The sequence below is a fragment of the Pseudonocardia abyssalis genome (assembly GCF_019263705.2).
Lineage (GTDB): Bacteria > Actinomycetota > Actinomycetes > Mycobacteriales > Pseudonocardiaceae > Pseudonocardia > Pseudonocardia abyssalis.
The window spans coordinates 115,344-225,085 of record NZ_JADQDK010000001.1 but is presented as its reverse complement, the minus strand read 5'-3'; the positions used below and the strand labels follow the sequence as shown (position 1 = coordinate 225,085).

General features: G+C 73.6%; 123 protein-coding genes, 1 tRNA gene and 2 pseudogenes (2 of these 126 cut by a window edge). 51 read left to right on the top strand and 75 right to left on the bottom strand.

Annotated elements, in window-relative coordinates; translation table 11 throughout:
• From I4I81_RS01140 to I4I81_RS01115, 6 genes are all read right to left on the bottom strand, one after another.
• Window positions 1-685, bottom strand: partial view of an ABC transporter ATP-binding protein gene (locus I4I81_RS01140; RefSeq protein ID WP_218604035.1) — the 5' portion only. It extends 353 nt beyond the left edge of the window; only the first 685 of its 1,038 coding nucleotides appear in the window; it begins with the start codon at window positions 683-685; its stop codon lies beyond the left edge, outside the window.
• Window positions 682-1,479, bottom strand: coding sequence for a carbohydrate ABC transporter permease (locus I4I81_RS01135; protein ID WP_218604034.1), 798 nt, complete (start codon window positions 1,477-1,479; stop codon window positions 682-684). The genes I4I81_RS01140 and I4I81_RS01135 overlap by 4 nt, the downstream gene beginning before the upstream one ends.
• Window positions 1,476-2,330 (bottom strand): carbohydrate ABC transporter permease, encoded by an 855-nt coding sequence (locus I4I81_RS01130; RefSeq protein WP_218604033.1) that lies wholly within the window; start codon window positions 2,328-2,330, stop codon window positions 1,476-1,478. The genes I4I81_RS01135 and I4I81_RS01130 overlap by 4 nt, the downstream gene beginning before the upstream one ends.
• Window positions 2,327-3,577, bottom strand: coding sequence for an ABC transporter substrate-binding protein (locus I4I81_RS01125; protein WP_226363672.1), 1,251 nt, complete (start codon window positions 3,575-3,577; stop codon window positions 2,327-2,329). Before I4I81_RS01125 ends, I4I81_RS01130 begins: the two co-directional genes overlap by 4 nt.
• 10 nt (window positions 3,578-3,587) lie before the next feature.
• Window positions 3,588-4,337, bottom strand: a complete 750-nt coding sequence (locus tag I4I81_RS01120) for an MBL fold metallo-hydrolase (RefSeq protein WP_218604032.1) — start codon at window positions 4,335-4,337, stop codon at window positions 3,588-3,590.
• An 81-nt stretch (window positions 4,338-4,418) separates the two neighbouring features.
• Window positions 4,419-4,667 (bottom strand): hypothetical protein, encoded by a 249-nt coding sequence (locus I4I81_RS01115; protein WP_218604031.1) that lies wholly within the window; start codon window positions 4,665-4,667, stop codon window positions 4,419-4,421.
• A gap of 109 nt (window positions 4,668-4,776) precedes the next feature.
• Here I4I81_RS01115 and ilvA point away from each other — a divergent pair, with 109 nt between their 5' ends.
• Complete coding sequence (gene ilvA / locus I4I81_RS01110) at window positions 4,777-6,024, top strand: threonine ammonia-lyase IlvA (protein ID WP_218604030.1); 1,248 nt, start codon at window positions 4,777-4,779, stop codon at window positions 6,022-6,024.
• A 224-nt stretch (window positions 6,025-6,248) separates the two neighbouring features.
• Here ilvA and I4I81_RS01105 read toward each other — a convergent pair whose 3' ends face one another.
• On the bottom strand, window positions 6,249-7,016 hold the full coding sequence (locus tag I4I81_RS01105) for a MerR family transcriptional regulator (RefSeq protein WP_218604029.1): 768 nt from the start codon (window positions 7,014-7,016) through the stop codon (window positions 6,249-6,251).
• A 63-nt stretch (window positions 7,017-7,079) separates the two neighbouring features.
• Between I4I81_RS01105 and I4I81_RS01100 the strand changes: the two genes are divergently transcribed.
• The 4 genes from I4I81_RS01100 to I4I81_RS01085 all read left to right on the top strand — a co-directional run bounded on the left by I4I81_RS01100 (window position 7,080) and on the right by I4I81_RS01085 (window position 11,498).
• The gene (locus I4I81_RS01100; protein ID WP_218615728.1) at window positions 7,080-8,099 is read left to right on the top strand and encodes a ferredoxin reductase; all 1,020 of its coding nucleotides are present in this window, start codon (window positions 7,080-7,082) and stop codon (window positions 8,097-8,099) included.
• Window positions 8,100-8,182: 83 nt separating this feature from the next.
• Window positions 8,183-9,295, top strand: a complete 1,113-nt coding sequence (locus tag I4I81_RS01095) for a fatty acid desaturase family protein (protein WP_218616510.1) — start codon at window positions 8,183-8,185, stop codon at window positions 9,293-9,295.
• 341 nt (window positions 9,296-9,636) lie between these two features.
• The gene (locus tag I4I81_RS01090) at window positions 9,637-10,905 is read left to right on the top strand and encodes a geranylgeranyl reductase family protein (protein ID WP_218615727.1); all 1,269 of its coding nucleotides are present in this window, start codon (window positions 9,637-9,639) and stop codon (window positions 10,903-10,905) included.
• A 59-nt stretch (window positions 10,906-10,964) separates the two neighbouring features.
• Window positions 10,965-11,498 (top strand): DUF3558 family protein, encoded by a 534-nt coding sequence (locus tag I4I81_RS01085; protein WP_218615726.1) that lies wholly within the window; start codon window positions 10,965-10,967, stop codon window positions 11,496-11,498.
• Here I4I81_RS01085 and I4I81_RS01080 read toward each other — a convergent pair.
• The 4 genes and pseudogenes from I4I81_RS01080 to I4I81_RS01065 all read right to left on the bottom strand — a co-directional run bounded on the left by I4I81_RS01080 (window position 11,495) and on the right by I4I81_RS01065 (window position 14,830).
• Window positions 11,495-11,857 (bottom strand): Uma2 family endonuclease, encoded by a 363-nt coding sequence (locus I4I81_RS01080; RefSeq protein WP_225924812.1) that lies wholly within the window; start codon window positions 11,855-11,857, stop codon window positions 11,495-11,497. The genes I4I81_RS01085 and I4I81_RS01080 overlap by 4 nt on opposite strands.
• Window positions 11,858-12,231: 374 nt before the next feature.
• A pseudogene (locus I4I81_RS01075) lies at window positions 12,232-12,395 on the bottom strand (amino acid permease); the annotation flags it as partial.
• Between the two features lie 117 nt (window positions 12,396-12,512).
• A complete protein-coding gene (locus tag I4I81_RS01070; RefSeq protein ID WP_218604732.1) occupies window positions 12,513-14,042 on the bottom strand; it encodes an AMP-binding protein in 1,530 nt (509 codons plus the stop codon).
• On the bottom strand, window positions 14,039-14,830 hold the full coding sequence (locus I4I81_RS01065) for an SDR family NAD(P)-dependent oxidoreductase (protein ID WP_218604731.1): 792 nt from the start codon (window positions 14,828-14,830) through the stop codon (window positions 14,039-14,041). Before I4I81_RS01065 ends, I4I81_RS01070 begins: the two co-directional genes overlap by 4 nt.
• Window positions 14,831-14,940: 110 nt before the next feature.
• On the opposite strand from I4I81_RS01065, the gene I4I81_RS01060 reads away from it, so the two are divergent.
• From I4I81_RS01060 to I4I81_RS01045, 4 genes are all read left to right on the top strand, one after another.
• The gene (locus I4I81_RS01060; RefSeq protein WP_218604730.1) at window positions 14,941-15,558 is read left to right on the top strand and encodes a TetR/AcrR family transcriptional regulator; all 618 of its coding nucleotides are present in this window, start codon (window positions 14,941-14,943) and stop codon (window positions 15,556-15,558) included.
• On the top strand, window positions 15,555-15,893 hold the full coding sequence (locus tag I4I81_RS01055; RefSeq protein ID WP_218604729.1) for a TraR/DksA family transcriptional regulator: 339 nt from the start codon (window positions 15,555-15,557) through the stop codon (window positions 15,891-15,893). Before I4I81_RS01060 ends, I4I81_RS01055 begins: the two co-directional genes overlap by 4 nt.
• A 108-nt stretch (window positions 15,894-16,001) precedes the next feature.
• On the top strand, window positions 16,002-17,414 hold the full coding sequence (locus tag I4I81_RS01050; RefSeq protein WP_218604728.1) for an SGNH/GDSL hydrolase family protein: 1,413 nt from the start codon (window positions 16,002-16,004) through the stop codon (window positions 17,412-17,414).
• A gap of 73 nt (window positions 17,415-17,487) precedes the next feature.
• Entirely contained in the window at window positions 17,488-18,489 is a 1,002-nt protein-coding gene (locus I4I81_RS01045) for a zinc-dependent alcohol dehydrogenase family protein (protein ID WP_218604727.1), read from the top strand.
• On the opposite strand, the gene I4I81_RS31115 is transcribed toward I4I81_RS01045, so the two are convergent.
• From I4I81_RS31115 to I4I81_RS00965, 17 genes are all read right to left on the bottom strand, one after another.
• On the bottom strand, window positions 18,476-18,598 hold the full coding sequence (locus I4I81_RS31115) for a hypothetical protein (RefSeq protein WP_267460856.1): 123 nt from the start codon (window positions 18,596-18,598) through the stop codon (window positions 18,476-18,478). The genes I4I81_RS01045 and I4I81_RS31115 overlap by 14 nt on opposite strands.
• Before the next feature lie 128 nt (window positions 18,599-18,726).
• Window positions 18,727-19,248 carry a spermidine N1-acetyltransferase gene (gene speG, locus I4I81_RS01040; protein WP_225924450.1) on the bottom strand — a complete coding sequence of 174 codons (522 nt, stop codon included), beginning with the start codon at window positions 19,246-19,248 and terminating at the stop codon, window positions 18,727-18,729.
• Between the two features lie 5 nt (window positions 19,249-19,253).
• Window positions 19,254-20,327 (bottom strand): CapA family protein, encoded by a 1,074-nt coding sequence (locus I4I81_RS01035; RefSeq protein WP_218615725.1) that lies wholly within the window; start codon window positions 20,325-20,327, stop codon window positions 19,254-19,256.
• On the bottom strand, window positions 20,324-20,905 hold the full coding sequence (locus I4I81_RS01030) for a TetR/AcrR family transcriptional regulator (protein ID WP_218605683.1): 582 nt from the start codon (window positions 20,903-20,905) through the stop codon (window positions 20,324-20,326). Before I4I81_RS01030 ends, I4I81_RS01035 begins: the two co-directional genes overlap by 4 nt.
• 12 nt (window positions 20,906-20,917) lie before the next feature.
• Window positions 20,918-21,109, bottom strand: a complete 192-nt coding sequence (locus I4I81_RS01025) for a ferredoxin (protein ID WP_218605684.1) — start codon at window positions 21,107-21,109, stop codon at window positions 20,918-20,920.
• A 10-nt stretch (window positions 21,110-21,119) separates the two neighbouring features.
• Window positions 21,120-22,322 (bottom strand): cytochrome P450, encoded by a 1,203-nt coding sequence (locus I4I81_RS01020; RefSeq protein ID WP_218605685.1) that lies wholly within the window; start codon window positions 22,320-22,322, stop codon window positions 21,120-21,122.
• A gap of 87 nt (window positions 22,323-22,409) precedes the next feature.
• Entirely contained in the window at window positions 22,410-23,309 is a 900-nt protein-coding gene (locus tag I4I81_RS01015; protein ID WP_218605686.1) for an alpha/beta hydrolase, read from the bottom strand.
• 5 nt (window positions 23,310-23,314) lie between these two features.
• Entirely contained in the window at window positions 23,315-24,448 is a 1,134-nt protein-coding gene (locus I4I81_RS01010) for a thiolase family protein (protein WP_218605687.1), read from the bottom strand.
• Between the two features lie 236 nt (window positions 24,449-24,684).
• Window positions 24,685-25,302, bottom strand: coding sequence for a TetR/AcrR family transcriptional regulator (locus tag I4I81_RS01005; RefSeq protein WP_218603446.1), 618 nt, complete (start codon window positions 25,300-25,302; stop codon window positions 24,685-24,687).
• Window positions 25,303-25,347: 45 nt separating this feature from the next.
• Entirely contained in the window at window positions 25,348-26,250 is a 903-nt protein-coding gene (locus tag I4I81_RS01000; RefSeq protein WP_218603445.1) for a DUF5996 family protein, read from the bottom strand.
• 11 nt (window positions 26,251-26,261) lie between these two features.
• Window positions 26,262-27,311: an LLM class flavin-dependent oxidoreductase gene (locus I4I81_RS00995; RefSeq protein ID WP_218603444.1), complete on the bottom strand. Its 1,050-nt coding sequence runs from the start codon at window positions 27,309-27,311 to the stop codon at window positions 26,262-26,264.
• Between the two features lie 94 nt (window positions 27,312-27,405).
• Entirely contained in the window at window positions 27,406-28,026 is a 621-nt protein-coding gene (locus tag I4I81_RS00990; RefSeq protein ID WP_218603443.1) for a dihydrofolate reductase family protein, read from the bottom strand.
• Complete coding sequence (locus I4I81_RS00985) at window positions 28,026-28,502, bottom strand: SRPBCC family protein (protein WP_218603442.1); 477 nt, start codon at window positions 28,500-28,502, stop codon at window positions 28,026-28,028. The genes I4I81_RS00990 and I4I81_RS00985 overlap by 1 nt, the downstream gene beginning before the upstream one ends.
• Window positions 28,503-28,505: 3 nt before the next feature.
• Window positions 28,506-28,847, bottom strand: a complete 342-nt coding sequence (locus I4I81_RS00980) for an ArsR/SmtB family transcription factor (RefSeq protein WP_218603441.1) — start codon at window positions 28,845-28,847, stop codon at window positions 28,506-28,508.
• A 546-nt stretch (window positions 28,848-29,393) separates the two neighbouring features.
• The gene (locus tag I4I81_RS00975) at window positions 29,394-29,687 is read right to left on the bottom strand and encodes a hypothetical protein (RefSeq protein WP_218603440.1); all 294 of its coding nucleotides are present in this window, start codon (window positions 29,685-29,687) and stop codon (window positions 29,394-29,396) included.
• A 178-nt stretch (window positions 29,688-29,865) separates the two neighbouring features.
• Complete coding sequence (locus I4I81_RS00970) at window positions 29,866-30,648, bottom strand: inositol monophosphatase family protein (protein WP_218603448.1); 783 nt, start codon at window positions 30,646-30,648, stop codon at window positions 29,866-29,868.
• 11 nt (window positions 30,649-30,659) lie between these two features.
• Window positions 30,660-31,541, bottom strand: coding sequence for a DUF5919 domain-containing protein (locus I4I81_RS00965; protein WP_218603439.1), 882 nt, complete (start codon window positions 31,539-31,541; stop codon window positions 30,660-30,662).
• Window positions 31,542-31,730: 189 nt separating this feature from the next.
• On the opposite strand from I4I81_RS00965, the gene I4I81_RS00960 reads away from it, so the two are divergent.
• The 11 genes from I4I81_RS00960 to I4I81_RS00910 are packed head-to-tail and all read left to right on the top strand — an operon-like array spanning window position 31,731 to window position 37,716.
• A complete protein-coding gene (locus I4I81_RS00960; RefSeq protein WP_218603438.1) occupies window positions 31,731-32,051 on the top strand; it encodes a hypothetical protein in 321 nt (106 codons plus the stop codon).
• A gap of 13 nt (window positions 32,052-32,064) precedes the next feature.
• Window positions 32,065-32,433: a hypothetical protein gene (locus I4I81_RS00955; protein ID WP_218603437.1), complete on the top strand. Its 369-nt coding sequence runs from the start codon at window positions 32,065-32,067 to the stop codon at window positions 32,431-32,433.
• On the top strand, window positions 32,430-33,068 hold the full coding sequence (locus I4I81_RS00950; protein ID WP_218603436.1) for a hypothetical protein: 639 nt from the start codon (window positions 32,430-32,432) through the stop codon (window positions 33,066-33,068). The genes I4I81_RS00955 and I4I81_RS00950 overlap by 4 nt, the downstream gene beginning before the upstream one ends.
• Window positions 33,061-33,591 (top strand): FtsK/SpoIIIE domain-containing protein, encoded by a 531-nt coding sequence (locus I4I81_RS00945; RefSeq protein ID WP_226363671.1) that lies wholly within the window; start codon window positions 33,061-33,063, stop codon window positions 33,589-33,591. Before I4I81_RS00950 ends, I4I81_RS00945 begins: the two co-directional genes overlap by 8 nt.
• Entirely contained in the window at window positions 33,588-33,872 is a 285-nt protein-coding gene (locus I4I81_RS00940; RefSeq protein ID WP_225924448.1) for a hypothetical protein, read from the top strand. The genes I4I81_RS00945 and I4I81_RS00940 overlap by 4 nt, the downstream gene beginning before the upstream one ends.
• Window positions 33,869-34,141, top strand: coding sequence for a hypothetical protein (locus I4I81_RS00935; RefSeq protein ID WP_218603435.1), 273 nt, complete (start codon window positions 33,869-33,871; stop codon window positions 34,139-34,141). Before I4I81_RS00940 ends, I4I81_RS00935 begins: the two co-directional genes overlap by 4 nt.
• Window positions 34,141-34,422: a hypothetical protein gene (locus I4I81_RS00930; RefSeq protein WP_218603434.1), complete on the top strand. Its 282-nt coding sequence runs from the start codon at window positions 34,141-34,143 to the stop codon at window positions 34,420-34,422. The genes I4I81_RS00935 and I4I81_RS00930 overlap by 1 nt, the downstream gene beginning before the upstream one ends.
• 56 nt (window positions 34,423-34,478) lie before the next feature.
• Complete coding sequence (locus I4I81_RS00925) at window positions 34,479-34,736, top strand: hypothetical protein (RefSeq protein ID WP_218603433.1); 258 nt, start codon at window positions 34,479-34,481, stop codon at window positions 34,734-34,736.
• Complete coding sequence (locus I4I81_RS00920; RefSeq protein ID WP_225924447.1) at window positions 34,733-36,274, top strand: replication initiator; 1,542 nt, start codon at window positions 34,733-34,735, stop codon at window positions 36,272-36,274. Before I4I81_RS00925 ends, I4I81_RS00920 begins: the two co-directional genes overlap by 4 nt.
• A gap of 57 nt (window positions 36,275-36,331) precedes the next feature.
• Window positions 36,332-36,523 carry a helix-turn-helix transcriptional regulator gene (locus I4I81_RS00915; protein ID WP_218603432.1) on the top strand — a complete coding sequence of 64 codons (192 nt, stop codon included), beginning with the start codon at window positions 36,332-36,334 and terminating at the stop codon, window positions 36,521-36,523.
• 11 nt (window positions 36,524-36,534) lie between these two features.
• Complete coding sequence (locus I4I81_RS00910) at window positions 36,535-37,716, top strand: tyrosine-type recombinase/integrase (protein WP_218603431.1); 1,182 nt, start codon at window positions 36,535-36,537, stop codon at window positions 37,714-37,716.
• 56 nt (window positions 37,717-37,772) lie between these two features.
• On the opposite strand, the gene I4I81_RS00905 is transcribed toward I4I81_RS00910, so the two are convergent.
• Window positions 37,773-37,844 (bottom strand) — tRNA-Asn (locus I4I81_RS00905).
• A 93-nt stretch (window positions 37,845-37,937) separates the two neighbouring features.
• Between I4I81_RS00905 and I4I81_RS00900 the strand changes: the two genes are divergently transcribed.
• The 4 genes from I4I81_RS00900 to galK are packed head-to-tail and all read left to right on the top strand — an operon-like array spanning window position 37,938 to window position 41,626.
• Window positions 37,938-38,666, top strand: coding sequence for an AAA family ATPase (locus I4I81_RS00900; RefSeq protein ID WP_218615724.1), 729 nt, complete (start codon window positions 37,938-37,940; stop codon window positions 38,664-38,666).
• A 40-nt stretch (window positions 38,667-38,706) separates the two neighbouring features.
• On the top strand, window positions 38,707-39,462 hold the full coding sequence (locus I4I81_RS00895) for a DeoR/GlpR family DNA-binding transcription regulator (protein WP_218606003.1): 756 nt from the start codon (window positions 38,707-38,709) through the stop codon (window positions 39,460-39,462).
• Window positions 39,459-40,553: a galactose-1-phosphate uridylyltransferase gene (galT, locus tag I4I81_RS00890; protein ID WP_372453711.1), complete on the top strand. Its 1,095-nt coding sequence runs from the start codon at window positions 39,459-39,461 to the stop codon at window positions 40,551-40,553. The genes I4I81_RS00895 and galT overlap by 4 nt, the downstream gene beginning before the upstream one ends.
• Window positions 40,550-41,626 (top strand): galactokinase, encoded by a 1,077-nt coding sequence (galK, locus tag I4I81_RS00885; RefSeq protein ID WP_218606004.1) that lies wholly within the window; start codon window positions 40,550-40,552, stop codon window positions 41,624-41,626. Before galT ends, galK begins: the two co-directional genes overlap by 4 nt.
• A gap of 264 nt (window positions 41,627-41,890) precedes the next feature.
• On the opposite strand, the gene I4I81_RS00880 is transcribed toward galK, so the two are convergent.
• The 9 genes from I4I81_RS00880 to I4I81_RS00840 all read right to left on the bottom strand — a co-directional run bounded on the left by I4I81_RS00880 (window position 41,891) and on the right by I4I81_RS00840 (window position 52,454).
• Window positions 41,891-42,289, bottom strand: coding sequence for an OsmC family protein (locus I4I81_RS00880; protein ID WP_218615723.1), 399 nt, complete (start codon window positions 42,287-42,289; stop codon window positions 41,891-41,893).
• Window positions 42,286-43,704: an ATP-binding protein gene (locus tag I4I81_RS00875; RefSeq protein ID WP_218605564.1), complete on the bottom strand. Its 1,419-nt coding sequence runs from the start codon at window positions 43,702-43,704 to the stop codon at window positions 42,286-42,288. Before I4I81_RS00875 ends, I4I81_RS00880 begins: the two co-directional genes overlap by 4 nt.
• The gene (locus tag I4I81_RS00870; protein WP_218605565.1) at window positions 43,701-45,374 is read right to left on the bottom strand and encodes an NAD(P)/FAD-dependent oxidoreductase; all 1,674 of its coding nucleotides are present in this window, start codon (window positions 45,372-45,374) and stop codon (window positions 43,701-43,703) included. Before I4I81_RS00870 ends, I4I81_RS00875 begins: the two co-directional genes overlap by 4 nt.
• 67 nt (window positions 45,375-45,441) lie before the next feature.
• Window positions 45,442-46,209 carry a trans-aconitate 2-methyltransferase gene (locus tag I4I81_RS00865; protein WP_218605566.1) on the bottom strand — a complete coding sequence of 256 codons (768 nt, stop codon included), beginning with the start codon at window positions 46,207-46,209 and terminating at the stop codon, window positions 45,442-45,444.
• Entirely contained in the window at window positions 46,206-46,751 is a 546-nt protein-coding gene (locus tag I4I81_RS00860) for a hypothetical protein (RefSeq protein WP_218605567.1), read from the bottom strand. Before I4I81_RS00860 ends, I4I81_RS00865 begins: the two co-directional genes overlap by 4 nt.
• A complete protein-coding gene (dnaG, locus tag I4I81_RS00855) occupies window positions 46,748-48,601 on the bottom strand; it encodes a DNA primase (protein ID WP_218615722.1) in 1,854 nt (617 codons plus the stop codon). Before dnaG ends, I4I81_RS00860 begins: the two co-directional genes overlap by 4 nt.
• 10 nt (window positions 48,602-48,611) lie before the next feature.
• Window positions 48,612-49,448, bottom strand: a complete 837-nt coding sequence (locus I4I81_RS00850) for a GNAT family N-acetyltransferase (RefSeq protein ID WP_218605209.1) — start codon at window positions 49,446-49,448, stop codon at window positions 48,612-48,614.
• A 35-nt stretch (window positions 49,449-49,483) separates the two neighbouring features.
• The gene (gene glnA / locus I4I81_RS00845) at window positions 49,484-50,827 is read right to left on the bottom strand and encodes a type I glutamate--ammonia ligase (RefSeq protein ID WP_218605210.1); all 1,344 of its coding nucleotides are present in this window, start codon (window positions 50,825-50,827) and stop codon (window positions 49,484-49,486) included.
• 70 nt (window positions 50,828-50,897) lie between these two features.
• Window positions 50,898-52,454 carry an alpha/beta hydrolase gene (locus I4I81_RS00840; protein ID WP_218605211.1) on the bottom strand — a complete coding sequence of 519 codons (1,557 nt, stop codon included), beginning with the start codon at window positions 52,452-52,454 and terminating at the stop codon, window positions 50,898-50,900.
• 95 nt (window positions 52,455-52,549) lie between these two features.
• On the opposite strand from I4I81_RS00840, the gene panB reads away from it, so the two are divergent.
• Window positions 52,550-53,467 (top strand): 3-methyl-2-oxobutanoate hydroxymethyltransferase, encoded by a 918-nt coding sequence (gene panB / locus I4I81_RS00835; protein WP_372453670.1) that lies wholly within the window; start codon window positions 52,550-52,552, stop codon window positions 53,465-53,467.
• Between the two features lie 119 nt (window positions 53,468-53,586).
• On the opposite strand, the gene I4I81_RS00830 is transcribed toward panB, so the two are convergent.
• Window positions 53,587-54,048 (bottom strand): LapA family protein, encoded by a 462-nt coding sequence (locus I4I81_RS00830; protein WP_225924446.1) that lies wholly within the window; start codon window positions 54,046-54,048, stop codon window positions 53,587-53,589.
• A gap of 93 nt (window positions 54,049-54,141) precedes the next feature.
• Between I4I81_RS00830 and I4I81_RS00825 the strand changes: the two genes are divergently transcribed.
• Window positions 54,142-55,053 (top strand): SCO6745 family protein, encoded by a 912-nt coding sequence (locus I4I81_RS00825; protein WP_218615721.1) that lies wholly within the window; start codon window positions 54,142-54,144, stop codon window positions 55,051-55,053.
• 15 nt (window positions 55,054-55,068) lie between these two features.
• On the opposite strand, the gene I4I81_RS00820 is transcribed toward I4I81_RS00825, so the two are convergent.
• Entirely contained in the window at window positions 55,069-55,533 is a 465-nt protein-coding gene (locus I4I81_RS00820; protein ID WP_218615720.1) for a GNAT family N-acetyltransferase, read from the bottom strand.
• Entirely contained in the window at window positions 55,530-56,396 is an 867-nt protein-coding gene (locus I4I81_RS00815; protein WP_308187724.1) for an alpha/beta fold hydrolase, read from the bottom strand. The genes I4I81_RS00820 and I4I81_RS00815 overlap by 4 nt, the downstream gene beginning before the upstream one ends.
• Before the next feature lie 60 nt (window positions 56,397-56,456).
• Here I4I81_RS00815 and I4I81_RS00810 point away from each other — a divergent pair, with 60 nt between their 5' ends.
• The 3 genes from I4I81_RS00810 to I4I81_RS00800 all read left to right on the top strand — a co-directional run bounded on the left by I4I81_RS00810 (window position 56,457) and on the right by I4I81_RS00800 (window position 60,357).
• The gene (locus tag I4I81_RS00810) at window positions 56,457-57,800 is read left to right on the top strand and encodes an aminotransferase-like domain-containing protein (protein WP_218604301.1); all 1,344 of its coding nucleotides are present in this window, start codon (window positions 56,457-56,459) and stop codon (window positions 57,798-57,800) included.
• 178 nt (window positions 57,801-57,978) lie between these two features.
• Window positions 57,979-59,340, top strand: coding sequence for a mycothione reductase (locus I4I81_RS00805; protein ID WP_218604302.1), 1,362 nt, complete (start codon window positions 57,979-57,981; stop codon window positions 59,338-59,340).
• 78 nt (window positions 59,341-59,418) lie between these two features.
• On the top strand, window positions 59,419-60,357 hold the full coding sequence (locus tag I4I81_RS00800; RefSeq protein WP_218604303.1) for an acyl-CoA desaturase: 939 nt from the start codon (window positions 59,419-59,421) through the stop codon (window positions 60,355-60,357).
• On the opposite strand, the gene I4I81_RS00795 is transcribed toward I4I81_RS00800, so the two are convergent.
• The 3 genes from I4I81_RS00795 to I4I81_RS00785 form a co-directional block, all read right to left on the bottom strand.
• Window positions 60,354-60,881, bottom strand: coding sequence for a DUF7010 family protein (locus I4I81_RS00795; protein ID WP_218604304.1), 528 nt, complete (start codon window positions 60,879-60,881; stop codon window positions 60,354-60,356). The genes I4I81_RS00800 and I4I81_RS00795 overlap by 4 nt on opposite strands.
• Window positions 60,882-60,993: 112 nt before the next feature.
• Window positions 60,994-61,875, bottom strand: coding sequence for a type IV toxin-antitoxin system AbiEi family antitoxin domain-containing protein (locus I4I81_RS00790; RefSeq protein ID WP_218604305.1), 882 nt, complete (start codon window positions 61,873-61,875; stop codon window positions 60,994-60,996).
• A gap of 153 nt (window positions 61,876-62,028) precedes the next feature.
• Window positions 62,029-62,853 carry a lysophospholipid acyltransferase family protein gene (locus I4I81_RS00785; RefSeq protein ID WP_218604306.1) on the bottom strand — a complete coding sequence of 275 codons (825 nt, stop codon included), beginning with the start codon at window positions 62,851-62,853 and terminating at the stop codon, window positions 62,029-62,031.
• Window positions 62,854-62,983: 130 nt separating this feature from the next.
• Here I4I81_RS00785 and I4I81_RS00780 point away from each other — a divergent pair, with 130 nt between their 5' ends.
• The 8 genes from I4I81_RS00780 (at window position 62,984) to I4I81_RS00745 (ending at window position 70,224) form a co-directional block, all read left to right on the top strand.
• A complete protein-coding gene (locus I4I81_RS00780) occupies window positions 62,984-63,682 on the top strand; it encodes an alpha/beta hydrolase (protein ID WP_218604307.1) in 699 nt (232 codons plus the stop codon).
• The gene (locus tag I4I81_RS00775) at window positions 63,679-64,953 is read left to right on the top strand and encodes an NAD(P)/FAD-dependent oxidoreductase (protein WP_218604308.1); all 1,275 of its coding nucleotides are present in this window, start codon (window positions 63,679-63,681) and stop codon (window positions 64,951-64,953) included. Before I4I81_RS00780 ends, I4I81_RS00775 begins: the two co-directional genes overlap by 4 nt.
• The gene (locus tag I4I81_RS00770; protein WP_226363670.1) at window positions 64,950-65,714 is read left to right on the top strand and encodes a DUF1365 domain-containing protein; all 765 of its coding nucleotides are present in this window, start codon (window positions 64,950-64,952) and stop codon (window positions 65,712-65,714) included. Before I4I81_RS00775 ends, I4I81_RS00770 begins: the two co-directional genes overlap by 4 nt.
• Window positions 65,711-66,994, top strand: a complete 1,284-nt coding sequence (locus I4I81_RS00765) for an SAM-dependent methyltransferase (protein WP_218605235.1) — start codon at window positions 65,711-65,713, stop codon at window positions 66,992-66,994. Before I4I81_RS00770 ends, I4I81_RS00765 begins: the two co-directional genes overlap by 4 nt.
• 17 nt (window positions 66,995-67,011) lie before the next feature.
• Entirely contained in the window at window positions 67,012-68,391 is a 1,380-nt protein-coding gene (locus tag I4I81_RS00760) for a class I SAM-dependent methyltransferase (protein ID WP_218605234.1), read from the top strand.
• Window positions 68,392-68,395: 4 nt separating this feature from the next.
• Entirely contained in the window at window positions 68,396-69,214 is an 819-nt protein-coding gene (locus I4I81_RS00755; protein ID WP_218605233.1) for a DUF1295 domain-containing protein, read from the top strand.
• An 87-nt stretch (window positions 69,215-69,301) separates the two neighbouring features.
• A complete protein-coding gene (locus I4I81_RS00750) occupies window positions 69,302-69,769 on the top strand; it encodes a peroxiredoxin (protein ID WP_218605232.1) in 468 nt (155 codons plus the stop codon).
• Window positions 69,766-70,224, top strand: coding sequence for an SRPBCC family protein (locus I4I81_RS00745; protein ID WP_218605231.1), 459 nt, complete (start codon window positions 69,766-69,768; stop codon window positions 70,222-70,224). Before I4I81_RS00750 ends, I4I81_RS00745 begins: the two co-directional genes overlap by 4 nt.
• Here I4I81_RS00745 and I4I81_RS00740 read toward each other — a convergent pair.
• Window positions 70,221-70,805, bottom strand: a complete 585-nt coding sequence (locus I4I81_RS00740) for a pyridoxamine 5'-phosphate oxidase family protein (protein WP_218605230.1) — start codon at window positions 70,803-70,805, stop codon at window positions 70,221-70,223. The two genes, I4I81_RS00745 and I4I81_RS00740, sit on opposite strands and share 4 nt — an antisense overlap.
• Window positions 70,806-70,852: 47 nt before the next feature.
• On the opposite strand from I4I81_RS00740, the gene I4I81_RS00735 reads away from it, so the two are divergent.
• Window positions 70,853-71,635 carry an alpha/beta hydrolase gene (locus I4I81_RS00735; RefSeq protein ID WP_218605229.1) on the top strand — a complete coding sequence of 261 codons (783 nt, stop codon included), beginning with the start codon at window positions 70,853-70,855 and terminating at the stop codon, window positions 71,633-71,635.
• Here the strand turns inward: I4I81_RS00735 and map are convergent.
• The 3 genes from map to I4I81_RS00720 form a co-directional block, all read right to left on the bottom strand.
• Window positions 71,622-72,479, bottom strand: a complete 858-nt coding sequence (gene map / locus I4I81_RS00730) for a type I methionyl aminopeptidase (RefSeq protein ID WP_218615719.1) — start codon at window positions 72,477-72,479, stop codon at window positions 71,622-71,624. The genes I4I81_RS00735 and map overlap by 14 nt on opposite strands.
• Before the next feature lie 33 nt (window positions 72,480-72,512).
• Window positions 72,513-72,890, bottom strand: coding sequence for a DUF3054 domain-containing protein (locus tag I4I81_RS00725; RefSeq protein ID WP_218615718.1), 378 nt, complete (start codon window positions 72,888-72,890; stop codon window positions 72,513-72,515).
• Window positions 72,891-73,064: 174 nt separating this feature from the next.
• On the bottom strand, window positions 73,065-74,882 hold the full coding sequence (locus I4I81_RS00720) for a penicillin-binding transpeptidase domain-containing protein (RefSeq protein WP_218615717.1): 1,818 nt from the start codon (window positions 74,880-74,882) through the stop codon (window positions 73,065-73,067).
• 118 nt (window positions 74,883-75,000) lie between these two features.
• On the opposite strand from I4I81_RS00720, the gene rfbC reads away from it, so the two are divergent.
• Both rfbC and I4I81_RS00710 read left to right on the top strand, forming a co-directional pair.
• Window positions 75,001-75,549, top strand: a complete 549-nt coding sequence (gene rfbC / locus I4I81_RS00715; RefSeq protein ID WP_218603132.1) for a dTDP-4-dehydrorhamnose 3,5-epimerase — start codon at window positions 75,001-75,003, stop codon at window positions 75,547-75,549.
• Window positions 75,546-76,835, top strand: a complete 1,290-nt coding sequence (locus I4I81_RS00710) for an NAD(P)H-dependent oxidoreductase (RefSeq protein ID WP_218603131.1) — start codon at window positions 75,546-75,548, stop codon at window positions 76,833-76,835. Before rfbC ends, I4I81_RS00710 begins: the two co-directional genes overlap by 4 nt.
• On the opposite strand, the gene I4I81_RS00705 is transcribed toward I4I81_RS00710, so the two are convergent.
• Window positions 76,765-77,850 (bottom strand): heparan-alpha-glucosaminide N-acetyltransferase domain-containing protein, encoded by a 1,086-nt coding sequence (locus I4I81_RS00705; protein WP_218603130.1) that lies wholly within the window; start codon window positions 77,848-77,850, stop codon window positions 76,765-76,767. The two genes, I4I81_RS00710 and I4I81_RS00705, sit on opposite strands and share 71 nt — an antisense overlap.
• Window positions 77,847-78,269, bottom strand: coding sequence for a MarR family winged helix-turn-helix transcriptional regulator (locus tag I4I81_RS00700; RefSeq protein WP_218603129.1), 423 nt, complete (start codon window positions 78,267-78,269; stop codon window positions 77,847-77,849). The genes I4I81_RS00705 and I4I81_RS00700 overlap by 4 nt, the downstream gene beginning before the upstream one ends.
• 56 nt (window positions 78,270-78,325) lie before the next feature.
• Between I4I81_RS00700 and I4I81_RS00695 the strand changes: the two genes are divergently transcribed.
• Both I4I81_RS00695 and I4I81_RS00690 read left to right on the top strand, forming a co-directional pair.
• Complete coding sequence (locus I4I81_RS00695; RefSeq protein WP_218603128.1) at window positions 78,326-79,564, top strand: FAD-dependent oxidoreductase; 1,239 nt, start codon at window positions 78,326-78,328, stop codon at window positions 79,562-79,564.
• A 50-nt stretch (window positions 79,565-79,614) separates the two neighbouring features.
• Window positions 79,615-81,063 carry a DHA2 family efflux MFS transporter permease subunit gene (locus I4I81_RS00690; protein WP_218603127.1) on the top strand — a complete coding sequence of 483 codons (1,449 nt, stop codon included), beginning with the start codon at window positions 79,615-79,617 and terminating at the stop codon, window positions 81,061-81,063.
• A gap of 115 nt (window positions 81,064-81,178) precedes the next feature.
• Here the strand turns inward: I4I81_RS00690 and I4I81_RS00685 are convergent, their stop codons facing one another.
• From I4I81_RS00685 to dxr, 5 genes are all read right to left on the bottom strand, one after another.
• A complete protein-coding gene (locus tag I4I81_RS00685) occupies window positions 81,179-82,012 on the bottom strand; it encodes a GNAT family N-acetyltransferase (protein ID WP_218603126.1) in 834 nt (277 codons plus the stop codon).
• Between the two features lie 75 nt (window positions 82,013-82,087).
• Window positions 82,088-83,212 (bottom strand): flavodoxin-dependent (E)-4-hydroxy-3-methylbut-2-enyl-diphosphate synthase, encoded by a 1,125-nt coding sequence (gene ispG, locus I4I81_RS00680; RefSeq protein WP_218603134.1) that lies wholly within the window; start codon window positions 83,210-83,212, stop codon window positions 82,088-82,090.
• 65 nt (window positions 83,213-83,277) lie between these two features.
• A complete protein-coding gene (locus I4I81_RS00675; protein ID WP_218603125.1) occupies window positions 83,278-83,778 on the bottom strand; it encodes a phosphatase domain-containing protein in 501 nt (166 codons plus the stop codon).
• The gene (locus I4I81_RS00670) at window positions 83,775-85,064 is read right to left on the bottom strand and encodes a M50 family metallopeptidase (protein ID WP_218603124.1); all 1,290 of its coding nucleotides are present in this window, start codon (window positions 85,062-85,064) and stop codon (window positions 83,775-83,777) included. The genes I4I81_RS00675 and I4I81_RS00670 overlap by 4 nt, the downstream gene beginning before the upstream one ends.
• Window positions 85,061-86,236 carry a 1-deoxy-D-xylulose-5-phosphate reductoisomerase gene (dxr, locus tag I4I81_RS00665; RefSeq protein ID WP_218603123.1) on the bottom strand — a complete coding sequence of 392 codons (1,176 nt, stop codon included), beginning with the start codon at window positions 86,234-86,236 and terminating at the stop codon, window positions 85,061-85,063. Before dxr ends, I4I81_RS00670 begins: the two co-directional genes overlap by 4 nt.
• A 45-nt stretch (window positions 86,237-86,281) precedes the next feature.
• Here dxr and I4I81_RS00660 point away from each other — a divergent pair, with 45 nt between their 5' ends.
• Window positions 86,282-86,542: a DUF2631 domain-containing protein gene (locus tag I4I81_RS00660; RefSeq protein ID WP_218603122.1), complete on the top strand. Its 261-nt coding sequence runs from the start codon at window positions 86,282-86,284 to the stop codon at window positions 86,540-86,542.
• Window positions 86,543-86,549: 7 nt separating this feature from the next.
• A pseudogene (gene ligD, locus I4I81_RS00655) lies at window positions 86,550-87,485 on the top strand (non-homologous end-joining DNA ligase); the annotation flags it as partial.
• A gap of 27 nt (window positions 87,486-87,512) precedes the next feature.
• Here the strand turns inward: ligD and I4I81_RS31510 are convergent.
• The 3 genes from I4I81_RS31510 to I4I81_RS00640 are packed head-to-tail and all read right to left on the bottom strand — an operon-like array spanning window position 87,513 to window position 89,335.
• Window positions 87,513-88,034, bottom strand: coding sequence for a TetR/AcrR family transcriptional regulator (locus I4I81_RS31510; protein ID WP_225924789.1), 522 nt, complete (start codon window positions 88,032-88,034; stop codon window positions 87,513-87,515).
• Window positions 88,024-88,353 (bottom strand): DMT family transporter, encoded by a 330-nt coding sequence (locus tag I4I81_RS00645; protein WP_218615716.1) that lies wholly within the window; start codon window positions 88,351-88,353, stop codon window positions 88,024-88,026. Before I4I81_RS00645 ends, I4I81_RS31510 begins: the two co-directional genes overlap by 11 nt.
• 55 nt (window positions 88,354-88,408) lie before the next feature.
• Window positions 88,409-89,335: an SDR family NAD(P)-dependent oxidoreductase gene (locus I4I81_RS00640; RefSeq protein ID WP_218605274.1), complete on the bottom strand. Its 927-nt coding sequence runs from the start codon at window positions 89,333-89,335 to the stop codon at window positions 88,409-88,411.
• A 95-nt stretch (window positions 89,336-89,430) separates the two neighbouring features.
• On the opposite strand from I4I81_RS00640, the gene I4I81_RS00635 reads away from it, so the two are divergent.
• Entirely contained in the window at window positions 89,431-89,997 is a 567-nt protein-coding gene (locus I4I81_RS00635; RefSeq protein ID WP_443690154.1) for a TetR/AcrR family transcriptional regulator, read from the top strand.
• On the opposite strand, the gene mug is transcribed toward I4I81_RS00635, so the two are convergent.
• The gene (gene mug, locus I4I81_RS00630) at window positions 89,994-90,554 is read right to left on the bottom strand and encodes a G/U mismatch-specific DNA glycosylase (RefSeq protein WP_226363669.1); all 561 of its coding nucleotides are present in this window, start codon (window positions 90,552-90,554) and stop codon (window positions 89,994-89,996) included. The two genes, I4I81_RS00635 and mug, sit on opposite strands and share 4 nt — an antisense overlap.
• A 37-nt stretch (window positions 90,555-90,591) precedes the next feature.
• Here mug and I4I81_RS00625 point away from each other — a divergent pair, with 37 nt between their 5' ends.
• Window positions 90,592-91,659 carry an ATP-dependent DNA ligase gene (locus I4I81_RS00625; RefSeq protein ID WP_218605272.1) on the top strand — a complete coding sequence of 356 codons (1,068 nt, stop codon included), beginning with the start codon at window positions 90,592-90,594 and terminating at the stop codon, window positions 91,657-91,659.
• A gap of 601 nt (window positions 91,660-92,260) precedes the next feature.
• Here the strand turns inward: I4I81_RS00625 and pip are convergent.
• Both pip and rlmN read right to left on the bottom strand, forming a co-directional pair.
• Window positions 92,261-93,190, bottom strand: a complete 930-nt coding sequence (pip, locus tag I4I81_RS00620; protein WP_226363668.1) for a prolyl aminopeptidase — start codon at window positions 93,188-93,190, stop codon at window positions 92,261-92,263.
• Window positions 93,187-94,293, bottom strand: coding sequence for a dual-specificity RNA methyltransferase RlmN (gene rlmN / locus I4I81_RS00615; RefSeq protein ID WP_218605271.1), 1,107 nt, complete (start codon window positions 94,291-94,293; stop codon window positions 93,187-93,189). The genes pip and rlmN overlap by 4 nt, the downstream gene beginning before the upstream one ends.
• A 63-nt stretch (window positions 94,294-94,356) precedes the next feature.
• Between rlmN and I4I81_RS00610 the strand changes: the two genes are divergently transcribed.
• From I4I81_RS00610 to I4I81_RS00600, 3 genes are all read left to right on the top strand, one after another.
• A complete protein-coding gene (locus tag I4I81_RS00610; protein ID WP_218615715.1) occupies window positions 94,357-94,878 on the top strand; it encodes a hypothetical protein in 522 nt (173 codons plus the stop codon).
• Between the two features lie 74 nt (window positions 94,879-94,952).
• On the top strand, window positions 94,953-95,777 hold the full coding sequence (locus I4I81_RS00605) for a cupredoxin domain-containing protein (RefSeq protein ID WP_218615714.1): 825 nt from the start codon (window positions 94,953-94,955) through the stop codon (window positions 95,775-95,777).
• Window positions 95,774-97,117, top strand: coding sequence for a multicopper oxidase family protein (locus I4I81_RS00600; protein ID WP_218606232.1), 1,344 nt, complete (start codon window positions 95,774-95,776; stop codon window positions 97,115-97,117). The genes I4I81_RS00605 and I4I81_RS00600 overlap by 4 nt, the downstream gene beginning before the upstream one ends.
• Here the strand turns inward: I4I81_RS00600 and I4I81_RS00595 are convergent.
• Window positions 97,108-97,644, bottom strand: coding sequence for a hypothetical protein (locus I4I81_RS00595; protein ID WP_218615713.1), 537 nt, complete (start codon window positions 97,642-97,644; stop codon window positions 97,108-97,110). The two genes, I4I81_RS00600 and I4I81_RS00595, sit on opposite strands and share 10 nt — an antisense overlap.
• Before the next feature lie 84 nt (window positions 97,645-97,728).
• On the opposite strand from I4I81_RS00595, the gene I4I81_RS00590 reads away from it, so the two are divergent.
• Entirely contained in the window at window positions 97,729-98,130 is a 402-nt protein-coding gene (locus tag I4I81_RS00590; protein WP_218615712.1) for a Rieske (2Fe-2S) protein, read from the top strand.
• Here I4I81_RS00590 and I4I81_RS00585 read toward each other — a convergent pair.
• From I4I81_RS00585 to rpsB, 6 genes are all read right to left on the bottom strand, one after another.
• Window positions 98,117-98,791: a class I SAM-dependent methyltransferase gene (locus tag I4I81_RS00585; RefSeq protein ID WP_218605528.1), complete on the bottom strand. Its 675-nt coding sequence runs from the start codon at window positions 98,789-98,791 to the stop codon at window positions 98,117-98,119. The two genes, I4I81_RS00590 and I4I81_RS00585, sit on opposite strands and share 14 nt — an antisense overlap.
• Before the next feature lie 7 nt (window positions 98,792-98,798).
• Window positions 98,799-99,620: a phosphatidate cytidylyltransferase gene (locus tag I4I81_RS00580; RefSeq protein WP_218605530.1), complete on the bottom strand. Its 822-nt coding sequence runs from the start codon at window positions 99,618-99,620 to the stop codon at window positions 98,799-98,801.
• Window positions 99,621-99,705: 85 nt separating this feature from the next.
• The gene (gene frr, locus I4I81_RS00575) at window positions 99,706-100,263 is read right to left on the bottom strand and encodes a ribosome recycling factor (RefSeq protein ID WP_218605527.1); all 558 of its coding nucleotides are present in this window, start codon (window positions 100,261-100,263) and stop codon (window positions 99,706-99,708) included.
• A 7-nt stretch (window positions 100,264-100,270) separates the two neighbouring features.
• Complete coding sequence (gene pyrH / locus I4I81_RS00570) at window positions 100,271-101,023, bottom strand: UMP kinase (RefSeq protein ID WP_218605526.1); 753 nt, start codon at window positions 101,021-101,023, stop codon at window positions 100,271-100,273.
• Window positions 101,023-101,838 (bottom strand): translation elongation factor Ts, encoded by an 816-nt coding sequence (gene tsf, locus I4I81_RS00565; protein WP_218605525.1) that lies wholly within the window; start codon window positions 101,836-101,838, stop codon window positions 101,023-101,025. Before tsf ends, pyrH begins: the two co-directional genes overlap by 1 nt.
• A gap of 85 nt (window positions 101,839-101,923) precedes the next feature.
• Window positions 101,924-102,811, bottom strand: a complete 888-nt coding sequence (gene rpsB, locus I4I81_RS00560; protein WP_185719164.1) for a 30S ribosomal protein S2 — start codon at window positions 102,809-102,811, stop codon at window positions 101,924-101,926.
• A 339-nt stretch (window positions 102,812-103,150) separates the two neighbouring features.
• Here rpsB and I4I81_RS31370 point away from each other — a divergent pair, with 339 nt between their 5' ends.
• The gene (locus I4I81_RS31370) at window positions 103,151-104,059 is read left to right on the top strand and encodes a M23 family metallopeptidase (protein WP_308187722.1); all 909 of its coding nucleotides are present in this window, start codon (window positions 103,151-103,153) and stop codon (window positions 104,057-104,059) included.
• A gap of 80 nt (window positions 104,060-104,139) precedes the next feature.
• On the opposite strand, the gene I4I81_RS00550 is transcribed toward I4I81_RS31370, so the two are convergent.
• From I4I81_RS00550 to I4I81_RS00520, 7 genes are all read right to left on the bottom strand, one after another.
• Window positions 104,140-105,042 (bottom strand): FliA/WhiG family RNA polymerase sigma factor, encoded by a 903-nt coding sequence (locus I4I81_RS00550; RefSeq protein ID WP_218606323.1) that lies wholly within the window; start codon window positions 105,040-105,042, stop codon window positions 104,140-104,142.
• Complete coding sequence (locus tag I4I81_RS00545; protein ID WP_226363667.1) at window positions 105,017-105,916, bottom strand: tyrosine-type recombinase/integrase; 900 nt, start codon at window positions 105,914-105,916, stop codon at window positions 105,017-105,019. Before I4I81_RS00545 ends, I4I81_RS00550 begins: the two co-directional genes overlap by 26 nt.
• Before the next feature lie 330 nt (window positions 105,917-106,246).
• Window positions 106,247-107,389 (bottom strand): DNA-processing protein DprA, encoded by a 1,143-nt coding sequence (dprA, locus tag I4I81_RS00540; protein ID WP_218615710.1) that lies wholly within the window; start codon window positions 107,387-107,389, stop codon window positions 106,247-106,249.
• Complete coding sequence (locus I4I81_RS00535; protein WP_218605591.1) at window positions 107,386-108,891, bottom strand: YifB family Mg chelatase-like AAA ATPase; 1,506 nt, start codon at window positions 108,889-108,891, stop codon at window positions 107,386-107,388. The genes dprA and I4I81_RS00535 overlap by 4 nt, the downstream gene beginning before the upstream one ends.
• Complete coding sequence (locus I4I81_RS00530; RefSeq protein WP_218605592.1) at window positions 108,891-109,253, bottom strand: YraN family protein; 363 nt, start codon at window positions 109,251-109,253, stop codon at window positions 108,891-108,893. Before I4I81_RS00530 ends, I4I81_RS00535 begins: the two co-directional genes overlap by 1 nt.
• An 85-nt stretch (window positions 109,254-109,338) precedes the next feature.
• On the bottom strand, window positions 109,339-109,662 hold the full coding sequence (locus I4I81_RS00525; RefSeq protein WP_185719170.1) for a DUF2469 domain-containing protein: 324 nt from the start codon (window positions 109,660-109,662) through the stop codon (window positions 109,339-109,341).
• Window positions 109,659-109,742, bottom strand: partial view of a ribonuclease HII gene (locus I4I81_RS00520; RefSeq protein WP_226363666.1) — the 3' end only. Its footprint extends 657 nt past the window's final position; the window shows 84 of its 741 coding nt (coding positions 658-741); its start codon lies beyond the right edge, outside the window — the gene reads right to left on this strand; it ends in the stop codon at window positions 109,659-109,661. The genes I4I81_RS00525 and I4I81_RS00520 overlap by 4 nt, the downstream gene beginning before the upstream one ends.

Genomic DNA, 109,742 nt, shown 5'->3' with positions numbered 1-109,742 from the left:
GACGCCCGTAGACCTCGCGCGGCGGACCCGCCTGCACCACCCGCCCCCCGCGCATGACGACGAGGTGCGTGGCCACCGACAGCGCCTCGGCCTGGTCGTGGGTGACGAGGACGACCGTCGCGCCCAGCTCGCGGTGCAGCCGCACCAGCTCGGCGCGGGCCCGCGTGCGGAGCTGGGCGTCGAGGCTGGAGAGCGGCTCGTCGAGCAGCAGGACCGCCCGACGCCGCACGATCGCCCTGGCCAGGGCCACGCGCTGGCGCTCACCGCCGGACAGCTCGCCCGGTCGGCGGCTCTCCAACCCCGCGAGGCCGAGCCGCTCACACGCCTGCCCGACACGTCGCGCGATCTCCGCCCGGTCGGGCCCGTGCCCGTGCCGTCGGGCCAGCCGCAGCCCGAACGACACGTTCTGCTCGACGGTCATGTGCGGGAACAGCGCGAAGTCCTGGAACACCATCGCGACGTCGCGCTCCCCCGGCGGGCGGTCGGTGACGTCGGCGCCGCCGAGGTGGATCCGGCCGGTGTCGGGCGCGGCCAGCCCCGCCACCAGCGACAGCAGCGTCGACTTCCCGCACCCCGACGGCCCCACGACGACCGTCAGCGAACCGGCGGGGATCTCCAGGTCGTCGACGTCGAGCGCCACGACCGGCCCGTGCGTCCGCCGGACCCCGGTCAACCGCACGCTCATCGGACCCCCGCCCCCAGGAACGCGTCGGTGATCCGGCGCGACGCCACCAGGTACGCCGCGAGCACCGGCAGGCAGGCGAGCACCGCGGCGGCCAGCAGCGGGCCGAAGTTGGGGCCCTCCTGGTTGCCGAACAGCGCGAGCCCCGCCTGGATGGTCGTGTGCTCCGGGCTCGGCGCGACCAGAGCGGGCCACAGGAACTCGTTCCAGGTCGTGATGAACACCAGGATCCCGACGGCGCCGAGCGCGGGCGCCAGCATCGGAAGCACGACGAACCGCAGCGTCTCGCCCGCCCGCGAGCCCTCCAGGTCGGCGGCGTGCAGCAGGCTCGCCGGCACGGCCCGGACGTGCTCGCGCAGCAGCAGCACCGCGAGCCCGCACTGCGCGAGCTGCGGCACGACCAGCCCGGCGAGGGTGTCCCGCCAGCCCAGCTCCGCGGCGAGCAGGAACTGCGGCACGAGCAGCGCCTGCGGCGGCACCAGCAGCGACACCGTCACCGCGAGCACGATCCAGCGGGCCGAGCGCACCCGGAACCGCACCAGCCCGTACGCCGCGAGGACCGCCACCGCGAGCTGCCCGGCCGTCACCGCGGCCGCGGTGAGGAACGTGTTCCAGAGCAGCCCGCCGATCGGGAACGCGGTGAGCGCCTCGGTGTAGTTGTCCAGCGTGACGGCGGTCGGGCCCACCTCGAAGATCCGGTTGGCCGGGCGCAACGACGTCAGGAACGCCCAGGCCACGGGGAACAGGGTCAGGGCCGCGGCCCCGCCGAGCACGAGATGCCACGTCGCCCGCCTCACGAAGCCCTCCGGCGCAGGAGCGCGCCCGCGCCGAACAGCAGCGCGAGCGCGGCGAGGACGACCACGGCCGCGGCGGACGCCCGGCCGGCGTCGAAGAACGTGAACCCGGTCGTGTAGAGCCAGTGGTAGACGTTGTCGGTGCTGCCGTCCGGGCCGCCGTCGGTGAGCAGGGCGACGTTCGTGAAGACCCACTGCCCGGCGACGACGACGCAGAGCAGCGCGAGCCCCGCCGTCGTCCGCGTGAGCTGCGGCAGCACGACGTGCCGGGTGATCTCGGCCTCGGTGGCCCCCTCCACCCGTGCCGCGTCGACCAGGCGCCGGTCGAGCCCGGCCAGCGCGGCCCCGAACAGCAGCAGGTTGAGCGCGACGATCTTGCCCGCCGTGATCGCGACGATCACCGGCAGCGCCGTCGCCGGGTCCCCGAGCCAGTTCGGCGTGGGCAGGCCCAGCGCGCCGAGGACGGTGTTGGCCACCCCCTGCAGCGGGTGCAGGACGAACCGCCAGGAGATCGCCGTCGCCACCGGCGCGAGGACCACCGGCGCGAACAGCAGCGCCCGGTAGACGTGGCTCGCCCGTCCCGGGCGTCGCCACAGCAGGATCGCCAGGCCCAGCGGCACGACGGTCGCGAACGGCAGCATCCCCAGGACGTAGAGGCCGGTGCGGGCGACCGCGTCGGCGAACCGCGGGTCGGCGGCCAGTGCCGCGAAGTTGCCCCAGCCGACGAACTCGGGGTCGGGCGAGGTGAGGTCCCAGTCCAGGAGGCTCAACGCACCGGTCCAGACCAGCGGCCCGTAGACCCACACCGCCAGCGCGAGGACCAGCGGCGCGAGGTAGGGACGCGCGCCCGTCACGACGCCGTCAGCGCGCGGATGCGCTCGGCGACCGCGCGCAGCGTCGTCGACGGGTCGGCGCCGCGCAGCACGATCGGCTCGACGGCCTCGTCCTGCAGCGCCACGACCGCCTGGTTGGCGTTCTCGCCGGGGAACGCGGTGTAGGGCGTCACCTCCTCGAGCTGCGCCAACGACGCAGCGAGCCGCGGGTCGGCGGCCCCGGCGACGGCGGGGCGCAGCGGGAGGTACCCGATCGTCTCCGCCAGCGTGGTGAACCCGCGGTCGCTGGTGAGGAACCGGATGAACTCCCACGCCGCGGCCTGCTCCCGCGGGTCGTCGGTGAGGACGGCCAGCCCGGCGCCGGAGTAGGTCGGGCGCGCGGGGCCGTCGCCGAAGCGGGGGAAGCCGGTGGCACGCAGCTCGAACACACCCTCCGCGGACCGCTCCAGCCCGCCCAGCACCGCGGTGCTGACGACGAGCATCCCGAGCCGCCCGCCACCGAACTGCGCGACGGCGTCGGCGGCCGCGATCGCCGGCTGCGCACCGGTCGCGGTGAGCGCGGCGACGGCGGTGAGCCCCGCGACCGCCTCGGGCGAGTCGACGGTCACCGCGTCACCGTCGACGAGCGCCCCTCCGGCGGAGTTGACGACCGACTGCGTCAGGTAGTCGGACTTGCCGGCGTCGGCGATCGCGACGTAGACGCCCTCGTTGCCGGTCGCCCGGATCGCGAGCGCCGCGGCCTGCACCTCGGCGATCGTGGTGGGCGGGCGGTCCGGGTCGAGACCGGCCGCGCGGAACAGGTCGGCGTTGTAGAACAGCGCGGGTACCGACATCCCGAACGGCATCGCCCGCACCACCCCGTCGTCGGCGACGGCGGCGAGCACGTTCTGCGCCATCCCCGCGGTGTGCTCGGCCCACTGGTCCGGCGGGGCGATCTCCTGCACTGCGGTGACCGGCAGCGACGCGTAGGCCTCGGCCATCTTGCTCCAGCCGATCTGCGCGACGGCGGGCGGCGAGCCCGCGGCGGTCTCCGCGCGCAGCGTCGTCAGCACCTCGGCGGTGGGCACGCCGCGCGGCACGATCCGGATGCCGGGGTGCTCGGCCTCGAAGGTGTCGACGAGCTGCGCCATCCCGGCGCCGCCCAGGTCCGGTGTGCCGTAGTTGTAGGACAGGAACCCGATCTCGACGGGCCCGTCGGCGGACGGCCCGCCGCACGCGGTCAGGACGAGTGCGGCCGCGGCGACCGCGGCCGGCAGGGATCTCTTCACGGGGTGCTCCTCAGCACGGGAGGGTCTGGCCGGGCCGGACGATGTGGACCGGGCCGGTGAAGTGCGCCGCCGCGGCGGCGCGGCGGGCGGTGACGGTGGAGTGGGAGCCGTCGGGCAGGTGGGTCAGGGCGAGGGCACGCACCCCGGCCGCGGATGCCGCGCGGGCGGCGTCGGCGGCGCAGAGGTGGCCGTGCGAGCCGGTGTCGGGCGCGTCGAGGGTGGCCTCGGCGAGCAGCAGGTCGGCGTCGCGGGCGAGCAGGAGCAGGCCGTCGCAGACGCCGGTGTCACCGGTGTAGGCCAGCGTCGCATCCGGCCCCTCGACCCGGACGCCGACGGCGGCGACGGCGTGCGCCACCGGGTGCGTCGACAGCGCGAGGCCCCCGACCCGCACCGGCTCGTGCCCGCGGATGTCGAACGCCCGCCGGAACGGGCGGTCGAGCAGCGGGAACGTCGGTACCGGGAACAGCGACTGCCAGGTCTCGAACAGCTCGCGCGCGCCGTCGGGCACGAGCAGCAGCGGCACCGGCGCCCGCTCGGTGACCAGCTGCTTCGCCAGGACGATCAGGTCGTGGACGTGATCGAGGTGCAGGTGGCTGACGACGACCGCGTCGAGTCGCACGCCGAGCCCGGACAGCGCGGTGGCGACGCCGGGGCCGCAGTCGAGCAGCACCGTCGTGCCGGCGTCGGAGACGAGGTAGCCGGAGCTGGGCCGGCCGTGCCGGGGGACGCCCGCCTGGGCGCCGAGGACGGTGAGGTGCACGGGACGAGCGTCGGTCCGGCCCGTGCGGCCCGGCAACGGCCGATCACCGATCGCTCGATCCTGCCGCGCTATCGACGCAGGTCAGACGGCGGCACGGGCGTCGAGCGGGAGGGACATGACGTGCCCGAGGAACCACTCCTGGCGGGCCGCCATGGCCCCGGTCACCGTCGCCGGGCGCGCCCGGCCGCTCCAGCCGCACGCGCAGCGGGCCACGTACCGCACGAAGGTGCCGGGTGCGCAGCGCGCGATGTCGGTCCAGCCGTCGCTGAGCGAGCCGTCCCGGTAGCGGCCGGCGACGTACCCGCCGTGCTCGTCACCGTTGGTCATCATGATGTCCATTCTGCCTACGGATGGTGACAGCGGCGTTAATCGGCGGTGAGATGACCTGGTCGGGTGACCCTGTGCCCGGCGCCCCGGCCGCGGCGGGGAGGATCGTCCCGTGACCCCCGACGCCTTCGCCGGATCCGTCGCCGAGGCCGCGCAACGGCTCGCCGGCGTCGCCCGCACCACCCCGCTGCAGCGCAGCGCCCGGCTCTCCGACGCCACCGGCGCCCACGTGTGGCTCAAGCGCGAGGATCTGCAGGTCGGGCGCTCCTACAAGGTGCGCGGCGCCTACAACCTGCTCGCCGGGCTCGGTGCCGGCGAGCGCGGGGCAGGCGCCGTCTGCGCCAGCGCGGGCAACCACGGCCAGGGTGTGGCGTACGCGTGCGCGCGCCTGGGCATCCGCGGCCGCGTCCACGTCCCGCGTACGACACCGCGCCAGAAGCGCGAGCGGATCGCGGCACTCGGCGGCGGGGCGGTCGAGCTGATCGTCGACGGCGACACCTACGACGAGGCCGCGGCCGCCGCGGCCGAGCACGCGGCCCGCACGGGCGCCACCGTCGTCCCCGCCTTCGACGACCTGCGCACGATCGCCGGGCAGGGCACGGTCGCGATGGAGATCCTCGACCAGCTCGCGCAGGCCCCCGACGTCGTCGTGGTACCGGTGGGCGGGGGCGGGCTGCTCGCCGGCGTCGGCACCTGGCTCGCGTCGCAGCACCCCGGCGTGCGGGTGATCGGGGTGGAGCCCTCGGGCGCCGCGAGCATGACCGTGGCGCTGACCTCCGGCGCACCGGAGGCGCTCGTCGAGCTGGACACCTTCGTCGACGGCGCGGCGGTGCGGCGCGTCGGCGACGTCAGCTTCCCGCTGGTGCGCGACAGTGGCGCCGAGCTCGTCACCGTCGACGAGGGGCGCGTGTGCACCGAGATGCTCGACCTCTACCAGGTCGACGGCATCATCGCCGAGCCCGCGGGGGCGCTGGCCTGCGCCGCGCTCGACGGGCTCGACCTGCCGGCGGGCGCGACGGTCGTCAGCCTGCTCTCCGGTGGCAACAACGACGTGAGCCGCTACGCCGAGGTCGTGGAGCGCTCGCTGGTGCACCGCGGGCTCAAGCACTACTTCCTCGTCGAGTTCCCGCAGGAGCCCGGCGCGCTGCGCCGCTTCCTCGACGAGGTCCTGGGCCCCGACGACGACATCGTGCTGTTCGAGTACGTCAAGCGCGACAACCGCGAGACCGGTGCGGCGCTGTGCGGCATCGAGCTGGCGTCGCGTGAGGGGTACGAGCCGCTGTGGAAGCGGATGGAGGCGAGCCCGCTGAAGATCCAGCTGGTGGCGCCGGGCACCGCGGCGTACCGGTTCCTGGTCTGAACCGTTCGCGACCCCACGTGCGAAGGCAGGGTGGACCGGCGGCCGCCGGGGCGGAGGGGACATCCACGCGGCGGCCGCCGGTGCGCATCCCCCGAGGGGCACCCCGAGCGGGTGCGCGAACCCGAGGGTAGGTCCGACGCGTGCGCGGCGCCCGGCGAAAAGCGCCGTGAGCAGCGGGAATGGTCCGTCCGGCGGCGGGCGCTGCGGCCGCCTGCCGTGCGGCGTCACTCCGCCGCGGGCGGCCTGCTGCTCGTCCGGACGTTGCGCACGATGTCGCGCCCGAACGTCACGTCGAGGCGCTCGGCCACGGCCAGCTCCAGCACCGCGAGCATCGCGTCGCCGGAGACCTTGCGCAGGTTGCCGATGACCTCGTAGAGGCGGGGCCACTGGTCGTCGGGGCGACCGTCGTTGTCGAAGGGCTGCCAGACCTCGCCGAGGAACAGGTCGACGTAGATCTTCGCGATGCCGTCGGCGTGCTGGCGGAGCTGCTCGACGACGTCGAGCGATCGGGTCATCGGGATGCCCATCTCGGTCATCGCCTGCGCCGCGGACATCAGCCGGGGACTGGTCTCCTCGTACTGGGCCTCGCTGATCTCCGTGAGCAGACCCATCTTCTGCGCCCGCTTGACCAGGTTCGGGTCCGTCTCGTTGAACCGCTCCACCAGTTCGACGAGCGAGACGATCTGCCGGTCCTCCACCGCGAAGAGGCTGCGGACCGTGCGGATGAAGCGCACGACCTGCTCCGTCGACCCGCCGGTGGTGTCGAGGAGCTTCTTGATGACGTCGAGCTTGACGCCCTCGCCCTGCAGCTCCTTGATCAGGTCGAGCCGGGCCTCGTGCCCCGGCCCGTAGTAGCCGGTGCGGGCGCGCACCTCGGGCGGGGGCAGCAGGCCGCGTGCCTGGTAGGCGCGGATGTTGCGGACGGTGACACCGCTGACGCGGGCCAGCTCGTCGATCGTCCGCAATTCGACATCGCCGTCTTCCTCAAGCATGTGACACACCTTATCAGTCGACTGCTGTTGCTATGTGACATCGCTCTGTGCTGAACTGATGTCATGTTCAAGGCGCTGGTCGCACTCACCACTCCTCTGCTCCCCGAGGACTACCTGTCGCTGGTCGACCCCCTGTGGTCCACCACCGAGCTGCGCGGCCGGGTCGTCGGCATCCGGCGGGAGACCGACCGCGCCACCACCCTCGTCATCCGTCCCGGCCGGGCCTGGACCGGTCACCGCGCCGGTCAGTACGTACGGATCGGCGTCGACATCGCGGGGGTGCGGCACTGGCGCACGTACTCGCTGTCCGGGCCCGAGGGCGACGGGGACATCACGATCACCGTCCAGGCGCTGCCCGACGGGCTCGTCTCCCGGCACCTCGTCGACGCCACCCCGGTCGGCTCGATCGTGCGGCTGGAGCAGGCGAGCGGCGACTTCGTCCTCCCCTCCCCCGTGCCGTCGAAGTTGCTGATGCTCACGGCCGGCAGCGGCATCACTCCCGTCATGAGCATGCTGCGCACTCTCGGTGCGCACCCTGACGTCGTCGTCCTGCACAGTGCGCCGACCGCCGACGACGTCATCTTCGCCGACGAACTGCGCGCGCGGCCCGGCACGACCGTCCGGCACACCAGCGCCGACGGCCGTCTCGACCTCGCCGACCTCGACACCCTGTGCCCCGACTGGCGCGACCGCGAGGCCTACGCCTGCGGGCCGGCCGGCCTGCTCGACGCCGCCGAGCAGCACTGGGGAGATGCCCGACCGCGCCTGCACCTGGAGCGGTTCACCCCGCCCACCCGCTCGACGGGCGGCGAGGGCGGCACCGTGACCTTCGGCGACCGCGAGGTCGAGGTCGACGGCGGCGCCAGCCTGCTGGAGGCCGGCGAGGACGCGGGGGTGCTCCTGCCCAGCGGCTGCCGGATGGGCATCTGCTTCAGCTGCATCCTCCCGCTGCGCGACGGCCAGGTACGCGACCTGCGCACCGGCGAGATCCGCGGCGAGCCCGGCGACATGGTCCAGACCTGCATCACCGGGGCGACCGGCACCGCGCGCCTCGACCTCCGACCCGCTGAGGAGACCCGATGACCAGCACGCTCGACATCCCCACCGGCACCCCCGCCCCGCCCGTCCGCACGGTCGCATCGCGGCCGTCCCCGGTCGCCGCCGGGATGACCGAGGCCCAGGTGGAGGAGCTCGGCAGGCGCCTGGACGCGATCCGCGACCGCGTCGTCGCCGACCGCGGCCAGCGCGACGCCGACTACATCCACTCGATCATCCGCAAGCAGCGCTACCTGGAGGTCGGTGGCCGGGCGCTGCTGTTCGCCGGGATCCTGCCGCCCGCCTGGGTCGCCGGCACCGCGATGCTCTCCGCGTCGAAGATCCTGGAGAACATGGAGCTGGGCCACAACATCATGCACGGCCAGTGGGACTGGATGCGGGATCCGAAGATCCACTCCAGCACCTGGGACTGGGACAACACCAGCCCCGCCGAGGCGTGGAAGTACACCCACAACTACGAGCACCACACGTACACCAACATCGTCGGCAAGGACCGCGACGTGGGCTACGGGATCCTCCGCATGTCCGACGAGCAGGAGTGGAGCCCCTACTACCTGTTCAACCCGTTGTGGAACGCGCTGCTCGCCACGTTCTTCCAGTGGGGCGTCGCGCTGCACGACCTGGAGGCGGAGAGGATCGCCTCGGGCGAGAAGACATGGGCGTCCGTGTGGCCGCAGCTCAAGGCGATCGGCCGCAAGGTGCGCCGGCAGTTCACGAAGGACTACATCGTCTTCCCCGCCCTCGCCGGACCGTTCTTCCTGCCGGTGCTGGCCGGGAACGTCACGGCGAACCTGGTGCGCAACCTCTGGTCGCACGCCGTCATCTTCTGCGGACACTTCCCCGACGGTGCGGTGCAGTTCTCCGAGGAGCAGCTCGACGACGAGACCCGCGGCCAGTGGTACCTGCGCCAGATGCTGGGCTCGGCCAACCTCGAGGGCGGCCCGCTGTTCCACCTGATGACGGGCAACCTCAGCTTCCAGATCGAGCACCACCTGTTCCCGGACCTGCCCAGCAACCGCTACGCCGAGATCGCCCCGGAGATCCGCGCGATCTGCGCGGAGTACGGACTGGAGTACACCTCCGGACCGCTGCGGAAGCAGTACGCCCAGGTCCTGCGCACGATCAACCGCCTGGCCCTGCCGCCGGAGAAGGACACCACCCCGGACCCGACGACGGCACTCACCCCGACCGGATCCGAGACCCCGGACACCCTGGCCGCCTGACCCGCACACGCCCACCCGCGAGTCGCTACATCTCCGCCCGCGAGTCGCTACATCTCCGCCCGCGAGTCGCTGATCCCGAGCCCGGACCGCACGCGCCCCCCGGGCCGGGTCTCCCCCGGGCCGGTTGCAGTGGGGTGGCTCCACTCCGATCTGGTTGGAGTGGAGCCACCCCACTGCGATACGTGGAGGCGGCCGCTGGGGCCCGGTTGCGGATCGCGGTGCAGTCGCGGGCGCGAATCCGGCGACTCGCGGGCGTGAATCCGGCGACTCGCGGGGCGGGGTGACGGGGGTCGCGGACCGCTGGCGGGCCGGGGGGCGGATCGGCCGGGATACTGGGAGCCATGTCCGTGTCTGACGCCACCGCCCCCACCTCCACCGACGTGCTGGTGGTGGGCGCCGGGCCGGCCGGGTCGGCGGCCGCGGCATGGGCCGCCCGGCACGGGCGCGACGTCGTCCTCGCCGACGCCGCCACCTTCCCCCGCGACAAGGCCTGCGGCGACGGTCTCACCCCCCGCGCCATCGCCGAGCTGGAGAAGCTCGGGCTCGGCGACTGGGTCCGCGCCCACGGCACCAACCGCGGCCTGCGCGCCACCGGCTTCGGTCAGGTGCTCGAGCTGCCGTGGCCCGGCGGGTCGCTGCCCGACCACGGCGGCGCCGTCCCCCGCCTCGAGCTCGACGCCCGCATCCGCGACGTCGCGCTCAAGGACGGGGCCGTGCCCGTCGAGGGCGCGAAGGCCGTCGACGTCGTGCGCGACGGCGACCGCGTCACCGGCGTCGTCTTCGAAGACGGCACGACGATCGGCTGCGAGCGGCTGGTCGTCGCCGACGGCGCCCGCTCCACGCTCGGTCGCGTGCTGGGCCGCGAGTGGCACAAGGACACCGCCTACGGCGTCGCCGCCCGCGGCTACGTGAAGTCCGGCCGCAGTGACGACCCGTGGATCTCCTCGCACCTGGAGCTGCGCGGTGAGCAGGACGAGGTGCTCGCCGGGTACGGCTGGGTCTTCCCGCTCTCGGACGGTGAGGTCAACATCGGCGTCGGCACGCTCGCCACCGCGAAGCGCCCGGCCCAGATCCGCCTGCGCAGCCTCATCGAGCACTACACCGACGCCCGCCGCGAGGACTGGCTGCTCGACGGCCCGGTGCGCGCCCCGATGTCGGCGCTGCTCCCGATGGGCGGCGCGGTGTCGAACGTGGCCGGGCGCAACTGGGCCCTGATCGGCGACGCCGCGGGCTGCGTCAACCCGCTCAACGGCGAGGGCATCGACTACGGCCTGGAGACCGGCCGCCTCGTCGCCGAGCTGATCGCCCAGGACCGTGACCTCTCCGTCGCCTGGCCCGCCACCCTGCGCACCCACTACGGCCAGGCGTTCTCCATCGCCCGGCGCCTCGCCGGGCTGCTGACGCTGCCGAAGCTGCTCCCCCTCGCCGGCCCGGTCGGGATGCGGTCGCGCGCGCTGATGACGGTGGCGCTGCGCGTGATGGGCAACCTCGTCACCGACGCCGACCGCGACGTCACCGCCCGCGCCTGGCGCGCCGCCGGGAAGCTGAGCCTCAAGCTCGACGAGCGCCCGCCGTTCCCCGCGGCCGATCTGCGCACCGCCCGGGTGTAACTTCCACCGCCCGAAACGACTCCTCCAGGTGAGCCCTCCCCGATCACCTGGAGACCACGATGACCACTTCCCCCCGCTCCGCCCGGATCGCCGCCGCGGTCGGCACCGCCGCCCTCCTCGCGCTGCTCGGCACCGCCTGTCAGCGCCCCATCGACGCCCCGTCCGGCTCGGCCGGCCCCGCCGCCTCCACCCAGCAGGCGCGCGGCGACACCACCCCGCTCGACGCCTGCGCCCTCCTTCCGGCCGACCAGGTCGAGGAGCTGATCGGTGCGAACGACGGCGGCGTCGCGTCGAGCGCGCCCAACAGCAACGGCGGCGGCTGCGTCTGGACGAACGAGGAGAACTACTACTCGGTCTCCATCGACTGCGGCATGACCGGGACCGCCGTCGACGGTGAGCTGCCCCCGTGGGAGCCGGCGCTCGGCCCGGAGGTGCCGCTGCCGGACGGCATGCGCGAGTTCGGTGCGAACAGCGGCAGCGTCCAGTTCGTGGCCGACACCCGCGACTGCCTCACCCAGGTGGTGCGCAGCGGCAGCGGCGGCGACCTCGACTCCGCCGTCGTGCTGGCCCGGCAGATCCGCGACGAGCTCTAGCCGAGCACGTCGTCGACGGCGGGCGCCGCGACCGGGAGCTCCGCACCCCGGCCCGCGGTGCGGACGGAGCGGCAGTCCCCGTCGGCCGGGTCGGTGTGCTCGTGCACGACTTCCGCCGCGAGGTCGGCGGTCCACACCTCGACGATGTCCTGACGCGCGTAGATCGGGCGCTCGATCGCGCGGTCGGTGTGCAGCGAGGACCCGGCCATCTCGGTCACGAGGAGCGTGCCCTCGGCGGAGGGATGGGCCGCCGCGTAGCGGTCACGCGCCCGCCGAGCCACCAGGACGTCCGGCTGCGGCTCGGAACGTGGCAGCAACCGGACCCGGTTCTGGACCCGGACCGCCGGCCGCCGAGCCAGCTGCAGCGTCAGCTCCTCGGGCGATGGCGTCCACGACGCTGGCGTGCCTCGGCCCGATCGGTGACGCGGCGGTGATCTCCCCGGCGGTGAAGCGCCGCAGGAGGTCGACCATCGGATCGGCGGCCATGCGGGGGGTACCGCCGCGCCTACCCCCGCCGGGCCCGTTCGGCCCGACTGCCCGCCCCCGCGGCACCACGACGACCGGGACGGGCGGGTGCCGCACGATCTGCGACGACCGCGGACCCGAGGAACACCCGCTCCGGCAGCCTCGCCCCGGACGCCGCCGTCACCTCGACGACCCGCCCATGGGCGGGCACCGGGAACCCGCGCGGGGCGAGCTCGCCGAGCGTGGCGTACGCATACGTCTACGACGACCCGGCCACCACGAACGACCGGACGACGGCGGGCCCGGCCACCGGCACCGCCTCCGTCAGTACGAAGAAGATGCCGGTGCCGATCGTCGCCAGCCGGAACCCAGGCCGATCGAGCGGGCGAGCCGCCCGCCGCCGTGGCCGTTCGAACCGGTCTCGGCGACCATGTCGGCGACCGGCTTGCGCCGGAAGGCCTGCTGGATCGTCGATGCCACGCGCACCACCTCGGGTCCGGGTCGGACCAGGGTGCACGGAGATCGTCACGGCGGCGACCCGCCGGTCGGTCACGGACCGGCGGTCGCCTTCCCCAGGTGTGCCTTGATGTCCGTCTTGAGCACTTTGCCGACGGTCGAGCGGGGCAGGTCGGGCCAGACCTCCACCTGCTTGGGCGCCTTGACGCTCCCGATCCGCGCCTTGACGAACGCGATGAGCTCGGCCTCCTCCGCCTGCGCGCCGGGCTGCAGCTGGACGACCGCGACGACCCGCTCACCCCACTTCTCGTCCGGCAGTCCGACGACCCCGCAGTCGCGCACGGCCTCGTGCGCCATCAGCGCCTGCTCGACCTCCGCCGAGTACACGTTGAAGCCACCGGTGATGATCATGTCCTTGGCGCGGTCGACGACGAACAGGAAGCCGTCGTCATCGAGGTAGCCGATGTCGCCGGTGTGGTGCCAGCCGTGCTCCGACGCCTCGGCCGTCGCCTCCGCGTTGCGGTAGTACCCGGCCATCACCAGCGAGCTGCGGACCACGATCTCGCCGCGCTCGCCCTGGTCGAGGAGGTTGCCGGCCCCGTCCATGATCGCGACGGTGACGAGCGGGCCCGGCCGCCCCGCCGACGCGAGCCGGTGCGTGGCCACGGATCCGTCGGCCAGGAAGTGGTCGCGCGGCGCCATCATCGACACGAACATCGGCGCCTCGGACTGCCCGAACAGCTGCGCCATCACCGGCCCGATGTCGGTGAGCGCCTGCTCGAGGCGAGCCGGGGACATCGGCGCCGCCCCGTACCAGAAGCACTGCAGCGAGCCCAGGTCCGTCGTGGCCAGGTCCTCGTGCGCGAGCAGCATGTAGATCACCGTCGGCGGCAGGAACGTGTGCGTGACACCGTGCTGCTCGACGAGCGCGAGGAACCCGCCGACGTCGGGCGCGGGCATGACGACGATCCGCCCGCCGAGCGAGAGGACCGGGAAGCAGAGCACCCCGGCCGCGTGCGTCAGCGGGGCCATCGCGAGGTAGACCGGCCGCCCCTCGAAGGGGTAGCCCATGAGCGCGAGCGCCGTCATCGTCTCGATGTTGCGGTCGGTGAGCTGCACGCCCTTGGGCCGTCCGGTCGTGCCGCCGGTGCCGACGATCATCACGGTGTCGTCGGCGGAGTCGGCGGAGTCGGCGGAGTCGGCGGAGAAGTCCGTGCCGTCGGCGAGCCAGTCGTCGAGCTCGTCGAGGCAGACCACCGTGGTGACCTGCGGCAGGTCCATCTCCGCCACCATCGGCGCGTAGGCGCGGGAGTGGAACAGTGCGACGCAGTCGAACAGGTCGAGCAGCTCGGCGTTCTCCCCCGCCCCGTTGCGCGGGTTGATCGGGCACCACACCGCGCCGCGGCGGGCGATCCCGAACACCGTGGCGAACGCGACCGGGTCGTTGCCGGACAGGATCCCGACCTTGTCCCCCGCCGCCACGCCCGATCGCGCGAGCGCCCGGGCGACGGCGTGACTGTGGTCGACCACGTCGCCGTAGGTCAGCGACGTGGGCCCCATGACCAGACAGGGGGCGTCCCGGCCCAGCGACGCCCCCTTGTCGAGGTAGCCGGTGAGGCTCACATCCCCATACCGCCGTCGACGGGCAGGCCGGCCCCGTTGACGAACCGCGAGGCGTCGGAGGCCAGGAAGACCACGGCGTCGGCCATGTCGGAGACCTCGCCGAGGCGACCCGACGGCGTCAGCTCGACGACCGCGCCGACGGCCGCGTCGGGGCTCTCGAACAACCCGAGCCCGCTGGTCTCCACCGCGAGCTTGACGCCCATGTCGGTGGCGACGAGGCCGGGGTAGATGCAGTTGACGCGCACGCCGTAGCCGAGCTTTCCCGACTCCATCGCCGCGACGCGGGTGAGCCGGTCGACCGCGGACTTGGTGGCCGAGTAGCCGGCGATCGCGGGGAACGCGATGGTGGCCGCGACCGAGGAGATGTTGATGATCGAGCCGCCGTTGCCCGCCGCGCCGCCCGGGCGCATCGCGCGCAGGCCGTGCTTGAGGCCGAGCATCGTGCCGAGGACGTTGACCTCGAGCATCTTCCGGATGTCGTCCGGCTCGGTGTCGACGATCAGCTGCGTGACCTCGATGCCCGCGTTGTTGACGACGATGTCGAGCCCGCCGAGCTCCGCGACGGTGTGCGCGACCGCGGCCTCCCAGTCGGTGTCGCTGGTGACGTCGAGCTGGACGAAGCCGCCGCCCTCGAGCCCCGCCGCGGTCTGCTCCCCGACATCCTTGAGCACGTCCGCGATCATCACGCGGGCCCCGGCCGCCGTGAGAGCCTGCGCCATGCCGGCACCCAGCCCGCGGGCGCCGCCGGTGACCAGCGCGCGCCTCCCCGTCAGATCGAACGTGGTCATCCGTGGTCCTCTCGTCATCGCCGGTGATGCGGACCACAGCGTAGGACCGGCTTTGGACGAGTGTCAAGACTTCTCTGGACGACCGTCCAGGGAGGTAGAGTCATGCCGTCATGCGCACCGCAGAGCGCGTCCCGGGACGCCAGGTCGACAAGTTCGAGGAGCGCCGCCGCGAGCTCGCGGACGCGGCGCTCGTCACGCTGTCCGAGCTCGGCTACGCCCGCACGAGTCTGCGCGAGATCGCCCAGAACTCCGCGTTCAGCCACGGCGTCCTGCACTACTACTTCCGCGACAAGGTCGACCTGATCACCTACTGCGTGCGGCAGTACAAGGCGGCCTGCGTGCTGCGCTACGACCAGATCGTCGCGACCGCCGACACCCCCGCCGCGCTCGCCGCGGGCTTCGCCGACGGCCTCGTCGCCACACTCCTCGAGGACGCCCGGATGCACCGGCTCTGGTACGACCTGCGCTCCCAGGCGCTGTTCGAGGAGTCCTTCCGTCCCGACGTCCTCGACATCGACGCCACCCTGGAGCGCATGATCTGGCGGATCGTGAGCCGCTACGGCGAGCTGCGCGGCGCGCCGGTCCCCACCCCGTCGGCGATGACGTACGCGCTGTTCGACGGCCTGTTCCAGCAGGCCCTGCTACAGCACTTCGCCGGGTCCCCGACGGCCGCCACCGACCTGCACGACCGGGTGCTCGACCTCCTCGGGCGCCTGCTGCCCACATGAGGGACCGGCTCGTCGCCGAGCGCGCGACGACCGTCGAGCGGGCCGCGGCCCTGGCCCGGCAGGTCGAGGGGCTGGCCGAGCAGCAGGCCCACACCACCCACGACGACGAGCACGACCCCGAGGGCGTGACGATCGGGTTCGAGCGCGCCCAGCTGCAGGGGCTGCTCGCGGGCGCCCACAACGAGATCGAGGCCCTCGACCGCGCCGCCGCCCGCCTGGACGCGGGCACCTACGGCCGGTGCCTGCGCTGTGGCGGCACGATCGCCCCCGAACGCCTCGACGCCCTGCCCGCCGCGGAGTCCTGCATCGCCTGCGCCACGACCCGGCGCCGCTGAGGTTCACCCGAAAGGCGCACATCGTTACATCGAACGGCCGCGTTGATCCATCGAGTCGTGACCGTCGGACGCCCCCGACGGCCGCACGACCGTCGAGGAGGACGGCCAGTGTCGAACGGGAAGCACCGTCTCGCGGGGATGGGGCGCCGCGCACGCCTCGCGATCGTCGGAGGGGCCGCGGTCGCGCTGACGATCGCCTCGGTCACCGTCCCGGCCGTCGGTCGCGAGGCGTCCGCCGAGCCGAAGGGCGACGGGAACTGGGTGTCGGCCTGGTCGGCCGCTCCGCAGGGACCCACGACCCTCGGGTCCTTCGGGGTCGAGGTGCTCAGCGGGACCCAGCAGGCCGGTGCGCTGCAGGACATCGTCCCGCCGCCCACCACCTTCTCCGACGAGACGGTCCGCCAGGTCCTCTACCTCCACCACGGCGGCAGCGCGGTGCGCGTGCAGCTCTCCAACGAGTTCGGGGACCGCGACGCCACGTTCCCCGCGGTCACGGTCGGCGTCCGCGACGGGGACTCCGGTGCGGCCGTCGAGCCCGGCACGCAGCGTGAGGTGACCTTCGACGGCGAACCGGCCGTCACGATCCCGCAGGGCGCCACGGTGCTCAGCGACCCGGTCGACCTCGCCACCGAGGCGTTCGACCACCTCGTGCTCAGCATGTTCGTGCCCGCCGGGAACGGCGCGGCCACCGTGCACGGCAGCCACATGCAGACGTTCTTCACCGCCTCCGGCGACGCGACGGCCGACGAGGGCGACGGCGACTTCGCCGAGCGCGGCATCGTGTTGAACAACTACACCTCGACGTTCACGACGGCCTCGTACTACGCGACGGGCGTGCAGGTCGAGGGCGAGCCCGGTGACCGGACCCTCGTGGCCTTCGGCGACTCGATCACCGACGGGTTCCTGTCCACCGGCAACACCGACAGCCGCTACCCCGACGTACTGGCCCGCCGGCTCAAGGCCGACCCCGACACCGCGCACCTGTCGGTGACCAGCCAGGCGATCAGCGGCGGCCGCGTCACCGGCGACGGGATCGGCCCGTCGGCCCTCGCGCGCATCGACGAGCAGATCCTCGCGCAGCCGAACCTGGGCGGCGTGATCTTCCTGCAGGGCATCAACGACCTGGGCACGGCGCTGCTGCAGGGCCCCCCGGCCACCGCGGACGACCTCATCACGGCCTACCGCGAGATCGCCGAGCGGGTGCACGCCGCGGGCGTCCCGATCTACATCGGCACCCTCACCCCGGCCGGCAACCTGCTGCGGCCGACCCCGTACGGCGTCTACTCCACCCCGTCGCAGGTGGCCGAGCGCAACGCGGCCAACGAGTGGCTGCGGACCGAGGGCCGGGAGATCTTCGACGGCGTCGTGGACTTCGACGCCGCGATCCGCGACCCGCTGGTCCCGGACTGGATCGCCCTGCAGTACGACTCGCTGGACAACCTGCACCCGAACGACGCCGGGTACCGGTTGATGGCCGAGAGCATCCCGCAGGAGTTCCTGGACGAGATCGCCGCGGGCTGATCCCCGCACGCACCGCACGCAGGGCCCCGGGTCGACGATCCGGGGCCCTGCGTCGTCCGCGTAGGTTCCCCGCATGGCGCGGACGATCAGGTTCCACGAGACCGGCGGCCCCGAGGTACTGCGGATCGAGGACCTCCCGGTCCGTGCACCCGGACCGGGCGAGGTACGGATCCGCGTCGACGCGATCGGGCTGAACCGCGCGGAGGTCAACTTCCGCCGCGGGACGTACCTGGAGCAGCCGGTCCTCCCCGCCGGGCTCGGCTCGGAGGCCGCGGGCGAGGTTCTCGAGATCGGCCCGGACGTCGTGCGGTGGCAGCCGGGCGACCTCGTCTGCGTCGTCCCCGCGTTCTCCCAGAACGACTACCCGGTCTACGCGGAGGAGGCCGTCGTGCCCGCCGCGGCGCTGCTGGCGCGCCCGCCCGGCATGGACGCCGTCACGGGCGCGGCGGTCTGGATGCCGAACGTCGCCGTCTACGGCATGACCCAGGAGATCGTGCGCGTGCGGCCCGGTGACCACGTCGTCGTCACCGCGGCGGCCAACAGCATCGGGCTCGCGGCGGTGCAGGTGCTGCGCCACCTCGGCGCGCTCCCGATCGCCACCGTCACCACCGACGGGGGCCGGGACACGCTGCTCGCCGCGGGTGCGGCGGCCGTCCTCGTCGACGACGGGTCCGACCTCGCCCCGGCGCTGCGCGGGGCCACCGGCGGGGCGGGCGCCGACCTCGTCCTCGACGCCGTCGGCGGGCCGCGCGTGGCCGAGCTCGTGCGGGCCTGCGCGCGCGGCGGCACCGTGATCGTCCACGGCGGGCTCTCCGGTGAGCCCACTCCCCTGCCCGGCGGCCGCTACGCCCCGGTGTGGATGCGGCGCTACACCGTCTTCGAGATCACCGGCGACCCCGCCGCCCTGCGCCGCGCCGAGCACTTCGTGCGCGCCGGGCTGGCGTCCGGTGCGCTGACGCCGTCGGTCGACCGGATCTTCGACCTCGACGACGTCGCCGCCGCGCACACCTACGTCGACTCGCCGGACCGGGCGCCCGGCAAGCCGGTGCTGCGGGTGAGCCCTACTTCCCGCTGAGGGTGATGCCGGAGCCGCCGTCCTTCTTGTCCTTCTTCTCCGCGCGCTTCTCCTTGATGGACTTGCCGGACTTCTTGCTCGCGGACTGGCGGGGCGACTTGTCGGCCATGGGAACTCCCTGGTGCGCGCGAGGCGCGGTGGGTGGGGCCGCCGGGAACCGGACCGGGCGCACATCCTCGCTGCTGCCGGACTCGGTGTACGGGACGGGAGGAGCCCCGGGCGGCCGAAGGACCGACGCTACGCGCGACCGGCAGCAGGGTCCAGGTACTCCGGCTGCAGGATCCCCATCCGCAGGGCGTTGCGGTAGCGGCCGTCGGCGAAGAACTCCTCGCGCAGCTCGCCCTCGGTCACGAAGCCCACCTTCCGGTAGACGTGGATCGCGGCCGCGTTCTCGATGTCGACGACGAGGTACACCTTGTGCAGGTTGAGCACCGCGAACGCGTAGTCCAGCGCCGCCCGGGTCGCCTCGCGCGCGTACCCGCGGCCCTGGTGGGCCGGGTGCACGATGATCTGGAACTCGGCGCCGCGGTGGATGTAGTCGATCTCCACCAGCTCGACGATCCCCGCAGGCTGCCCGTCGGCCTCGATGACGAAGCGGCGCTCCCGGTTGTCGTGGACGTGCCGGTCGTAGATGTCGCGGAGCTCCACGAGCGCCTCGTAGGGCTCGGTGAACCAGTAGGACATGATCCGGGAGTCGTTGGTGAGGCCGTGCACGAACTCGAGGTCGTCGCGCTCGAGGGCCCGGAGCCGGATGGTCATGGGTCTCATCCTCCCCCGATCCCCAGGCCGTCCTGCATCGCCCCGCGACGCCCGAGCACCTCCGACACCCGGTCGCGGGTGGCCGGGTCGGCCGGCACGACCCGGAAGGGGTCCAGGTCGATGTGCACCGGGACCGCCTCGGCCCGGGTCACGGCGAACCCGCCGCCGGGCTGCCGGGTGAAGGTGAACCGCGCGATCACCGAGTCCTCCGTGGCGAACCCGCGGGTGGAGTGCTGGGCGACGTGGTTGCCCAGCCCGTACGCCGCCCACTCCCCGTCGATGCGCTCGAACGGCTGCACGACGTGCGCGTGGTGGCCGAGCACGAGGTCGACGTCGGGCGAGGCCAGCAGCGCACGCACCGTCTCCACCTGCAGCTCCGACGGGTCCGGGTCGTACTCCTCGCAGCAGTGCACGCTCGCGACCACCACCTCCGCCCCGGCCGCCCGCGCCCGCGCCGCGGCCCGCAGCGTCGCGGTGACGTCCGGGGCGTCGAAGGTGTCGACGGCCCACTCGCGGCCGGCGGGCGGTGCGACGCCGTTGAGCGAGAACGTCACCGCCACGTGCCCCACCCGCACCCCGCCCGCCTCGACGACCGTCGGGGGCTCGTCGGCGGTGCGGTGGGTGCCGGTGTGCGCCACCCCGGCGGCGTCGAGCGCGTCGAGGGTGCGGACCAGGCCGTCGAACCCGTCGTCGAGGGAGTGGTTCGACGCCGTCGAGCACAGGTCGTAGCCGGCACCGGCGAGCGCGTCGACGATCTGGGGCTGCACCGCGAAGCTCGGGTAGCCGCGGAACGGGCCCCCGGGCCCGGCGACCGGCGTCTCCAGGTGGCAGATCGCCAGGTCGGCGCCTTGGAGCAGCGGGGCGACGGGGGCCAGCACGCCGGAGAAGTCGTACCCGTCCCCGCGCTGCGCACCGGCGGTGAGCGACCCGCCCTGGTGGATCAGCACGTCACCGGTGGCGACCAGTGTGAAGGAGTCCGGAGCCGCGGCCGCGACCGGCGGTGCGGGCGGAGGAGAGGGTGCGGCGCAGGCCGCGAGCAGCGCGCACCCGAGCAGCCCGACGCGCAGGCGCACGCTCACCGGTCCGACGGCGGCGGCAGCACGCCGGGGGCCGGGCGCAGGCCGTCCACCAGCAGCGCGAGGTAGCGGCGCAGGTCGGCGGGGTCGGCGTCGTGGTCGTCCACGGTGGCGAGCGCCATCACCACGACGGCGGCGAGGTCGCGGGCGAGCAGCTCGGGCCGCACCAGCCCGGCGGCGGCGGCGCGGCGCAGCGGCCGCTCCATGGAGCGCAGGTACCCGTCGACGAGGTCGACGTCGATCGCGCCCACCTCGCGGGCCAGGCGCAGCACCGTGCGGTGCGCCGCGAACGACTCCACCGACGCCTCCAGCATGCCGACGAGGTCGCGCCACGGGTCGTCGGTGACGACCTCGGTCGCCGGGGAGATCTCCGTGGTCAGGACGTGCTCGACGACGGCGCGCACGAGCTGGTCGCGGTTGCGGAAGCGCCGGTAGAGGGTGGCGGCGCCGACCCCGGCGCGGCGCGCGACCTCGTCGAGCGCCACACCCGGGCCGACCTCCTCGAACGCGACGCCCGCGGCCGCGACGATGCGCTCGTGGTTGCGCGCGGCGTCCACACGCATCGCCCGGCCCGCCGTCATGCGCGGACTATCTCACCCGATGACCCGCAGCGCCCCGGACGGGCAGAGCGAGACGGCCTCCCGGGCGGCGGCCTCGTCGGCCGCATCGGGCTCCTCGACGAGCACGAGGACGATCCCGTCGTCGTCCTGGTCGAACACGGCCTCGGCGTTCATGACGCACATGCCCGCGCCGATGCACACGTCCCGGTCGGCGGCGATCTTCACGGTGTACTCCTCACCAGGTGACGGGCAGCGAGTGCAGCCCGTAGACGAAGTGGAACGCGCGGAACGGGACGTCCTCGATCGGCACCGCGAGCGCGAGGTCCGGGAACCGGCGCAGCAGCGCGGGGAACGCGATCCGCATCTCCATCCGCGCCAGCGGCGCGCCCAGGCAGTGGTGCACGCCGTGGCCGAACGCGAGGTGGCCCATCGCGCCGCGGGACACGTCGAGCACGTCGGGGTGCTCGACGTGGGCCGGGTCGCGGTTGGCGGCCGGCAGCGCGCACAGGATCGTCTCCCCCGCCGGGATCGTCCGGCCCGCGAGCTCGACCTCGGTGGTCGTCGTCCGCGCGACGCCGGTGTGCACGATCGAGAGCCAGCGCATCAGCTCCTCGACGGCCGGGTCGACGGTCGAGGGGTCGTCGCGGACCGTCGCGAGCTGGTCGGGGTGGCGCAGCAGGGCGAGCGTGCCCAGCCCCAGCATGTTCGACGTCGTCTCGTGCCCGGCGATGAGCAGCAGCGACGCGATGCCGGCGAGCTCGTCGTCGCTCATCTCCGCGCCGTGCTCGCGCACCAGCATCCCGAGCATGTCCTCGCCCGGGTCGGCCTTCGCGCCCGCGACGAGCCGGTCCATGTACGCACGGCTCTCCCGCTGCAGCGCGATCCGCTCGTCCATCGGGATGGACAGGTCGAGCTGGCGACCGGTGCGGTGCTGGAACTCGGCGCGGTCGGCGTAGGGCACGCCGAGCAGCTCGCAGATCACCAGCGACGGGATCGGCAGGGCGAACGACGGCACGAGGTCGGCCGGGCTGCCGGCCGCCTCCATCGCGTCGAGGTGCTCGTCGACGATCTCGACGATCCGCGGCTCCAGCCGCTTCATCCGGCGCACCGTGAACTCCGGGGTGAGGAACCGGCGCAGCCGCGTGTGGTCGGGCGGGTCGGCGGCGAGCATCTGCCCGGCCATCGCCCGGCGCTTCTCCTCCTCGGTGCGGGTGTCGCCCGGCATGCGCAGGGCGAGGCCGCCGGCGTTGCTGAAGCGGGTGGCGTCGCCGAGCACCTCGCGCACGTCGTCGTGGCGCGCGATCAGCCACGCGGGAACGCCGAACATCGTCTCGACGCGCCGGATCCCCTCCCCCTCGCGGACCTCCGCCAGCTCGGCGGCGGGATCGAACCGGTCGCGCCGCATGTGCAGCGGCGGAACGGGTGGTGCCTGGGTCATCCGATCGTCCTCTCCCCGACGTGCTCGACCCACCCGACGCTACCACCGAAGTGAGAGTGCACTCTCAGTTAGGACGAACCGGGCGATCTACGTGAAGAGCGCCGCCCGGAGCACGCGCACCTGTTCCGCCCGGAACTCCCGCGCCACCGGCCGGCCCCCGAACAGCGCGTCGAACCCGTGGAACGCGCCGGGGACGACGTGCCGCTCGCACGGCACCCCCGCCGCCTCCAGCCGGTCCGCGTACGCGAGGTCCTCGTCGTGGAACAGGTCGAGGGTCCCCACGCCGATCCAGGCGGGCGGCAGCCCGGCCAGGTCCGCCCGGCGGGCCGGGGCCGCGTACGGCGGGACCTCCGGCGAGCCGGGCTCCCGCCCGAGGTAGGACGTCCAGCCGTAGCGGTTGCTGCGTGGGGTCCACACGCGCACGCCGCGCGTGTCGAGGTCGGTGCGCAGCACGGTGCGGTCGTCGAGCATCGGGTAGACGAGCAGCTGGAACGCCGGCCGGACCGCACCGCGGTCGTGGGCGCACTGCGCGAGCGCCGCCGTGAGCCCGCCGCCCGCGCTGGCCCCGCCGATCGCGATCCGCCCCGGGTCGACGCCCGGGTGCCCCGCCAGCCACCGCAGCGCGGCGTGGGCGTCCTCCACCGCCGCGGGCGCCGGGTGCTCCGGGGCGAGGCGGTAGCGGATCGCGGCGACGGTGATCCCGAGCTCGCGGGCGAACGCGACACTTCCGGCCCCGTCCTGCTCGGGCGACCCGACGAGGTACCCGCCGCCGTGGCTCCACAGCAGCGCGGGCGCGGCCCCCTGCAGCGAGCGGGGCCGGTGGAGCCGCAGCGACACCCCGGGCGCGGTGACGTCGGTGACCTCCACGTCGTCCGGGGCGGGCGGCGTGCGCACGGGCAGCCGCCGGGCGAGCGCGACGGTGCGGGGACCGAAGGACAGGGGCGGGATGAACCGCCCGAGCCTCAGGTCGTCGTGGAAGGCGGGCACCGCCGTCAGAGCAGCTCGAGGATGGTGGCGTTGGCCTGGCCGCCGCCCTCGCACATGGTCTGCAGGCCGTAGCGGATGCCGTTGTCGCGCATGTGGTGCACGAGCGTGGTCATCAGCCGCGCACCGGACCCGCCGAGCGGGTGGCCCAGCGCGATCGCGCCGCCGTTCGGGTTGAGGACCTTGGCGTCGGCGCCGATGTCGGCGAGCCAGGCCAGTGGCACGGGGGCGAACGCCTCGTTCACCTCGAACGCGCCGATCTCGTCGATCGACAGGCCGGACTTCGCGAGCGCCTTCTGCGTGGCCGGGATCGGCGCGGTCAGCATGATCACCGGGTCGGCGCCGGCGAGGACGGCGGTGTGCACGCGCGCGATCGGCGTGAGGCCCAGCTCGCGGGCCTTCTCGCTGGTGGTCATGAGCAGGGCCGCGGAGCCGTCGGAGATCTGCGAGCTGTTGCCCGCGGTGATCGTGCCGCCCTCCGGCCTGAACACGGTCTTCAGCCCGGCCAGGCCCTCGACGGTGCCGCCGCGGCGGATCCCCTCGTCCTTCGCGACGCCGGCGACCGGCGCGATCTGGCCGTCGAAGCGGCCCTCGTCCTGCGCCGCCGCGGCCTTCTCGTGGCTGCCGATCGCGTACTCGTCGAGCTGGGTGCGGGACAGGCCCCAGCGCTCGGCGATCATCTCGGCCCCGACGCCCTGGTTGGGCCGCGCGCCGTCGTAGCGGGCGGCGAAGTCGGCGCCGTACGGGTCGGCCCCGTTGAGCGAGGACCCCATCGGCACCCGGCTCATCGACTCGACGCCGCCGGCGACGACCACGTCGTACTGGCCCGCGACCAGCCCGGCCGCGGCGAAGTGCACCGACTGCTGGCTCGACCCGCACTGCCGGTCGACGGTGACGCCGGTGACCGTCTCGGGCCAGCCCGCGGCGAGCACGGCGGTGCGCGCGATGTCGAAGGTCTGCTCGCCGATCTGGCTGACGCAGCCCCAGATCACGTCGTCGACCAGCGACGGGTCGACGCCGCTGCGCTCGGCCAGGCTGCGGAGCACGTGCGCCGACAGGTCGGCCGGGTGCACCCCGGACAGACCGCCGTTGCGCTTGCCCACCGGCGTGCGCACGGCCTCCACGATCACTGCGTCCCGCATGACCCACTCCGTCTCCCGCGGGGCCTCGTCACCCCGGCGTAACAGTCAGTCCTGACCCTACATCCGGGGAGGTCGCCGTCAACCCCGGTCCGGGCGCGCGACGCGCGTCACAGCAGGGGGTGCGGGAGGGGGCACGGGGGCGGGAGCCGCCGGGTGGCCGCCACACCGTTGGGGCGGCCGGTCGTGCCCGTGGAGTAGACCAGACCGACGCCCCCGATCTCTACGGCTGGGGTGACTCAGGTCTCCAGGAGTACCCGAGCGGTGTCGACCCACTGGGCGATGTGCGGGTCGCGGCGCGGGTCGCGCCGGTCGAAGGCGTAGACCAGAGCCACACCCCGCATGCTCGTGAGCAGCAGTTCCCGCAGCTGGGCGTACCGCGGGTGCCCGGCCAGCTCGGGGCCCCACATGGCGTCGACGCTCGCCCGGATCGCGCCGCCCAGGCGTCGCTCGTTCGGCAGGAGCGACTCGGCGATGCCGTCGTTGGTGCGCGCCGCCGTCCACAGCTCGACGGCGGCCCAGAAGTAGGGCTCGTGGTAGGTCAGCCACATGAACTCGACGACCTGGGTGATGCGGTCGACGCCCACCACCCCGACGTCCAGGCCGATCCGGTCGGCGGCCTCGCGCACGCGCCGGCCCGCCAGGTGCTCGACCGCGGCGACGAGCAGCGCCTCCCGCGACGGGAAGTGGTGCAGCAGGCGCCCCCGCGACACCCCGGCCCTGGCCTGGATCGCCAGCGTGCTGGCCGCGCTGAACCCGTCCTCCGCCAGGCACTCCACGGCCGCCTCGAGGATGCGCGACCGGCTGTCGACGGTGCGCTGCTCGCGGCGGGTCCGTTCGGTCGAGGAGGTGGGCACGGGCTCAGCCTACGGAGCACCGCACGAAACGGTCAACGCTGATCGTCACGCCGGGCGGTGCGCAAGGGCGTCGACGTCCCAGCCGGCCCGCGTCGCCCCGGCGCGGTACGCGGCCTCGTAGAACTCCAGCACCGTGACGCGGCGGTCCGGGGCCGCACGGGCGACCTCGTAGGGCAGGACGGCGAGGTGGCTCGCGCCGCGCTCGACCCAGCGGGCCCCGTGCGGCAGCGGGTCCCCGGCCAGCCCGGCGGGCTCCGGGGCGGTGTAGGAGTAGAACGCGGGCTCCGGGTACGTCGGGTCGCCGAACCAGAACCCGGAGCTGACGACCTCGCGGGAGTAGGCCTCGCGCGTCACGCGGTCGGTGCCGGGCGGGTGCTGCACGACCGTGTCGGAGAAGCGCGTGAGCGCGATGTCGAAGGTGTGCCAGAAGTGGTGCACCGGGCTGGTCTTGCCGGTGAACGCGCCCGCGAACTCCTCCAGCAGGAGGTTGACCTGGCTGAGCACCTGCCAGTACCGGGTGACCGCCGCCGGGTCGTACGTGGCGTGCTCGGTGTCGTCGGCGAAGGGCCGGTCGGCGTCGGGCAGGTCGAACGGGCGGGCGCCGTCGAGCACGGAGCCGTCGACCCCGACGGCCGTCAGCGTGTCGACGAGGCCGGCGTGGAAGCCGGCCACCGACCGTCCGACCAGGGGGAACGACGCCGCCCGCCCGTCGAGGGCGTTCACGACGAGCCGGTGGTCGAGGAAGTCGAAGTCGATCGCGAACGTCGGGTCCAGGCCCATCGGCCGGGTGGTCGTGCCCCGGCCGGTCAGGTGCAGGGGCACGTTCCACCAGTGGTTGCGCAGCGGGCTCGCGGCGAGCCGCACCTTGCCCACGACCTGGGCGAACCGGTGCAGGGTCGGGATCGTGCCGGACCAGCTCTCGTACGGGACGGCGGGGAGGAGTTCCACGGCCGCCGACGCTACCGGTCGGCCGCCTCCCCGCCCGCGGCCCGCACGATCGGGGCGACCTTCGTGCCGAGCAGCTCGATGCCGTGCAGCAGGTTGTCGTGGGCGAGCCGGACGTTCGTCATCTGCAGGGAGATGCGGTCGACGCCGCCCAGCGCGTCGGAGACGGCGAGCATCTTCGCGGCCACCGTCTCGGCGTCGCCGATGAAGTAGGCGCCGGTCGGGCCGGTGGTGGCCTCGTAGCCGCCGCGGGTGGGCGCGGACCCGCCGCGCTCCTTCGCGATCTTGGTGAAGATCTCCGACCAGCCCGGGTAGAAGTCGTCCTTCGCCTGCTGGGAGGTGTCGCCGACGAAGCCGAACACGTGCAGCCCCACCTTGAGCTGCGCCGCGTCGTGGCCGGACCGGCGACCGGCCTCGCGGTAGGCGTCGATCAGCGGGCGGAAGCGGTGCGGCTCGCCGCCGATGATCGCCACCATCAGCGGCAGCCCGAGCATCCCGGCCCGGATGAACGACTCCGGCGTGCCCCCGACGCCCAGCCAGATCGGCAGCTGCTCCTGCAGCGGCCGCGGGTAGACGCCCTGCCCGGACAGCGGCGCGCGGTGCTTGCCCGACCACGTGACCGTCGGGGACTCCCGGATGCGGAGCAGGAGGTCGAGCTTCTCGGCGAACAGCGAGTCGTAGTCGCGCAGGGACAGCCCGAACAGCGGGAACGCCTCGGTGAACGACCCCCGCCCGACGACCATGTCCATCCGGCCGCGCGAGATCAGGTCGAGGGTGGCGAAGTCCTGGAACACCCGCACCGGGTCGTCGGCGCTGAGCACGGTGACGGCGCTGTTGAGCCGGATCCGGCTGGTCCGCGCCGCGGCGGCGGCCAGCAGCACCGACGGGGCCGAGTCGTAGTACTCGCTGCGGTGGTGCTCGCCGATGCCGAAGGAGTCGAGCCCGACCTCGTCGGCGCGCTGGACCTCCTCCAGCAGGTGCGCCACCCGGTCCGCCGGGCTGACGACCTCACCGGTGCCCGGGTCGGTCACGGCGGAGACGAAGCTGTCGATCCCGATGTGCATGCCTCCATCCTGGCCGCACGGACCCCGGGTTCGCCGGTGAGGTGCGGCACTGGCGGCGCTCGGGTGCGCGCCGGCACGGATCAGCGCGGGCCGGTCACCGCTCGCGGACCGCGTAGGTCAGGTGGGTCACCCGCTGCCCCGGCTCCGCCCTGACCTGCTCCAACGCGACACGGCCCGCGTCGATGCCCTCGAACAGGCGGATCCCGGAGCCGAGCAGCACCGGTGAGAGCGCGATCGAGAACTCGTCGACCAGGCCGGCGTTCACGTGCTCCAGGATCGTCGCGCCGCCGCCCGCGATGCGGACGTCGCGGTCGCCTGCGGCGTCGCGGGCCCGGGCGAGCGCGGCCGCGACGCCGTCGTTCACGAAGTGGAAGACGGTCCCGCCCGGCCGCTCCCAGGGATCGCGCCGCTCGTGCGTCACGACGAAGACCGGCGTGTGGAACGGCGCCTCCTCCGGCCACATCCGCTCCCCGGCGTCGAACATGCGCTTGCCCATCACGCTCGCGCCGGTGCGGTCGAACGTCTCCCGCAGGATGTCGTCGTCGCGCCCGTCCTCACCACCCTCGCCGAGCCCCAGGTTCTCCCGGAAGAACCGCGTCGGGAACACCCACTGCTGCAGCTCCATCCACTGCTGCCCCATCAGCTCGGAGAGGGACCCGGGGGCGATGAAGCCGTCCAGCGACATCGACACGCTGAAGAACACCGTCCGTGCCATCAGCCCTCCGCTCCCGTCCGGACCGTCCCGGTGACGTAGGCGGCCAGGTTGCCCAGGGTCTGCCGGCCGCCCTCGATCGCGTGGTACCTCTCGACCGCCTCCTCGCGCAGCTCCCGGGTGGGGAACACCGTGCGCATCTCGATCCGGGTCCCCCCGCCGTCGGATGCGAACGTCAGTACCGACTCGAAGGCGTTCGGGTCGTCGGCGGACTCGCCGTGGCGCAGCGCGATCCGCTCCGGCGGGTCGATCCGGGTCCAGGAGATCCACTCCTGGTAGTCGGTGCCGTCCGGCCCGTGCATCACGAAGTCCCACACCCCGCCGACGCGGAACTCGAACGCCCGCGTGGTGGTGCTGAACCCCTCCGGCCCCCACCACCGCGACAGGTGCCGCACCTCGGTGAACGCCTCGAACACCCGCTCCCGTGGGGCGTCGATGACCCGGGAGACGACGATCTCCCGCTCGGCCGTCGCACTCATCAGCTACTCCTCCTGCCGTTCCTTCTCGAGGTCCTGCACGTACGCGTCCAACCGGTCGAAGCTCTCGTTCCAGAACCGCTCGAACCCGCCGGCCCACTCGTGGACCGGTCGCAGCCCGCGGGCGTCGAGGCCGTAGAGGCGCTGCTTGCCCGCCCGGCGGTCGCGGACCAGTCCGACCTCCCGGAGCACCCGCAGGTGCTTGGACGCCCCCGGCTGGGTCATCCCCAGCTCCTCGGCCAACTCGGTGACCGGCCGCTCCCCCGCCCGCAGCAGCACCAGGATCTGCCGGCGCTGGGGCTCGGCGATCGCGTTGAAGACGTCCGACGTCGTCGCTGCTCGTGCCACGGGCGAATCGTATTCCGATATCGGCATGTGTCAAGCAGGGAGGATCGCAGACAGGACGCAGTGCGCGAAGAGCAGACCTACGGGCGGTGTGCGAGCAGGGATTCGGCCAGACGACGACGCGCTGACCTGGGGTTGTTGCTCCTCCGACTGGATTCGAACCAGTAACCGCCCGATTCAAGATCAACACTTTTGGACGTTTGCGGTCGATGGCTGACACTGCGGATGACGTGCAGGATCACCCGCCCTACTCCCCCGAGCACCTACCGGCGTCGGTGGTCAGTGGTGGCGGTTAGAGGGAGGTAAGCGGTGCCGATGATCTCCGCCGGGCCTACGTCGCTACGCCCCCTTCCTCGTCGTCCTGGCCGCCTCATGGACCGCGCCGGGCGTGTCAACCCTGGAACCTCGACGCCGGCCCCGGCCCCCTTCGCCTCGTGGTGACGTCTACTGCGGGTACTCGGGCCGGGGTCGGTGTCGAGGCGCGAAGCGGGGTTGATGCGGTCGGTGCGGTCTATGACGCTCGGCGAGGACGAGGAAGCCAACGCCTCCTCACCCACGAGCCCGCAGCTCGACCGCGGCCCGTGACGTCGCCTCGATACCAGCGGCCTGGCGCTCGGGATCCAGTCCGAAGTGATCCGCCAACTCCAACCGCAGGAAGGCCGCAAGCTCAGGGGGCTCGGCGCCGTCCTCCAACTGATCCAGAATCGGCGCGATCAGGCAGTCGTACTCATCGTGTGGCGCGCCGTGTTCGATGATGCCGATCGGGTCCCAGCTGTTGAGAAGCTCGCGGAGTGCCGTCACTGGGCGATCGGCGGTGTCAGGTCCGGGGTCGCGATGCTCCATGCGGAGAGCTTATGGCAGGTGATCTTCGGTCGTCTCGTGCTGGTCCGTGGGCTCTGCGCAGCCCGGGCGCGTCGGCCCGTGAGCGGAGCGGCAAGGGCCAGAGCGCAGGAGGGCTGCGCCCGGCCCGCCAGGGCCGGCTTGAAGGCGTACAGAAAGTCCTCCCGGCCCGGAGGGATGGCTACACCGCGAGGATGCGCATCAGGTCCGCGCGCAGCGCCGGTGCAACCGCGACCGTCGAATCGGACCGCAGGGTGTGGGGCTCTCCGTGGCGATCAAGAACCTCAGCGCCCGCCTCCCGCGCGAGGAGCACACCTGCGACGGTGTCCCACGGCTTGTTGGCGAGCATGACGCTCGCGCCGATTCGACCTTCGGCTACCCACGCCAGGTCGACAGCGGCTGATCCGAACATGCGAACCCGCTGGGCGACAGCGGCGAGTCGTCCCGTGATGTCCAAACGCTCAGCGTTCTTCAACGTCGCACCGTTGCCCACGGCGTAGTCCCCGATGGCGACGATGGATTCCGCCAGCCGCTCGCCCCGGGCCCTGATCGGGGTGTCGCCCCGGAATGCGCCGCCACCGCGGAGGGCGGAGTAGCGGATGCCGAGGAACGGTAGGTCGATCACGCCGAGGACCGGACGCTCCTGGTGGACCAGCCCCAGGGACACACCGTACAGGGGCACGCCCTGCATGAAGTTGACCGTTCCGTCGATGGGGTCGAGCGCCCACATGAACCCGGATTCGCTGTCGCCGAACCGGCCGTCCTCCTCGCCGAGGAACCCCACGTCGGGAGCCACGTCGAGCAGGAAGGCGCGAAGCTCACGCTCGATCGCATAGTCGACTTCCGTCGCCGGGTCGCGGTCGCCCTTGATCGTGACCTTGCCGGGCTGGCGTTCGCGAACCATCAGAGTGGCGCGGTCCACGGCCTCAACTGCGATAGGCAGAAGCTCGGAAACGGTCGGCACCCGGCCAGTCTTCACGCACAGTCCCGGCCGCCCTCCCACAGGGCGGTGAACACTCGCTCGAAGCTGCCGAACATGCCGGACCCGTCCGGGCGCCTGCGAATGACGAACGTCGGTGAGTCCACTCCACGAGCGGCCGGCATGTAGGGCTGGGCGATGCACTGGCGATCGTCCAGGATCGTGATGTTGAAGCGGACCGGCTCGTCGTAGGTCCGCATCGTGACGCGCTCGCGCTCGTCGGCGGGCAGCTCGGCCCGTAGCCGGCGGAGCATCTGCATGTTCAGGCGGGTGAGGCTGGCGAGGTCACCGACGCCGTGACCTTCCTCGACCTCGCGCGCCCGGGTGGCGTCGCCATCAGGGTCGAGGAACAGCGCATGCACGATCGCGCCGCGGGCAAGGGTCGCGCGCAACCGCTGGTCGCTGTAGTGCTGGCACAACATGTTGAGCGACAGCCCGGCCGCCTTGATGCTCGATGCCTGGTCCAACAGCGTGTGCGGCGGCATCTGCTCGGCGAACTCGGCCCGGGTGGCGAACGCGGCCGTCAGGTCGGCGTAGGTCGCCCGCCGCGGCGCATCGGTCCCGTTGCCGGCAAGTCGGGCGGCCTGCTCGGCGTGCGCGGTGTCGGGCAGGGGTCGGCGGTCGTCCCAGGGCGCGAGCAGCTCGCCGGCCTTGACCCCGGGGAACATCGCCTCAAGGACCCGGCAGTGATCCGGGTGCGGGAGCTTCGACCCGCCGCCGGCCAGCCAGCGGTAGAACGTCGCCTTGCTCGGGTGCCGGCCCACGAGGGCGTTGTCGATCTGCTTCGCGGTCTTGTCGTACGCCCGGCAGAACGTGCGGTGCTCCTGCATGTGCCGCTGCCGCAGCATCGCCTTCAACAGTGTCTGAGTCTCACTCATCGCGTGTCCCCCTGCGAGTCGCCGACCAGCACATCCTACCGCAGATGAGACATAAATGAGACTACTTCGGACTGCTCGGGTCCGGGTGAGTCTCGGACGGCGCTGAACGAGACGGATCGGCCCGCACGGTGAGGACGTGTCACAGACCACACCGACCGCGAACCCCCACATCGCCCAGGAGGGCCCGTCATGGAACTGCTGATCGACACCTCGCGAAAGAGCTTCACCACCGGCCGCCCGTTCGAGCGCAAGGTCGACGAGAACGGCGTCCAGCGCCTCGACCGCAAGACCCGCCTGCCCCTGTGGGCCGCACAGCTCGTCGTGATGGACGAGCGCGGCGCCGACACGATCGTCGTCACCCTCGCCACTCCCGAGCCGCCGCAGCTCCAGCAAGGCCAGCCCGTCACCCCGGTGCACCTGGTCGCGCAGCCCTGGTCCCGCAACGGCCGCGAGGGCGTCGCCTTCCGCGCCGACGAGGTCCGCGCGCTGTCCGCGGCCAAGAGCGCGTGAGAGAGGAACGATCATGGAGGATCTGACGATCGTCGTCGGCACCGCCGACGCCGCCGCGCTGCACGACTCCTACGCGGACCTGAGCCGCCGCCTCGACGAGGCCGACGCCCAGATCGACGCAATCGCCGATGAACTCGCCCGCTTCGACGACGACCAGGACGACGAGCGCCAACACCTGCTCGCCGAGCTGGACCGCCTCGACATCGGGCGCAACGTCCTGCTCGGCTGGGTGTCGGCGTTCTACGCCGCGTACGTGTTCGCCCTGCGCGGCACCGACACCCCCTGGCTCGACCGAACGGCCAGGACCGCGACGCAGTTCGTCGACGCCTCCGGGTGCGTCGTGCGCCCGCTCGCCCCGGCTCGGATGCGGGGCCGGCGATGAGGGGCACCGTGCGCACCCCGCGGGAGCGGCTGTCCCGCTCGGAGCCGTTCGAGATCTTCACCCGGCCCCAGCGCTCTCGTCCGGCCCGGCTGCTTGGGCTCGTGATCCGCTGGCGGGCCGAGCTGGTCGTCGCCGCCATCGCCGTCTCGGCGTGGCTGTGGCTCACCGACCGGATGCCCGCGTGGGTCGCCGGCATCATCGTCACCGCGCTCGCGCTCGGCACCGCCGCGTGGCCGCGCTCGCGCCGCTACGTCCTGCACCGCTGCTATGCGGTCATGACCCGCCACCGGCTCCGCGCCGCATGCAGGGAGCGGCGGATCATGAACTACTCGGGCAACCTGCCCTTGCAGCTCTGGTCCCGACCCACCCCGGTTGGAGAACGCGTGTGGCTGCTGCTGCGCGCAGGGATCGACGCCGGCGATCTCGAACGCAACCTGTCGCACCTCGCTTCCGCGTGCTGGGCCGCCGACGCCCGGATCGCCGCCCACCGCAAGGTGACCGCGCTCGTCACTCTGGACATCGTCCGCCGCGACCCCCTCGTCGGCGCCCCGGTCGCGTCCCCGCATAGCACCCCGGTACCCGTGCCGGTGCGGTTGCACGCGGTGCCCGAGTTCGGGGGTGGTCGCAGTGCGTAGCCTGCCCCGCCTGCGCAAGCCGCGGCCCCGCCCGGCCCGACCGTTTCCGCCGTCGATCTTCGACCCGATCTATCTCGGGATCGACGAGAACGCCGCCGCCGTCCTCATCACGCTGATCTACAAAAACCTCCTGGCCGCCGGCGAACCCGGCTCAGGCAAGTCCGGCGCGCTGAACAACATCTGCGCTCACGCCGCCCTCGCCACCGACTGCCGACTCTGGCTGATGGACGGCAAGGAAGTCGAGCTCGGGCTCTGGCGCTCCTGCGCGGACCGGTTCATCGGCCCCGACCTCGGCGAGGCCATCGACACCCTCGGCGAGCTACAGGCCGAGATGCAGCACCGCTACGCCTACCTCCGATCGGCCGACCGCCGCAAGATCGAGCGCGACGACTGGACCGACGCGATCGTCCTGGTGATCGATGAACTCGCCTACTACTCCGCCACGGCCGGGGACAGAAGCAGCGTGACCAGTTCTCGCTGCTGCTGCGTGACCTACTCGCCCGCGGCCGCGCCGCCGGGGTGATCGTCGTCGCCGCGACCCAGCGGCCCAGCCACGACATCATCCCGACCTCGTTGCGGGACCTGTTCGGCTACCGGCTCGCGTTCCGCTGCACCACCGAGACCAGCTCGGACATCATCCTCGGCCACGGCTGGCACGCCCGCGGCGTCGACGCCTCCACCATCGACCCGGGCGAACCCGGCGTCGGCTGGCTGCTCGCCGAAGGTGGCGTCCCGATCCGGATGCGCTGCGCCTGGCTCACCGACGACGACATCGCCGCCATCGCCCGGAGGGCCGCCGCATGAGCCGCCCCGACCTGCGCCCGCTCGACGTCGAGCCGGTCAACATCCGGCCCCCGTTCGACGTGCGCCGGACCCTGATCTACGACCTGGAAGCCGCCCGGCTCGACTTCCTCTCCGCCGTGCACGAGCCGCTGACCGGGATCGTCCTCGGCACCTACGACGAGCGGATGCTCGCCTGGCTGGCCGGCTGGGACACCCCCACCGTCGGAACCTTCGTATCGCTGCTGCACCGCGCCCGCGCCGCCCGCCCGCTGCCTCGGGGTGATCGGTGATGGGCGGCCACCGGGGCACCGAGTACCGGCTGATCATGCTGGTGATCTGCGGGGTGTGCGCGCTCGGCCCGCTGTCCGCGGCGTTCCCGATCGTCGAGCACTACGCGAACATCGGGCTCGGCCTACTGCTCGCCATCGGCGGCCTGGCCTGGGTCTTCCGAGCTGTCCGCCGCGAGGTGCGGATCCGCGCCAGGCTGCGCGCCCTCGACGGTCGCGACCCGGCCAGACAGAACCAGACCGCGGTTGCTGCTGTGCACCCTGCGAACGGGGGCCGCTGGTGAGCGCCCCGGCCCGCTCGGGTGTCAAGCGGGCGTTGACGGGCAACGGGATGCCCCGGGTGGTCGAGAACGATGCCTTCGCCGCGTTCGGGCGCCGGATCATCGCCGCGGCCGGCCGCCGTGTCGGCTCCGGGGATGTCGATGCGCTGCCCGACCTCGCCGCGCTCTCCGCCACGGTCGACGACGCGCTCGCCGCCGCGGTGACCGGGCTGCGCAGGGCCGGCTACAGCTGGTCCGAGATCGCGGCCCGGCTCGGCATTACCCGCCAGGCCGCGCACCAGCGGTGGGGCCACCTCGAGCCCGGAACCTCGGCATGAGCACCGCGCCGGCCCCGACACGGCCCACCCCTGCGCGCTGGGCCGGCGCGAACGTGACCGACCTCGTCCGCCGCGCCGGCTCCCCGGACTACCCGGCCTGGCAGGGACACGTCCGGGCCGCGGCCGGCTGCGCGCACCCGATCCGGCTCCGCGGTGATCTGCACACCGTCGAACCCGCCACCGGCCGCATCACCTCCACGACCGGCACAGCCGCGATGCCCGACGGGGTGCTCTACGTGCCCTGCGGCAACCGCCGCGCCGTGGTCTGCCCCTCCTGCGCCGAGACCTACCGGGCCGACACCTTCCAGCTCGTCAAGGCAGGCCTGTCCGGCGGCAAGGGCGTCCCGACCACCGTCGCCGAGCACCCGTGCGTGTTCCTCACCGGCACCGCCGGCTCCTTCGGCCCCGTCCACACCCACCACCGCGACGGCCGGCCCTGCCGCCCCCGCCGCGACGCCGACACCTGCCCGCACGGCGTGGTCATGGAGTGCCGCGCCCGCCACACCGACACCGACCGCATCGTCGGCCGGCCGCTGTGCCTGGACTGCTACGACCACGACCACCAGGTCGTCTGGAACGGCTACGCCGGCGAGCTGTGGCGCCGCAGCATGAACACCGCCAACCGGCTCCTGCGCCGCCTCGGCGACCGGCACGGAGTCAAGCTGCGGCTGTCCTACGCCAAGGTCGCCGAGTTCCAGCGCCGCGGCGTCGCCCACACCCACGCCATGGTCCGGCTCGACGGAATCGACCCCGCCGACCCCGACGCCGTGACCGCCCCACCCGTCTCGATCACCGCCGGACACCTCGCCGTCCTGCTGCACGACGCGCTCACCGCGACCGCGTTCACCACCGAGCCGCACCCCCGCCGGCCCGACGGGTGGCCGATCGCCTGGGGCTCGCAGATCGACCCGCGACAGGTCCGGCTCACCGTCCGCGACATCGACGACCGCGGTGAGATCACTACCGGCGCCGTCGCCGGCTACCTCGCCAAGTACGCCACCAAGGCCACCGAGATCACCGGGCACGCCTCCGCCCGGATCACCGACGACACCATCGCCATCCACGCCGACCCCACGACTCACGTCGGCCGGCTCATCGGCGCCTGCTGGCGACTCGGGCGCCCACCCGTGCAGGTCCTCGCCGATCACCGCGACTGGGCCCGCCACCACGACCCGGACGACGTCGGGCCGCTCGACGAGTGGATGGCCGGCTACGGCCGCCTCCGACGCTGGACCCACATGCTCGGCTTTGGCGGGCACTTCTCCACCAAGTCCCGCCGTTACTCGACGACGCTCGGCGCGCTGCGCAACGCCCGCCGGGCCTGGCGCCGCGAACACCTCCATGACACCGGCCCCGACCTCGTCGAGCACGGCCAGGCCCTCGACGACGAACCGACGGTCGTCATCGCCTCGCTCGCGTTCGCCGGCATCGGCTGGCACACCACCGCCGACGCGCTGCTCGCGAACACCGCGGCCGCCAACGCACGCGAGCACCGACTCACCGCCCGCGAGGAGCTGGCCACCGCCGACCTGCCCTGAGAGGCCCCGATGCACCGCGACCGAGACGACCACGACACGACGAACGGAAGGATGATCATGCCCACCACCACGCCACCGCTGTGGACCGTCGAGGACGTCTCGACGTACCTCGGAGTCCCGGTGATGACGATCTACCACTGGCGCCGCAGCGGCTACGGCCCGAAGGGCGCACGGGTCGGCCGGTACCTGCGCTACCGCCCGGAGGACGTCCGCGGGTGGTTCGATGCGCAGAGCCAGAAGGCCGGCTGAGGAGGCCCACGATGGCGCGACCACCGTTGCCGATCGGCACCTACGGCAGCATCAGCACCGAGAAGATCGGCGGCGGCTTCCGCGCCTGCACACGCTTCCGTGACCACGACGGCGTCACGCGGAAGGTCGAGCGCAACGGGGCCACGCCCGCGGCGGCGAAGAACCGGCTCCGGGAGCACCTGCGCGACCGGGCACAGCAAGGACCGCGCGACGGCCTCAACGGCGACTCACGGTTCAGCGTGGCGGCGACGGAGTGGATCGAGGGCGTCGACCGGCTCGTCGTGCAGGGCCAGCGCTCGCCGAACACGGCGCAGCTCTACCGGCTCAACCTCGACACCCATGTCCTGCCTGCGCTCGCGGAGCTCCGCCTCCGGGAGGTCACGGTGCCGCGGCTGGATCGCTTCGTGCAGACGGTCCAGCTCCACAAGGGTTCCGCCACGGCCAAGATCGCGCGGACGGTCGTCTCCGGGGTGCTCGGGCTCGCGGTGCGGCACGGCGCAATCCTGTCCAACCCGGTCCGCGACGTCGGGCGGATCGTCAGCACGCCGGCCCGGCAACCGCGCGCGCTCACGCAGGACGAAAGGCACGAGTGGGTCACCCGCCTGCACGGTGACCGGGACGCCGTCCGCAAGGACCTGCCCGACCTGTGCGAGTGGATGCTCGGTACCGGCGTCCGCATCGGCGAGGCGCTGTCGGTGAGCTGGGAGGAGGTCGACCTCGCTGACGGCACCGTCGAGATCGACCACACGTTGATCCGCATCAAGGGCGTGGGGCTGATCCGCAAGACCACCAAGAGCAGCGCCGGTGAGCGCACGCTCCGACTGCCGGCCTTCGCCCTGTCGATGCTGCGCCGGCGCAAGCTCGCGGCCGGTGGACGCGGACCGGTGTTCCCCGACTCGGCCGGTGGCTGGCGGGATCCGTCGAACACCAGCCGAGATCTCCGCAACGCCCGCGGCTCGGCCGAGTTCGCGTGGGTGACCTCGCACGTGTTCCGCAAGACCGCGGCGACGGAGATGGATCGGGCCGGCCTCTCCGCTCGGCAGATCGCCGACCAGCTCGGGCACGCGAAAGTGTCGATGACGCAGGATCGCTACCTGGGCCGGCGGGCCGTCGATCGGCAGGCCGCGGATGCTCTGGATCGTGCTCACCGCGACGCCAAGCGTGAGGGCGACGAGGGGGTTTCCGCCGGGTAACCGCCGGGTGATCTTGCAGAGAGATCAGGCGGCAAGCCGCTGACCTGGAGTTGTTGCTCCTCCGACTGGATTCGAACCAGTAACCGCCCGATTAACAGTCGGGTGCTCTGCCGTTGAGCTACGGAGGACCGTATCGACGGGGTGCTACCCCGTCCGGCCCCGAAACCATAGCGCACCGCCACCGGGCGGACGGGTGGGGGTGGGTCGGGCAGGATGGGGCGGTGCCGGGGAGGTTCGTGCGCTACGTCGCCCTCGACGAGGACGCCGCGGGCACCGGCTACCCGTTCGACCTCCCCGTCGTCGACGGCCTGCGCCGCGCCTGGTTGACGCTCGGGCCGGGGGTCACGTTCCTGGTCGGCGAGAACGGCTCCGGGAAGTCGACGCTCGTCGAGGGCATCGCGGTGGCGGCCGGGTTCAACGCGGAGGGCGGGTCGCGGTCGTTCCGGTTCGCGACCCGGAGCAGCGAGTCGTCGCTGGGGCGGGCGCTGCGGGTGGGGCGGGCGCCGGGGCGGGAGAGGACGTCGTTCTTCCTGCGCGCCGAGTCCTACTACAACGTCGCGACGGAGATCGAGCGGCTCGACCGGGAGGGCGGCGGCCCGCCGCTGATGCCCGCGTACGGCGGCGTCTCCCCGCACGCGCGTTCCCACGGCGAGTCGTTCCTCGACCTGCTCACCCACCGCTTCCACCCCCGCGGCCTCTACCTCCTCGACGAGCCGGAGGCCGCGCTGTCCACCCGCGGTTGCATCCGCGCGCTGCGCCGGATCGACGAGCTGGCCCGCGGCGGCTCGCAGTTCCTGATCGCGACCCACTCCCCCGTCCTGCTGGCCGTCCCGGGCGCCCGGATCCTGGAGATCGGCGACGACGGGTCGCTCACCCCCGTCCGCTACGACGACGCGCTGCCCGTCCGCGCCACCCGTGCGTTCCTGGCCGACCCCGGCCGCCATGTCTGATTATGTTGGAAAACGTTTGACTCCGTCGTAGGGTGGGCGCATGCTCGCCCGCCAGCGCCAGGACCTGATCCTCGACGAGGTCCGCAGCACCGGCGGCGTGCGCGTGTCCGACCTGGTGGAGCGCCTCGGCGTCTCCGACATGACCGTGCGCCGCGACATCGAGACCCTGGCCGCCCGTGGGCTCGTCACGCGGGTGCACGGCGGGGCCACCGCGGCGGGGTCGAGTGTGGAGGAACCGGGGTTCGCGGCGAAGTCGGAGCTGCGCACGGCGGCGAAACGGGCGATCGCGGCGGCCGCGGCGGCGCTGGTCGAGCCGGGGGCGTCGGTGGCGCTGTCGGCGGGCACCACCACGCACGCGGTGGCGTCGGCGCTGCTCGGGGTGCCGGGGCTGACCGTCGTCACCAACTCGGTGCGCGTCGCCGAGGTGCTGTGGACCGGCGACACGACGGTCGTGCTGACGGGCGGCGAGCGCACCCCGTCCGACGCGCTCGTCGGCCCCGTCGCGACGGCGGCGCTGGCGGGACTGCACGTCGACTGGCTGCTCATGGGCGTGCACGGCATGGACGCCGGGGCCGGGTTCACCACACCGAACCTGGCCGAGGCGCAGACGAACCGCGCGCTCGTCGCGAGCGCGCGCCGGGTGGCCGTGGTGGCCGACAACTCGAAGTGGGGAGTGGTGGGGTTGAGCACGATCGCGGCGCTGCACGAGGTCGACGTGGTGGTCAGCGACGACGGGCTGGAACCCGCCGCGCGCACCGTCCTCGACGAGCGGTGCGGACGGCTGGTGCTGGCGTGATCCGCACCGACGCCCCCATGGCCGACGGCCGCACCCTGCGCTACTACGACGAGTCCCCCGGCCGCGTGCCGCCGCCCGACACCCGCGACCTGCCCGTCGTCGAGCACGGCTCGGTGATGCGCTACGACGTGCTCACCGGCGAGTGGGTCACGATCGCCGCACACCGGATGAACCGGACGCATCTGCCGCCCGCCGACCTGTGCCCGCTGTGCCCGACGCAGCCGGGCGGCGAGGCGTCGGAGGTGCCGTCGGACCACTACGACGTCGTCGTGTTCGACAACCGCTTCCCCTCGTTCGGCACGGGCAGCGGCCCGGTGCCCACCGAGGTCGACGGCGACCCGCTGTGGCCCCAGCGCCCGGCCACCGGCACCTGCGAGGTCATGTGCTTCACCTCCGACCACACCGCGGCGTTCTCCGAGCTGCCGCCTCGGCGGGTGCGCACCGTGATCGAGGCGTGGGCCGACCGGACGACGGAGCTGTCCGGGCGCGAGGGCGTCGAGCAGGTGTTCCTGTTCGAGAACCGCGGCGTCGAGATCGGGGTGTCGCTGCAGCACCCGCACGGGCAGGTCTTCGGCTACCCCTACGTCACCCCGCGCACCGCGCAGCTGCTGACGCGCTCCGCGGCGCACCGCCAGCGGACCGGCCGCGACCTGTTCGACGACGTGCTCTCCAGCGAGCGCAGGGCAGGCACCCGCGTCGTGATCGACGCCGAGCACTGGACGGCGTACGTGCCCGCCGCGGCCCGCTGGCCCGTCGAGGCCCATCTCGTGCCGCACCGGGCCGTGCCCGACATGGCCGCGCTCACCGACGACGAGCGCGCCGAGCTGGCGGTCGTGTACCGCGACCTGCTCGGCCGCGTCGAGCGCTACTTCGGTCCCGAGTCCACCGACCCGCCCTACATCGCGGCCTGGCACCAGGCCCCCGTGCACACCGGACGCGACCTCACCCGGCTACACCTGCAGCTGTTCTCGCTGCGCCGCGCGCCGGGCAAGCTCAAGTACCTCGCGGGGTCGGAGTCGGGCATGGCGGCCTGGCTCAACGACGCCTCGCCGGAGAAGATCGCCGCCCGGCTGCGGGAGGTGGGGACGTGACGTGGTCGGCGCCCGGGCGCGTCAACCTCATCGGCGAGCACGTCGACTACGCCGAGGGGCTGTGCCTGCCGTTCGCGCTGGCCGAGCGGACGGTCGTGGAGGCGTCGGTGCGCGCCGACGGGCGGTTCGTCGCCCGCAGCGACGCCGAGCGCGGCACCACCGACCTGCCCCTCGCCGACGTCGGCCCCGGCTCCCCCGCCGGCTGGGCCGGGTACGCCGCCGGGGTGCTGTGGGCGCTGCGCGCGGCCGGGCACCCGGTCGGCGGGATGGACCTGACGGTCACCGCGACCGTGCCGCTCGGGGCCGGGCTGTCGTCGTCGGCAGCGCTGGAGTGCGCGGTCGCCGTGGCCGCCGACGACCTGTTCGGGCTCGGCCTGGACCGGGCGTCGCTCGCACGGGCGTGCGTGCGCGCGGAGAACGAGGTGGTCGGCGCCGCGACCGGCGGGATGGACCAGTCCGCGTCGCTGCTCTGTACCGCGGGCCACGCCCTGCTGCTCGACACCCGCGACGGCTCGACGCGGCAGGTCCCGTTCGCCCCCGCCGACGACGGGCTCGCCGTCCTCGTCATCGACACGCGCGTCCGGCACCACCTCGCCGACGGGCGGTACGGGGCGCGCCGGGCGTCGGTGGAGAAGGCCGCCGACGTGCTCGGGCTGCCGAGCCTGCGCGACGCCGCCCTCGACGACCTCGGATCGCTCGACGCGGAGCTCGTGCCCCGCGCACGGCACATCGTCACCGAGATCGCACGGGTCGGCGAGGTCGTGGCCCTGCTCGACGACGGGCGGCTGCGCGACATCGGCCCGCTCCTCGACGCCTCGCACGCCTCCCTCGTCCACGACTACGAGGTGTCCTGCGCGGAGCTGGACCTCGCCGTCGACGTGGCCCGGGCGGCCGGTGCGCTGGGGGCGCGGATGACCGGCGGCGGGTTCGGCGGGTCGGCGATCGCGCTGGTGCCGATCGACCGCGTCGACGCCGTGACCGACGCGGTGCGGGCGGCGTTCGCCCGCGGCGGCCTCACCGTCCCGGACGTCCGGGTGGCGGAGCCGAGCGCGGGGGCGCACCGCGACGCGTGAGCGGAACACCACGGCTGTTCGATCACCCCAGGAGAACCGTGGTGTTCCGCCCACGCGTGCGATCCCTACGCTGACGCGGGGACGCGCGGACCCGTCACCGCCGACGACCTCGCCGCCGCCGTCGCCGGGTCCGTCGACGCGCTGCGGAGCAGCAGCGACTCGCGGGCGCAAGGGCGGCGACTCGCGGGCGCGAAGGCGGCGACTCGCGGGCGGAGATACCGCGACTCGCGGGGTGGGGGCAGCGACTCGCGGGCGGGGGTGGCGTCAGTTGAGCACGTCGCCCGCGTGCTCCACCGCCGTCCGGATCTGGAACGACGGCCGCAGCAGCATCGTCAGCTCGGTGCGCTCCAGCGCGTCGGCGAGGCGGTGCACGTCGGTCGTCGAGAGCCGCCAGGGCAGCAGCACCCGCCGGTAGAACAGCGTGGGCGGGCCGGCGTCGAGGGTGACGAGCACGTCGAGGTCGCCGATGTCGCCGTCGCGGGCCAGGTGGGTGCGGGCCGTCATCGCGCTGCACGCCGCGAGCGCGCCCGTCATCAGCTCCAGCGGGGTGGGGCCGCCGTCGCCGTGGTCGACCACGACGGTGTGCGCCCCGAGCCCCAGCACCACGGGCCCGCTGGGGGCGATCCGTGCCTGCGCCGCCGCCAGCGGCATCTGCATCGTCACGCGAGCACCTCCGTGATCGGAAGCCGCACCTGGAAGCGCGTGTTCCCCGGGACGGAGTGCACCGCGATGTCGCCGTGGTGGCGCGAGACGACCACCCGGTAGCTGACGTCGAGGCCGAGCCCGGTGCCCTTGCCGACGCCCTTCGTCGTGAAGAACGGCTCGAAGATGCGCTGCCGGACCTCCGGCGGGATGCCGGGGCCGGTGTCGGCGATCTCGACGAGCACCCGCTCGTCGTCGCGCGCGGTGCGGACCGTCAGGGTGCCCGCCCCGTCCATCGCGTCGATCGCGTTGTCGATGATGTTGGTCCACACCTGGTTGAGCTCGGCGGAGTAGACCGGGATCGCCGGGAGCGTCCGGTCGTAGTCCTTGACGATCTCCACGCCCCCCTCGTCGCCCAGCTTGCGGCCGAACATCACCAGCGTGGCGTCGAGTCCCTCGTGGACGTCGACGAAGCGGTGCGGCGCGCGGTCCATCTGCGAGTACTGCTTGGCCGCCAAGACGAGATCGGAGATCCGCGAGGTGGCGTCGGTGATCTCGCGAAGCAGGCTCTCGGTCTCCACCGTGTACGCCAGCCAGCGGATCGCCCCCTCCAGCACCGCGGGGTCGGACGCGGTGCGCACGGCGTCGAGGTCGGAGACCTCCAACCCGCCCGCGACGAACACCGGCGCGAGGTCCCAGCCGCCGGGGATCCCGGCGCCGTCGAGCCAGTCGCCGAGCTCGTCCTCGCGGTCGGAGGTCTCGATCGGCGAGAGCGACGGGGCGTGGCGCACCTTCTTGACGAACTCGTCCTGCGCCAGCACCAGCTTGTGCAGCTGCGGCCCGGCGATGTGGCCGTCGGCGATCATCGCGAGCTTGTTGCGCATCCCGGTGACCTTGTCGCGCAGCGCGTCGGCCGCCCGGCCCGCTGCGGCGGCGGGGTTGTTCAGCTCGTGCGTCAGGCCCGCCGAGAGCTTGCCCAGTGCCAGGAGCCGCTCGCGCTCGGCGGTGATCTGCCCGCCCTTGCGCAGCCCGAGGATCATGCCCTCCAGCAGGTGGACGGCCATCGGGAACCACTGCTGGAACACCGCCGCGAACTCCGTCGCGGGCAGCGCGAGCACGCAGCAGTCGGTGATCGCCCGGACCGAGGCCGGGTAGGTCCGGGCGCTCTCGTCGTCGAGGTAGAACTGGACCGCGCCGAAGTACACGCCGCGGTGGTCGGTGCGGGTGGTCTCGACCGGGTCGCCGCCGATGATCCTGCTCATCGCCAGCGTGCCGGACAGGAGGACGTAGAAGCAGCCGGAGGGATCCCCCTCGGTCACGATGTCGTCCCCGGCGGCCACGTCCACCTCGTCGGCGTGCGCCGCCACCCACGCGAGCTGCTCGTCCTCGAGCGCCTCGAACAGGAACAGCGAGCGCAGGTCCGCCCGGGTGCTCACTGCTCCGCCAGGTACCGGTGCACCAGCGTCACCGCCATCGCACCCTCGCCGACCGCCGACGCCACCCGCTTGACCGACTCCGACCGCACGTCGCCCGCCACGAACACCCCGGGGATGCTCGCCTCCAGGTGGTACGGGTCGCGGTCGAGCGGCCAGCCGGGCGGCGGGGACCCCTCGTGCAGCAGGTCGGGCCCGGTCGGGACGAAGCCGCGCGCGTCGCGGACGACCACGCCGTCGAGCCAGTCGGTGCGCGGCGCCGCCCCGATGAACACGAACATCGCCCCGGCCCCGACGGTCTCCTTCTCCCCCGAGTTCCGGTCGGAGAGCACGAGCCGCTCCAGGTGCCCGTCGCCGCACGCCTCCGCGACCTCGGTGCCGGTGCGGACGTGCACGTTCTCGATCGCGTCCAGCTGCTTGATCAGGTAGTGCGACATGGACGCCTCCAGGTTCGGGCCGCGCACCAGCACCGTGACCGTCGCCGCGTGCTTGGAGAAGAACACCGCCGCCTGCCCCGCCGAGTTCGCCCCGCCGACGATGTAGACGTCCTCGCCCTTGCAGGCGGGTGCCTCGGTGGCCGCGGACCCGTAGAACACGCCACGGCCCGCCAGCTCGCCGACGCCGGGCGCGTCGAGGTTGCGGTAGGCCACACCGGTGGCGAGCACGACGGCGTGCGCCGCGATCTCCGTGCCGTCGCCGAACTTCACGACCCGCGCCGAGCCCCGCGCCTCCAGCGCGACGACGTCGCGGGCGGTGAGCACCTCGGCCCCGAACTTGGCGGCCTGGCGCCGGGCGCGGTCGGTGAGCTGCGCGCCGGACACGCCGTCGGGGAAGCCGAGGTAGTTCTCGATCCGGGAGCTCTGCCCGGCCTGCCCGCCGGTGGCCTGGCGCTCGACGAGCACCGTGCGCAGCCCCTCCGACGCCCCGTAGACCGCGGACCCCAGCCCCGCCGGGCCGCCGCCGATGACGATGAGGTCGTAGAAGTCGGCGACCGGGTCGACGGTGAGACCGCACGCGTTCGCGATCTCCGCGTCGCTCGGGGAGCGCAGCGCCGTGCCGTCGGTGGTGATGACGACCGGCAGGTCCTCGGTGGAGGCACCCGCGGCGTCGAGCAGCCGGGCGCCCTCGGCGTCCTCGACGGAGTACCAGCGGTAGGGCACGGAGTTGCGGGCCAGGAAGTCACGCGCGGCGAACGACTCCGCCGACCAGCGGTGCCCCACCACCCGGATCTCGTCGACGGGCTTCTGCCCCACCGCGCGCCAGGTCTCCACCAGCGCGTCGACGACGGGGTAGAGCTTCTCCTCGGGCGGGTCCCACGGCTTGAGCAGGTAGTGGTCGACGTCGACGACGTTGATCGCCTGGATCGCGGCGTCGGTGTCGGCGTAGGCGGTGAGCAGGGCGCGGCGGGCGTGCGGGACGACGTCCATCGCCTGCTCGAGGAACTCGATGCCGTTCATCCCGGGCATCCGGTAGTCGGCGAGGATCGCGGCCACGGGCTCGCCGCGCAGCGTCAGCTCCCGCAGTGCCTCCAGCGCGTCGGCCCCGGACTCGGCCCGGACGATGCGGTGGTCCTGGCCGTAGCGGCGCCGCAGGTCGCGGGCCACGGATCGGCTGACGCCGGGGTCGTCGTCGACCGTGAGGATCACGGGCTTGCTGGCGGGGGGTTGGGTCAACTGATCTCCCTGGTAGGGCGGCGGCCCCACCGAAGCTAACCCTCCCTGCGCCGGTGCGCGAGCACCTTCACGCTGTGCGGGCCACCGCGAAGATCCGGCGGAACGGGAACCACGTGCTGCCGTCGGGCCGGACGGGGTAGGCGGCGCGCAGGCGCGGGGCGAGCTCGGCGCGGAACTCGGCGTAGTCGGCGGGGCTCAGCGCGTCGCGGACCGGGCGCAGGGCGGTGCCGCTGATCCACTGCAGCACCGGGTCCTCGCCGGTGAGGCGCTGCAGGTAGGTGGTCTCCCAGGCGTCGACCTGCGCACCGGCGTCGGAGAGCAGGTCCGCGTAGCCGGCGGGGTCGAGCACGGCGGTGCCGTCGCGCAGGTCGGTCGTGCCGTGCCAGCGCGGCTCGGCGAGCAGCTCACGGACCAGCGCGTGCGACGGGGCGTCGAGGTTGCCGGGGACCTGCAGCGCGAACCACGCGCCGGACGGCAGCGCCGCGATCCAGCGCGGCAGCAGGTCCATGTGCTCGGGCACCCACTGCAGCACCGCGTTGGTGACGACGACGTCGGTGTCCGGGGCGGGGGTCCAGTCGCGGACGTCGGCCTGCCCGGCGTCGATGTCGCGCGCCCTGGCCGCGTCGACCATCTCCGCCGACGAGTCGAACGCACTGATCGCGGCGCCGGGCCAGCGGGCCGCGAGCACCGCGGTGAGGTGGCCGGGTCCGCAGCCCATGTCGACGACCCGCCGCGGTGCGACCGCTCCCACCCGGGCGAGCAGGTCGTGGAACGGGCGGGAGCGGTGGTCGTCGAAGCCGAGGTAGAGCGCGGGGTCCCAGGAGGTGGTGCTCACGTCCGCATGCCCAACGCCGCAGCCGCGTCGGCGGCGACCTGGCGCACCGCGGTGACCTCGGTGCCCGGATCGGGCCGCACCTGCAGCACGATCCCGTCGCGGCCGGGGACCTTGCGCTGGACGAACCACGCCCCGCCGCCGGGCAGGTCGCGGTGGTGGCGGCTGCGGATCGACGCGGTGACGCGCTCCTGCACGATCTCCGGCGCGCGCCCGGGCTCGGCGAGGCGCAGCCGGACCACCGGGCGGTCGACGAGCAGCACCGCTCCCCCGGCCTGCTCCTCCTGCGCCTCCACCAGCTCGATCGCCCCGTTGCCCCAGGCCGCCCGGCTCACGAGGTGCCAGCCGACCCGGCGCACGCCGCCGTCGGAGGCGGGGATCCACAGCCCCCACGAGGTGACGACGAGGTGCCCACCCCCGGTGAGCACCGCGACGGAGAGCACCCGCTCGTCGGGCTCCAGCGTCGCGCCGAACCCGTCGGGCAGCTCGTCGCGGCCCAGCACCCGGCGGATGGCCTTCAGCGGGCTCAACCTCGGCGGCCTCATCGGGACGCCTGCTCGCGCAGCGCGATCCGGTACTGCTCCAGCGGCACCAGGTCGCCGAAGAGCTGGTGGTAGGCGTCGGCGTCCTCCAGCGGGTTGGTGCGCTGCAGCCGCCCCTTCAGCTCCGCCACCTGGGCCTCGACCAGCGCCAGCTTCACCCCGGCCACCACGCTGCCCACGTACCGCGCCTCCTCCATCCCGCGCCGCGGCATCTGCAGCGGCTCGACGGCCAGCTCGTGCACCAGCGGCCGCACCTCCGGGACGCACTCGACGCTGACGGCCTCCAGCCACGTCGGCCCCTGCAGCCCGGCGCAGACGCCGCCCGCGGCCTGCACCGCGCGGTGCACCCCCGCGAGCGACGGGTGGCTGAAGACCTGCTCGGGCAGCTCGTCGTAGGCCGGCCCGGCGATCGCGGGCAGCTGCAGCGCGGCCTTGAGCGCCTCGCGCTGCAGGTGCAGGCGGGGGTCGTCGCGCGGGGGCGGGGCGGGCACCTCGCGGCGGCCGCGCACCTTCTCCGGTGCCACACCCGCCTCCTCGCGCACCCGGCGGACGACCGCGAACTCGTCGGGCCAGCCCGTCCAGCCGGCGAGGCGACGGGCGTACTCGTCGCGCAGGTCCTCGCGCTTGATCCGCGCGACGAGCGGGACCGCGCGGCGCAGCGCCGCCGTCTGCCCCTCCGGCGTCTCGAGGTTGTGCTCGCGCAGCATGGAGCGGATGACGAACTCGTAGAGGGGCTCGCGCCGGGCGACCAGGTCGCGCACCGCGGTGTCGCCGTGCGTCTGGCGCAGCTCGCAGGGGTCCTGGCCGTCGGGGGCGATGGTGACGTAGGTCTGCCCGGTGTAGCTCTGCTCCCCCTCGAACGCCTTGAGCGCGGCGGCCTGACCGGCCGCGTCGCCGTCGAAGGTGTAGATGACCTCGCCGAGGTCGAACGAGTCGTCCCCGATCAGGCGCCGGATCACCGCGATGTGCTCGGTGCCGAACGCCGTGCCGCAGGACGCGACCGCGGTGGTGACGCCCGCTAGGTGCATCGCCATGACGTCGGTGTAGCCCTCGACGACCACGACCTGGCGGCGCTTCGCGATCTCGCGCTTGGCGAGGTCGAGCCCGAACAGCACGTTGGTCTTGCGGTAGACCGGCGAGTCGGAGGTGTTGAGGTACTTGGCGTCGATGCCGTCGTCGTCGAAGATGCGCCGCGCCCCGAAGCCGACGACCTCGCCGCCGAGGTCGCGGATCGGCCACAGCAGGCGCCGGTGGAAGCGGTCGATCGGCCCGCGGCGGCCCTCCTTGGACAGCCCGGCCTTGACCAGCTCGTCGAAGGAGAACCCGGCGGCGAGCAGGTGCTTGGTGAGGGTGTCCCAACCGGCGGGGGCCCACCCGCAGCCGAACGTGGCCGCCGCCGCGGCGTCGAACCCGCGGGAGGTGAGGAACTCGACGCCCTTCGCGGCCTCGGGCGTCTGCAGCTGCGCGGCGTAGAACTCCGCGGCCCGCTTGTTGGCCTCCAGCAGGCGCGAGCGGGTGCCCTTGTCGCGCTGCACCGACGCCCCGCCGCCGGTGTAGGTGAGCCGGAACCCGATCCGGTCGGCGAGGCGCTCCACCGCCTCCGCGAACCCGACGACCTCGATCTTCATCACGAAGTCGAAGACGCTGCCGCCCTCGCCGCAGCCGAAGCAGTGGAACGTGCCGTGCGTCGGGCGGACGTTGAAGCTCGGCGACTTCTCGTCGTGGAAGGGGCACAGGCCCTTGAGCGATCCGGCGCCCGCACGACGCAGGGCCACGTAGTCGCCGATGACCTCGTCGATGCGGGTGCGGTCGCGGACCTCGGTGATGTCCGAATCCCTGATGCGTCCCGCCACGCGACCGAGTCTAGGCGCGTTCGGTGAAGGTCAGCTCCAGGGCGTCCAGCACGGGCCGGTAGCCGATCCGGGGGTAGATCGCGTTGCTCACCGGGTTGGCGAGGTCGGTGAACAGCACGACCTCCCGCGCCCCGGCGTCCTGCGCCCACGCCGTGGCCGCAGCCGTGACCGCGGACCCGTAACCGTGCCCGCGCAGCTCCGGCGGGGTGTAGACGGGCCCGATCCGCGACATCGCGCCGACCGGGCGGCGCGCGGTGGCGTAGGCCACGGGCCGCCCGTCGATCTCCCACAGCAGGTGCCCGGCCCCGCGCTCCATCGACTCGACGATCCCGGGCCGCGGGTCGGCCGGCGGGTCCAGCGCACGGATCGCCTCGCCGCCGAACGCCGCCTGCCAGCGCGCGACGAGGTCGACGTCGTCGGGCCCCGCGACGCGCGCGCACCCCGGCACCCGGGCCGGTGGCGTGAGCGCGGCCAGCCGGAACAGCCGCATCCGCATCGCGACCTCGCTGCCCCGGCCCGTCCGGGCCGTGTACGCGGCCGCGAACGCCTCCACCTGCGGCACCGGCCCGTTGACGGCGGGCAGGTCGGTGCCTGCCCGCTCCGCCGCCGCGGCGGCGAGCCCCGGCGGCAGCGCGGAGGCCACCGCGGGCCGCCGGACCTCCTGCAGCAGCGCGCCGACCGTCTCCCCGGCCCGGGCGACCGTCACCAGCAGGGCGGCGCGGTCGGGCCGGTCGCGGAGCCGGTCCAGGACGGTGTGGGCGAGCGTGTGCCGGACCGGGTCGGCGGCGTAGAGCGGCCCGGCCGCGGCGTCGAACGCCGCGACCGACCCGTGGACGGTGACCCGCATGCCCCCATCCTCGCACCGGGGGCGAGCGGGTTCCGTCAGAGAACCGGCAGGTAGGTGGCCAGTTCGTAGGGGGTGACGTTGCGGCGGTACGCGTCCCACTCGGCCCGCTTGTTGCGCAGGAAGAAGTCGAACACGTGCTCGCCGAGGACCTCGGCCACCAGCTCGGAGCCCTCCATCGCGTGCAGCGCCTCGGTGAGGTTCTGCGGCAGCGGCTCGTAGCCCAGCGCGCGGCGCTCGGTGTCGGTGAGCGACCACACGTCGTCCTCGGTGGCCGGGCCCAGCTCGTAGCCCTTGGCGACGCCCTGCAGGCCCGCCCCGAGGATCACCGCGAAGGCCAGGTACGGGTTGCACGCGGTGTCGAGGGTGCGGATCTCCACCCGGCGCGTCGAGGACTTGCCGGGCGAGTACATCGGGACACGCGCGAGCGCGGAGCGGTTGGCGTGCCCCCAGGACACGGCGGTGGGCGCCTCCCCGCCGGTGATCAGGCGCTTGTAGGAGTTGACCCACTGGTTGGTGACCGCGCTGATCTCCCGCGCGTGCCGCAGGACGCCCGCGACGAACGCCTTGCCCGTCTCGGACAGCTCGTAGGGGTCGTTCGGGTCGTGGAAGGCGTTGCGGTCGCCCTCGAAGAGGGAGAAGTGGGTGTGCATCGCCGAGCCGGGGTGCTGGGAGAACGGCTTGGGCATGAACGACGCGCGCACGCCCTGGGTGATCGCCACCTCCTTCACCACGTACCGGAAGGTCATGATGTTGTCGGCCATGGTCAGGGCGTCGGCGTAGCGCAGGTCGATCTCCTGCTGGCCGGGGCCGCCCTCGTGGTGGCTGAACTCCACCGAGATCCCCATCGACTCCAGGGTCTCCACCGCGTTGCGCCGGAAGTGCGGGGCGACGTCGTGGCTGGCCTGGTCGAAGTAGCCGCCGGAGTCGGCGGGGACCGGGGGCGTGCCGTCGGCGGTGAGCTCGCGGAGCAGGTAGAACTCGATCTCGGGGTGGACGTAGCAGGTGAAACCGGCCTCGGCGGCCTTGCTCAGCGCACGGCGCAGGACGTGCCGCGGGTCGGCCCAGGACGGCGAGCCGTCGGGCATGGCGATGTCGCAGAACATGCGGGCGGAGTAGTGCTCACCGGACGCGGTCTCCCAGGGCAGCACCTGGAACGTCGACGGGTCGGGCCGGGCGACCATGTCGGACTCGTAGACGCGCGCGAAGCCCTCGATCGCGGATCCGTCGAACCCGATGCCCTCGGCGAAGGCCCCTTCGAGCTCGGCGGGCGCGACGGCCACCGACTTGAGATATCCGAGCACGTCGGTGAACCAGAGCCGCACGAAGCGGATGTCGCGTTCCTCGAGTGTGCGGAGCACGAACTCCTGCTGGCGATCCATGGTCCGGAGACTAGGAACGCCGCGTTACGAACGTGTTTCGTGCCTGGTCACTGTGGTGTCGGTGACGTCATCAGATCGTGCAGGAGGCTCCGTCGGCCGGGATCTCGAGATCCACGAGGTACCGCGTGACGGCGTCGTCGACGCACGGCACGCCGGTCAGCGCGACGGTGTGCTGGTTTCCCTCGACCGACAGCAGCGCGGCGCCGAGCTGGTCGGCCAGGCGCACCCCGGCCTCGTACGGCGTGGCCGGGTCGCCGGTCACCGAGATCACCAGCACCGGCGGGAGCCCGTCGACGACGGGCAGCGCGGGCTCGGTGGTCGGCGGCACCGGCCAGAACGCGCACGGCGGGCGGGCCGCGCTCGGGCCGCGGCCGTCGTCGCGGAACGGGGCGACCTCGCGGTACCGGGTGTCGATCTCCAGGTAGACCGCGGGATCGGTGAGGCGCCGGTCGTCGACGCAGGCGATCACCGGGAACGCCTCGAGGTCGTTGTCGTAGGTGCCGTCCTCGGCGCGGCCCTCGTAGCTGTCGGCGAGCAGCGCGAGGACGCGGCCGCTGCCGGCCGTCAGCTCGGTGAGCCCGAGCCGCAGGACCTCCCAGAGCTGGTCGCTGTAGAGCGCCTGGACGACCCCGGTCATCGCGTCGGCGTAGCCGAGCCGCCGCCCGTCGCCGACGGCCGCCGGGCTGTCGTAGAGCGGCAGGACCAGCGCCCGGAACGCGTCGACGGCGGCCGCGGGGTCCGTCCCGAGCGCGCAGTCCGGCCGGGTGGTGCAGTCGGCCGCGAACGCGTCGAAGGCCAGCTGGAACCCGGCCGCCTGGTCCACCGAGCTCTCCACCGGGTCCTGCGCGGGATCGACGGCCCCGTCGAGGACGAGCGCCCGCACGTTCGCCGGGAACGCCTCGGCGTACTTCGCCCCGATGAACGTGCCGTAGGAGTAGCCGAGGAAGGTCAGCTGCCGGTCGCCGAGCGCGTCGCGCAGGATGTCCAGGTCGCGCACGACCTCGCGGGTGCCGACGTTGGCCAGCACGTCGACCCCGACGCGCTCGACGCAGCGGTCGACGAACTCCTGCGAGTCGGCCTCCACCAGCGCGACGCCCGCGGGTGAGCCGTCGGCGTCGATGTCGGCGCGCTCCTCGTCGCGCTCGGTGTCGGTCTCGCAGTCGATCGCGGGCTCGCTGGCCCCGACCCCGCGCGGGTCGAAGCCGATGAGGTCGAACCGCTCGGCGAGCGGGGTGCCCGCGATCCCGGCGGCGATCGACGGCCCGAAGCTCATCCCGGACGCGCCGGGCCCGCCCGGGTTGAGCAGCAGCGACCCGATCCGGTCCCCGGTGGCGCGCTTGCGCAGCATCGCGATCTCGGCGGTGTCGCCGTCGGGCCGCGCGTAGTCCAGCGGCACCGTGACGGTGGCGCAGTCCAGGGCGGGGTCGGCGTAGGAGCTGCGGTCGTCGGCGGTGACCGCGAACGGCGCGCACGGCCCCCAGGCCGGTTCCTGGCCGTAGAACGACGCCAGGCCGGCCGGTGCGGGTGACCCCGCGGCGGAACCGGTGCCCGCGACCGTGGTGGTGCACCCGGCCACCAGCGCCAGCGCGAGCGCGGCGGCGGGGGCGGCGACACGTCGGACGTCCATCGGCCCGAGCATGCCAGCCGACCGGCGCCCCCCGTCCGGCGGATCACCCGGCCGGTGTGAACTCCGTCGCTCGCCGGTGCCGCCGGCCCCGCGGGCTGTCACGCTCTCCCTCGTCACCACCTGACAACCCGGGGACCCCGACGGGCCTCGAGGGAGGACGGACAACGATGTCTGACAACACCGAGGTGCAGGCGCCCTACCGCGCCCCCGCCACCCCGAAGCGCACCCGCGTGCACCACCTGCGCGAGATGAAGGACCGCGGCGAGCGCTGGCCGATGCTCACCGCGTACGACGTCTACTCCGCGGAGATCTTCGACGAGGCCGGCATCCCGGTCCTGCTCGTCGGCGACTCGGCCGGCAACAACGTCTACGGCTACGACAACACCATCCCCGTGACCGTCGACGAGCTGATGCCGCTGGTCAAGGCCGTCGTCCGCGGAGCGAAGAGCGCGCTCGTCGTGGCCGACCTGCCCTTCGGCAGCTACCAGGTCAGTCCCGAGCAGGCCCTGACCACCGCCTTCCGGTTCATGAAGGAGGGCGGCGCGCACGCCGTCAAGCTCGAGGGCGGGGCGCGCTACGCCCCTCAGGTCGAGGCGCTGACCGGCGCCGGGATCCCGGTGATGGCCCACCTCGGCTTCACGCCGCAGAGCGAGCACGCACTGGGCGGGTTCCGCATCCAGGGCCGCGGCGACCACGGCGAGAAGCTCATCGAGGACGCGCTGGCGATGCAGGCCGCGGGCGCGTTCGGCGTGGTGCTGGAGATGGTCCCCGCCGACGTCGCCAAGCGCGTCACCGGCGAGCTCGCCATCCCGACGATCGGCATCGGCGCGGGCCCCGACTGCGACGCGCAGGTGCTCGTCTGGTCGGACATGGCCGGGATGAACCGCGGCCGCAAGCCGCGCTTCGTACGGCAGTACGCCGACGTGGGCTCGATCCTGGTCGACGCCGCGCGGCGGTTCGGCGACGAGGTGCGCGGCGGGGAGTACCCCGACGCGGATCACTCGTACTCCTGATCCTCCCGCGGGGGCGCGCGTCGACGCGCGCCCCCGCGGAGAGCCCTGTCCCGGTACCGGGACGGCGCCGGAGGCTCCGCCTGCGGCGAGCGCGGTGGACCCGGGCTCCGAGCCCGCTCCTAGCGTCCGGCGCGCTTGGCCGCGCGGCGCAGCTGCAGGATCCTCAGCCCACCGGGGATCGCGACGAGCAGCAGCCCGGCGATCGCGGCCAGCAGCAGCGCCACGCCGGTCGGCAGCGAGCCGGTGAAGCCCAGGAAGTTGATCTCGACCGGCACGTTGTTCTGCAGGATGAACACCAGCAGGAAGATGCCGACGATCGCCGAGAGGATCAGCCCGGTCCACAGCCCGCCGCTGCGGCTGTGGGTGATGACGGGGTCGCGCCTGCCGGGCGCGGGCGTCGTCGGGACGGGCGCCGTGTCCGGGTCCGACCGCACCGCGACGGTCTGCCCGTCCGGGTCCGTGACCGGGCCGACCGGGCGCATGCCCGGGTTCGTCGCCGGGTCGGCGTGCGGGTCGTGCGGACCGACACTGCCGTAGCTGGGCCCCCCAGATCGCGTCGCCCGGGTCGGGTCCTCGCTCATGCCGCCACCATCCCTGTTCGTCTCACCGCGTGCGCCGCGAAGTATCCCGCAACGCGTCGTGTGAGGCGGAGCACGGTCGGTTAACGTCGGATCATGGACTACGCCGCCGCGCTCGAGACCTTCTTCGACGAGCCCGCCGGCTCCCCCGCCGCCGTCGCGGGGCCGTCCCCGACCCCCGCTCGGACCCTGCGCGACGCCCTCGAACCGGTCGCGATGCACGCCGTCTGGTCCGAGGCGGTCAACCGCGCGCTCGCCGAGCGCGGGCACGACTTCCTCACCGGCTACGTCACCGGCCGGGCCGCGCCGCTGGGCGAGGTGCCGTCGTCCGTCGTGGCGGCGACGTTCGCGGTGTTCGAGCCGGGCCTGGTCGACGCGCTGTGGACCGCGGGCCGCGCGATCGTGCCGCTGCCCGAGCTGATCGCGCTGCGCGACGCGGCGACCGCCGCGAGCCTGCGCGCCGTCCTCGGCGACGCCGCCGAACCCGAGGCGGTGCGGGTCGCCGGGATCCTGGAGGACGCGGTCGCGGGCCTCGACGGCACCGGCCGTGTGCTGTTCGCGGCACTGCGCGCCCGGCCGCGCCTCGACGACGCGTTCGGCCGGCTGTGGCGCGCCGCCGACCTCGTGCGCGAGCACCGCGGCGACGGACACGTCGCCGCGTCCGTCGCCGCCGGGCTCGACCCGGTGCGGATGGGCGTGCTCATGGAGGTCTGGCTGGGCTACCCGGTCGGCGAGTACTCCGGCACCCGGGCGTGGCCCGAGGAGGCCGCCGCGGCCGCCGTCGCACGGCTGGAGGCCGACGGCCTGATCGTCGACGGCTCCCTCACCGATCGGGGCCGGGCCGTCCGCGACGGGATCGAGGCCGCCACCGACACCTCGCAGGACGCGCTGGTCGCGGCACTGGGCGACGACCTGGAACCGGTCGTCGCGGCGCTGGCGGGCTGGTCGGAGCGATGTGTGGCGGCGGGCGCGTTCCCGCCGGACCCGCGCAAGCGCGCCGCGGGCTGAGCCGGCGGGCGGGTCCTAGCGGGCGCCGCGGCGCATCGAGACGTGCGGCACGCCGTCCCAGTCGAAGGGCTCGCCGACGGCCTCGAAACCGAGCGTCCGGTAGAAGTCGACGAGGTGCTGCTGGGCGTCGAGGACGCAGGGGCGGTCGCCGATCTCGCCGAGGACGGCCTCCATCAGCCGCTTGCCCAGGCCGCGCCCGCGGGCGGATCGGGCGGTGCACAGCCGCCCGATCCGGTGCTCGCCGGTGGGCTCCTTGAGCAGCCGCAGCGTGCCCAGGATCGGCTCCGGGCGGCCCTCGCCGCCGAGCCAGTAGTGCCGGGCGCGGTCCTCGAGGTCGCGGCCGTCGAGCTCCGCGTAGGCGCATTCCTGCTCGACGACGAACACGTCCACCCGCAGCCGCAGCAGCTCGTAGAACGTGCGCGGGTCCAGGTCGGCCGCCCAGGCCCGGTGCACGGTGGCCGCGAAGACGTCGTTGCTCATGCGCCATCCCTACCAGACCGGGTGCCCGACCCCGGCCCGCGAGTCGCGAGATCCCCGCCCGCGAGTCGCTCATCTCCCGCCCCCGAGTCGCTACTTTCCCGCCGCGAGTCGCTCGTCTCCCGCCCCCGACGTCCCTCCACCCGGTCCAGGAGCCGCTGCAGCGCCGCGTCGAACTCGTCGGGCGCCTCCAGGTTGGGCAGGTGAGCCACCCCGTCGACGACGGTCAGTTCCGCGTCGGGCAGCGCGCCTGTGGTCCGCCGGGCCTCCTCGACGGGGGTGAAGCCGTCGCGTGTCCCGACCACCACCGCCGCGGGCACGGTGACGTCGTGCAACGGGTAGGCGGGCCGGTCGGCGCGGGCGCGCTGCGCGGCGGCGGCACCCTGGGGATCGGCCGCCCGCATCATGGACTCGACGTGCGCGGCCGCGGGCGAGCCGGGGACGACCATCCGGTCCAGCACCTCCGTCGCGTACGGGCCCATCCCCTCGCGCTCCAGCCGCCCGGCGCCCGCCAGGCGTCCCGCGCGGTCGGACTCGGCCATCGGGGTCGTCGCGGCGAGCAGCAATCCGGCCACCCGCTCCGGGGCGATCCGGTGCAGCTCCATCGCCACCTGCCCGCCCATCGACAGGCCGACGACCACCGCGCGCGGCACCGCACGGTCGTCGAGCAGCTCCACGAGGTCCTCCGCGAGGGCCCTCCACCCGAGCGTCGCGCCGCCGGTGGCCCCGTAGCCGCGCAGGTCGGGGGCGAGCACCCGGCGCCGCGGCCCGAAGCGCGCGAGCTGGGGCCGCCACATCGAGCGGTCGAAGGGATGCCCGTGCACGAGCAGCAGCGGCACGGGTCCGACGTCGTCAGCAGCGATCACGATCCGAGTCTGAGCGGTACATTGACCAAGTTCAAGACTGACAATGTGCTCGGAGCAATCATGGACGACTACCGCTCGCTGGCCGACGCCCTCGCCGCCGACGTCGACGCCGGACGCCTGCGCCCCGGCGAACGCCTGCCCACCCAGCGGCGCTTCGCACGCGACCGCGGGATCGCCGTGTCCACCGCGTCGCGGGTCTACGCGGAGCTGGTGCGACGCGGGATCGCGGTCGGGGAGGTCGGGCGCGGCACGTTCGTGCGGGTCGGTGACCCGGGGCCCGACCTGCCCGACCCCGCGGACGGGCGCGTCGACCTGGAGCTGAACTTCCCCGTCGTCGACGGACAGGCCGAGATCCTCGCCCGGGCGCTCGGCCCCCTGCTCCGCCCCGACGCACTGACGGCCGCACTCGCCCCGACCGGCGTCACCGGGACCCCGGCCGCCCGCGCGGCCGCCGCGGCCACGTTCGCGCGCCCGGGCTGGTCCCCCGATCCCGACGCGATCCGCTTCGCCGGCAACGGGCGGCAGGCCATCGCCGCCGCGGTCGGCGCGCTGGTCGGCGTCGGGGGGCGGCTCGGCGTCGAGGCCCTCACCTATCCCGTCGTGCGCGGGATCGCCGCGCGCCTGGGCGTGCAGCTCGTCGCCCTCCCCGTCGACGACGACGGCCTCGTCCCCGACGGCGTGCGTGACGCGGGGCCGCTCGACGCCGTCTACGTCCAGCCGACGCTGCACAACCCGCTCGGCACCACGATGCCGCCCGCCCGCCGCGCGGAGCTGGCCGCGGTGCTGCGCGAGCGGGACCTGCCGTGCATCGAGGACACGATCTACGCCTTCCTGCGCGACGGTCCCCCGCCGCTGGTGACGTGGGCGCCGGAGCGGACGGTCGTGGTCGACGGGCTGTCGAAGCGGCTCGCGCCCGGGCTCAGCGTCGGGATCGTCGTGCCGCCGCCGGAGTGGGCCGGGCGGGTGTCCGCGGCGCTGCGGTCGGGCGGCTGGACCGCCACCGGCTTCGCCCTCGACGCCACCGCCCGGGCCATGGCCTCGGGTGCGGTCGCCGAGATCGAGGCCGCCAAGCGCGTCGACGCCGCCGCGCGGCAGTCCCTCGTGCGGCAGTCCCTCGTGCGGCAGTCCCTCGTGCACCAGCGGCTCACCGTGCGCGCCGACCCGGCCGCCTACCACTGCTGGTGGGAGCTCCCGGCGCCGTGGCGGGCGGAGACGTTCGTCGCCGCGGCAGCCCGGCTCCGCATCGCCGTCACCCCGGCCGCCGCGTTCGCCGTCGGCACCGCGCACGCGCCGAACGCCGTCCGCCTGGCGCTGGCCGCCCCGCCCCTGCCGGTGCTCGCCCGCGCGCTCGACCGGCTCGCCGCGCTGGCCCGCAGCAACCCCGGCGACGACGGGGTGGAGTAGGTCGCCCGGGTGCTGCGCTGGCTCGCATCGCCCCTGGCGCTGGGCGACCGGGGCGCTGTGGCACCTCGGGTCCGGACTGGGCGCCGGGCTGCCTGCCTGGGGTGTCGTCCGCCTCGCCGGTGGTGACGGTCCGCGGACGCACCCGACGGGGAGCCCTGTCCCCGGTTAACCTCGCCGGGTGCGCCACCACGATCTCGCAGTCATCGGTACCGGCTCCGGCAACTCCATCGTCGATCCCCGCTTCGACCACCTCGACGTGGCGATCGTCGAGCACGGGGTGTTCGGCGGCACGTGCCTCAACGTCGGATGCATACCGACGAAGATGTACGTCTACCCGGCCGACGTCGCGCAGCTCATCGGCAAGTCGTCGAAGTACGGCATCGACGCCACCGTCGACAAGGTGCGCTGGAGCGACATCCGCGACCGCGTCTTCGGCCGCATCGACCCGATCTCCGCGGGCGGGCGCGAGTACCGCGTCGACCGCTGCCCCAACGTCACCGTCTACGAGGGGCACGCCCGGTTCACCGGGCCGCGCGAGATCTCCGTCGACGGCGGGGAGCCGTTCAGCGCCGACCGCATCGTCATCGCCGCGGGCGGCCGCCCGGCGATCCCGGGCCCCATCACCGACTCCGGCATCCCGTACGAGACATCCGACACGATCATGCGCATCGACGCGCTGCCCGAGCACCTGCTCGTCGTCGGTGCGGGGTACATCGGGGCCGAGTTCGCGCACGTCTTCTCCGCGCTCGGCTCCCGGGTCACGATCATCGGCCGCGGGCAGCAGCTGCTGCGCTCGCAGGACGAGACGGTGGCGGAGCGGTTCACCGCGGCCGTCCGCGACCGGTGGGACGTCCGCCTCGGACAGTCGATCACCTCGGCCCGGCACGGTGCCGACGGCGTGGAGCTGACGCTGCAGGACGGCTCGTCGGTGCGGGGTGACCTCGTGCTCGTCGCGACCGGCCGGAAGCCGAACTCCGACCGCCTCGACCTGGAGAAGGCCGGCATCGAGGTGCACGACGACGGCCGCATCGCCGTCGACGAGTACCAGCGCACGAACGTCGACGGGGTGTTCGCGCTCGGCGACGTCAGCTCGCCCTACCAGCTCAAGCACGTGGCCAACCACGAGGCGAAGGTCGTGGCGCACAACCTCGCCCACCCCGACGACCTGCGCGCCACCAACCACCACGCGGTGCCCGCCGCGGTGTTCACCGACCCGCAGATCGCGGCCGTCGGGCGCACCGAGGCGCAGTGCCGTGCCGAGGGTATCGACGTCGTCGTGAAGGTCCAGGCCTACGGCGACGTCGCGTACGGCTGGGCGATGGAGGACACCACGGGGTTCTGCAAGGTCATCGCAGAGCGCGGGACCGGCCGGATCCTCGGGGCCCATGTCATGGGGCCGCAGGCGAGCACGGTCGTCCAGCCGCTGATCCAGGCGATGGCGTTCGGTCTCGGGGCGCGCGAGATGGCCACCGGGCAGTACTGGATCCACCCCGCGCTGCCGGAAGTGGTCGAGAACGCACTGCTCGGGCTCGATCTGTAGGGGCTCGGGCGTCGAATGCTGGATACTGGGGTAACCACTTAGGTCACCCTTCCTCCGTCGACACCCGAGGTGCCGCCCATGTCCGTAGCCGAGAGCCCCACCCGGTCTGCCGGTCCGAAGCCGATCCTCGACGGGCAGCGCGGGGTCGCGTCGACCGTCGCCGTCTACGTCTTCGTGATCACCCCGCTCCTCGCGCTGCTGGCCGCCGTGCCCCTCGCCTGGGGCTGGGGCCTGAGCTGGGTCGACATCGCGATCGCGCTCCCCTTCTACGTCGTCAGCGGCCTCGGCATCACCGTCGGGTTCCACCGCTACTTCACGCACGGCTCGTTCAAGGCCAACCGGGCGCTGCGCGTCGCGCTGGCGATCTCGGGGAGCCTCGCACTGCAGGGGCCCGTCATCGACTGGGTGGCCGACCACCGCCGCCACCACGCGTTCTCCGACAAGGAGGGCGACCCGCACTCCCCGTGGCTGTTCGGTACCGGTCCGCGCGCGCTGGCGAGGGGCTTCTACCACTCGCACATGGGCTGGTTGTTCGGCCGCGACCAGACCAACGAGGAGCGCTTCACCCCCGACCTGCTCGCCGACCGCGACATCGTGCGCGTCGACAAGCTGTTCGTCCTGTGGGCCACGCTCTCGCTCGTGCTGCCGGGCGTCATCGGCGGTCTGGTGACACTGTCCTGGGCCGGCGCGCTCACCGCGTTCTTCTGGGGCGGGCTGGTGCGCGTCGCGCTGCTGCACCACGTCACGTGGTCGATCAACTCGATCTGCCACATGATCGGCGAGCAGCCCTTCGCCTCGCGCGACCACTCCCGCAACGTGTGGCCGCTCGCCGTCCTGAGCTTCGGCGAGTCGTGGCACAACCTGCACCACGCCGACCCCACCTGCGCCCGGCACGGCGTGCAGCGCGGCCAGGTCGACATCTCCGCCCGCGTGATCTGGGCCTTCGAGAAGCTCGGCTGGGCCCGCTCGGTCCGCTGGCCCACCACGAAGCGCCTGGAGAAGCTGGCCCGCGTCTAGACGACCAGCAGCGCGGCGCGCGCCCCGAACACGAGCAGCGCGGTGCCGGCCCCGACGCCGGTCACCGCGCTGGGGGTGAATCGCCCGCGTAGTACCACCGCGGCCACCGCGGCGGCGCAGACGAGGACGGCGAGGACCACCAGCCCGGGGTCGCGGAAGATCCACGCCAGCGGCACGAAGTGGGCGCCCACGACGAACGCGATCCACGGGGCGATCCACCGCGGCCGCCTCCGGACGCCGAACACCGCCGCCCCGAGCCCGGCCAGCCCGAACTCGATGCCGCAGACGACGCCGAACGCGCGACGGGTCTGCGCCACGGCGAACACCGAGTCCGGACCCCAGTTCTGCCAGGTCAGGAACCCGCCGACCAGGGCGACCAGCAGCCCGAGCCCGGAGCCTGCGCCCAGCCACGCCCGCCAGCGCGCCGGCGGGTCCTCCTGCCCCCACCCGAACCAGACGAACGCCGCCGTCCCGAACACCACAGCGGTGACCGCGAGGTCCCGCACGAACCAGCCCTCGTCCATGCGTCCACGGTGTCAGCCGGCCCGCGGCCCGCGGTACGCACAAATGTCACCGATGATCGCCAGGAGTGGCGGCGCGGTGTCACCGGCGGCACCTCCCGACCACTCCCGGCGATCATGCTGCCGCCGGGAGCGAGTCCACGATCTCCCGCACGCAGTCGGCAGGGCTGCCGTCGAGGTCGTGCCAGGTGTAGCGCAGCAGGTCCCAGCCACCGCGGTGCAGGGCGTTGCCCTTGCGCCGGTCGTTGCGGAACCTGGTGACGTCGACGTGCCACGCCCACCCGTCGACCTCGACGGCGAGCCGAGCCGCGGGGAAGGCCAGGTCGATCCGCCACGGCCCGAACGGGTGCCCGAGCACCCACCCGGTGATCCCGGCGTCGCGCAGGAGGGTGATGAGCAGGCGCTCCGCGGCCGAGTCCGCCCGGTCGGCGGCCGCGCTGATCATCCGGGCGGCCGCGCCCGACCCCCGGCGGCCGAGGTTGCGACAGTAGGCGCGGTAGAGCGTCGGGAAGCGGACGTGGCGCTGCAGCGCCCGGTCGAGGAACACCGACCCGTCCGGCAGCGCCAGCGCCGTCTCCAGCGCGGTGAGGGGTTGCGCGGTCAGGTGGAGATCGCGGTCGATCACGAGGTCGACCGGCGACAGGTCGCGGCGCACGACCGACATCCCCGGTGCCGGCCGCAGGTGGCGACGCCGCGGCACCGTCAGCTCGACGACGGCCGGGGCCTGGTCGAGCATCCGGTACCAGTACGCCGCCGCGGGCCCGCTCACCATCGCGGGCGCACCGCCGGCCCGGAGCCAGGCGGCCCGGATCCGCACCTCGTCGGTGTACCGGTGCCCCCCGACCAGGTAGACGCCCGGGTGCAGCAGGTCCCACGCCCGCGACCGCACCCGCCGGTGCACCGAGCTCGCCGACACCCCGGCCGCGACGGCCTGCCCGAGCGTGACCACACCCGCCTGCCTCGCGAGCAGCGGTGCGAGGACGGATTCCGGGGACACCGACGGAGCATGCCGCGCACGACCCCGGCCCCGTGGCGGAACGCGAGAACCCACCCCGGAGATCGTCAGGAGTGGTCAGCAGGTGTCGCCGGCGACACCAGGGGGCCACTTCCGGCGATCACGGCCGTGACACGGCAGTCCCCTTCCTGGCGATCATGACGCGGTGGGGCGCTCCTCCACCGGGGGGACGGCCACCGTGGGCGGACCCGACGGCGGGAGCTCGGTGCGGGCGGTGGCCGGGTCGTAGGGAACCGCCGGGGGCGTCTCGCCGCGGATCCCCGCCACCAGCGCGGTGACATCGGCCATGATCGCGCCCGTGACGCCGTCGAGGGCGGTGCGGGTACGGGGGCCGCCGAGCCACCGCGTCAGGTCGACGGGCGGGCCCGCCACCACCGTGACGCGGCGGCGCGGGAAGAACAGCCGGGGCACGTTCGTGCCGGGCGGCAGGACGTCCTGCGTGCCCCAGTTCGCGACCGGGATGACCGGAGCGCCGGTGACCAGCGCGATGCGGCCGATGCCGTTCTTGGCCTTCATCGGCCAACCGGTGGGGTCGGCGGTGTAGGTGGCCTCCGGGTAGAACGCCACGATCTCGCCGCGCTGCACGGCCGCGATGGCCTCGCGGTAGGCGTCGCCGGCGCGCGCGGAGGACCGGAAGACCGGGATGTGGCCGCCCTTGCCCAGCACCGAGCGCACGACGGGCACGTCCCACAGCTCCGACTTCGCCAGGAACCGGGGCATCCGCCCGTGCGAGACGGTGAACGCGACGTCGAAGATCGGGTCGGCGAACGAGACGTGGTTGAGCGCCAGCAGCGCACCACCGGTGCGCGGGATGTGCTCCCCGCCCCGCCACCCGATCTTCGTGCCGAACATCGTGAACGGCCAGAGCAACCAGATCGCGAAGCCGTACCAGAAACCGGAGGTGTCCCACCGCCGCGTGACGGTGAGGCGCAGCTTCTGCCAGGTCGTGAGCGGCCTCATGAATCCATTGTGTCGCACGGGCCCGGTGTGACGTGCGTCCCAGCCCCCATCCGGCGACAGGACCGCGACGGAATGTCCGGCGACACTGATTTCGCCCCATCCCCCCGCTCGTGAGGTCGTCGTGCCCGACATGTCCGGTCTGCCCAGGTTGGAGCCCGTCGGACGGGAGCAGGGTGCACCGTCCGCCCTCGTCCTCGTCCTGCACGGCGGTCGCGCGCACAGCCGCGAGAGCGGCGATCGCAAGCGCCTCACCTACCGGCGGATGCTGCCGTTCGCCCGCGCGCTGAGCCGCAGCGGGCCCGGCGTCTACATGCTCCGCTACCGCTACCGCGGCTGGAACGCCCCCGCCAAGGACGCGCTGCGCGACGCCCAGTGGGCACTCTCCGAGCTCGCCGAGCGGTTCCCCGGCGTGCCGGTCGTGCTGGTCGGGCACTCGATGGGCGGACGGGCCGCGCTCGGCGCCGCCGCATCGTCCAACGTGGTCGCGGTCTGCGCGCTCGCCCCCTGGCTCGACGCGTCGGACCCCGTCGTCCAGCTCGACGGCCGCACCGTCCTCATCGCGCACGGCGACCGCGAACGCTGGACCGACCCCGGGGAGTCCTACCGCTACGCCGTGCGCGCGAAGGAGCGCGGCGTAGCGGTCTGCCGGTTCGACGTGCCCGGCGCCGGGCACTTCATGCTCACCCGCGTGGCCGACTGGCACGCCCTGACCCGCCGGTTCGTGCTCGGTGTCCTCGACATCGAACCCGTGGACCCGGTGATTGCGAATGCTCTGCACCAACCGACACCGAGCGGCCTACGGGCCGTACTCCATGGAGCCCACACATGAGCCAGCTGCCCGCGACCGACCGGCCCACCGCAGCCGTCGTCGGGTCCGGCGTCGCCGGTCTCACCGCCGCGTACCTCCTGCAGCGCCGCTACGACGTCTCGCTGTACGAGGCCGACGCGCGCCTGGGCGGCCACGCGCACACCCACGAGCTCCCCACCCCCGACGGCGGCACCGCGTTCGTCGACTCCGGGTTCATCGTGCACAACGAGCGCACCTACCCGAACCTGTTGCGCCTGTTCGCCGAGCTCGGCGTGGCCACGCAGGAGTCGGACATGTCGATGAGCGTCCGCTGCGAGGGCTGCGGCCTGGAGTACGCCGGGGCGCGCAAGCTGGGCGGGCTGTTCCCGCAGGCGTCCAACGTGGCCCGGCCGCAGTACCTGAAGATGCTGGCCGAGGTCGTGCGGTTCCACCGGCACGCCCGACGCGTGCTGGCCGACGAGCGCGCGGGCGACGTCACGCTCGGCGCGTTCCTGGCCATCGGCGGCTACTCCCGCTACTTCGTGGAGCACTTCATGCTCCCGGTCGTGAGCGCCGTGTGGTCGGCGGGCGAGAGCGTGTCGCTGTCCTACCCGGCGCGCTACCTGTTCACCTTCCTGGACCACCACGGGCTGCTCTCCGTCGGCGGCTCGCCGCAGTGGCGCACGGTCACGGGCGGGTCCCGGGCCTACGTGGAGCAGGTCGTCAAGGGGATCTCCGCGGTGCACGTGTCGAACCCGGTGAAGGCCGTCCGGCGTAGCGCCGACGGGGTGGAGATCGAGGCCGACGGCACGCAGCGCTTCGACAAGGTCGTGATCGCCACCCACCCCGACCAGGCGCTGGCCCTGCTGCCCGACGCCACCGCGGACGAGCGCGACGTCCTGGGCGCGTTCGCGTACTCGCCGAACACCACGCAGCTGCACCACGACACGTCGGTGCTGCCGCGGCACGCGAACGCGCGGGCCTCGTGGAACTACCTCAAGTCGGCCTGCTCCAGCCGGGACGCGCCGGTGCTCGTGTCCTACGACATGAACCGGCTGCAGCGCCTCGCCGAGCCCGAGGACTACGTGGTGACACTCAACGGCACCGACCGCGTGGAGCCCGGCCAGGTCATCGCGACCATGCACTACGAGCACCCGATCTACACGCCCGAGTCGGTGGCCGCGCAGCGCCGCCTGCCGCAGCTCAACGACGGCACGGTCGCCTTCGCCGGCGCCTACCACGGCTGGGGCTTCCACGAGGACGGGTGCGCCGCAGGCGTGCGGGCCGCCGCCAGCCTGGGAGCCGGCTGGTGACGTCGTCGCAGCAGGAGATCGTCCGGACGCCGGTCGTCGTGCCGTCGCTCTACGACGCCGAGGTCCGCCACGTCCGCCGCAAGGCCATGGACCGCAGCTTCGGGCACGCGATCTACTTGTGGCTCGTCGACGTCGACGCCCTGCCCGAGCTGCCCCGCTGGCTGCGGCCGTTCGCCCGCTTCGAGGCGCGCGACCACCTCGGCGACCCGAGCCGCACCATCCGGCAGAACCTCGACGCGTGGCTGGCCACGCAGGGCGTCGACCTGCACGGCGGGCAGGTGCTCATGCTCGCCAACGCCCGGTTGCTCGGCTACGTGTTCAACCCGATCAGCGTGTACTGGTGCCACCGGCCCGACGGCACGCTCGAGTGCGTCGTCGCGGAGGTCCACAACACCTACGGCGAGCGGCACTGTTACCTGCTGCGCACCGACGACGCCGGCCGCGCCGAGACCGGCAAGGACTTCTACGTCTCCCCGTTCCTCACCGTCGAGGGCACCTACCGGATGACGCTGCCGCTGCCCGGTGACCGGCTCGCCGTCACCGTGGCGCTGCGCCAGGACGACGCCACCGCGCTGACGGCCACCGTCGTCGGCACCCGCCGCCCCGCCACCCCCGCCGCGCTCGCCCGGATGCTCGTGCGGCGTCCGCTCATGACCTACCGCACGTCGGCGCTCATCCGCCGCCACGGCATCACGCTGTGGCTCAGGCGCCTGCCCGTCGTCCGTCGGCCGAAGCACTCACCTCAGGAGGGCGTCCAGTGACCACTGAACCCATCAGCTCGGCGCCCGTCCGGCGCTCCAACAACCATCTCGTCCCCCGCCCGAACGAGGGCGTGTGGCCCGGCCTGGCGACGGCGCCGCGGGCCCCGGGCAAGGCCCGGATCGCCGAGGCGCTGTTCCGGCGCGCGGTGAAGCCGCTGCCGGTGCGGGTCGTGTTCCCCGGCGGGGAGCGGATCGGCGCAGGCGGTCCCGACTCGCCCGTCATGCGGATCGTGCGGCCCGAGGCCTTCTTCCACCGCCTCGGTGCGAACTCGAAGATCGGGTTCGGCGAGGCGTACATGGTGGGCGACTGGACCACCACCGACCTGGCCGACCTCCTCACGCCGTTCGCCGCGAAGCTGTCCACCCTGATCCCGCCGACGCTGCAGCGGATCGGGCGGCGCTTCGCCGAGGCCCGGCAGCCGAGCGAGGAGGTCAACACGGTCGAGGGCTCGCGGGAGAACATCCAGCGCCACTACGACCTGTCCAACGACCTGTTCTCCACGTTCCTCGACGAGACGATGTCCTACTCCGCGGGCTGGTTCGCCGACGGCAGCGACGACCTCGTGCTCGCCCAGGAGCGCAAGATCGACGGCATCCTCGACATGGCGGGCGTCGGCCCCGACAGCCACGTGCTGGAGATCGGCACCGGCTGGGGCGGGCTCGCCACCCGGGCCGCGCAGCGCGGCGCCCGCGTCACCACGCTGACGATCTCCGCCGAGCAGGCCAAGCTCGCCGAGGAGCGCCTGACGAAGGCCGGCGTCGCCGACCGCGTCCAGGTGCTGCTGCGCGACTACCGCGAGGCCCAGGGCAGCTACGACGCCGTGGTCAGCGTCGAGATGATCGAGGCCGTCGGCGTCGCCTACTGGCCGACGTACTTCGCCGCGCTCGACCGCCTGCTCAAGCCCGGCGGCAAGGTCGGCCTGCAGGCGATCACCATGCCGCACGACCGGCTGGTGGTGTCGCAGAACGACTACACCTGGATCTCGAAGTACATCTTCCCCGGCGGCGTGATCCCGTCGGTCGACGCGATCGAGCAGAACCTGCGCGACCACACCGGCCTGCGCATCGCCGAGCGCCGCAGCCTCGGCCCCGACTACGCCCGCACGCTCGCCCACTGGCGCGAGACGTTCCTCGCCCGCTGGGAGACCGTCGCCGGGCTCGGCTTCGACGAGACGTTCCGCCGCATGTGGGAGTTCTACCTCGCGTACTGCGAGGCCGGGTTCCGCGTCGGCTACCTCGACGTCTACCAGCTCTCGCTGCAGCACCGCCGCTCCTACTGACTCCCTGGAGACACACCGTGCCCACCCCTGTCGCCCCGCAGCTCGCCGGGCTCGTCGAGCGCCTCATCGGTGCGCCGCTGCCCATCCGCCTGCGGGCGTGGGACGGCTCCGAGGCCGGTGCCCCCGACGGGCCGGTCGCGATCATCCGGCACCGCCGGGCGCTGCGGCGCCTGCTCTGGAACCCCGGCGAGCTCGGGCTGGCCCGCGCGTTCGTCGCCGGTGAGCTCGACGTCGAGGGCGACGTCGCCGACGGCCTGTCCCGGTTCTGGAAGCTCGCGCGCGCCCAGGACCTGGGGGCGGTGAAGCTGAGCACCGCCGACAAGATCGACGCCGTGAAGCTGGCCGCGTCTCTCCGCATCCTCGGCCCGCGCCCGAAGCCCCCGGCGTCGGAGGCCCGGCTCGACGGCGGCCTGCACACCCGCCGCCGCGACCGCGCCGCCATCGCGCACCACTACGACCTGTCCAATGACTTCTACGAGTTCCTGCTCGACCCGCAGATGGCGTACTCGTGCGGGTACTGGACGCAGGAGACGAGTGCCGGCTACGGGCTGGAGCAGGCCCAGACCGACAAGCTCGACCTGATCTGCCGCAAGCTCGGGCTGAAGCCGGGGATGCGCCTGCTCGACGTCGGCTGCGGGTGGGCGTCGCTGCTCATCCACGCGGCGAAGAACTACGGCGTCACGGCCGTCGGGGTCACCCTCAGCGCCCAGCAGCGGGCGTTCGGCATGGCCCGCGTCGAGGCGCTCGGGCTGTCCGACAAGATCGAGATCCGGCTGCAGGACTACCGGGAGATCCCCGACCAGCCCTTCGACGCCATCAGCTCGATCGAGATGGGCGAGCACGTCGGCCAGGACAACTACCCCGTCTACGCCGCGCAGCTGCACAAGCTGCTCCTCCCCCACGGACGCCTGCTGCTGCAGCAGATGTCGCGCGGGGCGGCCGGGGCCAACACCGCACCGGGCGGCGGGGCGTTCATGGAGTCCTACGTCGCACCGGACATGTACATGCGCCCGCTCGGCGAGACGCTGAACTTCCTGGAGGCCGCGGGGCTGGAGGTCGTCGACGTCCACTCCCTGCGCGAGCACTACGTGTGGACCGTCCGGCCGTGGCTGGACACGTTGCAGGACAACAAGGCGGAGGCGGTCCGGCTCGTCGGCGAGGAGCAGTTCCGGGTCTGGCTGCTCTACCTCGCGGGCGCGGCACTCGCGTTCGAGGAGAACCGGATGGGCGTGCACCAGATGCTCATGGTCCGTCCCGACGCCGACGGCCGGTCCGGGCTGCCCCGCGGGCGCACGTCCACCCTGGGCCGCGACCCCGAGATGGATCACGTCTCGGTGACGAACGGCAGCTCGGCCAACGGCTCGGCGCGCACGGTGCTGGTCGAACCGACACGATGACGGCATGAGTGCCTATCCGTGGGGCGCGGCGCTGACCAACCTCTGGGTCAGCGCCGTCGTCGTGCTCGTCCTGTTCGCCGCCGCACTGGTCGTCGCCGTCCGCGTGCGCGGCAACCGCCACGACGGCATCGACGTCGTGTGGGGTGCCGGGTTCGGGATCGTCGCGATCACCTCGCTGATCCTGTCCGTGGGCGACGGCGACCTGTGGCGCCGGCTGCTGATCACCGCGCTGACGTGCGTATGGGGCTTCCGCCTGGCCTGGCACATCGAGCGGCGCAACCGCGGCAAGGACGAGGACCCGCGCTACGTCGAGATCATGGCGAAGGCGCAGGGCGACCCGGTGGTCCACATCGTCCGCAAGGTCTACGTCCCGCAGGCCGTGATCATGTGGGTCGTCTCGCTGCCGGTGCAGCTCGGCCAGTACGGCTACGCCGACGGCGCACTCGCGATCACCGTGACGGTGCTCGGCGTGCTGTCGTGGGCGGTCGGCTTCTTCTTCGAGACCGTCGGCGACGCGCAGCTCGCCACGTTCAAGGCCGACCCGGCGAACAAGGGCCAGGTCATGGACCAGGGCCTGTGGCGCTACACCCGCCACCCCAACTACTTCGGCGACGCCGCCGTCTGGTGGGGCCTCACGCTGCTCGCCCTGCACCACCCGGCGGGCCTGATCGGGCTGGTCAGCGCGGCGCTGATGACGTGGCTGCTGGCCAAGGGCACCGGCGCGAAGCTGCTGGAGTCGACGATCGGCAACCGCCGCCCCGGCTACGTCGAGTACGTGAAGCGGACGAGCGGGTTCCTGCCGCTGCCGCCGCGCAAGGCATGACACTGCCCCCAGGAAAACGGTCTGCTGAACCGTCCGGGCCGCTGCTGCGAAACTCCGGGCAACACCCCGACCAGAGAGTGAGCGTCCATGAACCCCGGTGACCAGGTCAGCGACTTCGAGCTGAAGGACGAGACGGGCACCCCCCGCAAGCTGTCCGCCCTGCTCGAGAACGGCCCCGTGGTGCTGTTCTTCTACCCGATCGCCTCCAGCGGAGGCTGCACCCAGGAGGCCTGCCACTTCCGTGACCTGGCCGCCGAGTTCGCTGCCCTGGGCGCGCAGCCGGTCGGCATCAGCGGCGACAACGTCACCGCGCAGAGCACGTTCGCGAGCGCCCACTCCCTGGGTTACCCGCTGCTGTCCGACGCGGGCAAGAAGGTGGCCAAGGAGCTCGGCGCGAAGCGCTCGTGGCTGCCCGGTGGGCTGCAGACCAAGCGCAAGACCTTCGTCATCGGCCAGGACCGCCGGATCATCGAGGTCATCGCGAGCGAGACGAAGTTCGACATGCACGCCGACGACGCGCTCGCCGCGCTGAAGAAGCACAAGGCTGCTGCGTGACGACCGATCACGCCACGTTCGCCGGGCGGACGGTGACCGCGTCCACCGTGGTCGCCGCTCCCCCGGCGGAGGTCTTCGCGCTGCTCGCGAACCCGCACCGCCACCACGAGTTCGACGGCTCGGGCACCGTCCGCGGGGCCACCTCCGGCCCGGAGAGGCTCGCGCTGGGCGACCGGTTCGGCATGGACATGAAGATCAAGCTGCCGTACCGGATCACCAACCGCGTGGTGGAGTTCGAGCAGGACCGGCTCATCGGCTGGTGCCACCCCGCGAGGGCGATCTGGCGCTACGAGCTGCAGCCCGTCGACGGTGGCACCCGCATCACCGAGACGTTCGACTACGCCGGCTCGCCCGTGGCGAAGGGCATCGAGCTGCTCGGGATGCAGAAGAACAACGCGAAGTCGATCCGCGACACGCTGCGCCGGCTCGTGACGATCTTCGGTTCACCCGCCTAACGGGACGCGACGTCTGCCGGGGCCGGGAGCCCCGGCAGGCCGTCGAGGCTCTGCGCGTTGCGGGTGGCGTGGTAGGTCGCCAGCCTGTCGGGCCCGCGGGTGTCTGCCCACGCGTCGAGGATCCCCCGCTCCTCCACCAGATCCATCTTCGGCACGGCGTAGCCGCAGGCGTCGGAGATGCGCGTGACGTCGACCGTGATCACGCCCCGGGTCTGCGGTCGGCGGCTCTCCCCCGCGTCCCCGAACGGCGCGAGCGCGTCGTCGAAGCCGGCGTCGGCCGCGAACAGGACCCGCCCGGTGCCGTGTAGCCGCACGATCTTGGGCCCGCCGTCGAACGCGCAGAACATCACGCAGATCCGGCCGTTCTCCCGCAGGTGGGCGATGGTCTCTACGCCGCTGCCGGTGAGGTCGAGGTAGGCGAACGTGTGGGCGTCGACGACCCGGAACGTGCCCTGCGTGCCCTTCGGGGACAGGTTGACGAGCCCGTCACCGGCCAGGGGCGCGGTGGCGACGAAGAACATCGGCTGCGCCGCGATCCAGGCCGTCATGCGCTCGTCGATGTCGTCGTAGATCTTCGCCATGCGTTTCACGGTCGCATCCGCGGGCGCGGCCGTCCAGGATGCTCGGTGTGATCACGACCTTCGTCCTCGTCCACGGGGCGTTCTGCAACGCGGCGGCCTGGTCTCCCCTGGTGCGCGAGCTGACGCTGCGCGGTCACCGCGCACTCGCCGTCGACCTGCCGGGGCACGGCCCGACCGCACGCATCCCCGACGGGGGCAGCGCGCTGGCCGGCGTCGGCACCGCCGACGACGTGGCGGCCGTGACCCCCGTCGTGGAGCGGGCGGCGCGCAACGGGCCGGTGGTGCTGGTGGGCACCAGCCGCGGCGGGCTGACGGTCACCGCCGTCGCGAACGCCCGGCCCGATCTCCTCGCCCGCGCCGTCTACGTCTCCGCGTGGTGCTGCACCGCACCTCGCGCGAGCTACGAGGGCGTCGGCGAGAGCCTGCTCGACCCGCTGGTGGGCGGGCTGCTGGCCGCCGACCCCGTCGCGCTCGGTGCGCTGCGCGTCGCCTGGCCCACCGCCGGGGCGACGTTCGACGGCCTGCACCGCGCCCTGCTCGCCGACGGCACCCCCGACGAGCTGCGCGGCTACCTCGCGACGATGGACACCGACGAGTCGCTGCACATCGACGAGGACGCCGTACGCCTGGGCGCCGGTGCTGCCGTGCCCCGGACCTTCGTCCGGCTCACCGAGGACCGCGCCCTGCCGCCCGCCCTGCAGGACCGGTTCGTCGCCGACGCCGACGCCGCGTTCCCGGACCACCCGTTCGACGTGCACGACCTGCGCAGCAGCCACATCGGCTTCCAGCTGCGGCCCGACGGGCTGGCCGACCTGCTCACGGGAGCGTGAGGATCTCCGCACCCTCGGCGGTGACCAGGACCGTGTGCTCGAACTGCGCGGTGCGCGAGCGGTCCTTCGTGACGACCGTCCAGCCGTCGGACCAGATGTCGTAGTCGATCGACCCGAGCGTGATCATGGGCTCGATCGTGAACGTCATGCCCTCCTCGAGGACGATGTCGACGCTCGGCTCGTCGTAGTGCAGCACGACCAGGCCGCTGTGGAAGCTGCGGCCGATGCCGTGACCGGTGAAGTCGCGGACCACGCCGTAGCCGAAGCGCTTGGCGTAGGACTCGATGACGCGGCCGACGACGTTGAGCTCGCGGCCCGGGCGCACCGCCTTGATCGAGCGCATCATCGCCTCGCGGGTGCGCTCGACGAGCAGGCGGCTCTCCTCGTCGACGTCACCGGCCAGGAACGTGGCGTTGGTGTCGCCGTGCACGCCGCCGACGTAGCCGGTGACGTCGATGTTGACGATGTCGCCGTCCTGGATCACCGTCGTGTCCGGGATGCCGTGGCAGATCACCTCGTTGAGGCTGGTGCAGCAGGACTTCGGGAAGCCCTTGTAGCCCAGCGTCGACGGGTAGGCGTCGTGGTCGAGCAGGTACTCGTGGACGACGGCGTCGACGTCGTCGGTGGTGACGCCCGGCGCCACGGCCGCCCCGCCGACGGCGAGGGCCTGCGCGGCGACCTTGCCCGCGTGGCGCATGAGCTCGATCGTCTCGGCGTCCTGCACCCACGGCTCGGTGCTGCGCGCCGGGGCCTTCTTGCCGACGTACTCCGGCCGCGGGATGTGCGCGGGGACGGGGCGGATCGGGGTGGGGGTGCCGGGGGTCAGCAGCGTGCGGGCGGACATGGTGTCCAGTGTAGGTCGGTCCCCCCGCGTCGGTCAGGGCACGCGGTGGGCCGCTCGGCGAGCCACGACCAGTGACAGCGTGCGCCAGCCCAGGAGCAGCACCGCGAGCGAGACCGCGGTGACGATCGCGAAGCCGAGCGGCAGCGACCCGGTGAACCCGGCCCGCAGCGCCAGCCCGACGACGACGGCCCCCGCGAGCACCACTCCCCCGGCCCGAAGGCCGGACGGGTCGGCGCGCACGACCGGTGTGGCCCACGCCGCCACGACCCCGGCGGCGAACGGCGCGAGGGTCACGAGCAGGCCCCAGACGTCGCCGGGCTCGGCGTGGCTGAGCCGCCCGATCGCGGCGAAGACGACCACCGCCACCAGGTCGGCGGCGAGGGCGAGCGCGGGGATCCGGCTGCGCGGCATGCGATCCAGGATAGGACTCCCGGCCCGGGCACGGCGACCGGTCGCCGAATGGCCGGCCCGGGGCGGACGTGCGCGGACAAGACAGCGTGCGCGATCGGCAAACTCGCCGGGTGGGGGCGGCAAACTCGCCGGGTGGGGGTGGCAAACTCGGCGGGTGGGGGTGGCCGGGTCGGGTCAGGGGGTCGCGGCCAGGAAGCGGGCCGCTGCCTCCACCGCGGGCGCCGAGCTGCCGCCGTCGACGACCAGCACCGCGATCGCGACGTCACCGCGGTAGCCGACGAACCAGCCGTGGGCCCGGCCGTCGTCGGTGTACTCCGCCGTGCCGGTCTTGCCGTAGACCTCGCCGAGCCCGGCCAGCGCCGTCGCGGACCCCTCGGTGACGACGGCCCGCATCATGGGGCGGACGACGTCGAGCACGGCGGGATCGGGGGCCGTCGGGGGAACGAGCTCCTGGGTCGCCGCGCCCTCGATCAGGGTCGGCACGACCGTCGCCCCCCGCGCGACGGTGGCCGCCACCAGTGCCATCCCGAACGGGCTGGCGAGCACCTGGCCCTGTCCGAAGCCGTTCTCCGCGCGCTGCACCTCCGCCTGCGCGACCGGGACCGAGCCGGTGATCGTGGTGAGGGCGGGCACGGCGTAGTCGGCGCCCAGGCCCAGGGTGAGCGCCGCGGCGGGCAGCGCGCCGGGGGCGAGCGCGGCCCCGATCTGCGCGAAGGTCGTGTTGCAGGACCGGGCGAACGCGGTGCGCAGCGGCACCGTGCCGAGGTCGAACAGATCGATGTTGGGCACCGGGCGGCCGCCGATCGCCAGCGTGCCGGGGCAGGCGACCGGGGTGTCGAGCGCGAGGCCGTCCTCGGCGATCCCCGCGGCCGCCGTCACGATCTTGAAGGTGGAGCCGGGCGGGTAGCGGCCGGTGAGCGCGAGCGCCCCCTCGGCGTCGGCCGGGCCGTTCTGCGCGACCGCGAGCACCTCGCCGGTCGACGGTGCGATCGCCACCAGCATCGCCTGCTGACCGATCGGCTCGACGGCGTCCTCCGCGGCGGTCTGCAGGCGCCGGTCCAGCCCGATCGCGACGGTCGAGCCGGGCTGCGGGGACGTCTCGGCGAGCGCGGTGACGTCGCTGCCGCTGCCGTCGACGATCCGCACCGACCAGCCGTCGACGCCGTCGAGCTGCGCCGCCACCTGCGTGCGGACCGCGGGGAGGACCTGCCGCGCGAACGCCGCGTCGGGGGCGAGGAGGCGCTGCGCGGTGGCGAAGCGGACGCCGGGCAGCTCGTAGATCGCGTCGCGCACGGTGCGGTAGTCGGTCTCGCGCAGCACCGCGACGGTGTAGACCTGCCCGTCCGGGGTGCGGGCTGCGCCGTCGGTGATCGAGGCCGCCGTGATGGCGGCCTCGAGCGGGGCAAGTGCCTGCGCGAGCGCACCCGTGACGGCCGGGAGGTCGCCCGCCGCGGTGCGGTCGAGCAGCACCGAGACGACGGGCGTCGACTCCAGCAGCGGCGCCCCGTTACGGTCGACGACGGGCGCGGGCGCCGGGGTGTCGGTGCGCAGCGCGAGCCGCTGGCCCGCGCCGAGCTGCGGGTGCACGACGGTCGGGCTCCAGCGGACGAGCCAGCCGGTGCCCTCGTCGGACCCGCGGTCGGGCGTCGGCGCGAGCTCGAGCTCGCCGAGGTAGCTCCAGGTGCGGCCTGCACCCAGGTCCCACGTGACGTCGACCGACGCCGTCGCGCGGGCGGTGGCCGTGCGGACCTGCGCCGGCTCGGCCGTCAGGGCCTGCGGGGCGAGCGCATCGCGGGTGGCGGTGAGCAGCGTGGTGGCCGCGGCCGGGTCGTCGGTGAGCGCGGCGGCCCCCGCAACGTCCCCGGCGCTCCACGCGGCCAGGAACCGCTCGACGGTCTCCTCGGGCCCGCCCCCACCGAACAGCCCGCACCCGGCGGTGACTCCGAGGACCGCAGCCGTGGTCAGCAGCGCGAGCAGGCGGCGGGGCGGCACGCGTCGAGTATGGAGGAGCGGGCCGGATCCGCGATCGGGTGACACGGCCGGAGGGCCGCATCGGCGCGACAACTACGATCGACTTCCCGCACGAGACGCAGACGACGCGAAGGCATCCATGCTGATCCAATCCACGCCCCTCGACGGTGCCGCTCTGATCGACCTCAAGCGCCTGGAGGACGACCGCGGCTTCTTCGCCCGGTCCTTCTGCCGCCAGGAGTTCCTCGACGCGGGCCTCGACCCGGTCGTCGAGCAGACGAACATCTCGTTCAACCACAAGGCCGGCACCCTGCGCGGGATGCACTTCCAGTTCTCCCCGCACCAGGAGACGAAGCTCATCCGCTGCCTGCGCGGCGCGATCTGGGACGTCATCGTCGACCTGCGCCCGGACTCCCCCACCTTCATGCAGCACTTCGGCGTCGACCTCACCGAGGACAACATGACCTCGCTGCTGGTGCCGAAGGACTTCGGGCACGGCTACATCGCGCTCACCGACGGCGCCACCGTGCACTACCAGGTCAGCACCGCCTACACCCCGGGCGCCGAGGGCGGCCTGCGCTGGGACGACCCGGAGCTCGCGCTGCCGTGGCCGATCCAGCCGACCGTGATCTCGTCGAAGGACGCGGCCTGGCCGCTGCTCTCCGAGAAGCCGTGGGGTCAGCGATGATCATCACCGACACCGCGCTCGCGAAGCGCGAGGCGGAGAACCGCCCCATCCGCGTCGGCATGGTCGGCGCCGGGTTCATGGGTCGCGGGCTCGCGAACCACATCGTCAACACCGTGCCCGGCATGCTGCTCGTGGCCGTGGCCAACAAGACCCTCGCCAACGCCGAGCGCGCCTACACCGAGGCCGGCGCGACCCCGGTCCGGGTGAGCACCGGCTCCGAGGTCGACGCCGCGATCGCCGCGGGCACCCCCGCCGTCCTCGAGGACGCGTTCGAGCTCCTCAAGGCCGAGCAGATCGACTGCATCGTCGACGTCACGGGCGCGGTCGAGTTCGGCGCGCGCGTCACCGTCACCGCGATCGAGCGCGGGCTGCCCGTCGTCACGATGAACGCCGAGCTCGACGGCACCGTCGGCCCGCTGCTCGCCCAGCGCGCCCGCGAGGCGGGCGTCATCCTCACCGGCGTCGACGGCGACCAGCCCGGCGTGCAGGGCAACCTGATTCGGTTCGTGAAGAGCCTGGGCGTCACGCCGCTGGTCTCGGGCAACATCAAGGGCCTGCAGGACGAGTACCGCAACCCGACGACCCAGAAGGGCTTCGCCGAGAAGTGGGGCCAGGACCCCTACATGGTCACGAGCTTCGCCGACGGCACCAAGGTGTCCTACGAGCAGGCGATCGTGGCCAACGCGCACGGGTTCACCGTGCCGAAGCGCGGCATGTTCGGGCGTGACCACCACGGCCACGTCGACGCGCTCACCGAGATGTACGACCTCGACCAGCTCCGCGAGCTGGGCGGCATCGTCGACTACGTGGTGGGCTCGCAGCCCGGCCCCGGCATCTACGTCCTGGGCACCCACGACGACCCGAAGCAGCGCCACTACCTCGAGCTCTACAAGCTCGGGAAGGGCCCGCTGTACAGCTTCTACACGCCCTACCACCTGTGCCACTTCGAGGTGCCGAACACGATCGCGCGCGCGGTCGACTTCGCCGACGCCGCGCTCACCCCGCCCGGCGGGCCGCGCGTCGACGTCGTCGCAGGCGTGAAGCAGGACCTCAAGGCGGGTCACACCGTCGACGGTCTGGGCGGCTACGACACCTACGGCCTCGCCGAGTCGACACCGGTCACCCGGGCCGAGGGACTGCTGCCGATGGGCGTGGCCGAGGGCTGCGTGCTGCTGCGCGACGTCAAGAAGGACGAGGTGCTCACCTACGCCGACGTCACGCTGCCCCCGGGCCGCCTGATCGACGAGCTGCGGGCGGAGCAGGAGAAGCTCTTCCCCTCCACCTGAGCACCCGCTCCCGCACGGCACCCGACGCCGCGGCCACCCCGAACTCGAGGGGGCCGCGGCGTCCGGCGTTGCGCAGCAGCCCGCCGACGACCAGCGCCACGGCCGCCTGCAGGACCCACACCGCCGTGCCGAACGGCGCGAGCAGCCCGCCGACGACGATGTGCGCGGTGTAGAGGGTCAGCGGGACCGCGCCGGGACCGGCGAGGACGGCGCCCACCACCCGCGGGGCCGGCAGACACAGGCCCAGGACCAGCAGCGCCGTTCCGGTGGTGTGGGCCAGGTCGAACGGCGTGCCGGAGTGCCGGGCGGCGGTGAGGAGCCAGGCCAGGTCGTCGGACGGGGTGATCCCGGCGCGCTGCTCGCCGCTCGGGCCGCCCCCGAGCAGGGCCGACGAGCCGAGCGCCAGCACCGCGAGCGCCGCCCCGGCCCCGACGAGCCGCCACGCCGTGCGCGGCGCCGCCAGGTCCAGCCGCCCGACGCCGAGCCCCACCAGCAGGTAGGTGGTCCAGGTGAGCACCGGGTAGTAGCCGGTGAGGCCGAGCGTCACGATCAGCTCCCCCGGCGGCATCGTGAACGACGGCTGCGGGCCGGGCCCGTCCGGCATCCCCGCGCGCAGCACGTGGCTCAGCACCGGGGACGCGACGCACCACACGGCCGCCGCCGCGAACAGCGCGGGCGCCGGGACGCGCAGCAGCGGCACGGCGACCAGGAACAGCAGCGCGTACTGGGCGAGGATCACCGCGGGCGGGGCGTCGAGGACGGTCTCCAGCCCGAGACCGAGCGCCCCGACCAGCAGCGCCCGCACGACCAGCGCCGCCCCGGCGCCCTCGCCCCGGCGCGACCCCAGCGCGATCCCGACCCCCGCCAGCACCGCGAACAGCGCCGACGCCCGGCCCGCCACCAGGTCGCCCACGACCGTCGCCCGGCCGTCGGGTCCGGTGGTGGCGTGCAGGTGCGCGGCGGCCATGCCGAGCAGGGCGAGCCCCCGGGCGGCGTCGACGCCGGTGATCCTCATCCGTCCTCGCCGAGCGTGCGCAGCACGGTGTGCAGCAGGTCGTCGAGGGTGCGGAGCTGGCCGGGGTCCAGCCCGAGCCCGGCCTCGAACCGCTGCACCCCCGGCAGCGCGGCCGCCATCAGCTCCCGGCCGGCGTCGGTGATCGCGATCCCGCTGCGCCGTCCCCGTCCGCCCGGGCCGTCGCGCGACACGAGCCCGCGCTCGAGCAGCGGGACCAGCAGCTCCCCCAGGCTCTGCGGCCGCACGAGCACCCGCCGCGCGAGCTCGGCCTGGGTCAGCGCGGGCTCGTCGGAGAGGTACGCGAGCACCCCGAACTGCGTGGGCGTGAGCCCGACCTGCGCGAACACCGTCGTGAACCCGCGTGCGACGACGTGCGAGGCCCGCACCAGCGTCCACGCGGCGAACGACTCCTCCGACACGACCGAAAAGTATCAGGTACCTTCTAAAAGTAGGCACCTGATACCAGGAGGACCACATGCGCGTCATCGTCATCGGGGCCGGCATCGGCGGCCTCGCCCTCGCCCAGTCCCTGCGCCGCGGGGAGGTCGAGGTCGCGGTGCACGACCGCGACACCGACGTCTCCGCCACCGGGGGCTACCGGCTCCACCTCGACCACCACGCCTGCGCGGCGCTGCGTCGTGCCCTGCCACCCGAGCTCTACCAGGCCCTGCTCGGCAACTCCGCGGGATCGGCGGGGTTCCGGCGGTTCGCGTTCGTCGACCACCGCATGCGCGTGCTCGCCACCGAGGCGCGCGACCCCGAGGAGGACACGATCCTCGTCGGGCGGATCCCGCTGCGGCGCCTGCTCGCGCACGGGCTGGGCGACGCCCTGCGGTTCGGCGCCGAGTTCACCCACCACGCGACCCACCCCGACGGCACGGTCACCGCCCACTTCGCCGACGGGTCGACCGACCGCGGCGACCTGCTCGTCGGGGCCGACGGCGTCGGGTCACGCGTCACGGCCGCGCTCGCCGGCCGCCCGACCTCGCGCCCGCTCGGTGTCTGGGGCCTGGCGGGCCGCACCCACCTGACCGACGCCCTCCGGGCCCGGCTGCCGGACGCGGTCCGGGTCGGTCCGGTGCTGGCGGTCGGGCCGGGCGGGATCGGCGTCTTCCTCAGCGTGCACGACCCGGCCGCCGGCACGGTCGTCGATCCGGCGGCGTGCGTGGCGGTCCCCGCCGACGTCGAGCGGGCCGATCTCGTGTGGGGCCTCAACGCCACCGCGGAGCGGTTCCCGGACGGCGTCCGCGACCTGGCCCCGGACGCCCTGCAGCGCGTCGCCGTCGCGATGCTGGAGGGCTGGGACGACGACGTCCGCACGCTCGTGGCTGCCGACGCCTCCGCGGTGGGGATCTTCGGGTTCCACGCCGCCGACCCCGACGGCGACCTCACGCCGTGGCCCAGCGGCGTCGTCACCGGGATCGGCGACGCGGTGCACGCCATGCCGCCGACCGGGGGACGCGCGGCCGCCACCGCCGTGCGGGACGCTGACCTGCTGGCCTCCCACCTGCTCGACGTCCGCGGAGGCACCTCGACGATCCCGCTCGCCGTGCGCACCTACGAGCAGCGGATGCCGTCCTACGCGGTCGACGCGATCCGGGAGTCGCTCGCCCCGCTGGCCTGGATGCGCCGGCTGACCGCGCCGCGGACCCGGCTCCCGGCCCGGGCCGGGCTCGCCGCACCGGCCGCGGCCCGGCGGTGGCGGATGTCCTGATCGCGGGCGCCCCTTGACCTCGACCGCGGTTCAGGTCCGAGGCTGAGGCCATGCCCCTGGACCCCCTCGCCCGCCGCGTCGCCGCCGTGCTCGTCCTCGGCGGGTTCATGGTCGTGCTGGACACGACGGTCACCGTCGTGGCCCTGGCCGCGCTCGCCCGTGACCTCGACGCCTCGATCTCGGCGGTGCAGTGGGCCACCACCGCGTACACGCTCGCTCTGGTGGCGGTGATCCCGTTGGCCGCGTGGGCGACGGCCCGGCTCGGCTCCCGCGGCACGTACGTGCTGGCCGTCGTGGTCTTCACGCTCGGTTCGGTGCTGGCCGCGGCGGCGTGGGACGTCGGGACACTGGTCGCGGCACGCGTCGTGCAGGGTCTCGGCGGCGGGCTGATCAACCCGGTCGGCATGGCGATCGCGCTGCGCACCGTGGCGGCCGGGCAGCGGGGCCGGATGATGAGCCTGTTCGGGGTACCGGTGCTGATCGCGCCGCTGGTCGGGCCGGTGCTGGGCGGCTGGCTGATCGACACCCTGTCCTGGCGGTGGATCTTCCTGATCAACGTGCCGGTCGGGCTGGCCGTGATCGCCTGCCGGCGGTGGCTGGTCGCCGACGGGCAGGGCGCCGCGGCCCCGCTGGACGTCGTCGGCCTGGCACTGCTCGCCCCCGGCGCCGCGGCGCTCGCCTACGGCGTCACCGCGATCGGTGACGCCGGGCGGCTCACGGCGGGCGGGACGGTACCGGCTGCGGTCGGGGCGGTGATGGTCGCGGCGTTCGTGCCGTGGTCGCTGCGGCACCGCAGCCCGCTGCTGCGGCTGCGGCTGCTCCGGGAGCGCGCGCTGGCGGCCGGCCTCGCGACCGTGGCCCCGTTCGGCGCCGCCTACTTCGGTGCGATGTTCGTGCTGCCGCTGTACTGGCAGGTCGTGCGCGGGGAGGGCGCCACGTTCGCCGGGGCCGTCGGCATCCCGCAGGTGCTCGCCACCGGCCTCACGATGCAGGTGGCGACGCGCCTGGTCGACCGGGTACCGCCCCGGCGGATCGTCGTCGCCGGGATCGCGACGGCCCTCACCGGGCAGCTGCTGATGCTGGCCCAGCTCACGGCCACCGCTCCCGTGGCCGGGCTGATGGCGGCGGGAGCCGTCACCGGCGTGGGCGTCGGTGCCACCCTGATGCCCGCGATGACCGGCGCCACCCGCGATCTGCCCCACGACGACATCCCGAGCGGCTCCACGATCCTCGCCATCAACCAGCAGCTCGCGGTGTCGCTCGGCGTCGCGGCGGTGTCGGCGCTGCTCACGGCCCTGGTGGCGACCCGGGCGCCGGTGCTCGGCGCGGGCGGGCTGGGGGCGGCGACGGACCTCGACCCGGCCGCCCGGCTGGCGCTCGCCCCGGACCTGGCGGCGGCGCTGCAGCTCACGCTGGTGCTGCCGGTGGGGCTGACGGCGCTGTCGCTGGCCGTGGCCGTCACCGCGTTGCGGACGGCCCCGCCGGTGGCCGCCCGCTGATCTCGGACTCCGGCCCGGGTAGCGGATGGCGGATCCTCGGCGAGGACCGTGGCCGGGGGGGGGCGCGGCCGGGCCGCCGCTCCCGCTCACGCCGATCGACCCGCCGGTGCGGGCTCTAGAACAGGATCGTGGAGAAGCTGGCGACCTGGGTGAACCCGATGCGCGCGTAGGAGGCGCGGGCGACGTGGTTGAACCCGTTGACGTACAGGCTCGACACCCGGTCCATCCCGGCGAGGCGCTCCACCAGGGCGGCGGTGCCGGCCGTGCCGAGGCCCCGCCCGCGGCAGGCGGGGTGCACCCAGACGCCCTGGATCTGCCCGACCCGGCTCGACAGCGCCCCGATCTCGGCCTTGAACACCACCTGGTCGCCCTCGAAGCGGGCGAACGCGCGGCCCGCCGCCACCAGCTCGGCGACGCGGGCACGGTAGCCGGCGCCACCGTCGCCCGCGCGGGGGTCGACACCGACCTCCTCGGTGAACATCGCGATGGCGGCCGGGAGGTAGCGGTCGAGCTCGTCGGGGCGGACCGGGCGCACGGCCGGGTCGGGGGTGACGGCGGGCAGGCCGGGCAGCACCATCAGCGGCTGGTCGGCGCGGACCTCGCGGGCGGGCGCCCAGTGCGGGGCCAGCTCCTCCCACAGCGGCAGCACCAGCTCGGCGCGGCCGACGATCGAGGAGCAGGAGCGGCCGTGGCGGCGGGCCCGCTCGGCGAAGCTGCGGATCGCGGAGCGCTCGCCGCGCAGCGGGACGAGGTTGGCCCCGGAGAAGCACAGCCCGTCGTGGCGCGAGCCGGACGCCCACACCTCGCCGCCGAGGCGCCACGGGTCCAGGCCGGCGATCTCGACGCGCGCGGCGACCATGCACGACGCCACCGGATCCGCGTCGAGCGCGGCGCGGACGACCGGACGGTCCCGGTCGTCGAGAAGCCGGGCACCGGCGACTCTGAGCACCTGCCTACGGTGCCACACCTGCGCCCCGATGCCCACGGCGGATCAGCTCCCGATGTTCGCTACGACAAGCTTCGCTCAGCCCACCGACACCTGGGGTTCGCCGGACGCCTCCATCGTCTCGGCCAGCTTCATGGCCTCCTCGATGAGCGTCTCGACGATCGCGTGCTCGGGGACGGTCTTGATGACCTCGCCCTTGACGAAGATCTGGCCCTTGCCGTTGCCCGACGCGACGCCCAGATCGGCCTCGCGGGCCTCCCCCGGCCCGTTGACGACGCAGCCCATGACCGCGACGCGCAGCGGCACCTCCATGCCCGTGAGCCCGGCGGTGACCTCCTCGGCGAGCTTGTAGACGTCGACCTGGGCCCGCCCGCACGACGGGCAGGACACGATCTCCAGCTTGCGCTGCTTGAGGTTGAGCGACTGCAGGATCTGGATGCCGACCTTCACCTCCTCGACGGGTGGGGCCGACAGCGAGACGCGGATCGTGTCGCCGATGCCCTGGCGCAGCAGCGCCCCGAACGCGACGGCGGACTTGATCGTGCCCTGGAACGCGGGGCCGGCCTCGGTGACGCCGAGGTGCAGCGGGTAGTCGCACTGCTCGGCGAGGAGTTCGTAGGCGCGGATCATCACGACGGGGTCGTTGTGCTTGACCGAGATCTTGATGTCGTGGAAGTCGTGCTCGGCGAACAGGCTCGCCTCCCACATCGCCGACTCGGCCAGCGCCTCGGGCGTGGCCTTGCCGTACTTCTCCATCAGACGCTTGTCGAGCGAGCCGGCGTTGACGCCGATCCGGATCGGCGTGCCGCGGTCCTTGGCGGCGCGCGCGATCTCCTTGACCTGGTCGTCGAACTTGCGGATGTTGCCGGGGTTGACGCGCACCGCGGCGCAGCCGGCGTCGATCGCGGCGAAGACGTACTTGGGCTGGAAGTGGATGTCGGCGATCACCGGGATCTGCGACTTCGCCGCGATGGCGGGCAGCGCGTCGGCGTCGTCCTGGCTCGGGCAGGCGACGCGCACGATGTCGCAGCCGGCCGCGGTGAGCTCGGCGATCTGCTGGAGGGTGGCGTTGACGTCGGAGGTCAGGGTGGTGGTCATCGACTGCACCGAGATCGGGTGGTCGGAACCGACGCCGACCGTGCCCACCTGCAGCTGACGGGTCTTCCGGCGGTCCGACAGGGTCGGCGCGGGAGGAACGGGCATACCCAGGGAGACGCTCACGACCTCCAGTATCCCCTCACGACCCGCTGCCCGCCGTGAGACCTCGCCTACGTCCGGCCGTCGTGCTCCTGCGCCGTCTGCAGGGTCGACGAATGCGGCAGCCAGGTCGCCAGCTCGACCGGCCAGCCGTCCGCCTCCAGCACGGCGACGACGGCGGGGTCGTCGTCGAGCACGGAGACGATCTCGCGGCTCGCCGACAGCCGCCGCAGCACCTCCCGCTTCATCCAGCGGGCCGGACGCGAGTCGTGGTCGTCGCGCATGATCAGCGGCCCGGTCGGGAGGTCGTGCTTCGCGAGCCAACGTTCGGTGAGCCGGCGTGTGCGCTCGGGCCGCCCCGTCAGGTACAGGACCTCGTGGTCGGCGAGCGCCGCGCGCAGCCGGTCGGCCCCCTCGACCAGCAGCGGGTCGCGGTCGGCCGCGGTGAAGAACCGCTCCCAGCGCTGCGGCCGGGCGCGCAGATGGTGCAGCCGGTGGGTGACGTCGGCGAGCACCCCGTCGACGTCGAACACCGCCAGCGGACGGGCGTCGCCGGAGGGGGCGAGGCTCACTGGAACAGCCGCACGGGGTTGATCACGTCGGCGACCAGCAGCAACCCGCTCCACACGATGAACACCATCGCGACGACGTAGGCCACGGGCATGAGCTTGGCGACGTCGACCGGCCCGGGGTCGGGCTTGCCCCGCACCTTCCAGATCCGCTTCTTCACGGCCTCCCAGGCCGCGGGGAAGATCTGCCCGCCGTCGAGCGGCGGGATCGGGAGGAGATTGAACAGGAACAGCGAGATGTTGACGGCGGCGAGCAGGTTGAGCAGCAGCGACGCCTCGGCGGCCAGCGGGATCTCCTGGGCCAGGACCTCGCCGCCGATCCGCGAGACGCCGACGATGCCGATCGGCCCGTTGACGTCGCGCTCCTCGCCCAGGAACACCGACCCGAACAGGCTCGGCACCCGCGACGGCAGCTCGGCGATGGCCTGCCCGGTGCGCCCGACGACGTCGCCGATCTCGACGAACACCGCGCCGAGCCCGACGCGCTCGTAGTCCGACACCAGCCCGATGCCCAGGAAGCTGCCCTGCACGAGCTGCTCGGGATCGTCGACCGACGTCACGAGGTTGCTGATCGGGTCGGCGTTCAGGTCGAGGCGCTGGCCGTCGCGCAGCACCGTGACCGTGATCGGGCCGACGGACCTCTGGATCGCTCCGCGCAGCTCCTCGCCGTCGAACCGCTCGAAGGGCTGCCCGTTCAGTGCGACGATCTCGTCGCCCGCCCGGAACCCGGCGAGCGCGGCCGGGGTGAGCGGGGCACCGGCGGGGCAGGTCTGCGTCGTGGAGTCGGCGGGCAGGACGCACTCGCTGACCGCGCTGACGGTGGTGGTGCCGTTGAACTGCCCGATGCCCATCAGCAGCACCGCGAACAGCAGGATCGCCAGGATCAGGTTCATGATCGGCCCCGCGGCCATCACGACGATCCGCTTCCACGGCTTGCGCAGGTAGAACTGCCGGTGCGCGTCCTCGGGCCGCACGTCCATCGCGGACTGCGCGCGCACGTCGTCGATCAGGCCCTGGAACGGACCGGTGCGACGGCTGCTGCCCAGCAGCTCGCCGCGGGCGGGCGGGATCATCCCGATCATGCGGATGTAGCCGCCGAGCGGGATCGCCTTGAGGCCGTACTCGGTCTCGCCGCGCTTCGTCGACCAGATCGTCTTCCCGAACCCGACCATGAACTCCGGCACCTTGATGCCGAACCAGCGGGCGGTGACGAAGTGGCCCAGCTCGTGCCAGGCCACCGAGAACAGGATCCCGACGAAGAAGATCAGGATGCCGAGCACGAACATCATCGGGACACTCCTGCTGCCTCGCGGGCGTGCGCCCGGGCCCAGTCCTCCGCCGCCAGCACGTCGTCCACGCTAGCGGGGTCGTCCGTCCAGCCGTCCGCGGCGTCGAGCACGCGGTCGAGCAGGTCGGTGATGCCGGTGAACGGGAGCGCGCCGGCGACGAACGCCGCGACCGCCTCCTCGTTGGCCGCGTTGAGGACCGCGGGCAGGCAGCCCCCGGTCTCCCCCGCGCGCCGGGCGAGCCGCACGCCGGTGAACGCGTCCTCGTCGAGCGGCTCGAACTCCCAGGTCTGCGGTGTCGCCCAGGTGCACGGCAGTGCCGCCCCCTCCAGCCTCTCCGGCCAGCCCAGCGCGAGCGCGATCGGCAGCGTCATGTCCGGGGGGCTGGCCTGCGCGAGGGTGGAGCCGTCGAGGAAGGTGACCATCGAGTGCACGATCGACTGCGGGTGCACCACGACCCCGATCCGGTCGTAGGGCACGTCGAAGAGCAGGTGCGCCTCGATCACCTCGAGCCCCTTGTTGACCAGGGTGGCCGAGTTGATGGTGATCACCGGGCCCATCGCCCAGGTCGGGTGGGCCAGCGCCTCCTCGACGGTGACGCCGGCGAGCTCCTCGCGGGTGCGGCCGCGGAAGGGGCCGCCGGACGCGGTGAGCACGAGCGTCGCGACCTCCTCGGCGCGGCCGCCGCGCAGGCACTGGGCCAGCGCGGAGTGCTCGGAGTCGACGGGCACGATCTGCCCCGGCGCCGCCGCCCCCGTGACCAGCCGCCCGCCGGACACGAGCGACTCCTTGTTGGCGAGCGCCAGCGTGGCCCCGGACTCCAGCGCGGCCAGCGTCGGGCCCAGGCCCACGGAGCCGGTGATGCCGTTGAGGACGATGTCGGCGCCCGCGCCGCGCGTCAGCTCGGTGGCGGCGCCGGGGCCGGACAGCACCTCGACACCCCGCATCCCGGCCGACGGCATCGCGCGGCGCAGCGACTGCGCGGCCGCCGGGTCGGCGACGGCGACCCGGCGCACGCCGAAGCGGCGGATCTGCTGCATCAGGAGTGCGACGTCGCTCCCGCCCGCGGCGAGGCCGGCGACGGTGAAGCGGTCGGGGTGGGCGTCGAGCAGGTCGAGCGCCTGCGTGCCCACCGAGCCGGTGGAGCCCAGCACGAGCACGGATCGGGTGTTCATCACCGACCATCATCCTCGCGCGGGTGTTGTGACACCATGTGGCCCATGGCGAGTGAGTCCCGAGAGCTGGCGCAGCGATCCGCGGTCGATCCCGAGGAGGAGCCGTCGGCCGAGTGGGGGTGGCACGGCTCCTTCCCGAAGGGGTCGCTGATCGCCGGCTGGGTCGTCACCGTGCTCATGTTCGTCCTGCTGATCGGCAACCACACCGGCCGCACCGAGGACATCTGGCTGATCGGCACGGGCGTCCTCATGGCCGCCGCGCTCGTCTGGCAGACGCTGCGCAAGCGCAACGCCTGGCGTCGCTGAGCGTTCCGTGGCCGACGCCGTCGAGCTCGCCGTCGGTGACCGCACCGTCCGGCTGAGCAACCCCGACCGCGTCTACTTCCCCGCCCGCGGGGAGACCAAGCTCGACCTCGCGCAGTACTACCTGGCCGTCTCCGACGGCATCGTGCGCGCCCTGCGCGACCGGCCGTGCATGCTGCACCGCTTCCCCACCGGTGTCACCGGGGAGAAGGTGCACCAGAAGCGGCTGCCCCGCGGCGCACCCGACTGGGTCGAGACCGTGCGCGTGACGTTCCCGCGGTGGAACCGCACCGCAGACGAGCTGTGCGTGCAGCACCCGGCCGACGTCGTGTGGGCGGTGCAGATGTCGACGGTGGAGTTCCACCCGTGGAACTCCCGGCGCGACCACGTCGAGCAGCCCGACGAGTGGCGCATCGATCTCGACCCGATGCCCGAGGCCTCCTACGACGACGTGCGGCGTGTGGCGCACGTCGTCCACGAGGTGCTCGACGAGCTGGGTGCGGTCGGGTTCCCGAAGACCTCCGGCGGCTCGGGGATGCACGTCTACGTGCGGATCCCGCCCGAGCACGGCTTCGCCGACGTGCGCCGGTCGGCGCACGCGTTCGCCCGGGAGGTCGGCCGGCGGTGCGACCTGGTGGACCTGACCTGGTGGCGCAAGGACCGGGATCCCGGGTCGGTGTTCGTCGACTACAACCAGAACGCCCGCGACCACACGATCCGCAGCGCCTACTCGGTGCGCGGCGTGCCGGAGGCCGTGGTGTCGACGCCGATCCGCTGGGACGAGATCGACGACGCCGATCCGCGCGACTTCACGATCGCCACCGTGCCGGCCCGGTTCGCCGAGCTGGGCGACCTGCACGCCGGCATCGACGACGCCCCGTTCTCCCTGGCCCCGCTGCTGGGGTGGGCCGACCGCGACACCCACGAGGGCGCCGAGGACCCCCCCCCGAGCCGCAGGACCTCGACTGACGGCTCACGACGTCAGCTGCTCCAGCACCGTCCGGACGTCCGGCAGGTCGACGCCCGTCGAGGCCCGCAGGAACAGCCCGTCCAGCGCGGCCGCGAACGCCACCTCCCGGTCCGGGGCGAGCCGGGCGGCGAGGTCGTCGAGGGCGTGCCACCAGCGGTCGAGCTCCGGGCGCAACTCGGGGCGGCGGGCCGCGAGCAGGTAGAGCTCGAACTCCGCCAGACCCTCGTCCCCGGTCGGGCTCGCCACCACCAGCTCCGCGAGCGCGTCCAGGGCGTCGGACCGGTCGGCGGGCAGGTCACCCACGGCCGCCACCCACCGGTCGTTGACGTCGACGAGCGCGGCGACCAGCAGCTCGTCGACGGTCGGGAAGTAGTACAGGACCGCGCTGGGCGCCACCTCCGCCTCGGCCGCGACGGCGCGCTGGGTGACGGCCGCGACGCCCGCCCGGCCGACGAGCCGCAGGGTCGCGTCGAGCAGCAGCCGCCTGCGTCGCTCCCCCTTGGCCCGTCGCCCGTCAGACGCCATGCGGGGCACCGCCGAGTTCCAGCGCGAGGACCCCGCCGATCACCAGGCCGATGCCGCCCACCTGGATCCAGGTCAGCCCCTCCCCCAGGAACGCCGCCCCGATCAGCGCGATGAGCGCCACCCCGGCCGCCGCCCACACCCCGTACGCGACGCCGAGCGCCATCCCCCGCGACAGGGCCTGGGACAGGGCGTAGAACGCCGCGCCGTACCCCAGGACCACGACGATCGACGGCACGAGCCGGGTGAACCCCTCGGAGTACCGCAGGGCCACCGTGCCCGTCACCTCGGCCGCGATCGCGCCGGCCAGCCAGAACCACATCGCCGCACCTCCACCGGAGACAGAAACCTGAGCATCTGCTCCAGATTCTACGCCTTCAGGCGAGAGTGCGGACCGACTCGTCCCACAGGCGGGCCGCGGCCTCCGGGTCGAGGGCGTGCCCGGCGACCCCGGTGCGGGACCCGGGCCGCGTGGGTCCCGCCTCCGCGCAGTCCTCGAAGTAGCGGCCGCCGATCCCGGCCACCACCGGCGACGCCGCGAGCAGCACCGAGGTGGCCGCGCCCTGGGCCGGGGTCTTCCAGCGCACCGGACCCTGCGTCCGGCCGAGCTCCGGGGAGACGAGGTGACGCTGCAGCCGGGTCCGGACGCCGCCGGGCATCACGGCGTTGGCGACGATGCCGTCGTCGGCCCAGCGGCGGGTGGCCTCCACCGCGAAGAGCACGTTCGCCGTCTTGGACTGCGCGTACGCGATGGCCGGCACGTACGGCCGGGTCAGGTAGTGCACGTCGTCGAACACGACCGGCGAGCGCAGGTGCGCACTCGAGCTGACCGAGACGATCCGCGCGTCCCCGGCGGCGGCGAGCGCGAGGTGGAGTCCGGTGGCCAGCGCGAAGTGGCCGAGGTGGTTGGTCGCGAACTGCAGCTCCCACCCCTCGCGGGTGCGCAGCTCCGGAGTGGCCATGACCCCGGCGTTGCCGACCAACATGTGCAGCGGGCCGTCCCAGGTGCGGACGAACGACCGGATCGAGTCCTGGTCGGCGAGGTCCAGGGGCGCGACCAGTACGTGGTCGTTGCCGGTGGACGCGACGATGTCGGCGGCGGCGCGCACTCCCGCGTCGAGATCCCGCACGGCCAGGGTGACGTCGGCGTTCGCGGCCGCGAGCGCCCGGGCCGTCTCGATCCCGATGCCGGAGGAGGCGCCAGTGACGATCGCGCGGCGACCGGTGAGGTCGACGTCGGCGACGACCTCGAGTGCGGTGGAGGTGGCGGTGAAGGGGGTGGTGACACGGGATGCGGTGGTCATGTCCCGTCCTCTCGTGGCCGGTAGGCTCGAAGCGGAGGAACCTCCGCTACTACCGTTCAAACGGAGGAGCCTCCGGATGATTCCGAGGAGCAGCTGTGACGCCCGACACACATCCGATGCGCGCCGACGCGCGGCGCAACCGTGAGCGCGTGCTCGCCGCGGCCGTCCGCGCGTTCTCGCAGCAGGGTCCGGACGCCACGCTGGAGGCCATCGCGAAGGACGCCGGCGTCGGCATCGGCACGCTCTACCGGCACTTCCCCACCCGCGAGGCGCTGGTCGAGGCGGTCTACCGCAACGAGGTCACCCGGCTGTGCGGTGCGGCGTCCGACCTGCTCACCCAGCTGCCCACCGACCGCGCACTGCGGGTCTGGATGGACCGCTTCGTCGACTACATGACGACCAAGCGCGGCATGGGTGACGCGCTGCGCGCCCTGGCCGCGTCCGGCGGACACCCGTTCGCCGCGAGCCGCGAACGCATGGTCGAGGCCCTGTCGTCGCTGCTCGGCGCCGGTGCCACGGCCGGCACCCTGCGCGGCGACGTCGAGCCGGCCGATGTGCTCGCGAGCATCAGCGGCATCGGCCTCGCCGCGGCCGAACCGGCCCAGGCCGCCCGCATGCTCGATCTCCTGATGGACGGCCTGCGCACTTCAGCGCACTCCTAGGTCTCGGCGCGCAGCCGGGCGAACTCCTCCACCATCGCGTCGACTCTCCAGTGCGCGTTGAGGCCGCTGGGGTTCGGCAGGACCCACACGCCGGTGCGGCCCCACCTCTCGTCCTGGCGGCCGACCACGGCCTTCCGCATGCCGAACGCCGTCCGGTACGAGGTGATCCCGACGACCGCGAGCCAGGCCGGTTCCCGCTGCGCCACCAGCTCCCGCAACCGCTCCCCGCCCGTGACGACCTCGTCGTCGGCCAGCTCGTCGGCGCGGGCCGTGGCGCGGGCGACGAGGTTCGTGATGCCCAGCCCGAGCCCGGCCAGCTCCCCCTGCTCGGCCGGGGCGAGCAGCCGCGGGCTGAACCCGGCGCCGTGCAGCACCGGCCAGAACCGGTTGCCCGGCCGCGCGAAGTGGTGCCCGGTCGCGGCGGAGACCAGCCCCGGGTTGATGCCGCAGAACAGCACCCGCAGCGCCGGGTCGGCGGGGCCGGGCAGGACGTCGGCGATCGTCCGTTCGCGGGCCGCCGCCAGCTCGGCGGGACCGGGGAGGCGTCGACGCGTCACGCGCCGATCATGTCGGACCTGGTGCAGGATGGCGCCCGTGGACCTGCCCGTGATGCCCCCGGTCAAGCCGATGCTGGCCAAGCCCGTGGCCACCATCCCCGACGGCCAGCTCTACGAACCCAAGTGGGACGGCTTCCGCTCGATCATCTTCCGCGACGGCGACGAGGTCGAGATCGGCAGCCGCAACGAGAAGCCGATGACGCGGTACTTCCCCGAGGTCGTCGAGGCGGTGAAGGCCAACTTCCCGGAGCGGGCGGTGATCGACGGCGAGATCGTCGTGCTGGACCGGGAGCACAACACGCTGGAGTTCGAGGTCCTCCAGCAGCGCATCCACCCCGCCGCGAGCCGGGTGAAGATGCTGTCGGAGACCACGCCGGCCAGCTTCGTCGCCTTCGACCTGCTGGCGCTGGGCGACCACGACCTCACCGGCCTGCCCTTCAGCGAGCGCCGCGCCGCCCTGGAGCGGGCGCTGGCCGACGCAGAGCCGCCGGTGCACATCACCCCGCTGACCCGCGACACCGCGCTCGCGCAGCAGTGGTTCGAGCAGTTCGAGGGTGCCGGGCTCGACGGGCTGATCGCGAAGAAGCCCGACCAGGCCTACCAGCCCGACAAGCGCGTGATGGCGAAGATCAAGCACGAGCGCACCTGCGACTGTGTGGTGGCCGGGTACCGCGTGCACAAGTCCGGTCCCGACGTGATCGGCTCGCTGCTGCTCGGGCTGTTCGACGAGCGTGGCGTCCTCGCCTCCGTCGGCGTGATCGGCGCGTTCCCGATGGCCCGGCGCCGCGAGCTGTTCGAGGAGATGCAGCCGCTCGTCACCACGTTCGACGAGCACCCGTGGGCGTGGGCGAAGCAGGAGGAGGGCGAGCGAACCCCGCGCAAGGGCGAGGGCAGCCGCTGGAACAACGGCAAGGACCTGTCGTTCGTGCCCCTGCGACCGGAGCGGGTCGTCGAGGTGCGCTACGACTACATGGAGGGCGCGCGGTTCCGGCACACCGCCCAGTTCGTGCGCTGGCGCGAGGACCGCACGCCGGAGTCGTGCACGTACGCGCAGCTGGAGCAGGCCGTCGACTTCGACCTGGCCGAGGTCCTCGGCCTCTCCTGATCGCGACCATGATCACCAGAAGTGGTGGGAACGTGCCATCCGTGACCTCCCTGCACCACTTCCGACGATCATGACCCGTCAGCGCGCCCGGTCGGGCTCCTGGTTCGCCGTGCCGGTTCCCCGCGATCTGCGAGATCCGGCGGAGCACCGCGTCCGGCGCAGGAGGCGTGGGCCAGAACTGCAGCAGGTAGCGGTCGACCACCGGGTCGTCCTCGTCGCGGATCCCGGTGGCGCGGCCGGCATCCATCCCGACGGCGCAGCAGCGGACGCGGTGCGGAACCGGGACGAGCCCCGGGCAGATCGCCGCAGTGCGCCTGTCCGTCGACCGCCATCAGGTCCGGCACGGGGACGAAGGAGACCTCGACGACCTCCTCCCACCCGTCACCGATCGGAGGCGCCTCGGCGTGCGCCTCGATGCGGAGGCCGACGTCGCCCATGCCGAGGCCGGTGATCAGCCACGACCCGCCGGGCAGGCCGGCGCCGCAGAGCCCGTTGCACCGGCCGGCGAAGCAGCGGTACATGAACGCCGTGGTCCAGGACGCGCACATGACGTGGAACTGGCCGTGGTCGACGCGGACCTCGTCGTCGAGCAGGATCCGAATCAGGCGTCGGCGAACCGGTCGAGGGCCGTGCGGATCAGCTCGCCGAACTCCGCGTTGCCCAGGTGCCCCGCGTCCTCGACGACGTGCAGCTCGGCGCCGGGCCAGGCCGCAGCCAGCTCCCACGCCGTGGCCAGCGGGCCGCCCATGTCGAGGCGGCCGTGGATCAGCACACCCGGGATCCCGGCGAGCCGACCGGCGTCGCGGATCAGTGCTCCCTCGTCGAGGAACGCGCCGTTGGAGAAGTAGTGGGCGCAGATCCGGGTCAGGGCGAGCAGGTCACGCGACGGGCGCCCGCTGTAGACGCCCCTGCGGGCGGTCGGCTCCAGCGAGAGCACCGCGTCCTCCCACGTCGCCCAGGCCAGCGCCGCGCGCTCCCGCACCGCGGCGTCGGGGTCGGCGAGCAGCCGGACATAGCCGCCGAGCAGGTCGGGATCGTCGTGCTGCGCCCGGAACACCGCCCACTCGCGCGGCAGGAACCGGCCGACGCCGCGGTAGAGCCAGTCGATCTCGCTGCGCCGGGTCGTGGTGACGGCCACCAGCAGCAGCGCACGGACCCGCTCCGGGTGGGCCTGCGCGTAGGCGAGCGCGAGCGTGGAGCCCCACGACCCGCCGAACACGACCCAGCGGTCGATCCCGAGGTGGGTGCGCAACCGCTCCAGGTCGGCGACGAGGTGCGCCGTCGTGTTCGTCCCCAGCGACGTCGACGGGTCGGCGGCGTGCGGGGTCGAGCCGCCGCACCCGCGCTGGTCGTAGGAGACGACGCGGTAGCGCTGCGGGTCGAAGCTCCGCGGCGTGCCCGTCGGCGCACCCGAACCCGGGCCGCCGTGCACCACCACGGCCGGTGTCCCGGACGGGTTGCCGCGGACGTCCCAGCGGATCAGCTGGCCGTCGCCGACGTCGAGCATCCCGTGGTCGTACGGCTCGCTCACACCTGCGAGGCGGCCAGCTGCCCGCAGGCCGCGGCGATCTCGCGACCGCGCGTGTCGCGCACGGTGCACGCCACCCCCGCGGCCTCGACGCGCCGGACGAACTCGTCCTGCACCCGGCGCGGGGAGGCGTCCCACTCGCTGCCCGGCGTGGGGTTGAGCGGGATGAGGTTGACGTGCACGCGGTGCTTGCCGATGCGCTGCGCGAGCTTCTTGCCCAGCAGGTCGGCGCGCCACGGGTGGTCGTTGACGTCGCGGATCAGCGCGTACTCGATCGACACCCGACGCCCGGTGATCGTGGCGTAGCGGCGCGCGGCGTCGAGCACCTCGTCGACCTTCCACCGGTTGTTGACGGGCACGAGCGTGTCGCGCAGCTCGTCGTCGGGCGTGTGCAGTGACACCGCGAGCGTGACCGGGATGCCCTCCGCGGCGAGCTTGTCGATCGCCGGAACCAGCCCGACCGTCGACACGGTGACGCCGCGGGCGGAGATCCCCAGGCCGTCGGGGGCCGGCGAGGTGATCCGGCGCAGCGCCGCCACCACGCGCTTGTAGTTGGCGAGCGGCTCCCCCATCCCCATGAACACGACGTTGGACAGCCGGGCGGGGGCGCCCAGCGCTCCGTCGCGGGCGGCCGCGGCCGCCTGGCGGACCTGCTCGACGATCTCGCCCGTCGACATGTTGCGCTCCAGCCCGCCCTGGCCGGTGGCGCAGAACGGGCAGGCCATCCCGCAGCCGGCCTGGCTCGACACGCAGACCGTGGCGCGGTCGGGGTAGCCCATCAGCACCGACTCCGCACGGGTGCCGTCGTGGCCCTTCCACAGCGTCTTACGGGTGGTGCCGTCGTCGCAGTCCTGCTCCAGCACCGGCGTGACCAGCGCGGGCAGCAGCGGCCGCAGGGCCTCGCGGGCGGCGGGCGACAGGTCCGTCATCGCGTCGACGTCGGCGGTGAACCGGCCGAAGTAGTGCCGGGCGACCTGGTCGGCGCGGAACCCGGGCAGGCCGAGATCGGCGACGGCGGCACGGCGGTCGGCGGGGTCGAGATCGGCGAGGTGGCGGGGCGGCAGGGCGCGCTTGGGCGCGTCGAAGACGAGCGGGAGGGAAGTCATGACCGCTCCAGTGTGCCAGGTATCAGATCGGTGGCACCGGCGCTCCGATCCATCGTGAAGCGCGTGGTGGTCGCCGTCCTGCTCGGGGTGCTCTCGGCGTGCGCCGCCCCGGAGCCGCCCGTGCCCGACACCACCTACGTCGGCGGCTCGGCCGACGGGGCGTTCTCGGTGGCCGTCACCGTCCACGACGGGCGCGCGACCGGGTTCACCACGGACGGGCGCGCGGGCGTCTGGTTCGACGGCGTCGTCACCGCGGGGCTGCTCGACCTCACCGCCGCCGACGGCTCCGGGCTGCGCGGCGGCGTCCACGGGCGGGTCGTGCACGGGGGCGTGGTGCCGGCCGGTGGCGGGGACGACCGGTCCTTCGTGGCGGTGCGGGCCGACGACCCGGCCGGGCTCTACCGCGCCGAGCCCGTCACCGGGGACGGCGCGCTCACCTGGATCCGCTTCCCCGACGGCACGAGCCGCGGGGCCACCCTGATCGCGGGGACGTCCGCACCCGCCCCGGAACCCGCCGCCGGCCTCGTCGTCGGTGGCGTCCACTTCGGACCGCCGGTGCGGGTCGCCGCCGTGACCGGACCGTGACCACCCGGTCGTATCCGCTGCGCCGTCCACCCCCTCTGCATGTGCGATACGCCACTCCCGAAGGAGCCACCCCGATGACGACCTCACCCACCCGGCTGGCGGCCTGCACCGCCGCGTCGGTGCTCGCGCTCGTACTGGGCGGCTGCGGCGGCGCTCCCGCCGCTCCCCCACCCGCCACCACCGACGTCACCACCGCGTCCGACGGATCCACGGAGGTGGCGACGTTCTGCCAGTCGGTCGTCGACGTCGAGGCCGGGCTGGCCGGTGGGCCGCCCGTCGACTTCGCGACGGCCACGCCGCAGGAGATCCAGACCGCGGTGCGGGAGTGGGGCACGACGGTGGAGCCGCTGCTCGCCGCCGTCGACGCCGCCGCGCCCGCGGCGGTCGCCACCGACGCCGGCACCCTGACCCGGCTGACCCGCCAGGCACTGTCCACAGGCGACGAGTCCGTCTTCGAGTCCCCCGAGTTCGTGGCGGCCGAGGACGGCACCGACACCTACATGGTCTCCGAGTGCGGCTACGAGCAGGTGGAGATCACCGCGGCCGACTACGAGTACCAGGGTCTGCCGGAGACGCTCACCGCGGGGATCAAGGCCGTCACGCTGGTCAACGAGGGCGAGGAGGCCCACGAGGTCGGGATCGTCCGGGTCAACGACGACGTCACACTGTCGGTCGAGGAGATCCTCGCGCTCGGGGAGGCCGAGGGGATGGCCGCGGTGACGTTCACGGGGGCCGCGTTCGCCGGCCCCGGCGAGTCGGACACCGCCTTCATCAGCATCGACGAGCCCGGCCGCTACGGCGTGGCCTGCTTCATCCCGGAGGGCAGCACGGCGGGCGCCGAGGGCGCCGGTCCGCCGCACTTCACCCTCGGGATGCTGGGGGACTTCACCGTCACGTGACCTCCCGACGGCAGTTCCTGCGGCTCGCCGGGGCGGGCGCCGGGCTCCTCGCGCTCGGGGCATGCGCGGGCCCGACGTCGGGGACGCTCCTGTCGCTCGGTGCCGGCGAGGTCGGTCTCGACCTCGCCGGCACCCGCGTGACGACGTGGGGTTACGACGGCACCGTCCCCGGCCCGGAGATCCGTCTCCGGGCCGGGGAGACGCTGCGCGTCCCGCTGGTCAACGCCCTCCCCGAGCCGACGACCGTGCACTGGCACGGGATCTCGCTGCCCAACGCGATGGACGGGACCCCGGGCCTGACCCAGCCGCCGATCGCTCCGGGCACCGACTTCGAGTACGCCTTCACGGTGCCCGACGCGGGCACGCACTGGTACCACGCCCACTCCGGGCACCAGCTCGACCGCGGCCTGTACGGCGCGTTGATCGTCGAGCCGGCCGTCGAGGAGCTGTCCTACGACCGCGAGTACACGCTGCTGCTCGACGACTGGCGCGACGGCGTCGACACCGGCCGCGACCACGCAGGCCACGACGAGACGGAGCCGCCGGCCGAGCGTGTCTCGTTCGGGGGGCGGTTCTACCCGTTGATGCTGGTCAACGCCCGGCCCCCGGCCGACCCCGCCGTGTTCGACGTGCGCCGCGGCGACCGTGTGCGACTGCGGGTGATCAACGCGGCCGCCGACACCGGCTTCCGGTTCGCGATCGACGGGCACCCGCTCACCGTGACCCACGGCGACGGGATGCCGGTGCGGCCCGTCAGCGTCGACGCCCTGCGGATCGGCATGGGCGAGCGCTACGACGTCCTGGTCGACGCCTCCGAGCCGGGTGCGTGGCAGATCGGGGTCCTGCCCGAGGGCAAGGCCGGGTTCGGCCGGGCCGTCCTGCGCTACGCGGACGCGCCCGCCACGGCCACCCCGCCCGCCGACGCGCACCCGGCCGGGCTCGACGGGCGTCTGCTCACCTACGACGACCTGGTGAGCACCGGACCGGAGGAGGTCCCGACGACCGGCGGCCCCGACCGCACCTTCGCGCTGACCCTGCGCGGCACCGACATCGACGTCGACGGCCTCGGCCCCGACGAACCACTCCCGGTGCACCGGGGCGAGTGGGTGCGCATCACCGTCCGCAACGAGAGCGCGGTCTTCCACCCGGTGCACCTGCACGGGCACCACTTCCAGCTCGCCACGCCCGGCCGGGCCCTCAAGGACACCGCGGTGGTCGCTGCGCGCGGGGGCGCCCTGACGTTCGACTGGCGCGCCGACAACCCCGGCGAGTGGATGATCCACTGCCACAACCACCACCACATGGAGGACGGGATGATGCGGACGATCGGCTACCGGTAGCGCGTGCCCCGCAGCTGCGCGATCAGCCCCGACCGGTGGGCCGAGGCGGCCCACAGCAGCACCCCGGCCCCGAGCCCGACCAGCCCGCGCGGGTAGAGCTGCCCCACCGAGTTCAGCGCCAGGAACGCCCCGAGTGCGGCGAGCAGCATCAGCCCCGACCCCAGCAGCAGGTACGTGCGGTCGCCCAGCAGGGACGACGCCGGCACCAGCAGCGCGCCGATCACGCCGAACCCGAGCGGCACCGCGAGCTCGCCGTACGGGGTGAACCCGAGCAGCGCCGACCCGGCGACGATCACGATCAGCCCGATCACGGCCAGCCGCAGCAACCGGCGGCTGCGCCAGCGCTCCATCGGGCGCTCCGCGGCGTCGCGGCTCCCGACGACGAACAACCACGCCGTGACGCCGAGCCCGGCGGCCAGCACGACCGTCCCGGTGCCCGCGTCCAGGGCCGAACTCCCCACCAACCACCCCACGCCGCCGGCCAGTGCGAGCACCGCGGCGGCGGAGAGCGTGACCGTCCTCGCCATGGTTCTCACGGTAGCGCTACGCCCCGCCGTGCCAGGCTTGGGCCGAACGACGCTCCCCCACCCACCACCGCCTGGAGTAACTTCGTGCCCCACCCCCAGTTGGACCGCCGCACCGTCGTCGTCGGAGCCGCCGCGTTGACCGCGGGCCTGACCGTGGCCGGCTGCTCGGCCGCCTCCACCCCGTCCACCCCGGCCGTGGCGGACGGGCCGCTGGCCCCCACCACCGACGTCCCCGTCGGCGGCGCGACGATCTTCGCCGACCAGGGCGTCGTCGTCACCCAGGCCACCGCGGGCGCGTTCGCCGCGTTCTCCACGGTCTGCCCGCACCAGGGCTGCAACGTCAACGCCGTCGAGGGCACCGAGATCATCTGTCCGTGCCACGACAGCCGCTTCGACCTCACCGGCGCCGTGCTCACCGGCCCCGCGGAGTCGGGCCTGACCAGCGTGCCCGTCACGGTCTCGGGCACCGAGATCACCCTCGGCTGAGCCGCCGTACGTGCACCCGGTACCCCACCGGGATCTCCAGGTCCGGCACGGCCGCGAGCGCGCGGTCGGCCGTGGCACGGGAGAACTCGATGCGCAGCACCGCCTCGAGTGCGGCCCGGTCCGGGAACGCCCACCGCGTGGCGATCCGGCGCAACGAGAACCCGCGCCGGACGAAGTACCGCTCCGCCGCCACAGGGTCGTAGTGCGGGATGTCCGCACGCATCCAGTCGCCGTAGGGCGGCTGCGTGGCGTCGAGGTCGACGATCGCGAGCGCCCCGCCCGGCCGCAGCACCCGGCGGGCCTCGGCGAGCCCCGGCTCGCAACCGGCCCCGAAGAAGTACGCGGTGCGCGCGTGCAGGAGGTCGACCGACGCGTCCGGCAGCGGCAGCGCGGCGGCCCCGCCCTCCAGCACGGTCAGTCCGCGCTCGCGCGCCCGTCGGACCAGCGGCGGGTGCGGCTCCACGCCGATCACCGACGCCGCCTCGCCCGCGAACACGGGGAGGTGGAAGCCGTCGCCGCAGCCGACGTCGACCACGTCGAGGCCGGCCCAGGGCACGTCCTCGCGCAGCGCGGCCCAGATCGCCCCGTCGACGTCCTGGGCGCGGTTCTCCTGCTCGTAGACGTCGGGCCAGTTCCACAGGTTGGGGCTGGGGATGGTCATGCCGCCCTCACACCGGGACGAGCACGCTCAGCAGCAGCCAGGCGACGGCCGCGGTGGGCAGCAGCGAGTCGAGGCGGTCCATCATGCCGCCGTGCCCGGGCAGCAGGTTGCCCATGTCCTTGATGCCGAGGTCGCGCTTGATCATGGACTCGACGAGGTCGCCCAGCGTCGCGGAGACCACCAGCAGCGATCCGGTGAGCACGCCGGCCCACCACGGCCCGCCGAGCAGCAGGTGGACGCAGAGCGCGCCGGTGGCCATGCCCGCGATCTGGGAACCGGCGAAACCCTCCCAGGACTTCTTCGGACTGATCGTCGGTGCCATGGGGTGCCGGCCGAACAGGACGCCCGCCGCGTAGCCGCCGACGTCGGAGGCGATCACCGGGAGCATGAACGTGAGCACGCGGCCGAGCCCGTCGGGCGCCACCGTCATCAGCACGGCGAACGCGCAGCACAGCGGCACGTAGGCGGCGGTGAACACGGTGGCCGTGACGTCGCGGACGTAGTGCGACGCTCCCCCGCGCATCCGCCACAGCAGCGTGGCCACCACCGTCAGCGCGAACGACCCGGCGAGACCCGCGGTGCCGAACGGCCAGGCCAGCCAGATCATCGCCTGCCCGCCCACCAGCACGACCGGCAGCGGCACCTCGATGCCCGCGCCCCGGCGCAGCGCCCCGGCGAGCTCCCAGGTGGCGATGGCCGCCGACACCGCGAGCACCGCGACGAAGAACTGCCGCACGATCAGCAGCGACGACAGGATGATCCCGCCCATCGACAGCCCGACCGCGATCGCGGCGAACAGGTTGCGGCCCAGCCGCGCCGACTTCGGCATCCGCGGCGGCACCACCTCCCCGGGCGTCAACGGCGACCCCGCCGCGGTGAACGGCAGGTCACGGGATGCGGAGGTCGACACCGGCTCAGACTTCGAGGAGCTCGGTTTCCTTGTGCTTCACCAGGTCGTCGATCTGGTGGACGTACTTGTCGACGGTGGTCTGCAGCTCCTTCTCGGCGCGCGCGACCTCGTCCTCGCCCGCCTCGCCGTCCTTGGCGATCCGGCCGAGCTCGTCCATCGCCTTGCGGCGGACGCTGCGGACGGTGACCCGGGCGTCCTCGCCCTTGCTGCGCGCGACCTTGACCATCTCGCGGCGGCGCTCCTCGGACAGCTGCGGGATGACGCACCGGATGATCTGGCCGTCGTTGCCCGGGTTCAGCCCGAGATCGGACTCGCGGATCGCCTTCTCCAGCGACTTCAGCGAGCTCGCGTCGTAGGGCTTGATGATCACCATGCGGGCCTCGGGGATGGAGATCGAGGCGAGCTGGTTGATCGGGGTCATCGCGCCGTAGTACTCCACGACGACCCGGGAGAACATGTTGGGCGTCGCACGGCCGGTGCGCACGGAGGCGAGGTCGTCCTTCGCGACGGTGACGGCCTTCTCCATCTTCTCCTCGGCGTCGAAGAGCGTCTCGTCGATCACGACGTACCTACCTTTCCCCGGGCGTGCTGACCAGCGTGCCGATCCTCTCACCCCGCACCGCACGGGCGATGTTGCCCTCCACGAGCAGGTTGAACACGATGATCGGCATCTTGTTGTCCATGCAGAGGCTGAACGCGGTGGCGTCGGCGACCTTGAGCCCCTGCTCCAGCACCTCGCGATGGGTGATCTCGTCGAAGAGCTTCGCGTCGGGGTCGGTCTTCGGGTCGGCGGTGAACACGCCGTCGACCCCCTTGGCCAGCAGCAGCGCCTCCGCACCGATCTCCAGCGCGCGCTGCGCGCCCGCGGTGTCGGTGGAGAAGTAGGGCATCCCCACACCCGCGCCGAAGATCACGACGCGGCCCTTCTCCAGGTGCCGGATCGCGCGCCGCGGGATGTAGGCCTCGGCGACCTGGCCCATCGTGATGGCGGTCTGCACGCGCGTGTCGATGTGGTGCTCGCGCTCCAGGAAGTCCTGCAGGGCGAGGCAGTTCATGACCGTGCCGAGCATGCCCATGTAGTCGGCCCGGGAGCGCTCCATGCCGCGGTCCTGCAGCTCGGCGCCGCGGAAGAAGTTGCCGCCGCCGATGACAACCGCCACCTGCGCCCCCGAGGAGACGACCTCGGCGATCTGTCGGGCAACGGTCTCGACGACCTCCGGGTCGACACCGACGGCACCACCGCCGAACATCTCCCCGCCGAGCTTGAGCAGCACACGGCGGAATCCGGGGCGGTCGTCGGTGTCGACTCGGGGTGCGGTCATCAGGCCTGGCCGACCTCGAAGCGCGCGAACGTCTTGACCGTGACACCGGCCTCGTCGAGCAGCGCCTTCACGGTCTTCTTCGAGTCCTGCACCGACGCCTGCTCGAGGAGCACGACGTCCTTGTAGAACCCGTTGATGCGGCCGTCGACGATGCGGGGCAGCACCTGCTCGGGCTTGCCCTCCTCGCGGGCGGTGGCCTCGGCGATGCGACGCTCGTTCTCGATCACGTCGGCCGGGACCTCGTCGCGGGTGGTGTAGGTCGGGCGGGCCGCGGCGATGTGCATCGCGACGCCCTTGACCACCTCGTCGGAGGACCCGTCGTAGGAGACCAGCGCGCCGATGGCCGGCGGCAGGTCCGACGCGCGGCGGTGCAGGTACAGCGCGACCGGCCCGTCGACGTGGATGTAGCGCTTGAGCTCGAGCTTCTCGCCGATGCGGGCGGACAGCGCGAGGACGGCCTCCTCGACGGTGCCGTCATCGAGCTTGGCCGCCTTGAGGGCGTCCAGGTCGGCGGGCTTGTCGGCCACGGCGACCTGCAGGATCGAGTCGGCGAGCTTCTGGAAGTCGTCGCTCTTGGCGACGAAGTCGGTCTCGCAGTTGAGCTGGACCATCGTGCCGCCCTCGGCGACGACGAGGCCGTTGGCCGTCTCGCGGCCGGCGCGCTTGTCGATGTCCTTCGCGCCCTTGATGCGCAGCAGCTCGACGGACTTGTCGAAGTCGCCGTCGGAGTCCTCGAGCGCCTTCTTGCAGTCCATCATCCCGGACCCGGTGAGGTCGCGGAGCTTCTTCACGTCGGCGGCGGTGTAGTTCGCCATGGTGGGTCTCTTCGTCCTTCGTCGATGGGACCGGCACCGCCCCGGGCCCCGCACGTGGAGTCGCAGGGGCCCGGGGCGGCGGAGGTCAGCTGGCGGTCTGGGTGCCGTTGCTGGTGGTGGCCGGAGCGGGCTCGGCGGCCGGGTTCGGCGCCTCGGCCGGGGCCGCGGCGGCCGTGAGGCTCGCCCCGTCGGAGCCGGCGCCGCTGGTGAGCAGCTCCTGCTCCCACTCGGCGAGCGGCTCCTCGGCCGCGGCCTTCTCCTCGCCGCCGTCGCCACCGCGGGCGCGCGAGCGCTGCATGAGGCCGTCGGCCGCCGCCTGCGCCACGACCTTCGTCAGCAGCGCCGCGGAACGGATCGCGTCGTCGTTGCCCGGGATCGGGAAGTCGACCTCGTCGGGGTCGCAGTTCGTGTCCAGGATGGAGACGACGGGGATGCCCAGCTTGCGGGCCTCGCCGACGGCGATGTGCTCCTTCTTGGTGTCGACGATCCAGACCGCGCTCGGGACCTTGGTCATGTCCCGGATGCCGCCCAGGGTCTTCTCGAGCTTGGTCTTCTCGCGGGTGAGCATGAGGATCTCCTTCTTGGTGCGACCCTCGAAGCCCCCCGTCTGCTCCATCGTCTCGAGCTCCTTCATCCGCTGAAGGCGCTTGTGGACGGTCTGGAAGTTGGTGAGCATGCCACCCAGCCAGCGCTGGTTGACGTACGGCATGTTGACGCGGCCCGCCTCGTCGGCGATGGCCTCCTGCGCCTGCTTCTTCGTGCCGACGAACATGATCGTGCCGCCGTGCGCGACGGTCTCGCGCACGAACTCGTAGGCCCGGTCGATGTAGGACAGCGTCTGCTGCAGGTCGATGATGTAGATGCCGTTGCGCTCGGTGAGGATGTAGCGCTTCATCTTCGGGTTCCAGCGTCGGGTCTGGTGCCCGAAGTGCACGCCGCTGTCGAGCAGCTGCTTCATGGTGACGACGGCCATGGCCGGTGTTCACCTCTCGGTCTGGCGCGGTCGCTCGGCGACCCCGCGTGCGGTTGTGCGGAGCGCCGGTCGGCGGTTCCGCCCTGGCGTCGCGTCGGCGTCCGGACCCGCCGGTCGGAACCCGCGGGACCGCCCGTCCGCCGATCCCGCCCCGTGGGATGCGCGGGGTGGAAACGCGAGCGCGCGAAGTCACCCCGGGAATCCGGGGTGCGGGCCGAGTGTACGCCGGGGCCGGTCACCGCCTCACCGGGCGTCCCGGGTTGTCCACCTCACCGACCGCCCGTCCACAGCCTGCGGGTCCGACCCGCCGCACGGGTCGTTCCGCGGCAGCCTGGGGGCATGGACCGAGGCGGGCCCGCGGGCGGGGAGCACGTCGTCGGGGCGCGGTGGGCCACGAACCCCCTCCCCCGCCGGCTCGGTGCCGCACCGCTCGTCACCGCCCTCGTCGCGGCCGCTGCGCTCCTCCTGGGCGGGGCACCCGCCGAAGCCCTCGCCCCGGCCGGTTCGGTCCCGACCGCGCAGCTCCGGACCCCGCTCACCTCACCGGCCCCCACCCCGCCGGTACCGATCCCTGCGGCGGCCGGCCCGCCCGCGGCCGTCCCTCCGGCGCCCACCACTCCGGCGCCCACCACTCCGGCGCCCGTGCCGACTGCGCACCTGCCGCAGGCGCCCGCCGCTCCGGCGCCCGACCCGACAGACTCCGACTCTCCCGTCGCCGAGCCTCCCGTCGCCGGACCTCCCGTCGCCGAGCCGTCGGCTCCCCCGACGGACCCTTCGGCACCCGCGGCACCGCCCGGGGCCGGGGTGCCGGCGCCCGGGGCCGGGTACGCGTGGCCGCTGCTCCCGGTGCCCGCGGTGCGCACGCCGTTCCGGGCGCCGGAGCACACCTACGGGCCCGGGCACCGGGGCGTCGACCTCGCCGGTCCGCCGGGCCAGGCGGTGCTGGCCGCCCGGGGCGGCACGGTGGTGTTCGCGGGCCCGGTCGGCGGGCGGTCGCTGGTGTCGGTACAGCACGACGACGGGCTGCGCACCACCTACGAGCCGGTGACACCCGTCGTCACCGCGGGATCCGTGGTGATCGCGGGCGACGTGCTCGGCACGCTCGAATCCGGCCACGCCGGCTGCCCCGATCCGGCATGCCTGCACTGGGGCGTGCGCCGCGACCGCACCGAGTACCTCGACCCGCTCGTCCTGCTGCGCCCGGCGCGCGCCCGGCTGCTACCGGTCCCCGACCCGTGGCCGGGATGACCGGGCCACTCGCGCACCTGCCGACCCCGGCGCACGCCCGGCGTTGTGCGCGAGACCGGAAGGTGCCCGGGGGTCCGTGTTCAGCCCGCGGCGAGTTCCTCGAGGCGGCCGCGCAGCCGGCCGACGAGCCGGGTGTGCAGCTGGCACACGCGCGACTCGGTGACACCGAGGAAGCGGCCGATCTCGGCGAGCGTGCGGTTCTCCAGGTAGTACATCTGCACGACGAGCCGGTCGCGCTCCCCGAGCTGGGCGACCGCGACCGACAGCTGCCGGAACGTCTCGCGGTCCTGGATCACGGCCATCGGGTCCGCCGCGGAGTCGTCGGCGAGCAACTCGGAGAGCCCGCCGCTGCCCTCGTCGAGGGCCTCGACGCTCACGAGCTGCACGTGGTGCCCGACCGAGCGCAGGTCGCGCGGGGCGACGCCCAGCTCCGCGGCCAGCTCGTGGTCGGTGGCGGCGCGGCGCAGTCGGGCCGCCAGGCGCTGCTGCGCGCGGTCCAGCTCGCGGGCCCGCCCCCGGATCGTGCGCGGCACCCAGTCCTGGGCGCGCAGCTCGTCCAGGATCGCCCCCCGGATCCGCTGCGCCGCGTAGCTCTCGAACCGCGGGCAGCGCTCCGGATCGAACCGCTCGACGGCGTCGATGAGTCCGAACACCCCGGACTGCACGAGGTCCGACAGGTCGACGTAGCTCGGCAGCCCGGCCGCGGTGCGGTGGGCGACCGCCCGGACCAGCGGTGTGTAGTGGACGAGCAGTCGATCACGCACCGGGCGTGTCGGTTCGGCCAGATAGGCGTCCCAGAGCTTCTCGACGTGTGTGCGGTCCGCGACCGTCGCGACCACGGGAACCGGGGCGGACGACACCGGAGACCGCTCGATCAGCGACTGCTCGCGCCGGGCCAGGGCGGAGATGACGGCCCCGCCGAGCGACCTGAGCTGCACCGACCCGTCGAGGACCGCGCTACGCCCTGGGGTGAGCCTGCTCATGAACCACCTTCAGACGCTCGACGGTGACGTGGGTGTACAGCTGAGTGGTTGCTAGCTTAGCGTGACCGAGTAACTCCTGTACGTAACGAAGGTCCGCGCCGCCTGCCAACATGTGGGTGGCGGCGGCGTGTCGCAATCCGTGCGGGCCCGTGTCGGGCGCGCCGGGCACCGCGGCCACCGCGGCGTGCACCACCTCCCGCACGATCCGCGGGTCCACCCGCCCCCCGCGGGCCCCGAGGAACAGTGCGGGCGGTGACGAATCGCGGGCCAGCGCCGGGCGCCCGCCGTCGAGCCAGCGGCGCAGGGCCCGGGCGGCGGGGACCCCGAAGACGACGGTCCGCTCCTTGTTTCCCTTGCCGAGCACGCGCAGGGCGCGACGGCACTCGTCCACGTCGTCGACATCGGTCCCGCACAGCTCCCCGACACGCACGCCCGTGGCGTAGAGCAGCTCGACGATCGCCAGGTCCCGCAGCGCGACGGGCTCACCCTCCGCCGCCCCGGCCACGGCCGCCGTGAACAGCGACTCCGTCTCGGCGGCGTCGAGCACGTCGGGCAGGGCCGGGCGGGGACGCGGGGACACCAGCAGCGCGCCCGGGTCGTTCGCGAGGCGCCCGGTCCGGTGGGCCCACGCGGTGAAGGTGCGGGCCGCCGCGGCCCGCCGGGCCAGCGTCGACCGGCCCAGCCCGGCCGCGTGCCCCTCCGCCAGCCAGCGGCGGAGCAGGCCGAGGTCGAGACCCGACACCTCGTCGACGCGCGACAGCAGACCACCCAGGTCGCCGCGGTAGGCCCGGACTGTGTGCTCCGACCGCCCCCGCTCCAGCGCCAGGTACCGGAGGAAGTCGTCGAGCACCGCCGTGACGGACGTGGACAGCACAGGAGGCTCAACGCCCGGAGTGGCGGCGGGGTCCGACGGTGTTGGGGACACGCCGCGACGGTCCGGCCCCGGCGGGGCCGGGTCAAGCACCGCACCCGCCGTGTCGTGCCCACCCCGGCCGCGTCCGGCCACCTGCGACGGTGCCGCCCCGCCGCACCGCCCGGGCCGCACCGCCCGGTCCGGGTTGGGCGGGCGGGCCCCCGGGCCGGGTTGGGCGGGCCGGGCCGGGCCGGGCGGGCCGGGCCGGGCGGGCGCGGCCCGGCTCAGCCAGCCCGTGCCGGACGTGCCGGGCCACGCCCGCCGGGCCGCGCCTGCCGGGCCAGGCCTGCGTCAACCCCCTCCCGCCCGCATCGGCCGCAGCTGCCAGCGGCCGTTGCGGTGATCGGCGAGCCCGCGGCGCTCCAGGTCGACGAGCGCCACCCGCACGGCCCCGACCGGGACGCCCGCCTCGCGGGCCAGCCAGCCCACCTCCCGCGCCTCGCGGGCCGGCAGGGCGTCGTGCACGAGCCGGCCGACCGGGTCGAGCGCGTCGGTGGCCCGCTGCTCCCCCGGCGGGTCGGCGGCGAGGTGGGCCCCGATCGGCCCGATCGCCTCCAGCACCTCCTCGACCCGGGTCACCAGCACCGCCCCCTCCCGCACCAGCCGGTGGCAGCCCGCCGACACCCCGGAGGTGACCGGCCCGGGCACCGCCAGCACCGGACGCCCCAGCGTGGCGGCGTCGCCCGCGGTGCGGGTGGCACCGCTGCGCAGCCCGGCCTCCACCACGACGGTGGCCGCGGAGAGCCCGGCGATCAACCGGTTGCGCACGAGGAACCGGTGCCGCGCCGGCACGCCGCCCGGCGGGTACTCGCTGACCACCAACCCGGTGTCGGCGATGCGGGCGAGCAACCCCTGGTGGGCCAGGGGGTACGCGCGATCGGCCCCGCAGGCGAGCACCGCCACCGTCGGCCCGGCGACACCGAGCGCGCCCCGGTGCGCCGCACCGTCGATCCCGATGGCGGCCCCGGAGACCACCGTGTGGTCGCCGTCGGCCAGCCCCGCGCCGAACTCGGCGGCCACGTGCAACCCGTAGCCGGTGGCCGCCCGTGCCCCCACGACACCGGTGGCCCGCAGGCACATCCGCGCCAGGCTCCCGGGACCGCGGACCCACAGCGCCACGGGCGGCGCGAGGTCGGGCACCCCGCACGCCGCGAGGTCGCCGAGCGGGTCGCCCGGCCAGTCGGGGTGCTCCGGGACGAGCAGCCGGGCCCCGGCCGCCTCCGCGGCGGCGAGATCGGCGTCGACCCGGTCGACGGCCCGGCGCGCCGACGTCTCCGTCGCCACCCGCTCGCTCACCTCGCCGCGGCGCACCCGCTCGGCCGCCTCCACCGCACCGACCTCCGCCGCCAGTGCCGCCAGCCCGGGCGCGGGCGGCTCGGCGACCCGGGACAGGTAGGCACGGGCCCGCAGGACCTCGGCCGACACGGCGTTCATGCCGCCCGCCGGTCACGGAAGTACAGCGCCGCCTCCACGTGGTCGGGCTGCGGGCGGGCGGACCCCGACAGGTCGGCCAGCGTCCACGCGACCCGCAGTGCTCGATCAGCCCCACGGGCGGTGAGTGCCCCGCTGCGCATGCCGGCCTCGAGCGGCCGGGTCGTGGCCCGGGGCAGTCCGAACCGCGACCGCAGCTCCGGCCCGGGCACCTCCGCGTTGGTGCGCCACCCGTGCGCGGCCCACCGCTCCGCGGCCGCCGCCCGTGCGGCCCGCACCCGCGCACCGACGGTGGCGGTGTCCTCCCCGTCGGCCACCGCCGCGAACGTCGTGACCGGGAACATCACCGCACGCAGGTCGACGCGATCGAGCAGCGGGCCGGAGAGCCGGCCCAGGTACCGTCGCCGCGTCGGCGACGAGCAGATGCAGTCGCGGTCGTGCGCCGGCGCGCACGGACACGGGTTCGCCGCGAGCACCAGCTGGAAGCGGGCCGGGTACCGTACCGACCCCTCGGCCCGGGCCAGCCGGACCTCACCCTCCTCCAACGGCGTGCGCAGGGCGTCGAGGAGGTGGGGGCCGAACTCGGGAGCCTCGTCCAGGAACAGCACGCCCCGGTGGGCGAGGGACACCGCGCCGGGCCGGGCCAGCCCACTCCCGCCGCCGACGAGTGCGGCCATCGAGCTGGAGTGGTGCGGCGCCTCGACCGGCGGCAGCGTGGCCAGCCCGCCGTCGGACGGCAGCCGCCCCGCCACCGACCGCACCGCGGCCAACGCCAGCGCGTCGTCGGGGGCGAGCCGCGGCAGCAGCCCGCCCAGACGCCGCGCCAGCATCGTCTTCCCCGTGCCCGGCGGGCCGACGAGGAGCAGGTGGTGCCCACCCGCCGCGGCCACCTCCAGCGCGTGGCGGGCGTCGTCCTGCCCGACGACGTCGGCGAGGTCGGGCGGCTCCGGCCCCACCCCGTCGACGAGCGGCTCGGGCGAGCGCAGCGGCGCGCCGTCGCGGAGCCAGTCGAGCACCTCGCGCAGATCCGCCGCGCCGAGCACCTCGATGTCGGGCACCAGTGCGGCCTCCGCCAGCGCCGCCATCGGCACCACGACCCGCCGCATCCGCGCGGTCCGCGCCGCCAGCAGCGCGGGGAGGATCCCGCGGACCGCGCGCAGGCGCCCGTCGAGGGCCAGCTCCCCGAGCAGGACGGTGCCGTCGAGCGCCGACTGCGGCACCTGCTCCGCCGCGGCCAGTACACAGCAGGCCAGTGCCAGGTCGAACCCGCTGCCGGCCTTGCGCAGCGTGGCCGGGCTCAGCGCCAGCACGATCCGCTCGTTGGGCCACACCAGCCGGGAGTTGACGACCGCCGCCCGGACGCGGTCGCGCGACTCCTGCAGCGCGGCGTCCGGCAGCCCCAGCAGGTGGACCCCCGGCAGCCCCCCGCCGAGGTCGGCCTCGATCTCCACCACGTGCCCGTCGACGCCGTGCAGCGCCACCGACCATCCCCGTGCGAGCACCATCAGAACGCCGCCTCGAAGTACTGCAGGGTGGCCGGACGGCCCTGCTCGACGAGCACCGCGCAGACGTCGAACCGGACCTCCACCCACGGCAGACCCTGCTGGGCGAGCCAGCGCTGGGCGACCCGGCGGATGCGGCGGGCCTTCTGCCCGGTGACCGACTCGGCGGGCTCGCCGTAGCGCGTGCCGGAGCGGGTCTTGACCTCGCACACCACCAGTCGGCTGCCGTCGGCCTCCGTGGCGACGACGTCGAGCTCACCCTCACGACATCGCCAGTTGCGGTCGAGGACCACCAGGCCCCGGCCCTCCAGGTACCGCACCGCGACGTCCTCGCCGCGGCGTCCGAGCTCGTCCTTCGCTGCCATGGGTCAACGATGCGGCCGCGCCGGGCCGTCGGCGGGACTTCCGGGAATCTGTGGATGGAGCGGGGTCGATGTGGACAACTCCCGTTCAGGAGCCGAACTGGTCACCCTCCGGGAGCCGCAGCTCCGGCTTGTCCAGCTCCTCGACGTTGACGTCCTTGAACGTCAGCACCCGCACGTTCTTCACGAACCGGGCCGGGCGGTACATGTCCCACACCCACGCGTCGGACATGCGGACCTCGAAGTAGACCTCGCCGTCGGCGTTGCGGGCGGCGACGTCGACGGAATTGGCCAGGTAGAAGCGGCGCTCGGTCTCCACGACGTAGGAGAACTGGGACACGATGTCCCGGTACTCCTTGTAGAGGGTGAGCTCCATCTCGGTCTCGTACTTCTCGAGATCCTCGGCGCTCACAGCTCGGTCTCCTCGCTCACCCCGTCATTGTGGACCAGGACGGGCACCCGCCCGGCGGCGGCACGCACGTTCACGAACGA

Coding starts and splice junctions, on each gene's coding strand:
- I4I81_RS00755 (WP_218605233.1), top strand. CDS start 68,396: ATGAGTGCCTATCCGTGGGGCGCGGCGCTGACCAACCTCTGGGTCAGC.
- dprA (WP_218615710.1), bottom strand. CDS start 107,389: ATGAACGCCGTGTCGGCCGAGGTCCTGCGGGCCCGTGCCTACCTGTCC.
- I4I81_RS01030 (WP_218605683.1), bottom strand. CDS start 20,905: ATGACGGCGGGCCGGGCGATGCGTGTGGACGCCGCGCGCAACCACGAG.
- I4I81_RS00825 (WP_218615721.1), top strand. CDS start 54,142: ATGGACTACGCCGCCGCGCTCGAGACCTTCTTCGACGAGCCCGCCGGC.
- I4I81_RS00840 (WP_218605211.1), bottom strand. CDS start 52,454: ATGGACGTCCGACGTGTCGCCGCCCCCGCCGCCGCGCTCGCGCTGGCG.
- I4I81_RS01090 (WP_218615727.1), top strand. CDS start 9,637: ATGTCCGTGTCTGACGCCACCGCCCCCACCTCCACCGACGTGCTGGTG.
- I4I81_RS00920 (WP_225924447.1), top strand. CDS start 34,733: ATGAGCACCGCGCCGGCCCCGACACGGCCCACCCCTGCGCGCTGGGCC.
- I4I81_RS00690 (WP_218603127.1), top strand. CDS start 79,615: ATGCCCCTGGACCCCCTCGCCCGCCGCGTCGCCGCCGTGCTCGTCCTC.
- I4I81_RS00605 (WP_218615714.1), top strand. CDS start 94,953: ATGACGACCTCACCCACCCGGCTGGCGGCCTGCACCGCCGCGTCGGTG.
- speG (WP_225924450.1), bottom strand. CDS start 19,248: ATGACCATCCGGCTCCGGGCCCTCGAGCGCGACGACCTCGAGTTCGTG.
- I4I81_RS00660 (WP_218603122.1), top strand. CDS start 86,282: ATGGCGAGTGAGTCCCGAGAGCTGGCGCAGCGATCCGCGGTCGATCCC.
- I4I81_RS00775 (WP_218604308.1), top strand. CDS start 63,679: ATGAGCCAGCTGCCCGCGACCGACCGGCCCACCGCAGCCGTCGTCGGG.
- I4I81_RS00810 (WP_218604301.1), top strand. CDS start 56,457: ATGGACGACTACCGCTCGCTGGCCGACGCCCTCGCCGCCGACGTCGAC.
- I4I81_RS00800 (WP_218604303.1), top strand. CDS start 59,419: ATGTCCGTAGCCGAGAGCCCCACCCGGTCTGCCGGTCCGAAGCCGATC.
- I4I81_RS00740 (WP_218605230.1), bottom strand. CDS start 70,805: ATGGCGAAGATCTACGACGACATCGACGAGCGCATGACGGCCTGGATC.
- I4I81_RS00935 (WP_218603435.1), top strand. CDS start 33,869: ATGAGCCGCCCCGACCTGCGCCCGCTCGACGTCGAGCCGGTCAACATC.
- I4I81_RS00850 (WP_218605209.1), bottom strand. CDS start 49,448: ATGCGGGTCACCGTCCACGGGTCGGTCGCGGCGTTCGACGCCGCGGCC.
- I4I81_RS00530 (WP_218605592.1), bottom strand. CDS start 109,253: ATGGCAGCGAAGGACGAGCTCGGACGCCGCGGCGAGGACGTCGCGGTG.
- I4I81_RS01105 (WP_218604029.1), bottom strand. CDS start 7,016: ATGCTTGAGGAAGACGGCGATGTCGAATTGCGGACGATCGACGAGCTG.
- I4I81_RS00645 (WP_218615716.1), bottom strand. CDS start 88,353: ATGTGGTTCTGGCTGGCCGGCGCGATCGCGGCCGAGGTGACGGGCACG.
- I4I81_RS01045 (WP_218604727.1), top strand. CDS start 17,488: ATGGCGCGGACGATCAGGTTCCACGAGACCGGCGGCCCCGAGGTACTG.
- I4I81_RS00640 (WP_218605274.1), bottom strand. CDS start 89,335: ATGACCACCGCATCCCGTGTCACCACCCCCTTCACCGCCACCTCCACC.
- I4I81_RS31510 (WP_225924789.1), bottom strand. CDS start 88,034: ATGGCGTCTGACGGGCGACGGGCCAAGGGGGAGCGACGCAGGCGGCTG.
- I4I81_RS00585 (WP_218605528.1), bottom strand. CDS start 98,791: ATGACCATCCCCAGCCCCAACCTGTGGAACTGGCCCGACGTCTACGAG.
- I4I81_RS00930 (WP_218603434.1), top strand. CDS start 34,141: ATGGGCGGCCACCGGGGCACCGAGTACCGGCTGATCATGCTGGTGATC.
- I4I81_RS01065 (WP_218604731.1), bottom strand. CDS start 14,830: ATGACCACGTTCGATCTGACGGGGAGGCGCGCGCTGGTCACCGGCGGC.
- I4I81_RS01060 (WP_218604730.1), top strand. CDS start 14,941: ATGCGCACCGCAGAGCGCGTCCCGGGACGCCAGGTCGACAAGTTCGAG.
- I4I81_RS00595 (WP_218615713.1), bottom strand. CDS start 97,644: ATGGCGAGGACGGTCACGCTCTCCGCCGCCGCGGTGCTCGCACTGGCC.
- I4I81_RS00915 (WP_218603432.1), top strand. CDS start 36,332: ATGCCCACCACCACGCCACCGCTGTGGACCGTCGAGGACGTCTCGACG.
- I4I81_RS00830 (WP_225924446.1), bottom strand. CDS start 54,048: ATGAGCGAGGACCCGACCCGGGCGACGCGATCTGGGGGGCCCAGCTAC.
- I4I81_RS00695 (WP_218603128.1), top strand. CDS start 78,326: ATGCGCGTCATCGTCATCGGGGCCGGCATCGGCGGCCTCGCCCTCGCC.
- I4I81_RS00985 (WP_218603442.1), bottom strand. CDS start 28,502: ATGAGTGCGACGGCCGAGCGGGAGATCGTCGTCTCCCGGGTCATCGAC.
- I4I81_RS00895 (WP_218606003.1), top strand. CDS start 38,707: ATGCTCGCCCGCCAGCGCCAGGACCTGATCCTCGACGAGGTCCGCAGC.
- I4I81_RS00960 (WP_218603438.1), top strand. CDS start 31,731: ATGGAACTGCTGATCGACACCTCGCGAAAGAGCTTCACCACCGGCCGC.
- map (WP_218615719.1), bottom strand. CDS start 72,479: ATGTCCGCCCGCACGCTGCTGACCCCCGGCACCCCCACCCCGATCCGC.
- I4I81_RS00725 (WP_218615718.1), bottom strand. CDS start 72,890: ATGCCGCGCAGCCGGATCCCCGCGCTCGCCCTCGCCGCCGACCTGGTG.
- I4I81_RS00860 (WP_218605567.1), bottom strand. CDS start 46,751: ATGAGGCCGCCGAGGTTGAGCCCGCTGAAGGCCATCCGCCGGGTGCTG.
- rfbC (WP_218603132.1), top strand. CDS start 75,001: ATGCTGATCCAATCCACGCCCCTCGACGGTGCCGCTCTGATCGACCTC.
- pyrH (WP_218605526.1), bottom strand. CDS start 101,023: ATGACCGCACCCCGAGTCGACACCGACGACCGCCCCGGATTCCGCCGT.
- tsf (WP_218605525.1), bottom strand. CDS start 101,838: ATGGCGAACTACACCGCCGCCGACGTGAAGAAGCTCCGCGACCTCACC.
- I4I81_RS00535 (WP_218605591.1), bottom strand. CDS start 108,891: ATGGTGCTCGCACGGGGATGGTCGGTGGCGCTGCACGGCGTCGACGGG.
- I4I81_RS00780 (WP_218604307.1), top strand. CDS start 62,984: ATGTCCGGTCTGCCCAGGTTGGAGCCCGTCGGACGGGAGCAGGGTGCA.
- I4I81_RS01020 (WP_218605685.1), bottom strand. CDS start 22,322: ATGACCCAGGCACCACCCGTTCCGCCGCTGCACATGCGGCGCGACCGG.
- I4I81_RS00955 (WP_218603437.1), top strand. CDS start 32,065: ATGGAGGATCTGACGATCGTCGTCGGCACCGCCGACGCCGCCGCGCTG.
- I4I81_RS00705 (WP_218603130.1), bottom strand. CDS start 77,850: ATGAGGATCACCGGCGTCGACGCCGCCCGGGGGCTCGCCCTGCTCGGC.
- I4I81_RS00990 (WP_218603443.1), bottom strand. CDS start 28,026: ATGGCACGGACGGTGTTCTTCAGCGTGTCGATGTCGCTGGACGGCTTC.
- I4I81_RS00975 (WP_218603440.1), bottom strand. CDS start 29,687: ATGGAGCATCGCGACCCCGGACCTGACACCGCCGATCGCCCAGTGACG.
- I4I81_RS00965 (WP_218603439.1), bottom strand. CDS start 31,541: ATGAGTGAGACTCAGACACTGTTGAAGGCGATGCTGCGGCAGCGGCAC.
- rpsB (WP_185719164.1), bottom strand. CDS start 102,811: ATGGCCGTCGTCACCATGAAGCAGCTGCTCGACAGCGGCGTGCACTTC.
- I4I81_RS00550 (WP_218606323.1), bottom strand. CDS start 105,042: ATGAGCAGGCTCACCCCAGGGCGTAGCGCGGTCCTCGACGGGTCGGTG.
- I4I81_RS01095 (WP_218616510.1), top strand. CDS start 8,183: ATGACCGAGGCCCAGGTGGAGGAGCTCGGCAGGCGCCTGGACGCGATC.
- I4I81_RS00785 (WP_218604306.1), bottom strand. CDS start 62,853: ATGAGGCCGCTCACGACCTGGCAGAAGCTGCGCCTCACCGTCACGCGG.
- dxr (WP_218603123.1), bottom strand. CDS start 86,236: ATGAACACCCGATCCGTGCTCGTGCTGGGCTCCACCGGCTCGGTGGGC.
- rlmN (WP_218605271.1), bottom strand. CDS start 94,293: ATGACTTCCCTCCCGCTCGTCTTCGACGCGCCCAAGCGCGCCCTGCCG.
- I4I81_RS01055 (WP_218604729.1), top strand. CDS start 15,555: ATGAGGGACCGGCTCGTCGCCGAGCGCGCGACGACCGTCGAGCGGGCC.
- glnA (WP_218605210.1), bottom strand. CDS start 50,827: ATGGATCGCCAGCAGGAGTTCGTGCTCCGCACACTCGAGGAACGCGAC.
- I4I81_RS00910 (WP_218603431.1), top strand. CDS start 36,535: ATGGCGCGACCACCGTTGCCGATCGGCACCTACGGCAGCATCAGCACC.
- I4I81_RS00750 (WP_218605232.1), top strand. CDS start 69,302: ATGAACCCCGGTGACCAGGTCAGCGACTTCGAGCTGAAGGACGAGACG.
- I4I81_RS00995 (WP_218603444.1), bottom strand. CDS start 27,311: ATGCACATCGGGATCGACAGCTTCGTCTCCGCCGTGACCGACCCGGGC.
- I4I81_RS00795 (WP_218604304.1), bottom strand. CDS start 60,881: ATGGACGAGGGCTGGTTCGTGCGGGACCTCGCGGTCACCGCTGTGGTG.
- I4I81_RS00950 (WP_218603436.1), top strand. CDS start 32,430: ATGAGGGGCACCGTGCGCACCCCGCGGGAGCGGCTGTCCCGCTCGGAG.
- I4I81_RS31115 (WP_267460856.1), bottom strand. CDS start 18,598: ATGGCCGACAAGTCGCCCCGCCAGTCCGCGAGCAAGAAGTCCGGCAAG.
- I4I81_RS00580 (WP_218605530.1), bottom strand. CDS start 99,620: ATGCCGAAGTCGGCGCGGCTGGGCCGCAACCTGTTCGCCGCGATCGCG.
- I4I81_RS00820 (WP_218615720.1), bottom strand. CDS start 55,533: ATGAGCAACGACGTCTTCGCGGCCACCGTGCACCGGGCCTGGGCGGCC.
- I4I81_RS01100 (WP_218615728.1), top strand. CDS start 7,080: ATGTTCAAGGCGCTGGTCGCACTCACCACTCCTCTGCTCCCCGAGGAC.
- I4I81_RS31370 (WP_308187722.1), top strand. CDS start 103,151: ATGGACCGAGGCGGGCCCGCGGGCGGGGAGCACGTCGTCGGGGCGCGG.
- I4I81_RS01085 (WP_218615726.1), top strand. CDS start 10,965: ATGACCACTTCCCCCCGCTCCGCCCGGATCGCCGCCGCGGTCGGCACC.
- ispG (WP_218603134.1), bottom strand. CDS start 83,212: ATGCCCGTTCCTCCCGCGCCGACCCTGTCGGACCGCCGGAAGACCCGT.
- I4I81_RS00670 (WP_218603124.1), bottom strand. CDS start 85,064: ATGATGTTCGTGCTCGGCATCCTGATCTTCTTCGTCGGGATCCTGTTC.
- I4I81_RS01115 (WP_218604031.1), bottom strand. CDS start 4,667: ATGATGACCAACGGTGACGAGCACGGCGGGTACGTCGCCGGCCGCTAC.
- I4I81_RS00710 (WP_218603131.1), top strand. CDS start 75,546: ATGATCATCACCGACACCGCGCTCGCGAAGCGCGAGGCGGAGAACCGC.
- I4I81_RS01010 (WP_218605687.1), bottom strand. CDS start 24,448: ATGCGGGACGCAGTGATCGTGGAGGCCGTGCGCACGCCGGTGGGCAAG.